Raw genomic sequence first — 111,922 nt, forward strand, 5'->3', positions numbered from 1 at the left:
CAAGGAACGGACGCTTCCTTCGTACTCACCCTCTCGGGCTTTCCTCCGGGCGCTTCCCTTCGGCGTCTCCGACTCTATCAGATCTTTTCCGACCCGATTTCCTCGGTGCTTTCCAGGTTCCCGCTCTCGCGTTTCCCTTTCCGGCGGCTCCGACTCTATCAGATCCTTTCGGTGTCTGATTCCCCGTCAGAGAGGGTTGCCTCAGGCTTTCGGGCTTTCGCCCGTCGGCCTTTCGGCATTCACTACGCTAGCCCATTCCCTGGCCCGATTCACAATCGAACTCCGGGACCGAAATTCAGGGCATGAGGACACGCCTGAATCGTTCCCGTTGCAGGGAGGTGAGATGGTAGTGGGTTGGCCGCTCCGGCTGCTGGCGATCGCCGTACCCGGTTCAGCGGCTCGGGCTACATTACGCACCTTCCCAGCGAGCGTCAACTTCGGCGGCGGCGCCTCGGGACGTTGGCCCGGGACAGGCTCATGTCCTGGCCCAGCTCCGTGCCCACTTGTCTTGTCGGCACGCCGCGAGCAAGGCGCACAGCGGCTCAGGCTCCGGCGGGCGGCTTGGCTCTCGGGCTCCGTCGGTACGCCGAGACCGTCGGATCACCCGCGAGGTAGAACCGGTGTTGCCGGTCATGGGCCTTGCTGACGCCCACCCGGGGACCGACCCGGATCAGCGCGGCGGGTACCGACTCGCCCTCGGACAACACGACCGAGGTACCTGTCAGGAGGTCTGCGCCGTTGTGCTCCGCCGTGATGCCGAGTGCCTGGCAGAAGTTCCCCGGGCCTCGGGCAAGCCGTGCACTCTCGACCGTCTCCCCACGTCGTCTGCGTGCGAGGGCTTCCCCCTCGATGATCCTCCCTGCCCGGATGAGGACGGCCGAGGCGGTGCCGTCCGTCCCGGTGACGACGTTGGCGCACCAGTGGAGACCGTGGGACCGGTAGACGTACAGGTGTCCTGCGGGTCCGAACATGACGGCGTTGCGGGGTGTCTGGCCCCGGTAGGCATGGGAAGCCGGGTCGGCCGTACCGGAGTACGCCTCGGTCTCCGTGATGGCGATGCTCACGGTTCCCTCGGGGGTCTCGCAGGTGAGGACGCTCCCGAGCAGCCTGGGGGCGACCTCTTCGGCAGGATGGGCGAGGAGGGCGACGTTCATGCAGACCGCCTTGGCATGCCGTGGGTGAAGTAGACGTACACGCGTCCGGGCGGGTCGAACATCACGCCGTTGCGGGTGGTGCGTCCACGGTGGGCGTCGGAGTCGGGGTCGTTCGGGCCGTCGTAGGCCCCGACCTCCGTCGGGCGCAGGGTGGTCGGACCTTGCGGGGTGGTGCGTACCTGCAGACGGCCGAGGGGGTCGGGGGCGGTCTGCGGGACGGGCCGGTCGAAGAACTCCCGTTCGAGGGGCGTACGGTCGTGGGTCGCGATCACGCCGTCCGAGGGTAGTGCAGGCGGTGGTTGCGCCACGGGGTGGTCAACAAGTGTGCGCCTTGCCAGGGTGAGGGCGCGGAACCGGTTGCGGTCGGATCGCGTTTGTAGGGATCAAGGACGCACGACGAAGTACAGAGGAGAGTCATGGCGTTCAGGAAGCTGCTCGCAAGTCTGGGTGCCGGCGGGGCTTCGGTGGAGACGGTGCTGACCGAGGTCAACGTCGTGCCCGGCGGTGTCGTCCAGGGCGAGGTGCGGATCCAGGGCGGGTCCGTGAACCAGGACATCGAGGGTCTGTCCGTCGGTCTGCAGGCCCGGGTCGAGGTGGAGGGTGCCGACTCCGAGTACAAGCAGGACATCGAGTTCACCAGGGTGCGGCTCGGCGGTGCCTTCGAACTGCAGGCGAACGCGGTGCACGCGGTGCCGTTCGGGCTGGAGATCCCCTGGGAGACGCCGGTCACGATGATCGACGGGCAGGCGCTGCGCGGGATGCACATCGGTGTGACCACCGAGCTGGCGATCGCGCGTGCCGTGGACTCCGGAGACCTCGACCCGATCAACGTGCACCCGATGCCGGCGCAGAAGGCGATCCTGGACGCGTTCATCCAGCTGGGCTTCCACTTCAAGAGCGCGGACATGGAGCGGGGCCACATCCGCGGGACGCGGCAGCGGCTGCCGTTCTACCAGGAGATCGAGTTCTACGCGCCGTCGCAGTACCGCGGCCTGAACGAGGTCGAGTTGAGCTTCGTGGCCGACGAGCACGCCATGGACGTGGTCCTCGAAATGGACAAGAAGCCGGGTCTGTTCAGCGAGGGCAGCGACACCTACCGGTCGTTCCAGGTGGGGCTGCACGACTGGCAGGGCACCGACTGGGCGGGCTACCTCAACCAGTGGCTGTCAGAGGTCGGCGGCAAGCGCAACTGGTTCTAGGCTCGTCGGTGATTCCGGTGTTCCCGGAATCACCCCCAGGAACCGATCAGGAGGTACCGAGGTGACCGAGCTCAAGAGGCGGCCGCTGCCCCACGACTTCCATCCGCCCGTACCGTCGTTCACGGTCACGAGCGAGGACGTCAGGGACGGCGGGACGCTCAAGGGCGACCAGGTCCGAGCGGAGGGGAACACCTCGCCGCAGCTGCGGTGGGAGGGGTTCCCGCCGGAGACCAAGAGCTTCGCCGTGACCTGCTACGACCCGGACGCCCCGACGGGCAGCGGGTTCTGGCACTGGGTTCTGTTCGACATCCCGGCCTCGGTGACGGAGCTGCCGGCGGGTGCGGGCGGCGGGAAGTTCGAGGGGCTGCCGCAGGCGGCGACACACGCGCGCAACGACTACGGCAGCCGGGACTTCGGCGGAGCCGCGCCGCCTCCCGGGGACGGCTCGCACCGGTACGTGTTCACCGTGTACGCCGTGGACCAGGGGAAGCTCGGTCCTGACTCCGACGCGTCGCCTGCCGTCGTCGGCTTCAACCTGCGGTTCCACACCCTCGCGCGTGCCCAGCTGATCGGCGAGTACGAGAACCCCGAGCAGGGCTGACACAGCCGAGCGTTCACGGAACGTTTGCCCGCCTCCGGTCTTGGAAGTGATCGGAGGCGGGCACTTTTTATTGCGTTGTCCATCTCGGCGTGCCCGTCCAGAGTTGACCCCAGCCCGCCGGGGAGTGGGCAGGTGCGCACGGGAGGTGGGCTGGTATGCGGGACACGCTGGTGCTGAACGCGAGCTTCGAGCCGCTGTCGACGGTGACCATGAACCGAGCCGTCGTTCTGGTGCTGCAGGCCAAGGCCGTCGTCGAACAGGCCCATCCCGAGCTGCGGATGCGGGGCGCCGCGGTGGACATACCGGCGCCCCGGGTGATCCGGTTGTGCCGATACGTGCGGGTGCCCTTCCGAAGACGGGCTCCGTGGTCGAGGCGGGGGGTGCTGGTGCGGGACCGGCACCGGTGCGCGTACTGCGGGCGACGGGCGACGACCGTGGACCACGTGGTGCCGCGTTCGCAGGGCGGTCGGGACACCTGGCTGAACACGGTGGCGTCCTGCGCGGAGGACAATCACCGCAAGGCGGACCGTACTCCGGACCAGGCGGGTATGCCGCTGCTCAGGGAGCCGTTCGAGCCGACGCCTGCGGACGCGATGCTGCTGGCGCTGGGCGAGGATCTCGCGGCGCTGCCCGAGTGGTTGGCCGGGGACGCGGCCTGACGCTGCGCCACCGGGCCTGCGGCCGTGGACGGGCGGCGCCGGTGTCGCGCCCTGTCCGCGTGCCCCGCCCCCTCACGGCGGGTGCGGGGAACGCGTGTCGCCGTGCCGTCAGTCGAGGGACGGCTTCTCACGGCGGTCCGCACCCGAGGCTCCACCGGTGGAGCCGTTGCCCGAACCGCCTCCCATGACCCCGAGGTTGCCGACGGCGCCGGACAGGCCCTTGAGGGCGTCGCCTATCTCGCTGGGGACGATCCAGAGCTTGTTGGCGTCGCCCTCGGCGATCTTCGGGAGCATCTGCAGGTACTGGTAGGACAGCAGCTTCTGGTCCGGGTCGCCGGCGTGGATGGCCTCGAACACCGTGCGGACGGCCTGCGCCTCACCCTCGGCACGCAGGGCGGCGGCCTTGGCCTCACCCTCGGCACGCAGGATCTGGGACTGCTTCTCACCCTCGGCGCGCAGGATCTCCGACTGCCGGACACCTTCGGCCTGGAGGATCGCGGCGCGCTTGTCGCGGTCGGCGCGCATCTGCTTCTCCATCGAGTCCTGGATGGAGGTGGGCGGTTCGATGGCCTTCAGTTCGACGCGGTTGACGCGGATGCCCCACTTGCCGGTGGCCTCGTCGAGGACGCCGCGCAGGGCGGCGTTGATCTCCTCGCGAGAGGTCAGGGTACGTTCCAGGTCCATGCCGCCGATGATGTTGCGCAGCGTGGTGACCGTCAGCTGCTCGATGGCCTGGATGTAGCTGGCGACCTCGTAGGTGGCCGCGCGGGCGTCGGTGACCTGGTAGTAGATGACGGTGTCGATGTTGACGACCAGGTTGTCCTGGGTGATCACCGGCTGCGGCGGGAACGGCACGACCTGTTCACGCAGGTCGATGCGGTTGCGGATGGTGTCGATGAACGGGACGACTATGTTGAGGCCCGCGTTGAGGGTCCGTGTGTAGCGGCCGAAGCGCTCCACGATGGCCGCGCTGGCCTGCGGGATGACCTGGATGGTCTTGATCAGGGCGATGAAGACCAACACCACCAGAATGATCAGTACGATGATGACCGGTTCCATCGCTGCTCCCCGTGCCCTTCTCCGCCTCGGCGCTCTTGGAAGATCTTATGTTCGTCGAAGATCTTGCTGGTCGAGTCTGACAGACCGTCGTACGGCTCGTGGGGTGTTCGGTGCACTTCGGCCCGGGGAGCGTTCCCCGAGCTCACAGGACGATCGCCGTGGCCCCCTCGATGTCCACGACGTCCACTTTCTGCCCCACCTCGTAGGTGCTGCCGGCGTCGAGGGCTCGCGCCGACCAGACCTCGCCGGCGAGCTTGATCCGCCCGCCGGAGCCGTCGACGCGCTCCAGGACGACGGCCTGTTTGCCCTTCAGGGCGTCCACCCCGCTGGCGAGTTCGGGCCGCTGGTGCCGGTGCCGGGCCGCGATGGGCCGCACGACGGCGATGAGTGCCACCGAGACGACGAGGAAGGCGAGCACCTGGGCCACGGCGTCGAAACCGAGGGCGGCGACGACGGCGGCGGCGATGGCCCCCACGGCCAGCATGCCGAACTCCGGCATCGCGGTCACCACGAGCGGGATCCCCAGCGCTGCGGCGCCGACGAGCCACCACACCCATGCGTCGATGTCGTTCACACGGCCATGGTAGGGCCGCGGGAGCCGCCACCGACAGGGCGCCGATGCGATCAGAAGCCGCTCGGCCCCGGGTTCCCGGGTGTTGGGGCGGTGCTCAGGACAGCGGCAGGCCCTGTGCGGTCCAGCGGTCGCCGACCTGCTCGACGACGAGCGGGAGGCCGAAGCAGAGGGAGAGGTTGCGGGAGGTGAGTTCGAGTTCCAGCGGGCCGGCGGCGAGCACCTTGCCCTGGCGGATCATGAGGACGTGGGTGAAGCCCGGCGGGATCTCCTCGACATGGTGCGTGACCATGATCATCGAGGGGGCGATGGGGTCGCGGGCGAGGCGGCCGAGGCGGCGTACGAGGTCCTCCCGGCCGCCGAGGTCGAGGCCGGCGGCGGGCTCGTCGAGGAGCAGCAGTTCCGGGTCGGCCATCAGGGCGCGGGCGATGAGGGTGCGCTTGCGCTCCCCTTCGGACAGGGTGCCGAACCGGCGGTCGACGAAGTCGCTCATGCCGAGGCGGTCGAGGAAGGCTCGGGCGCGCTGTTCGTCGACCTCGTCGTAGTCCTCGTGCCAGGTGGCCGTCATGCCGTACGCGGCGGTGAGCACGGTCTCCAGGACGGTCTGCCGCTTGGGCAGCTTCTCGGCCATGGCGATGCCGGCCACGCCGATGCGCGGGCGGAGGTCGAAGACGTCGACCTTGCCGAGGGTGTCGCCGAGGATGGTGGCGGTGCCCTTGCTGGGGAAGAGGTAGCTGGAGGCGACGTTCAGGAGGGTGGTCTTGCCGGCGCCGTTGGGGCCGAGGATGACCCAGCGCTCGCCCTCCTTGACCGACCAGGAGACCTGGTCCACCAGAGCCCGGCCCTCGCGGACCACGGATACGTCCTGAAGCTCCAGAACATCGCTCATGAGCGCGTTGTCTCCCCTTGCAGTGTGGCCGGTCTCGGCTGTCGCGTACGCCTGTGGCTCGGTCCGCCGCGCCGGTGGGCGCAGCCCTCTAGGAAATCTACGCCACCGGTCGGCCGGGCAGTTCCATCGGTCCGGTCCTTAGGGTGGGGGCATGGACCTCGAACCACGTTCTGGACGCCTTGCCGCATGGGGAAATGCCCTGATTGCCGGACTTGCTTCACCGGACGACGCCGTGCTCGCCGTGGTGGGCGAGGACGCGGTGCACCGGGTGGAGGGTCTGCCGGGCGAGGCGGCTCCGGTCGGGCTCACGCTGGCGCTGGGGCGGCTGCGGGCGCTCGGGGCGACCGGCCTGCGGATCGCGCTGCCGGTACCCGGTCATCCGCTGGGTCTGAGCGGGCCGCCGGAGTTCAACCGACGGGCGCTGGACGCCGAGGAGGCGGTGGTCTGCCACGGATGCGCCCTGGGACTGGTGCCCGAGGTGTACGAGGCCGGTCCGGTCGGCGATGTGCATGCCGAGGTGGTGTGGCACTGCCTTGCGGTGCGGGAGGCGCCGCCGGCCGACGTGCCGTCGCTGGCCGAGGCCGAACGGGAGCTGGCGGAGGCGCTCAGGGAGGCGACGGAGGTGCTGACGCGGCTGGACGTGGCCGGGTCGGGGCCGGCGGCGCAGGCGGCGATCGACGCGTATCGGGCGCGGGCCGAGCGGGGCCGGGAGGTGCTGGCGCCGGGGTATCCGCCGCGGGCCGTGCGGGTGCTGGAGCTGGCGCGCCGGGTGGGGATGCTGCTGGCGCTCGCCTCGTCCGCCGGGAACGGCCACGGGGGCGCGGTGAGCGCCTCGGAGATGGCGGCCCGGCAGGACGCGTTGCGGCCGGTGGAGCGAACGGCACGCCGGGCCCGGGTGGCGGCGTACAACTCGGCCGTGGAGGAGCGGGAGCGCTGAGCGCGGCGAGCCCCGGGTGACCGGTGCTGGAGCGACGGGCGTGCCGGAGCCGGGCCGGTGAGGGTGCGGCGGGCCGGGGGCCGGCGGTGTCCGGCGGGGGTTCCCCGGGGCCGTGACGGGGGGACGGCCCCGGCCGCCGGGGTGTCCCGGCCGCCGGGCACCGGACTCGCGCGGCCTGGGCAGGTGCGCGGGACGGCTGCCTCGGCACGCCAGGGGCCCCTCGCCGCGTCACCGCTTGAGGGGCCCCTGGCGTGCCGAGGCGCGTCAGTCGTTGGCGCCCGCGTTGCCGAAGGCCGGGTTCAGGCCGGCGATGCCGTTGACGGTGTTGCCGACGACGTTCACCGGGATGTGGACCGGGATCTGGCCGAGGTTGCCGGAGCCGACGCCGGGCGACTTCACTGCGGCACCGTCGGCACCGGCGTCGGCTACGGCGGCACCGGCGGACGCGCCGGCGGCGGCACCGGCGACGGCGAGGGCCACGGCGGCCTTCTTGGCGATGTTCATGAGAAGCGTTCCTCCTGCGTTTGCGTGTCCGACCCGGCCGCGGGTCGTGCGCTGATCAACGCCTGAGGGGTGCAGAACGGTTACGCCGGTCGTTCGCGAAGCGCCCGTTCGGATCATTGCGGGGACCAGATGACGGAACGACCGGCCGACAAGCGGACCGGTCTCCCGGGTCCGCCCGGGAGACCGGAGCCCGTCGGGGCGGCGGTCAGTGGTTGACGCCGACGTTGCCGAACGCCGGGTTCAGCAGGCCGACGACGTTGACGCTGTTGCCGACCACGTTCACCGGGACGTGCACCGGGGCCTGGACGACGTTGCCCGAGAGGACGCCGGGCGAGCCCACGGCATGGCCGTGGGCGTGCGAGCCGCCGGTGGCGGAGGCCATGCCGGCGCCGGCCGCCACCAGGCCGCCGGCCACCATCGTCACAGCCGCTGCCTTCTTCAGGTTCTTCACTTTCAAAGCCCTCCTGGCGATGGCCGCGGCGGTCACCGCGACATGCCTGGGAGAACGTCCGGGACCGATCGAGGATGCGCCATACGGGGGACATTCCCACGACGGTATGAATCTCAGCCCGGAAGGGAACGTTCCAGGTCGCCGGTCATCCGGACACACCGTGGCGAACGGCCCACAGCGCGGCCTGCGTGCGATCGGCCAGGTCGAGCTTCATGAGGATGTTGGAGACGTGTGTCTTGACCGTCTTCTCGGACAGCACCAGCGCACGGGCGATCTCGCGGTTCGAACGGCCGTCCGCGATCAGGCCGAGCACCTCGCGCTCCCGCTCGGTCAGCGCGCCCCCTCGGCCCTGTCCCGAGGTGGTCTCGTCCTGGGAGAGCAGGGCGACCAGCACCTCCGGTTGAAGCAGCACGTGACCGGCGTGCACCGAACGGATGGCCCCGGCGAGCGCGTCGGGGTCCACGTCCTTGTAGACGTATCCGGCGGCACCCGCGCGCAGGGCCGGCACGACCGTGCGCTGCTCGGTGAAGCTGGTGACGATCAGCACGCGCGCGGGATGGTCGAGTTCGCGGAGTCTGCGCAGGGCGCCGACGCCGTCCACGCCCGGCATCTTGACGTCCATCAGGACGACGTCGGGCTTCAGCTCCTCGGCGCGGGCGACGCCTTCCGCACCCTCGGCGGCCTCGCCCACGACCTCTATGTCGTCCTGCACCTCCAGGAAGGTGCGCAGGCCCCGGCGGACGACCTGGTGGTCGTCGACGAGCAGCACCTTGATTGCGTCAGCCACCGGGGACCTCCATCTCGATCGCTGTGCCCTTGCCGGGCTCCGACTCCACGCTGAGCCTGCCGCCCACCCCGCTGGCCCGGTCCCGCATCGACACCAGGCCGAGGTGGCGTCCCGCGTGGCGCACCGCCCGGGGGTCGAAGCCGCACCCGTCGTCGGCGACGCGCAGCACGGCGCCGCAGCCGTGGCGGTCCAGCGTGACGTCGACGTGCTCGGCGCCGGAGTGCCGCAGGGCGTTGTGCAGGGCCTCCTGGGCGACGCGCAGCATGGCTTCCTCCTGTGCGGCGGGCAGAGCGCGGACGCCGCGCGCCGTGAAGGCGACGCGGGCGCTGTGGGCGCGGTCCAGGACCTGCACCTGTGTGCGCAGGGTCGCGGCGAGGCCGTCCTCGTCGAGGGCGGCGGGGCGCAACTCGACGACGGCGGCACGCAGTTCGTCGGTGGCCTCGGCCGCGAGCGCGGCCACCTGCTGAAGCTCGCCCTTGGCCCGGGACGGGTCGCGGTCGACCAGACGGGCCGCGGCCTGTGCGGTCAGGCGCAGGGAGAACAGTTTCTGGCTGACCGCGTCGTGCAGTTCGTGGGCGAGCCGGGAGCGTTCCTCGGCGATGGTGAGCTCACGGCTGCGCTCGTACAGGCGGGCGTTGGTGAGGGCGATCGCCGCGTGCTGGCCGAGGATGGCGAGCAGTTCCTCGTCCTCCTGCGTGAAGCCGCAGCTTTCCGGCGCCCGGGAGCAGTTCTTGTCGGCGAGGAACAGTGCGCCGATCACCTCGTCGCCGTCGCGGATCGGCAGGCCCAGGAAGTCGGACATCTCGGGGTGGGCGGAGGGCCAGCCCTCGAAGCGGGGATCCTTGCGCACGTCGGCGAGGCGCTCGGCACCGGGCTGCCGGAGCATGGCCGCGAGGATGCCGTGCTGGCGCGGCAGGGGGCCGATGGCCCTCCACTGCTCGTCGCTGACGCCGTCCACCACGAACTGGGCGAAGCCTCCGTGGTCGTCGGGGACGCCGAGCGCCGCGTACTGCGCGTCGAGGAGTTCGCGGGCCGAGGCGACGATCGTCTTCAGGACGTCGCGCACCTCCAGATGCCTGCTCATGGCCAGCAGCGCGGAACTCACCGCGGCGAGGCCGGACCGGGGACCGTGGCTCATGCCCTCACGGTACCGGCGGCGCGCGGCACCGAGGATCCGCCCCGTGACGGCCGCCACCTCGGGCGCTCGGCCTAGGACGAAGGTCCCTGCCGCCCTGCTCCCCGGGTCCGGGCGGCGCGGGGCGACCACGGGCCGGGGCGCCGCGGGCCGGGGCCACAGCGACGCACCGGGCGGATGCGGATACGCAGCCTTCGCCGCGGCAGCGGGCAGGTCGGTTCGGCCCGCGCCACCCGCGGGGGCGGGTGGCGCGGGTGTGAGCAGGTGTCCGCGCCCCGCACGGGCGCGGACCGGGGGCGGAGGGGCGGCGGACGGGTGGGAGGGCGGTGCGGGCCGCCCTGCGGCAGAAGAGCGGCGCGGGCGCCGCCCGGGGCGCGGGTCCGCACCGGCGAGCGGGGGACCGCCGGGGGACAGACCCTCACGCAGTGCATTGCTCCAGCAACCTGCCGTGAGAATGCTGTGGGCGCGATGTGAGCCCGCGCATAGGGTCCACATCACGTACGAGGGAGGTTAGGAGAGGCGAGGGTGCACATGAACGGGACTGATAGTCCAGTCTGTCCGGATTTGCCGCTCCCCGGTCCACTATCCGGCATCGTACGTCACACCTTTGCCACGGAATTTTGCGGCCGCTAAGAATGGCTTCCGTCGCTCAGCGCCGCGGGTTCACCGCCCGCGGCGTTCGTGTGGGACCAGCCCGATGTCCCCTCCGGACGTGAGCGACCTCCGCGCTATTCGAAGAGGTCCATTCGCCATGCTCAAGAACACGACCACCCGTGGCCGTAGTCGCACGCTGACCAAGCACCACAAGATCGCGATCGGCGGTGTCGCCGCCCTCGGTGCCGCCGCGCTCGCCTTCTCCGCCGTGCCCAGCAGTGCCGAAACCACCACCACGAGCGAGGCCGCGTCCACGCAGAACGTCGTCTCCGGCACCGACAAGGTCAAGGACGTCAAGGTCAGCCTCACCGACCAGCTCGCCGCCTCCAAGCTGAAGGCCGAGGCCATCGAGGCCCGGCAGAAGGCCCAGGCCGAGGCCAAGGCAGAGGCGCAGGCCAAGGTCGAGGCCGCGAAGAAGAAGACCGCCGCCGAGGCGGCCGCGAAGAAGAAGGCCGCCGCCGAGGCCGCCAGGAAGAAGGCGGAGGCGGCCAGGAAGAAGGCCGAGGCGGCCCGCAAGGCCAAGGAGGCCGCCAGCCGCTCCGCCAAGCGCACCGCGGTCAAGAAGACCGCCGTCAAGTCGTACCCCAACAACCTGGACGGCTGGATCCGCGAGTCGCTCGCCATCATGAAGAAGCACGGCATCCCCGGCTCCTACAGCGGGATCCACCGCAACATCATGCGGGAGTCCTCCGGCAACCCGATGGCCATCAACAACTGGGACATCAACGCCATCAACGGCGTCCCGTCCAAGGGCCTGCTCCAGGTGATCCCGCCGACCTTCAAGGCGTACCACGTCCCGGGCACGTCCTGGAACATCTACGACCCGGTCGCCAACATCACCGCCGCGTGCAACTACGCGGCCGACCGGTACGGCTCCATGGACAACGTCAACAGCGCGTACTGAGGCCGGCGCGGACCTCGGTACGGAACGCCGAAGGGCGGCACCCACCTGACGGGGTGCCGCCCTTCGGCGTTCGTCCGGGCGCGGCTACTTGCGCATGACCTCGGGCTCGTGGCGCCGCAGGAAGCGGGACACGAAGAACCCGCAGACGACGCCGAGGGCGAGCAGGGCGGCCATGTCCATGCCCCAGGCGCCGACGGTGTGCTCCCACAACGGGTCGGTGGCGCCGCCAGGCTGGGGCGGGCTGATCTTGTTGAAGTCCAGCGTGGCACCCGCCGCGGCGACCGCCCAGCGCGACGGCATCAGGTACGAGAACTGGTTGACGCCGACCGTGCCGTTCAGGACGAAGAGACAGCCCGTGAAGACGACCTGGATGATCGCGAACATGACCAGCAGCGGCATCGTCTTCTCGGCGGTCTTCACCAGCGAGGAGATGATCAGGCCGAACATCATCGAGGTGAAGCCGAGCGCCATGATCGGCACGGACAGCTCCACGAGCGTGGCGCCGCCGAAGACGAGACCCTGTTCGGGGATCTCACGGCTGGAGAAGCCGATGACGCCGACCAGCAGCCCCTGGAACACGGTGATCATGCCGAGCACGAACACCTTGGACATCAGGTAGGCCGAGCGGGACAGGCCGGTGGCGCGTTCCCGCTCGTAGATGACGCGTTCCTTGATCAGCTCGCGGACGGAGTTCGCGGCACCCGCGAAGCACGCGCCGACGGCGAGGATGAGCAGGACCGTGGTGGCCGTGCCGTTGGGGATGATCCGGCCGGCCCGGTTGGGCGGGTTGGGCAGCAGGCTGTGGTCGGCGTCGATGAGCAGGCTGACCGCGCCGAGGACCGCCGGCAGGATCACCGTCAGGGCGAGGAAGCCCTTGTCGGAGGCGATCACCGAGACGTAGCGGCGCACGAGCGTGACGAACTGGGACATCCAGCCCTGCGGTTTCGGCGGCTTCATCGCCTGCATGGCCGGCATCTGTACGGCCTGCGGCGCGACGGCGTCGATGTCCGCGGCGTACATCTGGTAGTGCTGCGAGCCCTTCCAGCGGCCCGCCCAGTCGTAGTCGCGGTAGTTCTCGAAGGCGGAGAAGACATCGGCCCAGCTGTCGTAGCCGAAGAAGTTCAGCGCCTCCTCCGGCGGCCCGAAGTAGGCGACCGCGCCGCCCGGGGCCATCACCAGGAGCTTGTCGCACAGGGCCAGCTCCGCGACGGAGTGGGTGACGACGAGGACCGTGCGGCCGTCGTCGGCGAGTCCGCGCAGCAACTGCATGACGTCGCGGTCCATCCCCGGGTCCAGGCCGGAGGTCGGCTCGTCAAGGAAGATGAGGGACGGCTTGGTCAGCAGTTCGAGGGCCACCGAGACACGCTTGCGCTGACCGCCGGAGAGGGAGGTGACCTTCTTCTCCTTGTGGACGTCCAGCTTCAGCTCACGCAGCACCTCGTCGATGCGGGCCTCGCGCTCGGCGGCCGTGGTGTCGGCGGGGAAGCGCAGCTTGGCCGCGTACTTGAGCGCCTTCCTCACGGTCAGTTCCTTGTGCAGGATGTCGTCCTGCGGAACCAGGCCGATGCGCTGGCGCAGCTCGGCGAACTGCTTGTACAGGTTGCGGTTGTCGTAGAGGACGTCGCCCTGGTCGGCGGGGCGGTAGCCGGTGAGCGCCTTCAGCAGGGTCGACTTGCCGGAACCGGACGGGCCGATCACCGCGATCAGGGACTTCTCCGGCACCCCGAAGGAGACGTCCTTCAGGATCTGCTTGCCGCCGTCGACGGTGACGGTCAGGTGGCGGGCGGAGAAGGAGACCTCACCGGTGTCGACGAACTCCTCGAGCCGGTCGCCGACGATACGGAAGGTGGAGTGTCCGACGCCCACGATGTCGGTCGCGCCGAGCAGGGCCGAGCCGCCCTTGGGAATCGGCTGGCCGTTGACGTACGTGCCGTTGTGCGAGCCGAGGTCGCGGATCTCCATGCGGCCGTCGGGCGTCGCGTGGAACTCGGCGTGGTGCCGGGAGACCTGGAGGTCGGAGACGACCAGGTCGTTCTCCAGGGCACGGCCGATGCGCATCACGCGGCCGAGGAAGAACTGGTGGAACGTGGTCGGGCTGCGGTCGCCGTGGACCTGCGGTGCCCCCGCCGCGCCACCGGACACGTTCTGCGCGTGCCCTTCCGCCGGATGCTGCTGCTGGGGGATGCCCGGCGTGCCCTGCTGCCCGCCTGCCTGGGGCTGCGGCTGCGGCTGCGGGGCGTGCTGCTGAGGCGTCTGCGGCTGCTGCCAGCCCGCGCCCTGCGCGGAGTACGGCTGCCGAGGCCGGGCCTGAGGAGTGGCGACGGGGGCTTCGGCGCCGGACAGGTTCACCCGCGGGCCGTCGGTCGCGTTGCCCAGGTGCACCGCCGTGCCGGAGGCCAGCTCCAGATGGTGGATCCGCTGGCCCTGTACGAACGTGCCGTTGGTGCTGCCGTGGTCCTCGATGACCCAACTGCGGCCGTTGAAGCTGACCGTGGCGTGGCGCCAGGAGACCCGGGCGTCGTCGAAGACCATGTCGCCCTGCGGATCACGTCCCAGGGTGTAGGACCTGGACGGATCGAGCGTCCAGGTACGTCCGTTTGATTCCAGTACGAGTTCCGGCACTCCAGCCCCACTGAGTTGTCCCCCGAGTTACCCCCGTCGCAGGGAGTCTAGGGATGTCGAACATCGGGGGGAACTATTCCAGGATCGGCACCGTGACCGAAAGTCGGGCCTTGTGGCGACCGCGCACGGGCATGTGGACGGGTGCCGTTGACGGGGGTTGAAAAGTGCCCGGAGAGTGGTAATCCCACGCGAGGGGGACAAGCGCGGCGGACGCCGCGCCCGCGGATCGGGGGTCTGTCATGGGCTTCACCAAGGGCTGGGCGACCACGAAGCACGGCACGCACCCACCGGGGCGCCGCGTGCCGTGGGGAGATGTCGTGCTCTCCGCGGTCACGGCCGTGAGCTGGGCGCTGATCGGAATGGCCGGGACGGCGGCGCTCGGCCTGCATCTCCTCCGGGCGGACGCGGCGGGCGCGTTGGGACCGATGATCGCGGCCGTCGTGGCGCTCGGGGCGGGTGGTTCGGTGACCCCCTCCGGGAACGTGTCCGCCTTCGGTCTCACCGGTGCACAGGCGGACACGGCCATCGAGATCACGCCACTCGGCGTGAGTCTGGTCGGCGCGCTGCTGCTGTCCTGGTTCTTCCTGCGGTCCCTGCGCACGGCGGGAGTTGTCGTCTCGCCCGCCGAACTCCTGGCCCGGGCGGGCGCGGTGCTCGTCGTGAGTGCGGTGATGCTGGGGGGACTGGCCTGGGCGGGGCACGACGTCGTCACCATCGACGGTGGGTCCCTCGGGCTCGACGCCCCGACCGGCATCGGGGGCGGAGGCGGGAACGGGGGCGGCGGGATCGGCATCCCTGGGCTCGGGGACCTCGGCGGGCTGCTGCCGGACCGGGTCGGCGACCTCATCGATGCCAGGGCGTCGGTCGGGTTCACCGTCGACACCGTTCCGACCCTGCTCGGCGGGCTGGCCTGGACGGCCGGTGTGCTCGTCGTCGCGCTGCTGGCCTCGCGGCGTACCCCGCTCCCGGGCGGTCTGGAGTTCGTGCACGCGGTGGTGCGGCCGGCCGTGTCCGCGCTCACCACCGTGCTGATCGTCGCCGTCGCGGCCGGGCTCGCTGCGGCCGGGTACGCGGCGATGGGCGACGACCACCCCGCCCGGATCGCCGGTGCCGCACTCCTCGGCGCGCCCGACGGGGTGTGGCTCGGCATCGCGATCGGCCTCCTCGTGCCCTGGGACGGCCGGGCGACGGGCGAGCTGGCGAAGCTGCTGCCGGACCCGCTGGACGACCTGCTGACCGTGCACGCCGACCGGCCGGTCACACTGGCGCGGCTCGCCGACCTCGACGGGCGGGTGTGGCTGCTCGGCGTCGCGGCCGCGCTGACGATGCTGCTGGCGGGGGTGCTGACAGCGGTGCGGACTCCGGTGCCGCACGCGCCCCGGGAACACCACGGGGGCGGCGCAGGACGGCGGGTGAACGCCCTCGGCTTCGCCGGCCGGTGCGCGCTGCGGCTGGGGGTGGCGACGGCCGTGGCACTGCCACTGCTCGTCCGGCTGACCGAGGTGTCGGTGAACGCCTCGCTCTCGGTGCTGGGCTTCGATGCCTTCGGCGCGGGGATCGAGTTGCACGGGCGGCCGGGCCCGGCCGTACTGCTCGGCGCCGCGTGGGGCGCGGCCGCGGGGGCCCTGGGAGCGCTGCTGGCCCACGTGAGCGGTGCGGCGGGGCGGCGGACGGCGCCGCTGGCACGGGGTGACGGGGCGCCGGTGGCCCGGGGCGGCGCGGAAGCGGGACCGTACGCGGCGGCGGCCGGGGCGCACGGCGCGGCAGGAGGCCGGTACGGTCCGGGAGCCGGAACCCGCGACGCGGGCAGCGGCCCGTACCGGGCGGGGCCCTGGGCCCACGGGACGGGCGGCGCCCGGTCCGCGCACGGCGGTGGGGGCCCGGCTCCCGGGACGCCGCCCGGGCCGTACGCACCCGGGGCGCCGTACCGGCCGCCGAACCCCGGCACCAACCCCTATCTGCGGGTGCCCGACGAACTGCGGACGTCTGAGGACGCCGGCAGCGGCGGGACCCCCGGTGGAGCCGGGAGCGGGAACCCCGCCGGAGGGGACGTGTACGGGGCACCGACCGTGGCCCGCCCGCTCGGGCCTCCTCCCCCGCCGCGGGGGCGCCGGCCGGCCGGGCGCCGCGGCGAGGCCCCTCGTGGAGACGACGGGCCGCCTCCCCCGCCTCCCCCGCCTCCCCCTCCCCAGCCGCCGGCCCGGCGGCCGAAGGGGCCGCGCTGAGCCGGGCACCGGGCCGGTCCACGGGGCCCTTCCACGGGTGGGGCCGCGACGCGCGTGCCGCCCGGTGCTCCGTGTCCGCCAGGCGGACCTCGGGGGCGGAAGGCACTGGGTGCCGGATACGGTGGAGGCACCATGAGCGCTTCGCAGACCTCGTTCCCCGAGACCTCTGACGTCCCCACTCTCCTTGTCAAGATCTTCGGCAAGGACAGGCCGGGCATCACGGCCGGACTCTTCGACACCCTGGCCGCCTACTCCGTCGACGTGGTCGACATCGAGCAGGTGGTCACCCGCGGCCGGATCGTGCTGTGCGCGCTCGTCACCGAGCCGCAGCCCGGCCTGGAGGGCGGCCTCAGGGCCACCGTGCACAGCTGGGCGGAGTCGATGAAGATGCAGGCGGAGATCATCTCCGGCATCGGCGACAACCGGCCGCGCGGCCTGGGCCGGTCCCTGGTGACCGTGCTGGGTCACCCGCTGACCGCGGAGGCCACGGCCGCCATCGCCGGCCGGATCACCCGGGCGGGCGGCAACATCGACCGCATCTTCCGGCTGGCGAAGTACCCGGTGACCGCCGTCGAGTTCGCGGTCTCGGGCGTGGAGACGGGACCGCTGCGCACCGCGCTCGTGACGGACGCCGCCGCTCTCGGCGTGGACATCGCGGTGGTCGCGGCGGGGCTGCACCGGCGGGCCCAGCGTCTCGTCGTCATGGACGTGGACTCCACGCTCATCCAGGACGAGGTCATCGAACTCTTCGCCGCGCACGCGGGCTGCGAGGACAAGGTCGCCGAGGTGACGGCGGCGGCGATGCGCGGCGAGCTGGACTTCGAGCAGTCCCTGCACGCGCGGGTGGCCCTGCTGGCGGGGCTGGACGCGTCGGTGGTGGACAAGGTGCGCAGCGAGGTGCGGCTCACGCCGGGCGCCCGCACGCTGATCCGCACGCTGAAGCGGCTCGGCTACCAGGTCGGGGTGGTCTCCGGCGGGTTCACGCAGGTGACCGACGACCTCAGGGAACGGCTGGGGCTGGACTTCGCCCAGGCCAACACCCTGGAGATCGCCGACGGGAAGCTGACGGGCAGGGTCACGGGCGAGATCGTGGACCGGGCGGGCAAGGCGCGGCTGCTGCGCCGGTTCGCCACCGAGGCGGGCGTGCCGCTGTCACAGACGGTCGCGATCGGTGACGGTGCCAACGACCTGGACATGCTGAACGCGGCCGGTCTCGGCGTCGCCTTCAACGCCAAGCCGGTGGTGCGCGAGGCGGCGCACACCGCCGTGAACGTGCCGTTCCTGGACACCGTGCTGTACCTGCTGGGCGTGACCCGCGAGGAGGTCGAGGCCGCCGACACGGTCGTGGCCGAGGTGCAGTGAGGCGGACCGGACGGGCAGGGGCCCGGCATCGCGGTGATGCCGGGCCCCTGCATGTCACGGGGGCGGATCACTCGCTCGGTGCCCAGTAGTCGTTCAGCCTGGCCGTGCCGGGCTCCAGGGTCTTCCACGGGCCGTCGTGGAGGAGGACGGCAAAGGCCGCGGCGGGGAAGCCACGCCGGTTCATCCGGCTGAGGACGTCGCCCTCGGCCGAGCCGGACAGGATGTCGGCGAGGCCGTGCACGCCGGGGTTGTGGCCGATCAGCAGGACGTTCTGCACGTCGTCCGGGATCTCGCTGAACAACGCGATCAGCTCGCCCGGCGAGGCCTCGTAGATCCGCTCCTCGTAGACGGTTTTCGGCCGGTGTGCGAACTCGTGGACGGCGAGCTTCCAGGTCTCGCGGGTCCGGGCTGCCGTGGAGCACAGGGCCAGATCGAAGGGGATGCCGGTGTCGGCCAGCCGCCGCCCGGCCTCGGCGGCGTCCATACGGCCCCGTTCCGCGAGCGGGCGCTCGTGGTCGGACACCTGTGGCCAGTCAGCTTTCGCATGCCGGAAGAGGACGATCCTGCGGGGTTCTGCGACGCTCATGACACCCAGCTTCGCACGAAACAGGCCATGGGGCGCAGGGAGTTGACTTGCGATTTCACGGCCTGTCGACCAGCTGCCGGACCCGCTCCACGAGGTGGGCCATGGCGGGGTCCCCTCCGGTCGCGTGGGCGTCGGACGGATTCAGCACGAGAAGGAGCAGGGTGATGAAGGCAAGGGTGGGCAGGGCCAGGGCCCACCAGGGCAGCCGGGTGCCCACGCCACCCGGCGTCGCCGGGTGGGGCCGGGTGTGCGTACGGGCCGACATGGGTGCCTCCGCTGGTCTCCGCCGGTTCCGAGTGGTCCGCGACCCGCCTGTCGCGGGCACATCTCGACGTTACGGACTGCGCGGCCGGCGCCCCATCCGGTGATCCACCCACTTGACCCTGAGCCTCACCCCCTAGGGGACCGGGGGGACAACCCCACCGCCGGACCGGGTGCGGCCCGGGCGGCGCGGGGTCGCCGGGGGACCGTGGCCGCGGGAAGGCCCGGGAGACCGGGAGGCCGGGGTCACGGGGAGACGATCGTCGCGACGATGGCGACGACCGCGAAGACGGCGAGGAACGCGCCGAAGACCAGCAGCATCTTCTTCTGGCCGTTCTGGGGGTTCGGGTCGAGCACTGGCATGGGCCAAGTCTCGCACCCGCCGCAGGACACCCCGCGTCCGGGGCGGGGGAGCCGGGGGGCCGGGACCCTGGGGGCGGAATCCGGGCGCCGGCCTGAGCCCGGCGGGCGGAATCCGGGCTCAGGCCGACGCCTCGTCCTCCACCGTGCGGTTGCGGCCCGCCAGGACGCCGACCACCATCTGCGGCACCATGAGCGCGCCCATCAGCGCCAGGGGAACACTCCAGCCGCCGCTGCTCTGGTAGAGCACCCCGACCAGGAGCGGCCCCGGAATGGAGATCAGGTAGCCGGTGCTCTGGGCGAACGCCGACAGCTGGGCCACCCCCGCCCCGGTGCGGGCGCGCATCCCGACCATCGTCAGGGCCAGCGGAAAGGCGCAGTTCGAGACGCCGAGCAGCAGCGCCCACGCCCAGGCGCCGGCGGCCGGGGCAAGGTACAGGCCGGTGTAGCCGGCGAGCCCGCAGGCCCCGAGGGCGAGCACGATCGGGCCCTGGTTCGGCAGCCGGGTGGCCAGCCGGGGTATGACGAAGGCCAGGGGCACGCCCATCACCATCGTGACGGCCAGCAGCAGGCCGGCGGTGCCGGCCGGGACACCGGCGTCGCGGAAGATCTGCGCCATCCAGCCCATCGTGATGTACGCGGCGGTGGCCTGGAGGCCGAAGAAGACGGCCAGCGCCCAGGCGGTGCGGCTGCGGGTGATCCGCAGGGTGGGTGCCTGTGGGCGCCCCGCGCGCGCCTGCGGGACCCGGGGGGAGGCCGGGTCGACCGGGCCCGCCGGGCCGGCGGTACCTCGGTCGCGCACCAGCGGCAGCCACGGCAGGACGGCCACTGCGGCGAGTGCCGCCCAGACCGTCAGCCCCGTCTGCCAACGGCCTCCCAGTGCCTCGGTCATCGGCACGGTGGCCGCGGCGGCCACGGAGGTGCCGAGGGCGAGGGCCATGGAGTACAGGCCGGTCATGGAGCCGACCCGGTCGGGGAACCAGCGCTTGACGATGACGGGCATCAGCACGTTGCTGACGGCGATGCCCATCAGGGCCAGGGCGCTGGCGGCGAGGAAGCCGGCCGTGCCCCCGGCGTGGGGCCGGATCAGCAGACCGGCCGTGATGGCGGCCATGCCCGCGCAGACCACGGCGGCGGGGCCGAAGCGGCGGGCCAGCCGGGGAGCCGTGACGCCGAAGACGGCGAAGCACAGGGGCGGCACGGAGGTGAGCAGCCCGGCTGCGGTGCCGCTCATGCCCAGACCGCCGCGGACCTCCTCCAACAGCGCACCGAGGCTGGTGATGGCGGGGCGCAGGTTCAGCGCGGACAGGACGATGCCGACGACGACCAGACGGACCGCCCAGGTGCGCGCCGCCGTCCCCGTGCCGTCTGCGGAGGTGACCGCGGCCGGGGCGCGGCCGGTCGTGGGCTGCGGGGGCGTCTTGATCGGGGCTTGCTCGCCGTTCATGCCGACCATCATAGAATCATGGGATGATTGGTTGTCCATCCTCGGGTGGGCCGCTTCGGCCCCCGGCGTGCGAAGGTGTGCCATGCCCCTGAGCCATCCCCGTCGTTCGGCACTGTCCGAGCAGGTCATCACCGCCCTGCGCGCCCAGATCACCTCGGGTGAGTGGCCGGTCGGCTCCCGCATCCCGACCGAGCCCGAACTGGTCGGGCAGCTCGGGGTCGCCCGCAACACCGTCCGCGAGGCCGTACGGGCGCTCGCCCACAACGGCCTGCTGGACATCCGGCAGGGCTCGGGCACCTACGTCGTGGCGACCAGTGAGCTGGCCGGCGTGATGCACCGCCGGTTCGCCGGGGCGGACCCGCGGCACATCGCCGAGCTGCGCTCCACCCTGGAGTCCGGGGCGGCCAAGCTGGCCGCCGAGCGCCGCACCGAGAAGGACCTCAAGCAGCTCGACACGCTGCTGCTGCGCCGCGAGCAGGCCTGGGCGTCCGGTGACGCGGAGGCGTTCGTGGCGGCGGACGCGACCTTCCACCTGGCCGTGGTGTCCGCCTCCCACAACGACGTGATGACGGCGATGCACGCGGACCTCGGCGAGGTGCTGCGGGACTGGCTGCGCGAGGACGTCGGCGGCGAGCTGACGGCCCGCACGCACATGGACCACACGCGGCTGGTCGACGCGATCCGCGCGGGCGACGCCGAGGCTGCTGCCGCCGAGGCGGCGAGCTACCCGTTCCTGTGCCGCCCGGAACGGTGGTTCAGCTCCCCTGACGCTGGTGACTGACCCAGGCCGTGCGGACCTCCTTCCAGCAGCGGCCGGAGAGCCGCACCGTCGCCGCCGGGCCGGCGTCGGCCGGGGAGGTGTCGGTGTCGATGTCCCACCAACGGGCGCACTCGATGTGCAGGCGCACCCGGTCGGTGCCGACATAGGGGTTGTGGCAGTGGGCGACGACATGGGAGCCGCTGATGTGCACGCGGCACTCGGAGCCGAACGGCTGCGCGCCGACCTGCTCGGGAACGGCCGGCTGCCCCGCCGCCGGCGGCACGCTCCGCACGCGTGCGTGCGGGACCGGGTCGTAGGGCAGGCAGAGCAGGAGCGTGGCCGCGACGGTCACTGAGGCCAGGTTGCGGGACAGGCGCACAAGGGGACCTCCTCGGCCTTACGGCTGCGGGGCGGTGCGTACTCCAGGGTGCGCGATGCCCACCGGTCCCCGCCCGGCCGGTGAGCCGAACGGGTGACGGCGAAGGGCCCGCACCCGGGTGGGTGCGGGCCCTTCGGGGGACCGGTCGGGGTCAGGCGCCGATGGCGTGCAGCCCGCCGTCCACGTGGACGATCTCGCCGGTGGTCTTCGGGAACCAGTCGCTCAGCAGCGCGACGATGCCGCGGCCGGCCGGCTCCGGGTCCTTCCGGTCCCACTCCAGCGGGGACCGGGTGTCCCACACCGAGGCGAGGTCGCTGAAGCCCGGGATGGACTTGGCGGCCATGGAGCCGAGCGGGCCCGCGGAGATGAGGTTGCAGCGGATGTTCTGCTTGCCCAGGTCGCGGGCGATGTAGCGGCTGGTGGCCTCCAGCGCGGCCTTGGCCGGGCCCATCCAGTCGTACTGCGGCCAGGCGAACTGCGCGTCGAAGGTGAGGCCGACGACCGAGCCGCCGTTCTGCATCAGCGGCAGGCAGGCCATGGTGAGCGACTTCAGGGAGTACGCCGAGACGTGCATGGCCGTGGCGACCGACTCGAACGGCGTGTTGAGGAAGTTGCCGCCCAGGGCGTCCTGCGGGGCGAAGCCGATGGAGTGCACGACGCCGTCGAGACTCCCGAGCTCCTCACCGACGATGTCCGCGAGCCGCGCGAGGTGCTCGTCGTTGGTCACGTCGAGTTCGATGACCTTGGTGGGCTTCGGCAGCTTCCTGGCGATGCGCTCGGTCAGCGTGGGCCGCGGGAACGCGGTCAGGATGATCTCGGCGCCCTGCTCCTGGGCCAGCTTGGCGGCGTGGAAGGCGATGGAGGACTCCATCAGCACACCGGTGATCAGGACGCGCTTGCCCTCGAGAATTCCACTCATGGTGATCAGTGACCCATTCCCAGTCCGCCGTCAACAGGGATGACGGCTCCAGTGATGTACGAGGCGTCGTCCGAGGCGAGGAACCGCACCGCCGCGGCGATCTCCCCGGGCTGCGCGTAGCGGCCGAGCGGCACCTGCGCGACGATGCCCTTGCGCTGCTCCTCGGTGAGCACCTTGGTCATGTCGGTGTCGACGAAACCGGGCGCGACGACGTTGAAGGTGATGTTGCGCGACCCCAGTTCACGGGCGAGGGAGCGCGCGAAGCCGACGAGGCCGGCCTTGGACGCGGCGTAGTTGGCCTGCCCCGCGGAGCCCAGCAGCCCGACCACCGACGAGATCAGCACGACGCGGCCCTTCTTGGCGCGCAGCATGCCGCGGTTGGCCCGCTTGACGACGCGGAAGGTGCCGGTGAGGTTGGTGTCGACGACCGAGGTGAAGTCCTCCTCGGACATGCGCATCAGTAGCTGGTCCTTGGTGACACCGGCGTTGGCGACGAGGACCTCGACGGGGCCGTGCTCGGCCTCGATCTCCTTGTAGGCCTGCTCCACCTGCTCGGGATCGGTGATGTCGCACCTCACCGAGAGGAAGCCGGCCGGCGGCTCCCCGGAGCGGTACGTGATCGCGACCTTGTCGCCGGCGTCGGCGAAAGCGCGGGCGATGGCGAGGCCGATGCCCCGGTTGCCTCCGGTGACGAGAACCGAGCGGCTCAACGGATCACCCTTTCGATAGCGGTCTGGCACACCCGCCCGAGCACTGGATGACAGGCGGTTTCCCCTGAAACCTATCGGTCCGCGGCATCGGGCGCCGAAGCCGGGGGCGACAGGCGAAGGGGGTGCTGTCTGTAGGGTTGCCACAGTCGCCCCGCCGCGTGGACCCCTGTCCGGCGAGCCCTGTCCGTCGTTCCGGGAGCATGGGCGGGCAAGCCTCCTTCCCGTGCCGCGTAGGGCATCCGGCAGTCGTACGCCCCCCCCCCGCAAGCAGCCGCCGCCGATGCGGGCCACGAGGTCGCGGACCTCGCACCGGCGAGGATCTCCGCCACCCGCCGGTCGAGGTCCGCCAGGGCCCGCGGGCGACCGCCACCCGGTGCCGGCTCCCTCACTTCCCGGGCATTTCGCGCCGGCATCCCTTCCCTGGGACGTCCCGCTGTACGGTCGGCGCTGCCCCGGCATTTCACACGAACGTGGGACTCCCGCAGCACTTCTTGTACTTGCGCTCCGAGCCGCACCAGCACGGGCCGTTGCGCGGTGGAGGCCAGTCGGCCACCTCTCCCCCGCGGGCCAGTTCCGCCGCGTACGCGGACCGTGTGGCCGAGGTGCCGGGGGACCCGCCGCCCGCGCGCGCATGCGCTTCCAGACCGCTCAGCGTCGCCCGGCCGACGGCCAGACGGACACCGCCCTGGTCCGACAGTTCCCGCAGCGTCCGCTCGACCTGCCGCAGGTGGCCGGCGTGGTCGTCGCCGTACCCCTCCGCTGCGCCGGGCCAGCTCCGGAGAAGCTTCGTGAACTCCTCCGGCGGCCAGTACAGGACGCAGGTCTTCAGGATGCCGGTGCGTGCGGCCCTGTCGTCCTCCCGGGCGGCGACGAGTTCCTTGATCTCGGCGCTCAGGGGCTCGGAGTCTCCGTTCCGTATCCGCCGCAGGCGGATCGGGTCGTGGGCCTCGTCGAGCGGGCGCACCTCGCCGGACAACCCGGCCTGACGCCGCAGGTGGACGTCGTCGGCAAGGTCGTCCCAGTCGTCGTGCGGTGCGCCGAGCAGTCGGCGCACCCGGTGGCGGCCGATGACCATCATCTCCAGATCGAAGCGGTCCGCAGACACCTCGACCGCATCCGCCGTGACCGGGGTTCCGGCGCCCAGCACGTGTGTGACACCGGCCGTGTACCACTCGGCCGCCGACGCGTCGTCGCCGTGCGACTCGAAGGCCTCACCGACGAGGTTCCACGCGCCCGCGTCACGGGGGTGCCGCCCGCGGAACGCGGCAGCCGCCTCGCGGGCCCGCTCCTCACGCCCGGCGTCCCACAGCGCCCCGATCCGGAGGGCGTCCACCAGGTCCGGCCTCTCGCAGGCGCCGTCCGCCGGGTCGAGCAGGCGGTCGTACAGGGCGAGCGCCCGGTCGTACTCCTTCGCGACACACCACGCGCCGGCGGCCTCGGTGAGGAGTTCCTCCCGGTCCTCCGGGTAGCGGGCGACGAGACGTTCGTACTCCTCGGCCTCCTGCGCGGGGGCGGGCTGACGGGGGACGGGGATGCTCCCGGTCCTGCGGGACTTGTTGCCCGAACCGGTCGTGCGGCGCTTGTTGGACATGGACTCACGGTAGCGGCATGCCAGTTGAGTTCGCCGAGGGATCTCTCGGGGGCATCCGAGCGGATGACGTCTCACCCGGCCGCGGTCGTGCGCGCGCGGCGCAGACGGACGCGTACACGAGGTGCCCTTCGGCGAGACCGAGACGGACGGCGCCGAGGCTGCCGCGGACGGGATCGTGCGTGCTTGTCCGTACGAGGGCGCGCCGCGGGACGTGATTCACTGCCTGCGACGGTCATCACTGGCGAGTGCCGAAGGGATCCCCACCCGTGCCCCATGAAGTTGATCAGTCGTTCCTGGCATTCCCCCTACGCGCCCTCGCCGACGCCGCGCTCGCACGCGCGCGGGCGCTCGGGGCCGAGCACGCCGACTTCCGGCTGGAGCGGGTGCGCAGCGCGTCCTGGCGGCTGCGGGACGCCAAGCCCGCGGGCTCGTCGGACACCACCGACCTCGGCTACGCGGTGCGGGTGGTGCACGGGGGCGCGTGGGGCTTCGCGTCCGGGGTGGATCTGACGATGGACGCGGCCGCCCGGGTCGCCTCGCAGGCGGTGGCCATGGCCAAGCTGTCCGCCCAGGTCATCAGGGCGGCCGGGGCGGACGCGGGGGCACCTGGCACGTCTTCGGAACAGTGGGGGAAGGTCGAGCTGGCCGACGAGCCGGTGCATGCCGACCGGACGTGGGTCTCGTCGTACGAGATCGATCCGTTCAGCGTGCCGGACGAGGAGAAGGCGGCGCTGCTGGAGGATTGGAGCAGGCGGCTGCTGGATGCCGACGGGGTCGACCACGTCGACGCCTCGCTGCTCACCGTCCACGAGAACAAGTTCTACGCCGACACGGCGGGGACCGTGACCACGCAGCAGCGGGTGCGGCTGCATCCGGCGCTGAACGCGGTGTCGGTCGACGCCTCCAGCGGCGAGTTCGACTCCATGCGGACCCTCGCACCGCCCGCCGGGCGCGGCTGGGAGTACCTGACGGGCACCGGCTGGGACTGGGACAAGGAGCTGGCCGAGATCCCCGAGCTGCTCGCGGAGAAGATGCGGGCGCCGAGCGTCGAGCCGGGGCTGTACGACCTGGTCGTCGACCCGTCGAACCTGTGGCTGACCATCCACGAGTCCGTCGGGCACGCCACCGAGCTGGACCGGGCCCTCGGCTACGAGGCCGCCTACGCGGGCACGTCCTTCGCCACGTTCGACCGGCTCGGCACGCTGAGGTACGGCTCGCAGCTGATGAACGTCACCGGCGACCGCACCGCCGAGCACGGCCTGGCGACCGTCGGCTACGACGACGAGGGCGTCGCGGCCCAGTCATGGGACCTGGTCAGGGACGGCGTCCTGGTCGGCTACCAGCTCGACCGCCGCATCGCGAAGCTGACCGGGTTCGAGCGGTCCAACGGCTGCGCCTTCGCCGACTCCCCCGCCCATGTGCCCGTGCAGCGTATGGCGAACGTGTCGTTGCAGCCGGATCCGGCCGGGATGTCGACGGAGGACCTCATCGGGGCCGTCGACCGTGGGATCTACGTCGTGGGCGACCGGTCCTGGTCCATCGACATGCAGCGGTACAACTTCCAATTTACGGGTCAGCGGTTCTTCCGCATCGAGAACGGGCGGATCACCGGGCAGCTGCGGGACGTCGCGTACCAGGCGACGACCACCGACTTCTGGGGATCGATGACCGCGGTCGGCGGCCCGCAGACGTACGTCCTCGGTGGCGCGTTCAACTGTGGCAAGGCCCAGCCGGGCCAGGTCGCCGCCGTCTCCCACGGTTGCCCCTCGGCGCTCTTCAACGGCGTCAACATCCTCAACACCACGCAGGAGGCAGGTCGATGAGCGCCCCCGCCAGCAAGCCGCACGAGATCGTCGAGCGGACCCTGGAGCTGTCCACCGCCGACGGCTGCGTGGTGATCGCCGACGAGCACTCCACCGCCAACCTGCGCTGGGCGGGCAACGCGCTGACCACCAACGGGGTCACCCGCGGGCGCACGCTCACCGTGATCGCGACCGTCGACGGCGGCAGGGGCACCGCCTCCGGGGTGGTCTCCCGGTCCGCCGTGACCGCGGACGAACTGGAGCCCCTGGTACGCGCCGCCGAGGCCGCCGCGCGCGGCGCCGGGCCCGCCGAGGACGCGCAGCCGCTGGTCACCGGCACAGCGGCCGCACCGGACTTCGCGGAGGCCCCCGCGGAGACCTCCTCCGCCGTCTTCGCCGACTTCGCGCCGGCGCTCGGCGAGGCCTTCGCCCGCGCGCGTGCCGGCGGCCGGGAACTGTACGGCTTCGCCAACCACGAGCTGGTGTCGACCTACCTGGGGACGTCGACGGGCCTGCGGCTGCGCCACGACCAGCCCACCGGCACGCTGGAGCTCAACGCCAAGTCCCCCGACCGCTCCCGCTCGGCGTGGGCGGGCCGTTCCACCCGCGACTTCGAGGACGTCGACCCGGCGGCCCTCGACGCCGAACTCGCCGTGCGCCTGGACTGGGCGCAGCGGCGTGTCGACCTGCCCGCAGGGCGGTACGAGACCCTGCTGCCGCCGACCGCGGTCGCGGACCTGCTGATCTATCAGCTGTGGTCGGCGTCGGGCCGGGACGCTGCCGAGGGGCGGACGGTGTTCTCCCGGCCGGGCGGTGGCACCCGCGTCGGCGAGAGGCTCTCCGAGCTGCCGCTGACCCTGCGCAGCGACCCGGACGAGCCGGGACTGGAGTGTTCGCCGTTCGTGGTCGCGCACTCCTCCGGCGGGGACCAGTCGGTGTTCGACAACGGGCTGCCGTCCCCGGCCACCGAGTGGATCAGCGCCGGCGTGCTGAACCGGCTGACGGCCACCCGGCACAGCGCGTCGCTGACGGGGCTGCCGGTGGCCCCGGCGATCGACAACCTGATCCTGGACGGCGGTGACGACCGTTCCCTGGAGGAGATGGTCGCGGGCACCGAGCGGGGGCTGCTGCTCACCTGCCTGTGGTACATCCGCGAGGTCGACCCGGCGACCCTGCTGCTCACCGGGCTGACCCGGGACGGGGTGTACCTGGTGGAGAACGGCGAGGTGACCGGCGCGGTGAACAACTTCCGGTTCAACGAGTCCCCGGTCGGCGTGCTGGGGCGGGCCACCGAGGCGGGGCGCACGGAGAAGACGTTGCCGCGCGAGTGGAGCGACTGGTTCACCCGGGCCGCGATGCCGGCGCTCCGGGTGCCCGACTTCAACATGAGTTCGGTCAGCCAGGGCGTCTGAGCCGCTCCGGGCGCGGCACCGGGTGCTCCACCTAGAGTCCCGCGATGTGCGGCCGGCCGTCCGTGGCGCCGTCGTGGCCGGCCGCGCGGTTCCCCGCGCCCCTTCGACGGCGCCGCCGACCCGCAGCGGGCCCTCGGCCGGCCTGCTTAGACTTGGGAAACCCTTTCGCATCCCTGAAGGAGACATACGACCGTGACGGACATCGTCGACGAGCTGAAGTGGCGGGGCCTGTTCGCCCTGTCCACCGACGAGGACGCCTTGCGCAAGGCACTCGCGGACGGTCCCGTGACGTTCTATTGCGGCTTCGACCCGACCGCGCCGTCCCTGCACGTGGGGCACCTGGTGCAGGTGCTCACCGTCCGGCGGCTCCAGCAGGCCGGCCACCGGCCGCTGGCACTGGTCGGCGGGGCCACGGGCCTGATCGGTGACCCGCGCCCGACCGCGGAGCGGACCCTGAACGACCCGGACACGGTCGCCGGCTGGGTCGACAGGCTGCGCCGTCAGATCGAGCCGTTCCTGTCCTTCGAGGGCGAGAACGCGGCCGTGATGGTGAACAACCTGGACTGGACGCAGGGCCTGTCGGCGATCGAGTTCCTGCGCGACATCGGCAAGCACTTCCGCGTCAACAAGATGCTGACGAAGGATTCGGTGGCGCGGCGGCTGGAGTCCGACCAGGGCATCAGCTACACGGAGTTCAGCTACCAGATCCTCCAGGGTATGGACTTCCTGCAGTTGTACCGGAGGTACGGCTGCACGCTGCAGCAGGGCGGCAGCGACCAGTGGGGCAACCTGACGGCGGGCCTCGACCTGATCCACCGGCTGGAGCCGCACGCCGCCGTCCACGCGCTGGCGACGCCGCTGATGACCAAGGCGGACGGCACCAAGTTCGGCAAGACCGAGGGCGGGGCGGTGTGGCTCGACCCGGAGATGACGACGCCGTACGCGTTCTACCAGTTCTGGCTGAACGTGGACGACCGGGACATCTCGCGGTACATGCGGATCCTGTCCTTCAGGTCCCGCGCGGAGCTGGAGGAACTGGAGCGGCAGACCGAGGAGCGTCCCCAGGCCCGGGCGGCCCAGCGCGCGCTGGCGGAGGAGCTGACGACCCTGGTGCACGGTGCCGACCAGACGGCCGCCGTGATCGCCGCGTCCAGGGCCCTCTTCGGTCAGGGGGAGCTGGCCGAGCTGGACGAGCGGACCCTGTCGGCGGCTCTGTCGGAGGTGCCGCACGTCCAGGTCACCGGGCCCGCGCCGGTGGTGGACCTGCTCGCGGAGGTCGGCCTGGTGCCCAGCAAGTCGGCCGGACGCCGGACGGTGAAGGAGGGCGGCGCCTACGTGAACAACGCGAAGGTGACCGCCGAGGACGCCGTCTGGGCCGAGGAGGACCTGCTGCACGGGCGCTGGCTGGTGCTGCGCCGCGGCAAGAGGAACCTGGCGGCGGTCGAGGTCGTCGACGGCTGACGGGTGGCGGGCGCGGGGCGGCTCGCCCCGGGTTCCACGCCCGAAGGGGCGGTCTCCCGTGGTACGGGGGCCGCCCCTTCGGCGCAGAGCTGCTCAGGCCTGCTGTTTGCGTCGGCCCAGGGTCGCCGTGTACAGCATGTCGCCCAGGTAGACGATGATGATCGCGGCGACCAGTTGGAAGAAGTGCCGGCTCCAGTCGATGCCGCGCGTCGCGGCGACCCCCAGTCCGCGGGCGACCGCGTTGCCGACGACGGCGCCCAGCATGCCGAAGATCGTGGTCAGCCACAGGGGGCTGTGCTGCTTGCCCGGGATGATCAGCTTGGCGATGATCCCCAGCACGAACCCGACGATGATCGCCCACAACCAGCCCATGGCTGCCTCCTTGTACGGCACGACGCGGGACCTGTGACGAGTGTCGGCCCGAAGGCGGTACGGCGCCTGCCGGGTACGGCCGTACGCGGTACGGCGGTGGGCGGTTCCCCCGGGCCGTCGGGGCCCCGGTCTCCTGGGCGGCCGAGCTGCGGCGTACCGTGGAGATGTCCCGGTCGGGTGCCTTTCGGCCGACTGCGGTCCGGGTAAGAGCGGGGCGGAGTCCGATGCGGGCGGATGGTGGAGTGTGATGCGGAAGCTGCGCGGCGGCGGCAACACCGAGGTGTTCCGGATCACGGGTGCCCGGACGGGCCTGCAGGAGGACGTGCGCGGCCGGCAGCGGCGCTACGTCATCTCCATGACGATCCGCACGGTGTCCGTGATCCTCGCGGCGTCCCTGTGGAACGTGGAGCGGCCCGTCGCGATCGTGGCGCTGGTGCTGGGCGCGCTGCTGCCGTACGTCGCGGTGGTGATCGCCAACGCCGGCCGGGAGAACGCGCCGTCGCTTCCCTCGACGTTCGTCGCCGGGCCGACGCGGCCGACGATCGCCTCGGCGCCGGGAGAGGAACGGTCCGCGGGGCCGGGGCCGGAGGACACCGCCGAGGAGCCGCCTGAGCGCCGGCCATGAGCGGGCTGTGCGCGCAGCTCAAGAAAAGCTCAAATCAATCATGCTGTTCGGCTGCCCTGCGGTGGTGTGCCCGTGACATACTTCGTACGCGCTCCGCATCCCCCGTCGGAGCGACGGACCGACGCCGGGCAGCTCCCCCCGTGGCTGCTCGGCGTCGCCTTTTGTGCGCCCCTTCTCTGTGAGACGGACCTGTGACCGACGAGAATCCGATGTGTTCCGCCAAGGGCTGCCGTGCCGACGCGGTGTGGGTGCTGGCGTGGAACAACCCCAAGCTCCACACGCCGGAGCGGCGCAAGACGTGGCTCGCCTGCGGGGAACACCGCGAGCACCTCGCGCAGTTCCTCGGGGTGCGGGGATTCCTGAAGGACGTGGTCACGCTGGCGGACTGGGACCTCCGGCAGGGGGACTGAGCCGACCCGCCGGGTACCCGCCCGCGCCCCGGGCGGGTACCCGGCCAGGGTGTGGGACGGCGGGGCGGGACGTTCACCCGCCGATCGCCGACATCGGCCGCTCGGGCTGTACGAAGGCCGGGTCGTCCAGGCCGGCGCCCGCCTTCTTCCCTCCCATGGCCACCCGCCAGATGCGGGCGATCTCCTCGTCGGGGGCACCGGAACGCAGGGCGGCCCGCAGGTCGGTCTCCTCGGTGGCGAACAGGCAGGTCCTTATCTGTCCGTCGGCCGTCAGCCGGGTGCGGTCGCAGGCCGCGCAGAAGGGGCGGGTGACGGAGGCGATGACGCCGACCACGTGCGGGCCGCCGTCCACCAGCCAGCGCTCGGCCGGGGCCGAGCCGCGCTTCTCCTCGCCCTCGGGGGTCAGCTCGAAGCGGGTGCGCAGACGGGCGAGGATGTCCCCGGCGGTGATCATGCCGTCGCGCTTCCAGCCGTGCTGGGCGTCGAGGGGCATCTGCTCGATGAACCGCAGCTCGTAGTCGTGTTCGACGGCCCAGGCCAGGAGGTCGGGGGCTTCGTCCTCGTTCAGCCCGGGCATCAGGACGGAGTTGACCTTCACCGGGTTCAGACCGGCCTCGCGGGCGGCGTAGAGGCCGTCCAGGACGTCCTGGTGGCGGTCGCGGCGGGTCAGGGTCCGGAAGACGTCCGGGCGCAGTGTGTCGAGGGAGACGTTGACCCGGTCCAGGCCGGCCGCTCTCAGGGCCGCCGCCGTGCGCCGCAGCCCGATCCCGTTGGTGGTCAGCGACGTCTGGGGCCGGGGGTCGAGGGCGGCGACCCGCTCGACGATGCCGACCAGGCCGGGGCGGAGCAGGGGCTCGCCGCCGGTGAAGCGGACCTCCGTGATGCCGAGCGTGCGCACCGCGATGCCGACGAGGCGGACGATCTCGTCGTCCGTGAGCAGGTCGGGCTTGGCCAGCCACTGCAGGCCCTCCTCGGGCATGCAGTAGGTGCAGCGCAGGTTGCACCGGTCGGTCAGTGAGACCCTCAGGTCGGTGGCCACGCGGCCGTAGGTGTCGATGAGCACGTGGGCCCCCTCCCTCGTCGCGGTTCGTGGATCGTGCGTGTTCCGGCACCCCACACTTGCGAGCCTACGCGAGAGGGCTGACATCGGCGCAGACCCGATCCCACGAGGTGGGACGCGGCCGTGTCGTAGGGAGCTACGACACGGCCGCGTCCCGGGCGCGGGACGATCCGCCGGGGCCGGCCTCCGCGGGAGGTGCTGCGAAGGTCCGGCCCGCGTTCGGGGGTCGGCGCCGCTCGCGCACCCCGTCCTAGTGGGCGCCGGTGCCGGTCAGGGAGCGGACCTCCAGCTCGGCGTACTTGGCGGTGTCCGGCTCCTCCCTGGACAGGTGGGTGCCGACGATGCCCATCAGGAAGCCGACCGGGATGGAGATGATGCCGGGGTTGCTCAGCGGGAACCAGTGGAAGTCCACGTCGGGGAACATCGAGGTCGGCTTGCCGGACACCACCGGTGAGAACAGCACCAGGCCGACCGCGGTGACGAGGCCGCTGTAGATCGACCACAGAGCTCCGGAGGTGGTGAACCGCTTCCAGAACAGGCTGTAGACGAGCGTCGGCAGGTTGGCGGAGGCGGCGACCGCGAAGGCCAGGGCGACCAGGCCGGCGACGTTGAGGTCGCGGGCGAGGGCACCGAGGACGATGGAGACCGCGCCGATGCCGACGGTCGCCCAGCGGGCCGCGCGCACCTCCTGCTTCTCGGTGGCCCCGCCCTTCTTGATGACGTTGGCGTAGATGTCGTGGGCGAAGGACGACGAGGAGGCGAGGGTGAGGCCGGCGACGACGGCGAGGATCGTGGCGAAGGCGACGGCGGAGATGGTCGCGAGCAGGACGGCTCCCCAGGTGGAGTCGACGCCGCCGAGGTGGAGGGCGAGCAGAGGGGCCGCGGTGTTGCCGGCCTTGTTGGAGGCGATGATCTCGTCCGGCCTGATCAGTGCGGCGGCGCCGAAGCCGAGGGCGAGGGTCATCAGGTAGAACGCGCCGATCAGGCCGATGGCCCAGATGACGGACTTCCGGGCCGCCTTGGCGGTGGGCACGGTGTAGAAGCGGATGAGGATGTGCGGCAGGCCCGCGGTGCCCAGGACGAGGGCGATGCCCAGGGAGATGAAGTCCAGCTTGGTGGTGCCGGTGGCACCGTACTTCAGGCCGGGCTCCAGGAAGGCGGCGCCCTTGCCGCTGTTGTCGGCGGCCGAGCCGAGCAGTTCGGAGACGTTGAAGTCGAACTTCAGCAGCACCAGGAAGGTCAGCAGCACGGCCCCCGCGATGAGCAGGACGGCCTTGACCATCTGCACCCAGGTGGTGCCCTTCATGCCGCCGATCGTGACGTAGACGATCATCAGAACGCCGACCAGGGCGACGGTGCCGATCTTGCCGGCGTCGCTGGTGACGCCGAGCAGCAGCGAGACGAGCACGCCGGCGCCGGCCATCTGCGCCAGCAGGTAGAAGATCGACACGACGATGGTGGAGGTGCCGGCCGCCGTGCGGACGGGCCGCTGCCGCATGCGGTAGGCCAGCACGTCGCCCATGGTGTAGCGGCCGGAGTTGCGCAGCGGCTCGGCGACCAGCAGCAGGGCGACCAGCCAGGCCACAAGGAAGCCGATGGAGTACAGGAAGCCGTCGTAGCCGAAGAGGGCGATGGCTCCGGCGATTCCCAGGAAGGACGCGGCCGACATGTAGTCGCCGGAGACGGCGAGGCCGTTCTGGAAGCCGGTGAACTGCCGTCCGCCGGCGTAGAAGTCGGCGGCGTCCCTGGTCTGCCGGCCGGCCCACACGGTGATGACGAGGGTCGCGAGGACGAACACCGCGAACAGGCTGATGATCAGCGGGCGGTGCTCACTGGCCTCCCCGGCCGCCAGGGTGATCTCGGGGCTCATGCGCCGCCCTCCATCCGGGACTTGATGGCCGCTGCCCTGGGGTCGAGTTCGGCGGCGGCGTGCCGCGCGTACCACCAGGCGATGAGGAAGGTGGTGAGGAACTGGGCGAGGCCGAGGACGAGGGCCACGTTGACGTTGCCGAACAGCCTGGTGCCCATGAAGCCGCCGGCGTAGTTGGACAGCAGGACGTACAGCAGGTACCAGGCGATGAAGGCGACGGTGAGCGGGAAGGCGAAGGAGCGGTAGGAGCGGCGCAGTTCACCGAACTCCGCGCTCTCCTGGACCTCGGTGAACTGCTCGGCCGAGGGCAGCCGGGCGGGGGTGGGTGAAGGCGGGGGTGTCTCGGTGGCCACGAAGTCTCCTCGCGGTGCGGGGGCGGTTGTGACGGTGGGCGGGAGCGAGTGTCCTCGCCTTCCCTGTCCAAGGTCACGGCGCCACGCGAGGACGGGTTCAACGGAGGGACGCTGTTTCCGAAGTCGGTCCTGGAAGGTCATTGCTGGCCGGGGAGATCGCGGGTTAGCTTCGCCCTGCACCACCCGTCATGTACCTGCCCGAGCACCACCTGTGTCTCGGGCAGGTTTCGTTTCCGGATGATGTGGAGACCCCATGGCTCATCTGCCTTCCCGGCGCCGTCTGGCCCTCGCCGTACCCGTCGTGCTGGCCCTGACCGCCTCGCTCGGCTTCCTGCCGGGGGCGGCGTCGGCCGCGCCGCGTACGGTCGGCGCCGCCGAGGCCGCCGACGCCGGCACCCTGGCGTACGTCGTCAACACCAAGGGCGGCCATCACACGATCGCGTCGGTGAAGAGAGCGGTCGTCGCACACGGCGGCACCATCGTGACGTCGTACGACCGGATCGGCGTCATCGTCGTCCATTCCGACGACCCGGACTTCGGCACGGAGATACGCGCGGTCCGCGGCGTGCAGTCGGCGGGTGCGACCCGTACCGCCCCCCTGAAGGCCGCGGGCACCACGGACGTGGGTGCGGTGGAGTACCTGTCCGGCGCGCAGGCGGCGAAGGCCGCGCAGGAAGCGGCCGACGGTCAGGAGCCCCTGGAGGCCGACCAGTGGGACCTGCGGGCGATCGGGGCGGACAAGGCCGCCGCGATCAACCCCGGCAGCCGGAAGGTGACCGTCGCGGTCATCGACACCGGCGTCGACGACACCCACCCCGACATCGCCCCGAACTTCTCCCCCTCCCAGTCGGCGAACTGCGTGAGCGGCAAGGCCGACACCACCTACGGCTCCTGGCGCCCGGTGGACGCCGAGCACTACCACGGCACGCATGTCGCCGGTGAGATAGCCGCGGCCCGCAACGGCATCGGTGTGGCGGGCGTCGCGCCCGGGGTGAAGGTCGCGAGCATCACGGTGGCGCAGCCGGACGAGACCCAGCTGTTCTACCCCGAGAGCGTCGTGTGCGCCTTCATGTTCGCCGCCGACCACGGCGTCGAGATCACGAACAACAGCTACTACGTGGACCCGTGGCTGTACAACTGCATGGACGACCCCGACCAGCGGGCCATCGTCGACGCGGTCAACAGGGCGCAGCTGTACGCGCAGCGCAAGGGCACGCTCAACGTCGCCTCGGCGGGCAACTCCAACGACGACCTCGACTCGGACGCCCTCCTGGACGACTCCAGCCCCGACGACTCGGCCTCCGTGACCCGCACGGTCGACCCGCACGAGTGCTTCGACGTGCCGACCCAGCTGCCGGGCGTGGTCACGGTGAGCGCGGTGGGTGTCAAGGGCACCAAGTCGTACTACTCCAGCTACGGACTCGGTGTCGTCGACGTCGCGGGCCCGGGCGGCGACAAGTACCAGATCCCGGACACCCCGTCGGCCAACGGCCGCATCCTGTCGACGCTGCCGAACAACGAGTACGGCTTCCTCCAGGGCACCTCGATGGCCTCCCCGCACGTGGCCGGCGTGGCGGCGCTGCTGAAGTCCACCCACCCGCACGCGACCCCCGCGCTGCTGCGGGCGCTGCTCAAGGTTCAGGCCGACAACCCCGGCTGCCCGACCGAGCCGTACGACGGGAACGGCGACGGTGTCGTCGACGCGACCTGCGCGGGTGGCAAGCGCGTCAACGGCTTCTACGGGTTCGGCGTCGTCAACGCGCTGCGCGCGGTCAAGTAGCCCGTGCGCCGCAGGACTTCCCGCCCGACCCGCTCCTATCGCGAACGAACTGGAGGCACCGACACCATGACAGCGCCCCATCCGCGCCACCGCCGTGCACTGGCCCTCCCCGTGGGGATGGCCCTGGCGACCACTCTCGCGTTCCTGCCGAACGCAACGGCCTTTGCGGCGCCCCTGACCGGCCCGTCGGCGCAGACGGCGGCCGGAAGCACCGCCGCGACGCTCAGCTACGTGGTCAACGTCCGTCCCGGTCACGGCCCTTCGGCGCGCGTGAAGAAGGCGATCGCCGCGGCCGGCGGCACGATCCTGACGTCGTACGACCGGATCGGCGTGATCGTCGTCCACTCGGCCGAGGCCGGGTTCGCCCGGACACTGCGCAAGGTGCCCGGCGTCTGGTCGGCGGGGGCCACGCGTCACGCACCGCTGCCCGCGCAGTCCACCACGGACACGGGTGCCCCGCAGGTCCTCAGCGCCGAGGAGGTCGCCGGCGCGCAGGCGGCCGGCGGCCAGGACCCGCTGGAACCGCTGCAGTGGGACCTGCCGGCCATCAAGGCGGACAAGGCCCACGAGAAGAGCCTCGGCAGCCCGGACGTCACGGTTGCCGTGATCGACACCGGCGTGGACGACACCCATCCCGACATCGCGCCGAACTTCGACCGCGGCGCTTCCGTCAACTGCGTGTCGGGCAAGCCGGACACCACCGACGGCGCCTGGCGGCCGAACGCCGGCGAGAGCCCGCACGGCACCCACGTCGCGGGGGAGATCGCCGCCGCCCGGAACGGGATCGGCATGACCGGTGTGGCGCCGGGCGTGAAGGTCGCCGGCATCAAGGTGGCCAACCCGGACGGCTACTTCTACACGGAGGCCGTGGTCTGCGGGTTCGTGTGGGCGGCCGAGCACGACGTCGACGTCACCAACAACAGCTACTACACCGACCCGTGGTACTTCAACTGCGCCGACGACCCGGACCAGAAGGCGCTGCTCCAGGCCGTGACCCGGGCCTCGCTGTACGCGGAGCGCAAGGGCACGGTCAACGTCGCGGCGGCCGGCAACGAGGCCTACGACCTGGCGGCCGACGAGATCACCGACCCGGTCTCGCCCAACGACGCCACGCCGTCGGACCGGGTGATCGATCCGGGGAGGTGCTTCGACATGCCGACCCAGCTGCCGGGTGTCGTGACGGTCGCGGCGACCGGCGCGAAGGGCATCAAGTCGTCGTTCTCCAACTACGGCCTGGGGGTGATCGACATAGCCGCACCGGGCGGCGACGCGACCCGTTACCAGACCCCGGCCCCGCCGGCCACCAGCGGCCTGATCCTGGGCACGCTGCCCGGCGGCACGTGGGGCTACATGGCGGGTACGTCGATGGCGGCACCGCACGTCGCGGGTGTGGCCGCGCTGATCAAGTCGACGCATCCGCACGCCTCCCCCGCGCTGGTGAAGGCCCTGCTGTACCTGGAGGCCGACGCCACGCCGTGCACGGACCCGTACGACATCGACGCCGACGGGAAGGTCGACGCGGTGTGCGAGGGTTCGCGGAACCACAACGGCTTCTACGGCTGGGGAACGGTCGACGCTCTGGATGCCGTGACCAGGTGAGCCACCTCTCATCTTGATTCGGTCAATACTGCATAGTGCTGTCATGACCGACATCGAGTTCGCTTGGTCCGCGCTGGGCGGCGATCCCGCCCTCCTCGCGCGGATGTCCACCGTGGTGCGGGAGGGCGCGCTGGCGGCGCGCCTTCCCGTGCGGGAGCTGGCCCGCGCGTGCGTCGGCGCCTGCGCCCTGGCCGCCGCCGAGCTGGCGGCGCGCCGGGCCGGGCTCACCGAGGTACCCGCGGTACGGGTGGACGACGGTGCGGTGGCCACCGCGTTCACCGGCGAACGGCACCTGCTGGTCGACGGGCGCGCGCCGGTTGCGTTCGCGCCGCTGTCGCGCTTCTGGCGCACGGCCGACGGCTGGGTGCGCACCCATGCCAACTATCCGCACCACCGGGCGCGGCTGCTCAGCGCACTCGGCCTCCCGGACGACGCGGACACCCCGGACGGCACGGACACCGTGTCCGCCGTGGGGGCGGCGCTCGCCGAACGGCCGGCCCTCCAGGCCGAGGAGGCCGTGTACGCGGCCGGGGGCCTGGCCGTCGCCGTGCGCACGCCCGGGGCGTGGGCGGCTCACGACCAGGCGGGCGCACTGGCCGACGTCCCGCTGGTGGAACGGGTACGACCGGACACCGCGCCCGCGCGCGTGCCCGAACCGCTCGGCGGAACGCCCCTGCTGCCCGCCGCCGGGCTGCGCGTCCTGGACCTCACCCGGGTCATCGCCGGCCCGGTCGCCACCCGCACGCTCGCCCTGCTGGGCGCCGACGTGCTGCGCCTGGACGCGCCGCAGCTGCCCGAACTCCCCGGCCAGCAGGCCGACACCGGTTTCGGGAAGCGGTCGGCGCTCCTGGACCTGGCCACCGACCGGGCACGGCTGGAGGATCTGCTCGCCGCCGCCGACGTGGTCGTCACCGGCTACCGGCCGGGCGCGCTGGACCGGTTCGGCCTCGCGCCCGAGGCGCTGACGGAGCGCCGCCCGGGCCTGGTGGTGGCACAGCTGTCGGCATGGGGATCCGCCGGTCCGTGGGCCCACCGCAGGGGCTTCGACAGTCTGGTGCAAGCGGCCACCGGCATCGCGGCGACCGAGGGCGGCACCACCGGCCGGCCCGGCGCGCTGCCCGCGCAGGCCCTGGATCACGGGACGGGGTACCTGCTGGCGGCGGCGGTACTGCGCGCGCTCACAGAGCAGTCCTCCGAGGGCGGCACGCGCCTGGTCCGGCTGTCGCTCGCGCGCACGGCGGCCTGGCTGACCGACGGCTCCGGGCCCGGTCCCCGGGGAGCGGAGGAGTACGACGGGCCGGACCGCTGGCTCACGGAGACCGACAGCCCACTCGGCCGGCTGCGCCACGCGCTCCCGCCGGTCTCCTTCGCGCAGGGTCCCACCGGCTGGACGCGCCCGCCCGGGCCCTGGGGAGCCGACGCGGCACGTTGGTCCTGAGTGACGCGGCGGGCGGGAACGTACCCCCGGGCGACATGCGCTTGGGCCGGTTGCCTCCGTGAACTTGCCCGCCTCCGTGGCGTTTGGTGAGGATCGTGGGGTGACGTTGATACGACCGACTGCCGAAGCGGCCGGCGACGGCGGCTCCGCACGACTCCGCGGCACGGGCCGGGCCGTCGCCGTCCTGGTCGTGGTGACACTGGGCACGCTGGTCCCGCTGCTGGGCCCGTCCGCCGCGCTGCACGACACCGGCGAGGCGCCCGCCCCGGGCACGGCCGGCATCGCCCTGCTGCGGACGGTGCTGTTCGCGGCGCTGTGCGTCCCGGTGGGCGAGCTGTTCGTGGCGCGGCTGGCCCGGCGGGTGCCCGAAGCGCCCGGCGAACGGCCGCGGAGCTGGGCGGCGTACGCGGCGGGCGCCGGATTCGCCGCCGCGCTGGGGCTCGCCTCGGTGGTGGCGACCGGCAATCTGGTGCCGCACGGCCTCGGCCAGATCGACGTGGGCGGCCTGTACTCCACCCGCGACGGCAAGCTGGCGCTCCTGGAGGTCAACGCGTTCCTGCTGGCGGGGCTGTGCGCCGTGTCGGGCCGGCCCGGCCGGCAGGTGTGGCCGCTGACGGCGGTCGTCGTGGCGGAGGCGCTGCGCGCCCACCCGGTGACCGAGCACAGCCCGCCGGTCGGCTCCGCGCTGACACTGGTGCATCTGACGTGCGCCGCCCTGTGGGTGGGCGGGCTGCTGTGCGTGCTGCGCACGATCGGTCGGTGGCGCGGCGGTGCGGCGGGAACGGCGCTGCTCGGCAGGTACGCGCGCGTGGCGGTCGTCCTCCTCGCCGCGATCACCGCGAGCGGGGTGTTCAGTTCGCTGCGCCGCATGCCCGCGGACACGATCCTGGACCAGCTGACCACGACTGCGTACGGGCGCGCCCTGCTGGCGAAGGTGCTGCTCGTGGCCGTCGCCGCCCTGCTGGCCCTGTGGGCGCGGATGCGGCTGGCCCGCGCGGCCGACCCGCTGACCGCCTGCTCCCCCGCCCGCGCCGAAGTCGTCCTGCTGGGCCTGGCGGTGACCGTGTCGGGGCTGCTCACGGCGCTCCCGTTGCCCATCCGGTGGTGACGGCCCGGCACCCGGCGACGTGCCGGACAGCGGAGGCCCGGTGCCTCCGGCACGACCTGGTCGTCGCGTCGTGGCGCGCATGGCGGGGATCCTTCTCGTGCGTTTCGGGGTCGCACCTGTGCCCGGGATCGCCGGGCGCCTTCACGGTACGCGGGGGCAGGCGCGCGCCGCGCGCGGAGGGGCGCACGGAAGGGAAGGGAGCGTGAACCGGCGCGTCACACCCCCGCCGCGCTCAGAAGGCTCCCGACCGCGTACGTCACCCCCATCGCCAGGGCGCCGCCTCCGACGTTGCGCAGCACCGCCCGGCCGGGTCGGGCCGCGCCGAGCCGGGCGCTGCTCCAGCCGGTGAGGACGAGCGTGGCCAGCACGGAGAGGACGGTGACCGGCAGCCGCCAGTCCGCGGGAGGCAGCACGATGGCCAGCAGCGGCAGCAGGGCGCCCACGGTGAAGGCGAGGAAGCTCGCCCAGGCGGCGTGCCAGGGGTTCGTCAGCGCGTCGGGGTCGATGCCGAGCTCCACGCGCGCGTGCGCCCTGAGCGCGTCGCGTTCGGTCAGCTGCCGGGCCGCCTCCACGGCCACCTCCCTGGACAGGCCGCGGTCCTCCAGGAGTTGGGTGAGTTCGACCAGTTCCGCGTCCGGCTGCTCGTGCAACTCCCGCGTCTCCAGGGCCAGGGCGGCCTTCTCCGAGTCGCGCTGCGTCGACACCGAAACGTACTCGCCGGCCGCCATCGACATCGACCCGGCCAGCAGTCCGGCCAGCCCCGCCGTCAGCAGCGCCGAGCGGTCGTCCGTCGCGCCGGCGACACCGACGACCAGGCCCGCGGTGGACACGATGCCGTCATTGGCGCCGAGGACCGCGGCACGCAGCCAGTTCAGCCGGCTGCCCAGCGCAGCGCCGTGCGCCTCGTCATGCGTGGGTTCCGTCACGGAACCGAGCATGGCACCACGCGACGGGCGCGTCCCGCAGCGACGCCCCTCCGCTAGCGGACCAAACAAGCAGACCAATGGGGACACTCCGGGCGAAGTCCCCTGTGCGGCGGCGCCCTTGCGGCAGCCGGACATGCCGGACGCGCGGCCCGGGCTGTCGGCCCCGGCCCGTATCCTCAGGGACCATGCTCGAAGACCGCACGACCGCAGTGTCCTCCCCCACCCAGTGGCCGACCGCGTATCCCCCGGGATACGCGGTCGTTGACGTGGAGACCACCGGCCTGGCGAGGGACGACCGGATCATCTCCGCGGCCGTGTACCGGCTGGACGCGCGCGGCGAGGTCGAGGACCACTGGTACACGACGGTCAACCCGGAGCGGGACCCGGGCCCGGTGTGGATCCACGGCCTGACGAGCGAGGCCCTGGAGGGGTCACCCCTCTTCGGTGACATCGCCGGGGAGTTCGCGCGCCGGCTGGAAGGGCGGGTGCTCGTCGCGCACAACGCCGTCTTCGACTGGCAGATGATCGCCCGGGAGTACGCGCGGGCCAACCGGGAGGCGCCGGTCAGACAGCGGCTGTGCACGATCGCGCTGTCCAAGGCGCTGGCGCTGCCGCTGTCCAACCACAAGCTGGAGACCCTCGCCGCGCACTTCGGCGTGGTGCAGCGGCAAGCGCACCACGCCCTGGACGACGCGCGCGTGCTGGCGGAGGCGTTCCGCCCCAGCCTGCGGGCCGCCGCAGCCGGCGGCGTACGGCTGCCGCTGCACGAGTGCCGGCCGCTGACGGAGTGGCACGACCGGCCCGCGCCGCTCATCGGCCGGCAGGCGGGCGCCCGCGGCGGGAGTGGTTGGCGCCCGGCCCGGAAGCGGCCGGCCTGCCCCCACCCGAACCCGGGACGGTACGCGGAGGGCGGGCGGCTCAAGCAGGGCATGCGCGTGGCGTTCTCCGGGGACACCTCGATCGACCGGGAGCTGCTGGAGGACCGCGCGACCGAGGCGGGACTGCACGTCTCCACCAGCCTGTCCCGGCTGACCAGCCTGCTGGTGACGAACGACCCCGATTCGGGCACGTCGAAGGCGGTCAAGGCGCGGCAGTACGGTACGCCGGTGCTCGACGAGGCGGCGTTCGGACAGTTGCTGAGGGACGTGGAACCCGCGGACGGGTGAGCACCGGCGCCCGGACCCGGACCCGTACGGACGGGTGAACGCGACGCGACTCGCCCGGCGCCGCCTCGCCCCGCTCCCGCCGACGGCCCACCCTGTGGCCCATGGCGAGATGCGAAGTTTGCGGCAATGACTATGGAATGACTTTCGAGGTGCACGCCCAGGGAGCGGTCCACGTCTTCGACTGCTTCTCCTGTGCGATCCACCGCATGGCCCCCATCTGCGAGCACTGCCGGGTCCAGATCATCGGCCAGGGCGTCGATGTCGACGGCCACTGGTACTGCGGTGCCCACTGCGCCCGCGCGGAAGGGGAGGCGGGCATCGTCGACCGGGTCTGATCCGCCCGGCCCCCTTCCTCCACCCCCCTGAGGACACCCCGCGGCCGGGAGGTACGGTCGTGGGGTGTACCGCTTCCTGTTGTCCCGGCAGTGGGTGATCCTCACGCTGGTCGCCCTGCTGCTCATCCCCACGATGATCAGGCTGGGCATCTGGCAGATGCACCGCTACGACGAGCGCAGCGCCCGCAACCAGCTCGTCTCCGACGCGCTGAAGGCCGACCCGGTGCCCGTGGAGTCGCTGACGTCCCCGGGGCATGCCGTGACCCGGCTCCAGCGGTATCGCACCGTGTCCGCCGAGGGGCGCTTCGACACCGCGCACGAGGTGGTGGTGCGGCGGCGCGTCAACGCCGACGACAAGGTAGGGTTCCACGTCCTCACCCCGTTCGTCCTGGCGGACGGCAGGGTGGTGCTGGTCGACCGCGGCTGGATCCCCGCCGACGGCCCGAGCCAGACAGCGTTCCCCGAGGTCCCCGCCCCGCCCCGCGGCGAGGTGACCGTCACCGGGCGGCTGATGCCGGACGAGACGACCGAGGCGAGCGGCATCAAGGACATCAAGGACCTGCCGGACCGGCAGGTCATGCTGATCGACAGCGGGCAGCAGGCGCGGCGCCTCGGCGGCCCGGTGCTCGGCGGGTACGTCGTGCTGACCGCGCCGGAGCCGAAGGGCGGCACGCCGGAGCTGATCGGCAAGCCGGGCATGGAGAACGCCCCGCTGAACTACGCGTACGCCATCCAGTGGTGGCTGTTCGCCGCGGGTGTGCCCGTGGGCTGGATCGTCCTGGCCCGCCGTGAGGCGCGGGAGCGCCGCGAGGCGGCGGCGAAACGACCGGCACAGGAGTCGGCAGCGGCAGCGGTCTGAGCCGCTACGGCACCGACGGCACGGCCGTGGACGGGCTGCCCGGCGGCGAGGGCGTCTTCCTGGTGTGCTCCTTCTGGCCCGCTCGCCGACGCACTCGACGCCACCGGCCGCACCAAGGAGGCCAGGCAGCTGTTCGAGCGGCCGGCGGCCTCGCCGACGACGTGGGCCCGCTGTCCGAGGAGTACGGCCCCGAGGCCGGACGGCACCCGGGGGACTTCCCGCCGGCCTCCAGTCACATCGGCCTGGTCAACACGGCCCTCGCCCTCTTCCGGGAGGAGCAGGCAGGATAGGGCCATGGATCTTGGACTGAAGGACCGGGTGTACGTGGTCACCGGCGCCACGCGAGGACTCGGCAACGCCGTGGCGCGTGAGCTGGTCGCCGACGGGGCGAAGGTGGTCCTCACCGGGCGGGACGGGAAGCGGACCGCCGACGCGGCGGCCGAACTGGGTCCGGACGCGGTCGGGGTCGCCGTCGACAACGCCGACCCCGAGGCGCCGGCGCGGCTCGTCGCCGCGGCGCGGGAGCACTTCGGTGGCTTCGACGGCATCCTCATCAGCGTGGGGGGTCCGCCGCCGGGCTTCGTCGCCGACAACACCGACGAGCAGTGGCAGCACGCGTTCGAGTCGGTGTTCCTCGGTGCGGTGCGGCTCGCCCGCACGGCCGCGGCCGAGCTGGAGGCGGGCGGCGTCATCGGGTTCGTACTGTCGGGCTCGGTGCACGAGCCGATCCCGGGCCTGACCGTCTCCAACGGGCTGCGCCCCGGACTCGCCGGATTCGCCAAGTCGCTCTCCGACGAGCTGGGGCCCCGGGGCATCCGGGTGGTGGGGCTGCTGCCCGCCCGCATCGACACCGACCGGGTCCGCGAGCTGGACGGGCTGTCGGCGGACCCGGAGGCGACGCGGGCGGCCAACGAGGCGCAGATCCCGATGCGGCGCTACGGCACGCCCGCGGAGTTCGGCCGGACGGCGGCCTTCCTGCTGTCGCCGGCCGCCTCCTATCTGACGGGCATCATGGTCCCGGTGGACGGCGGGGCCCGGCACGGTTTCTGAACCGGACCGCCGCCCGGACGCGGACGGGGTCAACTGACCCTTTCGGCGCGGTGCTTGGCGGCGCGCAGGCGCACCTCGGCGGGCAGTGACGCGAGGCCCGCCGAGTCGCGGGCGTGGGCCAGGGCCCGGCTCGTGAGTTCGCTCAACGCAGTCCCGGGGTCCACGTGCGGTTCCAGCAGGAGCCGCACCCGGGTCCCGGGGGCGATGCGGCGGCCGGTGAGGTGGACGTGCGCCCGTTCCACGCCGTCCATGGCGTTCGCCTCAGCGGTGAGGACGGACTCCAGTGCCCGGCCGCGCACCAGGGCACCCGCCCCGTCGCCGGTGTCGACGAGGACCTCGGCGAGTCGGCGACGGCGCAGCACCGCGGTCAGCCACCACAGGGCGAGCACGACGAGCACGGCGAGCACCGCCAGGACCGTGGGCCACCACCAGCCCTCGTCCTGCCAGCGGCTCCGCTCGGCCTGGCTGAGCAGGACGTCGTCGCGTCCGTCGTGGATCCACCACGACGGCGGCGGCGCGCCGAGCCCGACGGCGAGCACCGAGCCGCCCAGCACGAGCAGGACCAGACCCACGAAGCCGGTCAGCACCCGGTTGACGGTCCTCAGCACTGCGCTCACCCCTTCCGCCCGGGCCGCCGGACGCGCACCGACAGCCGCGGTGGGCGAACGAGCCCCAGGCCGCCGACCGCGTCGCCGAGCACCAGGTCCAGGTCGGCGCGTACCTCGTCCAGGTCTCGGAAGTGCGACCTCACCTGTACGTCGGCCCGGGTGCGGCTCATCCGGACCCGTACCGACTGCACGCCGGCCACCTCCATGGCCCGGTCGCGCAGGACCAGCTCGGCGGCGGCGCGGTGCAGTCCGGCGCGTACGTCCGGGTGGGTGCGCCGCATCGGCAGCACGTCGCGCAGGCCGGGTGTGGCGGCCAGCACGATCAGCCACAGACCGAGCGCGGCGACGACACCCGCGCCGAGCAGCACCCAGGTGTCGTCGAGGGGGCGCTGCGCCAGTTGGTCGGCAAGGGTGCGGCGCCACTGCATGGCGGGCCGGCCGGCGCGGACGGAGGCGATGTCGTAGAGGAAGACGCCGGCGACGGCGAGGACGAGCAGGGCGACGATCGCCGCGGGAACGCGGCGGGCGGACCAGAATCGGCCACGCCGGCCGCGCCCTCCGCCCTGGGGCGGGGCCGCCGGGCCCGCCGGCGGGCGGAGGGCGCGGCCGGGGGCGTCGGAGGACGGGTCGGGCCCGCCGCCCTCCTCCAGGACCGGCAGCCGCTGTGTGGTGCCCTCGCGCTCGCCCTCGTCGCGGGGCTCGCTCATCGCGTCCTCCCCTGTGCCTCGCCGTAGGCCGCGGCCAGGTGCAGGCGTTCGACCTGGACGGCGACCTCCGGGACCTCCATGCCCACCAACGCGCCTACCCGCTCCGTCACATGGCGACGCACGGCACGGCAACGGGCGCCGATGTCCGTGGGGTAGCCGAGTTCGAGGTGGACGCGGATGCGGGCCGCGTGGTGGTGCACGACGACGGTGGCGTGCGGGCGGCGGGCCTCGCCCGGCAGGGCGCCGGCCGCCTCCCGGGCCGCCTGCGCGGCGATCTTCGCGACGACCCGGTCGGCGATCCGTGTGGCGCCGCGCTCTGCGGGCGGCGGGGTGGCCGGTGCGCTTCGGAGCTCGGTGGCTCCTGTGGTCACGGCCGTCACCGCCGCCGGTCGTCACGCGTGCGGGTGCGGAAGAACTCTCCGGCCTCCAGATCGCCCTCCAGGAACCGGCCGACGACGAACCCGACGGCGCCCAGGGCCGCCACCAGCAGGAAGGCGCCGAAACCACCGAAGTACCCGGCGAAGCCCAGCGCCATCCCGGCGATCAAGCCGACCGCGGCCATCCTCATGGTGCGCTCCCCTCAGTCCGTCCGTGTGTCCGTACGTCCGTGCGCGGGCCCGCGTGTCACTGGAGCCGGGACTCCGGCTCCTCGTCCTCCTCGTCCGGGAGCTTCACGTCGCTCACGGCGATGTTGACCTCGACGACCTCCAGGCCCGTCATCCGCTCCACAGCCGCGATCACGTTCTCCCGCACGGCCCGCGCCACGTCGGAGATCGACACCCCGTAGTCGACGACGATCTCCAGGTCGAGAGCGGTCTGGACCTCGCCGACCTCGACCTTCACGCCCCGGGTGACGGCCTTGGAACCGCCGGGGACGCGGTCGCGGACGGCGCCGAAGGTGCGGGACAGGCCGCTGCCCATGGCGTGCACACCGACCACGTCCCGTGCGGCCATTCCGGCGATCTTCTCCACCACGCCGTCGGCGATGGTGGTCCGTCCACGGCCGGCGGGATCTCCGCCGCCGCGCCGCGTGGCCTGGGTCCTGCGCGTCCCGGCAGTCTCCGGCCCGTCGCTGTCCTTCTCGGGGTTCCTGGTCCTGCCCCCGGCCGTCGTGTCGGTCATCGCCGTACGTCCCTTTCGGTCGTCGTCCTTCGACCATGTGGTGTTCCTCCGACCACCGTAAGGGCGGTTGCCCGATCGCGCCTCGGACATGCGGCAGGCTGGAGCAATGACGGCACAGCAGTGGACACAGCACATACGGCACCGGCTGGCGCTGGGCAGGCTGGTGCCTCTGGGCGGTCCGCGGGACGGCTCGTGGATCGCGGAGCGGGCGGCCGGGGCGGTGCTGCGGCGCGCCGCCGCCGACGTGCCGGGAGTGCGGCTGGGCGGGCTGCGCATCGCGCTCGCCGACCCGGAGGGGGCGGCGGTGCCCGTCGTGCCACCCCCTCCGAGCGCGCTGCCGCCCGGCGCCCTGCGGGTGTCCGCGGAGCTGTCGGCGACGGCGGCCGAGCCGCTGCCCGTGGCCACGGGCCGCCTGCGCGCGGCGCTGGGGCGAGCGGCGCGGGACCTCGGTCTGGAGGTCACGGAGGTGGATCTGCGGGTGACGGCACTGCTGGAGGAGGAGCCCGCACCGGAGACGGTGCGGGTGCCCCCGCCGGAGCCGGCCGCGGAGAGCACCGGGCCCGACGAGGCGCGCGCCGCCCGGGCGGCCCGGTCCGTCGCGGGCGTGGCGGCGCTGACCGGTGTGCTGGGGCACGCGGTGCACGTGCAGGAGGAGGCCCGGCCGGACACGCTGCCGAGGAGGTACGTCCGGGTGGAGATCGCCGTGGGCGCGGGCCACCGGGCCGTGGAGGTGGCACGGGAGGCCCGCGCGGCGGTGTCCGCGGCCTGGGAGGATCACCCGATCGTGGCCGTGCTGGTGACGGCGGTCGGCTGACCGCGTCCCCGGCCCCGGACGTCCCGCGCCCCGCGCGTCCGCCCGTCCGGTGACGAGCGCGACGGTCCCGCACCCCTGCGGCCCCTACGGGCCTGCACCCGCCCTCCCGGCACCGGTCCTCACACCGCGGCACAGGCCGGCGGCACCCCGTCGGCCACGGCTCCGCCCGGGTGGGATCCGTTGGCCGACGAGGCGCCCGCGCAGCACCGGAGCGGTGGCGGGCCTCAGGGGCGGATCACTCGCCGAGGCCGGCCAGGTCGCGCAGGCGCCGGGCCTGCGCCTGGCGCTCGGCGGCGCGCTGCTCGTCGTAGGTGCGCCCCGCGGCGTCGCGGAGGAGGGCCTTGGTCTCGATCACGGCGTCCCGCGGTGCGGCCAGCAGGGCGGCGGCGAGGTCCGCGACCGCGCCGCCGAGTTCGTCGGTGGGCACGGCGAGGTTGGCCAGGCCGGAGGCGACCGCCTCCTCGGCCGTGACGAACCGCCCGGTGGCGCAGATCTCCAGCGCGCGGGCGTATCCGACGAGGCCGACCAACGGGTGCGTACCGGTGAGGTCCGGAACGAGCCCGAGGCTGGTCTCGCGCATGGCGAACTGCACATCGTCGGCGACGACGCGCAGGTCGCAGGCGAGGGCGAGCTGGAAGCCCGCCCCGATGGCATGTCCCTGTACGGCGGCGATGGAGACGAGGTCGCTCCGCCGCCACCATGTGAAGGCCTCCTGGAAGGAGGCGATCGCCGCGTCCAGGTGGGCGTCGCTGCTGCGTGCGAGGTCGATGAACGACGGCTCGCCCTCGATCCCCTCGGGCGTGAACATCTGCCGGTCCAGGCCCGCGGAGAAGGACATGCCCTCGCCGCGCAGCACGGCGACGCGGACGGAGCCCGGCAGCAGCTGCCCGGCCTCGACGAGCGCCCGCCACATGGCGGGGCTCTGCGCGTTGCGCTTGGCCGGGTTGGTCAGCGTCACCGTGGCGATGGCGTCGTCGACGGTGAGCCGTACGCCGTCCTTGTCGAGCAGGGGAACGAGGTGTTCCGTGTCGGGCTGGGCGGACGAAGCCATGGCATGCCTCCGGTGGGTGCGGTCAGCTAAGTGACTGCACAGTAACCACCCGGCCGAGCTGGGTGAACCCCAGCCCCCCGTCCATGGGGGGAGACCGGCCGGGTGGCCACCATCGAGGCCGATGGGCCGCCCGGGGAATCAGGCCGTCTGGGCCTTCTTGCCCCGCGTCGCCCCGCCACGCCCTCGGAGCGTGACACCCGACTCACTGAGCATGCGGTGCACAAAGCCATACGAGCGGCCGGTCTCCTCGGCCAACGCCCGGATGCTCGCACCGGCGTCGTACTTCTTCTTCAGGTCTGCCGCGAGCTTGTCGCGCGCGGCGCCGGTCACCCGGCTGCCCTTCTTCAGAGTCTCGGCCACCCGTGCCTCCTCATGGGAAGTGCGCTCTGGTCTCCTCATGATCACCCCTCCGGGGCCCGATGGCCACCCATTCGGCAAGGTCCGTGCGAGAGGGATTTGACGACAGGAGCGCATCCCCACAATCGGAACCTGTGATTCCTGACACTGGTGTGCGCACCGCTGAACGGGGGCTTCCGCGAAGTGGCAGGTCAGAGCAGTACGACGGCCGGGCCCCCGGAAGCGGGGAACCCGGCCGCATAGTGCGTGCAGGACACACCTTGGTACGAGGAGATCTCACACAGATGATGGATCACAGATGGGCCGAATGATCCATACACAGTGGATCACTCATTCGATCAAGCCAGGGCGACGAGATCCGCGTAGTCCGCACCCCACAGGTCCTCGACACCGTCCGGCAGCAGGATGATCCGCTCCGGCTGCAGCGCCTCGACGGCGCCCTCGTCGTGGGTCACCAGGACGACGGCACCCTTGTAGGTGCGCAGCGCACCGAGGATCTCCTCGCGGCTGGCCGGGTCGAGGTTGTTGGTCGGCTCGTCCAGCAGCAGTACGTTCGCCGAGGAGACCACCAGCGTGGCCAGCGCGAGGCGGGTCTTCTCGCCGCCGGAGAGGACGCCCGCCGGCTTGTCGACGTCGTCGCCGGAGAACAGGAACGAGCCGAGCACCTTGCGCACCTCGACGAGGTCCATGTCGGGGGCGGCGGAGCGCATGTTCTCCAGGACCGTCCGGTCCGGATCCAGGGTCTCGTGCTCCTGCGCGTAGTAGCCGGCCTTGAAGCCGTGGCCGGGGATCACCGCGCCGGTGTCGGGCTGCTCGACCCCCGCGAGGAGCCGGAGCAGGGTCGTCTTGCCGGCGCCGTTGAGGCCGAGGATGACGACCCGCGAGCCCTTGTCGACGGCCAGGTCGACGTCGGTGAAGATCTCCAGGGAGCCGTACGACTTCGACAGGCCCTCCGCGGTCAGCGGGGTCTTGCCGCAGGGCGCGGGCTCGGGGAAGCGGAGCCGGGCCACCTTGTCCTGCTGACGGACCTCGTCGAGACCGGCGAGGAGCCGCTCCGCGCGGCGGGCCATGTTCTGCGCGGCAACCGTCTTGGTGGCCTTCGCCCGCATCTTGTCGGCCTGGGCGTTGAGCGCGGCGGCCTTCTTCTCGGCGTTGGCACGCTCGCGCCTGCGGCGCTTCTCGTCGGCCTCGCGCTGCTGCTGGTACAGCTTCCAGCCCATGTTGTAGATGTCGATCGCGGCGCGGTTGGCGTCCAGGTAGAAGACCTTGTTGACGACCGTCTCCACCAGGTCGACGTCGTGGGAGATCACGACGAAGCCGCCGCGGTAGGTCTTGAGGTAGTCACGCAGCCAGATGATCGAATCGGCGTCGAGGTGGTTGGTCGGCTCGTCCAGCAGCAGTGTGTCCGCGTCGGAGAAAAGGATGCGGGCGAGTTCGATCCGGCGCCGCTGACCGCCGGAGAGGGTGTGCAGCGGCTGGCCGAGCACCCGGTCGGGCAGGTTGAGCGCGGCGGCGATGGTGGCGGCCTCGGCCTCGGCCGCGTACCCGCCCTTGGTGAGGAACTCCGTCTCCTGGCGCTCGTACTGCCTGAGCGCCTTCTCCCGGGTGCTGCCCTGGCCGGTGGCGATGCGCTGCTCGTTCTCACGCATCTTGCGGATCAGCACGTCGAGGCCGCGGGCGGACAGGATGCGGTCGCGGGCGAGGACGTCGAGGTCGCCGGTGCGCGGGTCCTGCGGGAGGTAGCCGACCTCACCGGACCGGGTGATGGCGCCGGCGGCGGGGATGCCCTCACCCGCGAGGCACTTGGTCAGCGTGGTCTTGCCGGCGCCGTTGCGGCCGACCAGACCGATGCGGTCGCCCTTGGCGACGCGGAAGGAGGCGTTCTCGATGAGGATGCGGGCACCGGCGCGCAGCTCGATACCGGAGGCGGAGATCACGGACAGACTCCAGGGCGATGAGGGGTGGCGGGTGGGCGGCTGAGGACGTTCCCGCCGTCTAGTGCGCGAGGAGAATGGCCATGCGGCCAGTCTAACGGGGCGGTGCAACCGGTTTTCCCGCGTACCTGTGTTCGGTTCGTCTCCTCCGTTCGGGTGGGCGCCGGCGCCCCGCGTGCCCCGGGACGTACGTCCCGGGGACACCCGCCTGACTCACCCTCCCGTGTGCACCTGGAAGGCCGCGCGCCGCACGGCCTTGGCCAGCGCCGGGTCCGGGTGTGCCGCGGCGAGCGCGACCAGCACCTGCACGGTCCGGGGGTGACCGACGGCGCGCACCTCGTTCAGCAGCGCCGGGACGGTGGGCTGGAGCGCGGACTCCAGGTGGCGCACCAGCATCGGCGCCTCGCCGTGGTCGGCGACGGCCGCGGCGGTGTCGACCCACAGCCAGGTGGCCTCCTCCCGGGTGAGGACCTCGTGGGCGTCCTCGGGGTCGACGCCGTCGTGCTCGGCGAGCCACAGCAGGGCGTACGGCCGCAGGGGGGGCTCGCCGACGGCGGCGTGCACGTCGGGCTCGGCGGGGGCGCCGACGACGCGGAGCGCCTCGAAGGCGAGGCCGCGCAGCAGGGCGTCGTCGCCGCGGGCGGCGTCGAGGAGTTCGGTGACCGCGCTGCCGACGGGGCGGGCGGCGAGCCAGGCGCGGTACTCGGCCCGGGCCGCGTTCGGACGCAGCTGGGCGCAGCCGCGCAGCATGTCCTCGGCCGACTGCTCGATGTTGCCTGCGGGGCTCTGCGCGGCGACGCAGATCTGCTCCAGCTTGACCCAGACCGCCCAGCTGCCGAGTGGCGTGAGCGTGGCCTGTCCGTCGCCGTAGGTCAGGGCGCCGACGGCGGCGAGCGCGCCCAGCGCCCAGTCCAGCAGCGGCGCCAGCCCGGCACCGGCCGTGCCCTCCGCCACGTCGGCGACGGCGACGGGCAGGGGGGTGGCCGCCGGGGCCGGCAGCGCGGTCTCGGGCACGGGCTCCCGGTCCGCGGCGCCGGGCACGGTTGCCCCGGGCCCGGCGGCCGCGGCGAGGGCGGCCGGGGCCGCCGGGCCGGGCGGGGAGTCGTAGGGGACCTCGCAGCGCTCGGTGCGCAGTTCGGTCACCCGCTGGTGCAGCAGGTCCAGGAGTTGCTCGACGGGGACGGGTCCGGCGGACAGCTGGAGAAAGGAAAGCACCTGCGGCATGGCCGAGACGACCTCGGCGACGGCGGCGGGCTCGCGGTCGGCGGGTTCCGGGTGGGCGAGCGACCAGGCGTCGAAGAGGGCGACCCAGCCGCGCAGCACGGCGCTGTCGTCGCGGTCCCAGGCGCGCAGCCGCCAACCGGGGCGGGCGCTGTCGCCGTGCACCTCGACGAGGCCGGCCAGGCGGGCGGTGTCCCAGTCGGCGCGGACCTGAGAGGTGGTCAGCCCGATTTGCTCGGCCGCCCGTTCTGCGGTCGCGTCGGAGAGGGTGGCCTTGCCGTCGGCGGTGGCGCCGTTCCGGCCCGGGCCGAGGGCGGTGTCGGCCCAGCGGGCGACGCGGACCGCGCCGGCCAGTCCGGAGCGTGCCATTCCGGCCAGTTCCGCGGGAGCCGGCGTGCCCTCGGGCGGGCGGGGCGCGCGGCGGCGCGGGGGCCGCTGGTTCACTGCTCTCGGGACGGCGGCCAGGGGTCGCGGGCGGACGAGTCGAAGCCTGGAGTCGCGCGGGATACGGGACGTCACAGGTGCAGTCTTCCGGTTGACGGTCCGAAAACCCAAACGGAACGTCACGGGGGGCGACGGGGATGGCCAACGGAGACGGTCCGGAAGGATCCGGGAGGCGGGAACCGGCCAGTGGCCCGAGCATGGCCCGAACCGGTGAGGGAGGCCGGGCGGGGACGTAAGCGGAATGAGGTTGACCGGCTTGGATCCGGGTGTGGCCACGGGTCCCGAGCGGCCGTCGCGGGGTCGTCACATCAGCGGGGTCAGGAAGCGGCGCAGGCCCTCCTCGTAGCCGGCCGGGTCCTCGTTCCACATGGCGGAGTGCGGGGCGTGCGGGACGACGCGCAAGGTGACCAGATCGGGGCGGCGGGCCGCGAGGCGGCGGGAGTAGCCCCAGGGGGCCACGGTGTCGCCGGGCCCGTGGACGATCAGGGTCGGCACAGAGAGCCGGCCGGGGTCGGCGGCCTCGTCGGTACGGTCGGCGTGCAGTCCGGTGCGGCCCTGCGCGGCACGGACCGCGAGCGGGAGGAGCGGTCCGGGGGTGTGCCGGGCCGCGGCCAGGGCGCGCAGCGTCGCCTCCCAGCTGAGCACCGGGGAGTCCAGGACGAGCCCGGAGATCCTGTTCCGCAGGCCGGAGTGCGCGGCGGCGCGCAGCGCCATGGTGGCACCGGTGGACCAGCCGAGCAGGACCACGCGGCGGGCGTCGTGGCGCTCGGCGTACCGGATCGCCGCGTCCAGGTCGCGCCACTCGCTGTCGCCGAGGTGGTTCAGGCCGTCCGGGGAGCGGGGCGCGCCGAGGTCCCCGCGGTAGGCGAGGGCGAGCACCGGCAGGCGCAGCCGGTGCAGGGACGGCATGAGGTTCATGGCCTGTTCCCGCGTGGTGCCCAGGCCGTGCACGGCGATGACCCAGGTGTCCCGGGCGCCCGGCACGAACCAGGCGGGCAACGGGCCGAGTTCGCCGGGGACCTCGACGTCGGCGTGGTCCAGACCGAGGGCGGTCCGCGGGTCGCCGACGTGCAGCGTGGGCGTGAGCCGCACCCGGTCGCCGGGGGCGAGGGTGCCGTGGGTCACGCGGTCGAGGCGGCGCACCACGGTGTCGGCCGGGTGACCGGCGTCCGTGAGCACCCGGCCGACGATCGCGTGGGCGTCGTCCCCTTCGAGGCCGTAGGTGCCGGGCCGCAGGGAGGCCAGGTCCCGGGTGAGGGTGATCCGGTCGGCCCCCGCGGCGTGCACGGTGAGCCGGGGCTCGGTGGGCAGCGGCCGTCCGGGGGACGCCCTGAGCGCGGCGTCGCTGGCGAGCCGGCCGGCGACCACGGCGGCGGCCCCGGCACCCATCACGGCGGTGACGGCAGCGGCGGCCGTCGCTGTGGCAGTGCGCACGGATCCAGTGTCGTGGCCCGTCCGGCCTCCGGCCAGTGGAGAGCCGGCCCGGGGTGACGCCCCCTCACCCGCGCTGCCCGTATCCCCGCAGTTTCTCGGCCGCCGCCGCGAGGTCCTCCGGCGCCAGCAGGTGGGGTGTGCGGCCGGGGACCGAGGAGGCCGTCAGCCACAGCCGGCACATCCACTCCAGCTGGGCCGTGCGGTCGTAGGCCTGGTCCAGTGTGGCGCCGTGGGCGACGGTGCCGTGGTTCTGGAGGAGGCAGGCGGTGCGGCCGGTGAGCGCCTGCAGCATGGCCTCGGCCAGTTCCGGGGTGCCGTAGGTGGCGTACGGCGCGACCCGGACGGGACCGCCGAGGGCGGCCGCCATGTAGTGCACGAGCGGCAGTTCCGGCACGAGCAGGGAGACGGCGGTCGCGTGCACGGCGTGGGTGTGCACGACGGCGCGGGCCTCGGTCCGGCGGTGGAGGGCGAGGTGCAGGGGCAGCTCGCTGGTGGGGGCGAGCGCGCCGCGCACCTGACGGCCGTCGAGGTCGACCCCGGTGAGGTCGTCCGGGGTGAGCCGGTCGTAGGGCACGCCCGACGGCGTGACCAGCACCACGTCACCGACGCGTACGGAGACGTTGCCGGAGGTGCCGACGACCAGCCCGTCGGTGACGGTGCGCCGCGCGGTGGCGACGAGCGCCTCCCAGGCGCGCGCCTCCGCCGCGCGCGCGCCGCTCGCCCACGGCGCGCGTCCGCCCTCCGTACTCCCGCGCGCACGCTGCCCCGTGTGCCGTGCGCCCGCCGCGGCGTCCTGCGCGCCCCGCTGCTGCTCTGCCATGCCGCGATCCTTCCAGCCCGGTCCGCCGTGCGCCGCCGGACCGAGGCACTCCGGTTCCGCCGGCCCCCGTCACGGGCCACCGGGAGGCGCGCGCCGGGGTGCGCCGGCCCCGCCCGGGCCGCCCACCGCGCGTCGCGGAACACCCCGGCGCTGTCCGGCGCACTCCGGTGCACCAGTCAGGCGACGGCCGGAAGGACGGGGCGTTCCCAGCGGTACGACAGGGACGCCGGGTGGAGTGACAAGGATCTCTTCGGGACCCCCGGCGACGCGCCGCGCAGGCCCGCCCCCGGCGCTCGGCCGTGCGGCGCCTGGGTCGCCGCTCCCGAGCGGACCCTCGACCCCCTCTCGGGACACCGCGAGTCCTGCCTCAGTTCACCTTCCGTTCACCCAGGTTACCTACGTTCGTCCGGCCAATGACTTCGAACGATTGCCTGGGTAAATGGAAAGCTTCTCGCTGATCCTCGCGATAGTGGTGATCACCGCTCTCGCGTTCGATTTCACGAACGGTTTCCACGACACCGCCAACGCGATGGCCACGACCATCTCCACCGGTGCTCTCAAGCCCAAGGTCGCGGTGGTCATGTCCGCCGTACTGAACCTTGTCGGCGCATTTCTCTCCGTCGAGGTCGCCAACACGATCTCCAAGGGTCTCGTCGACGAGACCGGCATCCGTCCCGAGGTCATCTTCGCCGCCCTGGTCGGCGCGATCCTCTGGAACCTGCTGACCTGGCTGGTGGGCCTGCCCTCCAGCTCCTCGCACGCCCTGATGGGCGGCCTCATCGGCGCCACCGTCGCCTCGGCCGGCTTCGGCGCCGTCCACAACGGTGTGCTCGTCACCAAGGTGCTCCTGCCGGCGGTCGCCGCGCCGATCGTGGCGGGCCTCGCCGCCCTGTTCGCGACCCGCCTGTCGTACGTCGTGGGCAAGAAGGCCGAGGGCAAGGCGGCCGAGAAGGGCTACCGCGCCGGCCAGATCGCCTCCGCCGGCCTGGTCTCCCTCGCCCACGGCACCAACGACGCCCAGAAGACGATGGGCATCATCACCCTCGCCCTGGTCGCCGGCGGCTCCATCGCCCCCGACTCCGACCCTCCCACCTGGGTGATCCTCTCCGCCGGCCTGGCCATCGCGCTCGGCACCTACATCGGCGGCTGGCGCATCATCCGCACCATGGGCAAGGGCCTCACCGAACTGGCGCCGCAGCAGGGCTTCGCCGCCCAGACCAGCGCCGCCACGGCCATCCTGGCCTCCTCCCACCTCGGTTTCTCGCTGTCCACCACGCACGTCGTCTCCGGCTCGGTGATGGGTGCGGGCCTGGGCCGCAAGGGCGGTGTGGTGCGCTGGTCGACCGCGACCCGCATGGTCGTGGCCTGGGCGCTGACCCTTCCGGCCGCCGCCCTGGTCGGCGCACTCGCCGAGAAGGTCACCGGGCTGGGTGACTGGGGCACGGCCGTGGTCGCCGTCTTCCTCGTCGGCTCCAGCGCCGCGATCTGGAAGCTCTCGCGCCGCGAGGTCGTCAACCACAGCAACGTCAACGACGCCGAGGAGCCGGTCGGCGTGGTGACCACCGCCATCGCCGCCGTGACCCCGCCCCCGGCGTCCGTGCCGGTGATCGAGGACCTGTCGGCCACCGTCCCCGCCCCGCCTGCGACGGCAGAGTCCGCCCCGTCGGCTCCGCCGGCCGCGGTCTGACCGCGCCCACCCAGGCACTCCACCACTCAAGGAAGCAGCAGCATGAAGATCGACTGGGCGGCACTCGGTTCCGTGTTCGGCGTCAGCCTCGTGGTGACCGTGGCCCTCGTGGCCGTGTTCACCCTCGGCGTCGTGGGGCTCTCCCTCCGCGAACGGGCCACGGCCCGGGGCGGCTCGGCGGCCCTGGCGGCCACCGGCGCCTACCTGTGCTTCGCGGCCTGCGCGACGGCCGTGGCGTACGGCATCCATCTGATCGTGGCCTGACCGGCCGGGCCGCTTCGCCCGACCTCCCGTACGGCCCCTCCGTCCGCCCTGTCGGGCCCGCCTCACCGGTGGGCCGGGCAGGGCGGACGTCGTTGTCCGCCCCCTACGGCGCACCCCCACGGGCCTTGGCGCCGTCCGGTGCGAACCGGGCAGGGCACGGGGCCCGTTGACGCGACTGCCACGGTCGGCCGCCGCACCGGAGCAGCCACCCCGTCGCCGGCCCTCGGCGCCCCCGGCCACCGCCGGTGGCCCAGGTCGTCCCGGTTCGTCCTGCCCGGACGGGCGCCCGGCGCGCGGGCGGCGCGCCCCCGCGCGCGGGGCGCTCACCGCACCGGGGTGTGGGCTTCTGCACACTCCCCCCGCGCAGGTCAACGGCAAGTTGACGGCCCTTCGGAGGCCGTGGTGGACTTCCGGGGCCATGTACGGCGGCAGGAGAGGAAGCCGGTGCGAATCCGGCGCGGTCCCGCCACTGTCACCGGGGTGAGAACCCCGGGAGCCAGGAACTCTCACCGCCGGTCTCGTCGAACCAGGGCGCGGACACCCTGAGTGAGGACACATATCGCCATGCTCGGCTGCCGATCGAGGTCCCGTACCAGGCTCACCCCTGCCCCGTGCCCCGCGGCCGGCTGAGCCCATGCGTGCCGAACGCGTCTTCGCGTACGGCGCCGCCGCCGGCCTTCTCGGCGACCTGGTTCTCGGCGACCCGCGCCGCGGGCATCCTGTCGCCGCGTTCGGGCGTGCCGCGGCTGCCGTCGAACGCGTCCTGTACCGCGACCACCTCGGCCGGGGAGCACTGCACACCGCCGTGTGCGCCGGGGGCGCCGTCGCGCTGGGTGCCGTCGCCGCGCGCGCCGTGCGCCGCTCCCCCGCCGTCTCCGTCGCGCTGACCGCGGTCGCCACCTGGTCCGTCGTCGGCGGTACGTCCCTGGCCCGCGAGGCCCGGACCGTCGGGGAGGCGCTGGCCAACGGGGACGTCGAGGCGGCCCGCCGGCGGCTGCCCCACCTGTGCGGGCGGGACCCGCAGGCCCTGGACGCCGACGGGATCGCCCGCGCGGTCGTGGAGTCCGTGGCCGAGAACACCTCCGACGCCGTGGTGGGCGCGCTGGTGTGGGGCGCCGCCGCCGGAGTGCCGGGGCTGCTCGGGTTCCGGGCCGTCAACACCCTCGACGCCATGGTGGGCCACCGCTCCCCCCGCTACCGCCGCTACGGCTGGGCCTCCGCCCGGCTCGACGACGCCGCCGGGTGGCCCGGCGCGCGGCTGACCGCCGTGCTCGCCGCGCTGGCCGGTCCCGATCCCCGGGGCGCCGCCCGCGCCTGGCGGGCCGACGCCTCCCGGCACCCGAGCCCCAACGCCGGTCCCGTGGAGGCGTCCTTCGCCGGGGCGCTCGGCGTACGGCTCGGCGGAACGCTGTCGTACGGGGGGCGCGTGGAGCACCGGCCCGTCCTGAACGGGCAGGGGCGCGCCGTCCACCCGAACGACATCGACCGTGCCGTACGCCTCTCCCGGCGGGTTGGCTGGCTCGCGCTCGGCGCCGGTGCCGCCGCGCGCCTCCTCGTGAAGGGACGCAGCTCATGAACGGCGGTCTCCTCGTCGCCGGCACCACCTCCGACGCCGGCAAGAGCGTCGTCACCGCCGGGATCTGCCGCTGGCTGGTGCGGCAGGGCGTCAAGGTCGCGCCGTTCAAGGCCCAGAACATGTCCCTCAACTCCTTCGTGACACGGGAGGGAGCCGAGATCGGGCGGGCACAGGCCATGCAGGCGCAGGCGTGCCGGATCGAGCCGACCGCGCTGATGAACCCCGTGCTGCTCAAGCCCGGCGGGGAGCAGAGCAGCCAGGTCGTGCTGCTGGGCAGGCCCGTGGGCGAGCTGAGCGCCCGCGGCTACCACGGAGGGCGCCAGCAGGGGCTGCTGGGCACGGTGGTGGAGTGCCTGACCGAGTTGCGGGGCACGTATGACGCGGTGATCTGTGAGGGGGCCGGTTCGCCCGCCGAGATCAATCTGCGACGGACCGACATCGTCAACATGGGCGTGGCGCGCGCGGCGCGGCTGCCCGTCCTCGTCGTCGGGGACATCGACCGCGGCGGCGTCTTCGCGTCCTTCTTCGGCACCGTCGCGCTGCTGTCGCCCGAGGACCAGGAGCTGGTCGCGGGGTTCCTGGTCAACAAGTTCCGCGGCGACGTGTCCCTGCTGGAGCCCGGGCTGGACATGCTCCGCGGCCTCACCGGCCGGGGCACGTACGGCGTGCTGCCGTTCCGGAACGGCCTCGGCATCGACGAGGAGGACGGACTGAGGGTGTCGCTGCGCGGCACGGTCCGCGAGTCGCGGGTGTCCGCGCCCGTCGGCGAGGACGTGCTGCGCGTCGCCGTCTGCGCGATCCCCCTGATGTCGAACTTCACGGACGTCGACGCGCTCGCCGCCGAACCGGGCGTGGTGGTGCGGTTCGTGGACCGTCCCGAGGAACTGGCGGACGCGGACCTGGTGGTGGTGCCCGGGACCCGCGGGACCGTCCGTGCACTGGACTGGCTGCACGAGCGCGGCCTCGCCGCGGCGATCCGGCGCAGGGCGGCCGAGCACCGCCCCGTCCTGGGCATCTGCGGCGGATTCCAGATCCTCGCCGAACACATCGAGGACGACGTGGAGAGCCGGCGCGGCCGGGTCGACGGGCTCGGGATCCTGCCCGTGCGGGTCGAGTTCGCGCCCGGCAAGACCCTCGCCCGGCCCGTCGGCGAAGCCCTCGGCGAGCAGGTCGCCGGGTACGAGATCCACCACGGGGTGGCCGAGGTGCACGGCGGCACGCCCTTCCTGGACGGCTGCCGGACCGGCCAGACCTGGGGCACCCACTGGCACGGCTCGCTGGAGTCGGACGGGTTCCGGCGCGCCTTCCTGCGCGAGGTGGCCGCCGCCGCCGGCCGCCGGTTCGTGCCGGCACCGGACACCTCCTTCGCCGCGCTGCGCGAGGAGCAGCTCGACCGGCTCGGCGACCTGATCGAACAGCACGCGGACACGGACGCGCTGTGGCGGCTCATCGAGTCGGGCGCGCCGCAAGGACTGCCTTTCATTCCACCGGGAGCGCCCGCATGAGCACAGTGTTGTTGTTGTCGACCGCCGACACGGACCTGCTGGCGGCCCGCGCCTCGGGTGCGCCGTACCGGATCGGCAATCCCACGCGCGTGGACGTGGCGGAGGAACTCCCCGCGCTGGTCGACGGCGCCGGCATCGCCGTCGTACGGCTGCTGGGCGGCAAGCGGGCCTGGGAGGACGGGCTGGCCGCGCTGAAGGCCTCCGGCGTCCCGACCGTGCTGCTCGGCGGCGAGGCCGTGCCGGACGCGGAGCTGATGGCCGAGTCGAGCGTGCCCGCCGGTGTGGTCGCGGAGGCGCTGAAGTACCTCGTCGAGGGCGGTCCGGAGAACCTGACCGAGCTGGCCCGCTTCCTGTCCGACACCGTGCTGCTGACCGGCGAGGGCTTCGCCGCGCCCCGGCGGATGCCGGAGTACGGGGTGCACGGCGACCGCACCGTGCGGGAGGGCCGGCCGACCGTCGGCGTGCTCTTCTACCGGGCGCACGAACTGAGCGGCAACACCGCCTTCGTCGACACCCTGTGCGACGCGATCGAGGCGCAGGGCGCCAACGCCCTTCCCGTGTACTGCGGTTCGCTGCGCGGCGCGGACGCCGGACTGTACGAGACCCTCGGCCGGGCGGACGCCCTGGTCGCCACGGTCCTGGCGGCCGGCGGCACACACGCCTCGCAGGCGTCGGCAGGAGGCGACGAGGAGGCCTGGGACGTCGGGGCGCTGGCCGACCTCGACGTCCCGGTGCTGCAGGGCCTGTGCCTCACCTCCTCGCGGGCCGCCTGGGACGCCTCGGACGCCGCCCTGTCCCCGATGGACGCGGCGATGCAGGTCGCGATCCCGGAGTTCGACGGGCGCCTGATCACCGTGCCGTTCTCCTTCAAGGAGCAGGGCCCGGACGACGTACCGGTCTACCGGGCCGACCCCGGGCGCGCCGCACGGGTCGCCGGGATCGCCGTGCGCCACGCCCGGCTGCGGCACAAGCCGAACGCCGGGAAGCGCATCGCGCTCGTCTTCACCGCCTACCCGACCAAGCACTCGCGCGTCGGCAACGCCGTCGGCCTCGACACGCCCGCCTCGGCGGTACGCGTGCTGGACGCGCTGCGGGACGCCGGATACGTCGTCGACGGGCACCCCGACAACGGGGACGAACTGATCCACCGACTCATCGGGGCCGGTGGTCACGACGTGGAGTGGCTGACCGAGGCGCAGCTGGCCGCCGCTCCCGCGCGGGTGCCGCTCGCCGACTACCGGGCCTGGTTCGGCACACTCGACCCCGAGCTGCGCGAGGCGATGGTGGAGGCGTGGGGCGAGCCGCCGGGCAGCCTGTACGTCGACGGCGACGACATCGTGCTCGCCTCGCTGCGCTTCGGGAACGTCGTGGTCATGATCCAGCCGCCGCGCGGCTTCGGGGAGAACCCGATCGCGATCTACCACGACCCGGACATGCCGCCGTCGCACCACTACATGGCCGCCTACCGGTGGCTGGAGAACTCCTTCGGCGCCGACGCGGTCGTCCACATGGGCAAGCACGGCACGATGGAGTGGCTGCCGGGCAAGGGGCTCGGCCTGAGCGGAGGGTGCGCTCCGGACGCGGTCCTCGGGGACCTGCCGCTGATCTATCCGTTCATCGTCAACGACCCCGGCGAGGGCACCCAGGCCAAGCGGCGCGGGCACGCGACCGTGGTGGACCATCTGGTGCCGCCGATGGCGCGCGCCGACACCTACGGGGACCTGGCGAAGCTGGAACAGCTGCTGGACGAGTACGCGCTCGTCAGCGACCTGGATCCGGGGAAGGCGCCGACGGTCCGCAGCCAGATCTGGACCCTGGTGCGGGCCGCGGAACTCCACCACGACCTGCATGTCGACGAGCAGCCGGACGACGACGCGTTCGACGAGTTCGTCATGCACATCGACGGCTACCTGTGCGAGATCAAGGACGTGCAGATCCGCGACGGGCTGCACGTCCTGGGCGGCGGGCCGGTCGGCGGGCCGCGCGTGAACCTCGTGCTGGCCGTGCTGCGTGCCGCGCAGGTGTGGGGCGGACAGGCCGACGCCCTGCCGGGGCTGCGGGCCGCCCTGGCCGCTCGTTTCGGTCTGGTCGAGAAGGAGTTGCTGGCCGAACCGGGGGCTCCGGTGAAGGTGCCCGCGGAGCTGACGGACCTGGTCGCAGGTCCCTCGCGCACCGCCTCCGACGCCGTCGACCTGCTGGAGCAGCTGTGCCGGCGGATCGCGGAGGGGATGGAGGAGCGCGCCTGGGCGGTGGCCGAGGCGGCGCCGCTGGTGCGGGAGGTGCTCGGGGCCGGGCTCCCCGACGCCGTGGCCGTGCTGGAGTTCGCCTGCACCGAGGTCGTGCCGCGGCTGGCCCGGACCACCGACGAGATCGGGCACATCCTGCGGGCGCTGCGCGGGGGTTACGTCCCGGCCGGGCCCTCGGGCTCGCCGACCCGCGGGCTCGTCAACGTCCTGCCGACCGGGCGGAACTTCTACTCCGTCGACCCCAAGGCGATCCCGTCGCGCCTGAGCTGGGAGGTCGGGCAGTCGCTCGCCGACTCGCTGGTGCAGCGCTACCTGAAGGACACCGGCGGGTATCCGCAGTCGGTCGGGCTGACGGTGTGGGGGACATCGGCCATGCGGACGCAGGGCGACGACATCGCCGAGGTCCTGGCGCTGCTGGGGTGCCGGCCGGTGTGGGACGACGCGTCGAGGCGGGTGACCGGGTTCGAGGTGATCCCGCCGGAGGAGCTGGGGCGGCCCCGCATCGACGTGACGGTGCGGATCTCCGGCTTCTTCCGGGACGCCTTCCCGCACGTGGTCGGACTGCTCGACGACGCGGTGCGGGCGGTGGCCGAACTGGACGAGCCGGCCGAAGCGAACTTCGTGAAGGCCCACGCGGACGAGGACACCGCCGGGCACGGCGACCGGCGCCGGGCGACGGCCCGGATCTTCGGCTCCAAGCCGGGTGCCTACGGCGCGGGTCTGCTGCCGCTGATCGACGCCCGCAACTGGCGCTCGGACGCCGACCTCGCCGAGGTGTACGCCGTCTGGGGTGGCTACGCCTACGGCCGCGGTCTGGACGGACGGGCGGCGCGCGGCGACATGGAGACGGCGTTCCGGCGGATCGCGGTGGCGGCGAAGAACGTCGACACCAGGGAGCACGACATCGCCGATGCCGACGACTACTTCCAGTACCACGGCGGCATGGTCGCGATGGTGCGGCATCTGACCGGGGCCAGCCCCGAGGCGTACGTCGGGGATTCGGCGGTGCCCGACCAGGTGCGGACGCGGACGCTGGGCGAGGAGACGCACCGCGTGTTCCGGGCCCGGGTCGTCAATCCGCGCTGGATGGCGGCCATGCGGCGGCACGGCTACAAGGGTGCCTTCGAGATGGCGGCCACCGTGGACTACCTGTTCGGGTACGACGCGACGGCCGGCGTGGTCGACGACTGGATGTACGAGAGGTTGAGCGCGGAGTACGTCTTCTCGCCGGAGAACCAGGAGTTCATGCGGAAGTCCAACCCGTGGGCGCTGCGCGGCATCACGGAGCGCCTGCTGGAAGCGGCGGACCGAGGGCTCTGGGCGGAGCCGGACCAGGAGACCCTGGACCGGCTCCGGGCGACCTACCTCGAACTCGAGGGAGACCTGGAGGGGGACGGATGATCCGCCTCCTGACCTTCGCGGCACCGGGCCCCGGGCTGCCGCCCGGGCATGAACCATCCGAAGGAGTGATCACCGCGTGAGCAGGCCCTATCCGTTCACCGCCGTCGTCGGACAGGACGACCTGCGTCTTGCACTGCTCCTGAACGCGGTGAGTCCCGCCGTGGGCGGGGTACTGGTCCGGGGCGAGAAGGGGACCGCGAAGAGCACCGCGGTCCGGGCGCTGTCCGCGCTGCTGCCCGAGGTGGGCGTGGTGCCGGGCTGCCGTTTCTCCTGCGACCCGGTGGCTCCCGACCCGGCGTGTCCGGACGGGCCGCACGAGCCCGGCGAAGGGACGGCGCGCCCCGCCCGCATGGTCGAGCTCCCCGTCGGCGCCTCCGAGGACCGGCTGGTGGGCGCCCTCGACATCGAGCGGGCGCTCGCCGAGGGCGTGAAGGCCTTCGAACCGGGCCTGCTGGCCGCCGCCCATCGCGGGATCCTCTACGTCGACGAGGTGAACCTGCTCCACGACCACCTCGTCGACCTGCTGCTGGACGCGGCCGCGATGGGCGCCTCGTACGTCGAACGCGAGGGCGTCTCCGTACGGCACGCGGCGCGCTTCCTGCTCGTCGGGACCATGAACCCGGAGGAAGGCGAACTAAGGCCCCAGCTCCTGGACCGCTTCGGGCTGACCGTCGAGGTGGCCGCCTCGCGGGAGCCGGACCAGCGGGTCGAGGTGGTGCGGCGGCGGCTCGCCTACGACGACGACCCCGCCGGGTTCACCGGCCGGTGGGCGCAGGAGGAGCGGGCCGTACGGGCTCGGATCGTGGCGGCGCGTGAGCTGCTGCCGTCCGTGCGGCTGGGCGACGGGGCGTTGCGGCAGATCGCGGCGACATGTGCGGCTTTCGAAGTGGACGGCATGCGGGCCGACATCGTCATGGCGCGGACCGCCACCGCGCTGGCCGCGTGGGCCGGGCGTACGGACGTACTGGCCGAGGACGTGCGGCAGGCGGCGCTGCTGGCGCTGCCGCACCGGCGCAGGCGGAACCCCTTCGACGCGCCCGGGCTGGACGAGGACAAGCTCGACCAGACGCTGGAGGAGTTCTCCGGCGACGACGACCCCGACCCCGACGGCGGGGGCGGTGGCGGTGGGGGCGGTGGGCAGCCGTCGCCCGACGAGGGACCGCAGGGCGGGGACACGGCCGCGCGGCCCGAGGCCGGTGAAGGCGGCGAGCCGCAGGCCTCCGGGAGCGCGGAGCAGTCCGCCGTGCGGGCCGCGGAGCCGTTCCGGACGAAGGCGCTGAGTGTGCCCGGGATCGGTCAGGGCGCCGCCGGGCGGCGCTCACGGGCGCGGACCGAGCACGGGCGCACGACCGGGGCCCGGCGGCCGCGCGGCGCGTTGACGAAGCTGCATCTGGCGGCGACCGTGCGGGCCGCCGCACCGCACCAGCGGGCGCGCGGGCGCACCGGGCCCGGGCTCCTCCTGCGTCGTGACGATCTCAGGCAAACGGTGCGGGAGGGCCACGAGTCCAATCTCGTCCTGTTCGTGGTCGACGCCTCCGGGTCGATGGCGGCGCGGCAGCGGATGGGCGCGGTGAAGGGGGCCGTGCTGTCGTTGCTGCTCGACGCGTACCAGCGGCGGGACAAGGTGGGGCTGGTGACCTTCCGGGGATCCGCCGCCGAGGTGGCGCTGCCGCCGACCTCCTCCGTGGACGCCGCGGCGGCGCGGCTGGAGTCGCTGCCGACGGGCGGGCGTACACCGCTGGCGGCCGGGCTGCTCAAGGCGCACGAGGTGCTGCGGGTGGAGCGGCTGCGGGACGCGGCGCGCCGGGCGCTGGTCGTCGTGGTGACCGACGGGCGGGCCACGGGTGGGCCGGAGCCGCTGCTGCTCGCCGCGAAGGCTGCCGGGTTGTTCGCGGCCGACGAGGTCGCCTCGGTGGTCGTGGACTGCGAGTCCGGGCCGGTGCGGCTGGGGCTCGCCGGGAAGCTCGCGGGTGAGCTGGGCGGGACCGCCGTGACGCTGGACGAGTTGCGGGCCGACAGCATCGCCGGTCTGGTGAAGGACGTGCAGGGCAGCAGGAGGGCCGCGTAATGCCTCAGGGACAGCCGAGCGTCATCCCGGACGACGGGCTGACGACCCGTCAGCGGCGCAACCGGCCGCTCGTCGTCGTGCACACCGGGGTCGGGAAGGGCAAGTCGACCGCCGCCTTCGGGCTGGCGCTGCGCGCCTGGAACCAGGGGTGGCCGATCGGGGTGTTCCAGTTCGTCAAGTCGGCGAAGTGGAAGGTGGGCGAGGAGAACGCGCTGCGCGTGCTCGGCGCCTCCGGCGAGGGCGGCACCGTCGACTGGCACAAGATGGGCGAGGGCTGGTCGTGGGTCCAGCGCGATGCCCAGACGGACAACGAGGAGAAGGCCCGCGAGGGCTGGGAGCAGGTCAAGCGGGACCTCGCGGCCGAGACGTACCGGCTGTACGTCCTCGACGAGTTCGCGTACCCGATGCACTGGGGCTGGGTGGACACCGACGAGGTCGTCGAGGTGCTCCGCGACCGGCCGGGGACCCAGCACGTGGTGATCACCGGGCGGAACGCTCCGGAGAAGCTCGTCGGCCTCGCCGACCTCGTCACCGACATGTCGAAGGTCAAGCACCCGATGGACGCCGGTCAGAAGGGCCAGAGAGGCATCGAGTGGTGACGTCCTCGTCCGTGCCCCGGCTGGTGATCGCCGCGCCGTGTTCGGGCAGCGGCAAGACCACCGTCGCCACGGGGTTGATGGCCGCCCTCGCCGGGCGGGGGCTGAGGGTGTCCCCCCACAAGGTCGGGCCGGACTACATCGACCCCGGGTACCACGCGCTCGCCACCGGGCGGACGGGCCGCAACCTGGACGCCTACCTGTGCGGGCCGGAGCTGGTCGCCCCGCTGTTCCTGCACGGGGCGCGGGGCTGCGACCTGGCCGTGGTCGAGGGCGTGATGGGGCTGTTCGACGGCGCCGCCGGGCAGGGCGAGCTGGCGTCCACCGCCCATGTCGCAGGGCTTCTGCGGGCGCCGGTCGTGCTGGTCGTGGACGCGTCCTCGCAGTCACGGTCGGTGGCGGCGCTGGTGCACGGGTTCGCCTCCTGGGATCCGCGGGTGCGGATCGGGGGCGTGATCCTGAACAAGGTCGCCTCCGACCGGCACGAGGCGCTGCTGCGGGAGGCGCTGGAGTCGTCCGGGGTGCCGGTGCTCGGTGCCCTGCGGCGGACGGCGCAGGTCGGCACGCCCTCCCGCCACCTCGGGCTGGTGCCGGTCGCCGAGCGGCGGTCCGCGGCGGTGGAGGCCGTCGCGGCGATGGCCGCGCAGGTCGCCGACGGTTGCGACCTGGAGGCGCTGACGGCGCTGGCGCGCAGTGCGGGCGCGCTGCCGGACGCGGCCTGGGACGCGGCGGGGGCCGTCGCCGCGGACGGCCCCGGCGATCCGTCGCGGACGGCCGAGCCGCCGGCACGGACCGGATCGCCGCGGCCGGTGGTCGCGGTGGCCGGCGGGGAGGCGTTCACCTTCTCCTACGCCGAACACACCGAACTGCTCGCCGCTGCCGGAGCCGAGGTCGTCGTCTTCGATCCGCTGCGGGACGAACGGCTTCCCGAGGGCACCGCCGGCCTGGTCGTGGGCGGCGGCTTCCCCGAGGTGCACGCCGCCGGGCTGTCGGCCAACGAGCCGCTGCGCGCACGGGTCGCCGAGCTGGCGCTGAGCGGTGCGCCGGTCGCGGCCGAGTGCGCGGGGCTGCTGTACCTGTGCCGGGAGCTGGACGGGCAGCCGCTGTGCGGGGTGCTCGACGCGACCGCCCGCATGAGCGAGCGGCTCACCCTCGGCTACCGGGACGCCGTCGCCGTCGGCGACAGCTCGCTGGCGGCCGCGGGCGCGCGGATGCGCGGGCACGAGTTCCATCGCACGGTCGTGGAGCCGGGTGCCGGGGCGGATCCCGCCTGGGGGCTCAGCGCCCCCGCGCGGCGGGTCGAGGGTTTCGTACAGCGCGGTGTGCACGCGAGCTACCTGCACACGCACTGGGCGTCCGCGCCCGGTGTCGCCCGTCGGTTCGTGGAGAGGTGCCGGACGTCATGAGCAGCAGGCTGATCGGTGTCGGGGTCGGTCCCGGCGACCCGGAGCTGGTGACCGTGAAGGGGGTCGGCGCGCTGCGGGCGGCCGAGGTCGTGGTGGTGCCGGTGATGGACAGCGGCGAGCGGGGGCGGGCCGAGGCCACCGTGCTGCACTACGTGCCCGCCGACAAGGTGGTCCGCGTGGTGTTCGCGCTGAACGAGCGGACCGACCGGGCGCGCCGGGAGGCCGCCTGGGACGCGGCCGGCCGCAGGGTCGCGGAGCTGCTGCGGGAGCACGGCACGGTCGCCTTCGCCACCATCGGCGACCCCAACGTGTACTCGACGTTCACCTATCTCGCGCAGACCGTCTCCGGCCTGGTGCCGGGCACGGTCGTGGAGACGGTGCCCGGTGTCACCGCCATGCAGGACCTGGCGGCCCGCTCGGGTGCGGTACTGACCGAGGGGACGGAACCGCTCACGCTGGTGCCGGTGACCGCCGGGACGGCCGTGCTGGAGGAGGCGCTGCGCGGACCGGGCACGGTCGTGGCGTACAAGTTCGGCCGGCAGGCCGCCGAGGTGGCCCGGGCCCTGCGGGAGACCGGGCGGATCGGCGACGCCGTGTGGGGGTCGGCGCTGGGGCTGCCGGAGGAGTCCGTCCGGCCGGCCGCCGACATCGACGGGGCCGCGCTGCCGTACCTGTCGACGCTCATCGCCCCGCCGCGGCGCGACGGCGGGCGGGGCGGCAAGCTGTGACGCCGCCCGGGTCAGCCGGCGATGCCGACCACCAGCCAGATGAACGCCGCGCCCGCGACCGTGCACAGCAGGGTCGAGCGGGCGGGGTGGTCGTGGTGCGCCTCGGGCAGGATCTCGGCCGCGGCGAGGTAGAGCAGCACGCCGCCGAACAGACCGAGGTAACCGCCGAGGAGGCCCTCGGGGATGGCGACGAACGCCGCCGCGGCGGCTCCGGCGACGGGCGCGACGGCGTCCGCGACGAGCATCGCCACGGCCTTGCGGCGGGCGTTGCCGTACAGGCTGGTGAGGGTGAAGGTGTTGAAGCCGTCCGCGAAGTCGTGGGCGATCACCGCGAGTGCGACCGCGGTCGCCATCCCGCTGCCGACCTGGAAGGACGCGCCGATCGCCACGCCGTCCATGGCGCTGTGCCCCACCATCGCCGCGGCGGCTGTCAGGCCCACCTCGGGCGCCCGGTGGGAGTGCTCACCGGCGCCGTGCGCGGCGCGGCGGGCGGCCAGCAGGCGTTCCACCAGATGGGCCAGCAGGAAACCCGCCACGAACAGCAGGAGCGCGGCCGGGACGCCGTAGACCTCGGTGCCCGCCGCCCTGAGGGCCTCCGGCAGCAGGTCCAGGCCGACCACGCCGAGCATCAGCCCGCCGGCCAGGCCCAGCACCAGATGGCGGCGGTCGGTCACCCGCTGTGCCGTCCAGCCGCCGACCAGCGTCATCAGGAACGCGCCCAGCGCGACGAGGACCGCCATGGGCCTTTGCTACCGGATCGGCGGCCCTTCGCGCACCCCGGCGGCCGTCCCCGCACCCGCGTCCCGCTCACGCACTGAAGCCACGTACCGACTCGCAGGAGGACCGATTTCCATGGCCGATGCCCCCACCGGCAAGGTGACCTTCGTCGGTGCCGGCCCCGGCGCCGCCGATCTGTTGACGTTCCGCGCCGCGCGCGCCATCGCCGAGGCCGACGTCGTGATCTGGGCGGCGAGCCTGGTCCAGGAGGAGGTCCTGCGGCACGCGCGTGAGGGCGCGGAGATCCTCGACTCGGCGGTCATGTCCCTGGAGGACGTCGTCGCCGTGTACCGGCGGGCGCACACCGAGGGTCTGCGGGTGGCCCGGATCCACTCCGGCGACCCCGCCCTGTGGGGCGGCACGCAGGAGCAGGTCGACCGCTGCCACGCGATCGGCATCGCGACGGAGATCGTGCCGGGCGTCTCCTCCTTCTCCGCCGTGGCCGCGCTCGCGCAGCGCGAACTGACGATCCCGGAGGTCGCGCAGTCGGTCGTCCTCACCCGGCTGGGCGGCGGCAAGACCCCGATGCCGCCGGGCGAGGAGGTGCGGGAGTTCGCCCGGCACGGCACGACCATGGCGGTCTTCCTGTCGGCGGCGCGCAGCGGACAGCTGGTACGGGAGCTGCTGGAGGGCGGCTACCCGACGTCGACGCCGGTGGTCGTCGCCCATCAGGCGACGTGGCCGGAGGAGCTGATCGTGACGTGCACGATCGGCACACTGGAGGAGACGGTCAAGGAGCACCGGCTCTGGAAGCACACGCTGTTCCTCGTCGGGCCGGCGCTGGACGCGCACGGCACGCGCTCGCACCTGTACCACCCGGGCCACTTCCACGGGCACCGCAGGGCCGACCCCGAGGCGCGCCGGGCCCTGCGCGAGCGGGGGGCGAGCACGTGATCACCGTCATCGGGACGGGGACGGGGACGCCGGCCGCCGAGGTACCGGCCGGGACCGCACTGGTCGTGGGCGGGCGGCGGCACCTGGACGCCGCCCGAATGCCCGACTCCGTCGAGCGGGTCGTCCTGGGGCCGCTCGCGCCCGCCCTCGACGCCGTCGCACGGCACCTGGAACGCGGGGGCCGGGTCGTCGTGCTGGCCTCCGGCGACCCGGGGTTCTTCGGGATCGTCCGGGTGCTCGCCGAGCGGTTCGGGCCCGGGACGGTCGAGGTGCGTCCCGGGGTGTCCTCCGTCGCCACCGCCTTCGCACGGCTCGGGCTGGCCTGGGACGACGCGGTGGTGGTCAGTGCCCACGGGCGGGAGCCGCGCACCGCGGTCAACGTGTGCCGGGCGTATCCGAAGGTGGCGGTGCTGACCGGTCCCGGTGCCGGTCCCGCCGAACTGGGCGCCGCCCTGCGGGGGTACGACCGGATCCTCGTCGTGGCGTCCGCGCTCGGCTCGCCCGGGGAGCGGGTGGAGCGGGTGACGCCGGCCGAGGCAGCCGCGCGGGACTGGGGGCCCGCGGTGAACGTCGTGCTGTGCCTGGACGAGGCGCGGGCCGTGGGCGCCGTGAGCACCGTCGCGGGCGGGCTCCTGGGGCCGGCCGGGTGGGCACTGCCGGAGGACGCGTTCGCCCACCGCGACTCGATGATCACCAAGTTCGAGGTGCGGGCGCTGGCCCTGGCGCGGCTCGGACCGCGCCCCGGCGATCTGGTGTGGGACGTCGGCACGGGCTCCGGCTCGGTGGCGGTGGAGTGCGCGCGGCTCGGTGCGGCGGTGACCGCCGTGGAGAAGTCCGCGGACGGTGTCGCGCGGGTCCGCGCCAACGCCTCCGCCCACGGCGTCGACGTGCACGTGGTGCACGGGGCGGCTCCGGCGGCGCTGTCCGGACTCGCCGCCCCCGACGCGGTGTTCGTCGGGGGCGGCGGGCGCGACCTGCCCGCCGTGGTCACCGCGTGCGCGCGGCGGGCCCGGCGGACCGTGGTCGTCGCGATGGCCGCGCTGGACCGGGTGCCGGCGGCCCGGACGGCGCTCACGGACGCCGGGTTCGTCTGCGACGGCGTGCTGCTGCAGTCGTCGCGGATGGCTCCGCTGCCGGGGGACGTGTCCCGGCTCGCGGCCACCAATCCCGTATTCCTGCTGTGGGGCGCCCGGCCCCCGGCAGCCGCTGAAGAAGGAGTTGCCCAGTGATCGGCCTGATTTCCGCCACCGCGGCGGGGGCCACGGCACGGGACCGGCTGGCCGCGGCGTGGCCGGACCGTACCCGGGTCTACGAGGGTCCCGTCGCCGACGCCGTCCGGCGGGCGTTCGCCGAGTGCGAGGAACTCGTCTGTTTCCTGGCCACCGGCGCGGTCGTCCGGCTCGTGGCACCGCTGCTGGCCGGCAAGACGAACGACCCGGGTGTGGTGTGCGTCGACGAGGCCGCCCGGTACGCGGTACCGGTGCTGGGCGGGCACGGCGGCGGCGCCAACGACCTGGCCCGCGCGGTGGGCGAGGTGCTGGGTGCCGAGCCGGTGGTGACGACCGCGACGGACGCCGTGGGGATCGCGGGCCTGGACACGCTCGGGTTCCCGGTCGAGGGCGCCGTCGCCGCGGTGACGCGGGCGCTGCTCGACGGGGAGCCGGTGACGCTCACCACCGAGGTGCCGTGGCCGCTGCCGCCGCTGCCCGTGGCCGAACGGGGTGCGTACGGCGTCCGGGTCACCGATCGCGCGGTCGAGCCCGGCGAGCGCGAGGTGCTGCTGCGCCCGCCGTCCCTGGTCGTGGGGGTGGGTGCGTCGCGGGGCGCCCCCGAGGAGGAGGTGCTGGGGCTGGTCGCGGACGCCCTGCGGGAGGCGGGGCTGTCCGCCCGGTCGGTCGCCGAGCTCGCCACCGTCGACACCAAGGCCGGCGAGCCGGGCATCGTGCGGGCCGCCGGGCGGCTCGGGGTTCCCGTCGTGACCTACTCCGCCGAGGAGCTGGCGGCCGTGGTGGTGCCGAACCCGTCAAACGCGCCGCTCGCCGCGGTGGGAACACCGTCCGTCGCCGAAGCCGCGGCCCTCGCACAGGGCGGTGAACTCCTCGTCCCCAAGCGGAAGTCGGAGCGCGCCGACGGGCTGCCCGCGATGGCGACCTGTGCCGTGGTGAGGCGTCCGGGACGCGGCCGGCTCGCGGTCGTCGGGCTCGGTCCGGGCGCCCGGGACCTGCTCACACCGCGCGCCAGGGCCGAACTGCAGCGCGCCTCGGTGCTGGTGGGGCTCGACCAGTACGTCGACCAGATCCGCGACCTGCTGCGGCCGGGCACCCGGATCCTGGAGTCGGGGCTGGGCGCCGAGGAGGAACGGGCGCGCACCGCGGTCGCCGAGGCCCGGCGCGGGCACGCGGTCGCGTTGATCGGCAGCGGGGACGCCGGGGTGTACGCCATGGCCTCGCCCGCACTGGCGGAGGCCTCCGAGGACATCGACGTGGTCGGGGTGCCGGGGGTGACCGCGGCGCTCGCGGCGGCGGCGGTCCTCGGGGCGCCGCTCGGCCACGACCATGTGTCGATCAGCCTCTCCGACCTGCACACCCCGTGGGAGGTCATCGAGCGCCGGGTGCAGGCAGCAGCCGCGGCCGACATCGTCGTGACCTTCTACAACCCGCGGTCGCGCGGCCGTGACTGGCAGCTGCCGAAGGCGCTGGCGATCCTCGCCGGGCACCGTGCCCCGGGCACGCCCGTCGGTGTGGTGCGCAACGCCTCGCGGCCCGGCGAGTCCGCCCGCCTGACGACGCTGGGCGCGCTGGACCCGGCGACGGTCGACATGATGACGGTCGTCACGGTGGGCAACACCGCGACCCGTGAGATCGCGGGGCGCATGGTCACCCCGCGCGGCTACCGCTGGCAGGAGAGCACCCCGGAGGTCGCCCGGTGAACCGTGTCGTCCACCCCATAGAACAGGAGTCCTTCCGCCGGCTGCGGGCCCGGCTGGACACCTCGCACCTGCCCGCGCTGACCCGGGCGGTGGTGGAGCGGGTCATCCACTCCGCGGCCGACCTGGAGTACGCCGGTGACCTCGTCACGGACGAGGCCGACCTGGTGCGGGCGCATGCGGCGCTGCACGCCGGGGCGCCCGTCGTCGTGGACGTCGAGATGGTCGCGGCCGGCATCACCCGGCGGGACACCGTGTGCCGCCTCAGGGACGCGAAGTCCGGTCCGGGACTGACCCGTTCGGCACACGCCGTCCGGCTCGCCTACGAGGACGTCGGGCCCGGCGCCCTGTGGGTGATCGGCTGCGCGCCGACCGCCCTGGAGGAACTGCTCGCCCTCGACGCCGACCCGGCCCTCGTGATCGGTCTGCCCGTCGGTTTCGTCGGCGCGGCCGAGTCCAAGGCCGCGTTGCGCGACAGCGGGCTGCCCGCGGTGAGCAACGTGTCCGAGAAGGGCGGGTCCGCGGTCGCCGCGGCCGCCCTCAACGCCCTGCTGTACCACCCTGTTTCTGCTGAGGAGAACCCGTCGTGACCACCCCGCCGCCCGCCCTGCTCGTCGCCGGACACGGCACCCGGGACGACGCCGGAGCCGAGGCGTTCCGCGGCTTCGTCCGTGAGCTGGGCCGCCGCCACCCCGAACTGCCCGTCGCGGGCGGATTCATCGAGCTGTCGCCGCCGCCGCTGGGCGAGGCGGTCGCCGAGCTGGTGGAGCGTGGAGCCCGGCGGTTCGCCGCCGTACCGCTGATGCTGGTGTCCGCCGGGCACGCCAAGGGCGACATCCCGGCCGCGCTGGCCCGCGAGAAGGAACGGCACCCGGGGATCTCGTACACCTACGGCCGCCCGCTGGGCCCGCACCCCTCGCTGCTGTCGGTGCTGGAGCGTCGTCTGGAGGAGGCGCTGGGTGGGGCCGGGCAGGCGCCGGAGGACCGCTCGGAGGTCACCGTGCTGCTGGTGGGGCGGGGCTCGACCGACCCCGACGCCAACGCCGAGGTGTTCAAGGCGGCGCGGCTGCTGTGGGAGGGCCGGGGCTACGCCGGCGTGGAGACGGCCTTCGTGTCGCTGGCGGCGCCGGACGTGCCGAGCGGTCTGGAGCGCTGCCTGAGGCTCGGGGCGCGACGGATCGTGGTGCTGCCGTACTTCCTGTTCACCGGCATCCTGCCCGACCGGGTGCGGGAGCAGACCGCCCGGTGGGCCGCCGCGCACCCGGAGGTGGACGTGCGGTCGGCGGACGTCATCGGGCCGGAGCCGGAGCTGCTCGACCTGGTGATGGACCGGTACCGGGAGGCCGTCGAGGGCGACCTGCGGATGAACTGCGACACGTGCGTGTACCGGATCGCGCTGCCCGGCTTCGAGGACAAGGTGGGCTCGCCGCAGCAGCCGCACTTCCACCCGGACGACGACGGTCACCACCACGGGCACGGTCACCATCACCACCCCGGTGGGCACGCGCATGCCCACTGAGCACGATCTGCGGCACCACGGCGACGTCGAGGTGCGGGACGACGGGGCGCGGCTGGCCGACCTGGCCGTGAACGTGCGGGCCGACACCCCGCCGGTGTGGCTGCGGGAGCGGATCGCGGGTTCGCTGGGCGGGCTGGCGGCCTACCCGGACGGACGGGAGGCCCGGGCGGCGGTGGCGGCGCGGCACGGGCTGCCGGTGGAGCGGGTGCTGCTGACGTCGGGTGCGGCGGAGGCGTTCGTGCTGCTGGCACGGGCGGCGGAGGTGCGGCGGCCGGTGGTGGTGCATCCGCAGTTCACCGAGCCCGAGGCCGCGCTGCGGGACGCCGGGCACAGCGTCGACCGCGTGCTGCTGCGGGAGGCGGACGGCTTCCGGCTGGATCCGGCCGCCGTGCCCGGGGAGGCCGACCTCGTGGTGATCGGCAACCCGACCAACCCGACGTCGGTGCTGCACCCGGCCGGGGCCGTGGCGCGGCTCGCACGGCCCGGGCGGCTCCTCGTCGTCGACGAGGCGTTCATGGACGCCGTGCCGGGTGAGCGGGAGGCACTGGCGGGGCGGATGGACGTGCCGGGGCTGGTGGTGCTGCGCAGTCTCACCAAGACCTGGGGGCTGGCCGGGCTGCGCATCGGCTACGTGCTGGCCGCGCCGGAGACGATCGCCGAGCTGGAGCGGGCCCAGCCGCTGTGGCCGGTGTCGACACCGGCCCTGGCCGCGGCGCAGGCCTGCGTGGAACCGGCGGCGCTGGCGGAGGCGGGGCACGCGGCGCACCGCATCGCAGCGGACCGGGCGCACCTGGTGGCCGGGCTGTCGGCGCTGACCGGAAGCGGGCTGCGGGTGGTGACGCCTGCCGCGGGGCCGTTCGTGCTGGTGCGGGTGCCGGACGCGGCGGGTGTGCGGCGGCGGCTGCGGGAGCGCGGGTACGCGGTCCGGCGCGGGGACACGTTCCCCGGGCTCGACGAGGAGTGGCTGCGGATCGCCGTGCGGGACCGGGGAACGGCGGACGGTTTCCTCAAGGCACTGCGGTCGGTCCTGGGCTGACCGGCGCCCCGGCCGGGCTGCGGTGCGAGCGGCCGGCCGCCGTCGCGCCCCGGAGGACCTTGCCGCGCCCAGGGGTCTGTCCGCCCGGCCGGGTACGGGACGCGTCGCCCGGGCCGGGACGGCGCGGCGTCCCCCGGGCGCGACCGCACCTCACGGCTCGGGAAGGCGCCCTCTGTTCACGCCCCCGGGCGTCCCGGGCCTCCCGCCCGGCTCCCGTCCCCGGCCCCTGCCTCTCCAGCCCCTCCCGCCCCCCTCTCAGCGGCGGAAACGGGCACCTTGCCGGGGTGCCGCGGTACCGCACTAGGGTGTCGCGCATGAGCGACGATCACGCGGTGCTGCGGGTGAAGGGGCGGGTTCTGGTCGGACCCGAGGACGTGCGGGACGACCTGTGGGTGATCGGTGGGCGGGTGTCCTTCGAGCGGCCCGCCGGGGCCCGCGACGTACGCACGGTCGAGGGGTGGGCGCTGCCCGGACTCGTCGACGCCCACTGCCATGTGGGGCTCGGCCCGGAGGGGCCGGTACCCGTGGACGTGGCCGAGAAGCAGGCGCTCACCGACCGGGAGGCGGGGACCCTGCTGATCCGGGACGCGGGGTCGCCGTCCGACACCCGCTGGGTCGACGACCGAGACGACCTGCCGAGGATCATCCGGGCCGGCCGCCACATCGCCCGGACCCGGCGCTACATGCGCAACTACGCCCACGAGATCGAGCCGGAGCAGCTCGTCGCGTACGTGGCGCAGGAAGCCCGGCGCGGCGACGGCTGGGTCAAGCTGGTCGGCGACTGGATCGACCGCGACCTCGGGGACCTCTCCGCCTGCTGGCCGCGAGAGGCCGTCACGGCGGCGATCGCCGAAGCGCACCGGCTCGGCGCCCGGGTCACCGCCCACTGCTTCGCCGAGGACTCCCTGCGGGACCTGGTCGAGGCGGGCATCGACTGCATCGAGCACGCCACCGGCCTCACCGAGGACACCATCCCGCTCTTCGCGGAGCGGGGCGTCGCGATCGTGCCGACGCTGGTGAACATCGCCACCTTCCCTCAGCTCGCGGCGGGCGGCGGGCGGCGGTACCCGGCGTGGGCGGACCACATGCGGCGGTTGCACGCCCGCCGCTACGACACCGTGCGCGCCGCCTACGACGCGGGCGTCCCGGTGTACGTCGGCACGGACGCGGGCGGCCACCTCGCTCACGGCCTGGTCGCGGGCGAGGTGGCCGAACTCGTCGCGGCCGGGATCCCGCCGGTGGCGGCGCTGTCGGCGACGACCTGGGGTGCCCGCGCCTGGCTGGGACGCCCGGCGCTGGAGGAGGGGGCCCCGGCGGACCTCGTGGTGTACGAGGGCGACCCGCGGGCCGACGTGCGGGTGCTGGCCGCGCCGCGCCGGGTCGTGCTGGACGGGCGTGTCGTCGGTTAGGGGGAGGTGACGTTCGCCCGTCAAGGAGCGGCGTCCGGTGCGTGCTCCGGGGGTCCCTGCTCGAAGAGCTCGGCACCACCGCGCGAGTCTCAGGCGCACGCCTCGCGCGCCCTCCCTGTGGGGGAATCAGCAGCCTCCACGGGAACGGGCGTGCCAGAAGAATCGAAAACAGTCCCGGAAAAGCCCCTTTGGGGTGAAGTCACGCAGGATCGCGGTCCGTTCACTCTTCGTGCGTAATCCTTGCGGGGTCCCAAGCATGTCTCCTCTGGGGGTCCCACACCGTGAACGGAACGACCATCCGTATGCCCGCACGCCGCCGCCTCGCCGCCGCCGCCGCGGCCACCGCCCTGACCGCCGGTCCCGCGGCCGTGGCCGGCGCGGGCCCCGCCCACGCGACCGGCGACCAGGGGTCCGCGAGCGCCGCCGTCCTGCGCACCGGCCTCGACGTGGCCCTGCTCGACAAGACCGTGAACGTCCCCCTCGCGGTCTCCCTCAACGAGGTCCGGGCGCCGCGGAGCGCCGACAGGACGGCGCTGAAGGCGCGGCTCGACGGCGTCGACGGCGGGCAGCCCTTCAGCGTCCTGAGCGCGGAGGTCGCGTCGGCGCGGGCCACGGTCGACGACCACAAGGCCGAGGCGCGGACCGAGCTCGCCCATGCCAGGCTCCATGTCCCCGGCCTGCCGCTGCTGTCCCTCATCGAGGTCGACGGCGTCACCTCCAGCGCCGTCTGCGAGGCGGGGAAGGCACCGGTCGCACGGGCCGACGTGGTGGGGAGTGTCACCGTCCTCGGCAAGCGGGTGACCCTCACCGCCGGCGGTCCGACGCGGGTGAAGGTGCCGGGGGTCGGTGAGGTGCGGCTGGAGCTGTCCCAGCGGAGGACGGCCTCCCGGACGGCCGCCGCGACCGCCCTCGAACTGGACGTGTCCATCAACCCGCTCAAGCTCAACGTGGCCGAGGTCGAGGGCGAGCTGTCGCTCGCGAAGGCCTCCTGCACCAGCCCCGGGGGGACGGCGGCGGCACCGCACGCGTCCCAGGGGCCGTCCGGGTCGGCCCCGGCCGGCGGGTCGGCCGGCGCGTTGGAGGCGCAGCAGGCCGCCGCGCCGGCGGAGGTCGGGCGGGCCGGACTGGCCGAGACGGGTGGCAGCCCGGTGACGCCGTACGTCGCGGGCGGCGCGGTGGCGCTGCTGGTGGCGGGCGGCGGCGCGCTGGTGCTGGCCCGCCGCCGCACCTGACCGGCGGCTAGGCCTCGGGTGTCCCCGCCCCTTCCGGGGTCCCCTCCTCGACCTCGGCCATCGCCGGGTCGAGGAGGCGGGAGAGGAAGTGGCGGGTGCGCTCGTGCCGGGGGGCACCGATGACCTGGGCGGGGGTGCCGTCCTCCACCACGACGCCGCCGTCCATGAAGACGACCCGGTCGGCGACCTCCCGGGCGAAGGTCATCTCATGGGTGACCACCATCATCGTCATGCCTTCCCGGGCCAGCATGCGCATGACCGCGAGCACGTCGCCGACCAGCTCCGGGTCGAGGGCCGAGGTGGGCTCGTCGAAGAGCATCACCTCCGGGCCCATCGCCAGCGCCCGGGCGATGGCCACCCGCTGCTGCTGCCCGCCGGAGAGGGAGGACGGGTAGGCGTCCGCCTTCTCCGCCAGGCCCACGCGGGCCAGGTTCTCCGCGGCGACCCCGGCCGCACGGGCGGCACTCCGCTTCAGCACGCGGCGCTGCGGCAGGGTGAGGTTCTCGGTCACCGTCAGGTGCGGGAACAGGTTGAACTGCTGGAAGACCATGCCGATGCGGCGGCGTACGGCGTCGATGTCGACGTCCGGGTCGGTGACCTCCCGGTCTCCGACGAAGACCCGGCCCGTGGTCGGTTCCTCCAGCAGGTTGACGCAGCGCAGCAGCGTGGACTTGCCGGAGCCGGACGGGCCGATGACACAGACGACCTCGCCCCGGCCGACCTCCAGGTCGATGCCGCGCAGCACCTGGTTGTCGCCGAAGGACTTGTGCAGGTCGGCGATCCGGATCTCGGGGCGGGTCATGGGGCGGCCTCCCGGGCCTTGGCCTCCAGGCGGCGGACGACGAAGCCGAGCGGGACCGTCACCAGCAGGTAGCACAGGCCGGCCACGAGGATCGGGGTGGAGTTGGCGGTCGTGCTGGCCAGATCGCGGCCGAACTTGGACAGGTCGCGCTCCTCCAGGGTGACGCCGAGGAGCAGCACCAGGGAGGAGTCCTTGAAGAGGATGACGAACTCGTTGGTCAGCGGCGGCAGGATGATGCGGAACGCCTGCGGGATGATGATCGAGACCATGGCGCGCGCGGGCGAGAAGCCTAGCGAGCGGGCCGCCTCCATCTGCCCCTGGGGCACCGCCTGGATGCCCGCCCGGAGCGTCTCCGCCACGTATGCGGCACCGACCAGACCGAGCGCGAGCGCCGCCTTGCCGTAGGTGCCGCCGACGATCTCCTTGCCGGGGAAGGCCAGCGGAACGGCCACCCCGATGAAGATGAAGATCAGCAGGGCGGGCAGCCCCCGGAAGATCTCGACGTAGACGCCGGCGACCCAGCGGTAGGGCCCCACGGACGACAGTCTCATCAGCGCGAGCAGCAGGCCGAGCGCGACCGCCACGGCGAAGCCGGCGACGGTGTAGAGCACCGTGTTCCTCAGCGCCAGCGTGACGACGTCCGGGAACATCTGCCGCGCGATGTCGGCTTCCGCGAACTGGTTCTGCAGCCGGCCCCAGTCGGCCGTGGCCGCGAGCGCGATCACGGCGGCGGCGAAGACCGCGTACTGCAGGCCGCGCGACAGCCGCCGCTTGCGGCGCCGGGTGAGGCCCTTGGCCCGCGGCCGGTCCTGCTTCACCTCCGTGGCCGTCATGAGGCGGAGGGCGAGGCCGCGGTCGCGTCGTACGGGCCGATCCACTTCTCGTACAGCTTCTTGTAGGTGCCGTCCGCCTTGGCGTCGGTGATCGCCTTGTCGACGGCCTCGCGCAGCGCGGTGTTGCCCTTCTTCACCGTGAAGCCGTACTGCTCACCGGTCTGGAGGTTGTCGACGACCTGGAAGGCGTCGGCGTTGGCCTTGTCCTTCAGCCAGCCCTGCACGACCGGGTAGTCGATGATCACGGCCTTGACCTGGCCGGTGCGCAGCCCGTTGAGGACGGCGTCGGAGGACTCGAAGGAGACCGGGTCGAGGCCCTTGTCCTTGGCGTAGTCCTCGCCGGTGGTCTGCGCCTGGGCACCGAGCCTGACGCCCTGGGACCTGATGTCGGCCAGTGAGCCGACGCCGCTGCCCTTGCCGGCCAGGACGGCCTGGGTGGCGTCGAAGTACGGCACGGAGAAGTCGACGTGCTTCTTGCGCTCGTCGGTGATGGTCATACCGGCCGCGGCGACGTCGCACTTGCCGGCGTTGAGGAAGGCGCCGGTCTTGAAGTTCTCGAAGGGCGTGTCGAGGATCTTCTGCTGCACGCCGAGGTCCTCGGCGACCAGGTCGACGAGGGCGACGTCGAAGCCCTGCACCTTGCCGTCGATCTCCGACTGGAAGGGCGGGTACGGCAGGTGCGTGCAGGTGGTGAGCCGGCCCGCTTCGACGAGCTGGACGCCGCCGGCGGCGGTGTCGGAGCCACTGGTGCCGCTGTTCGTGGAGGTGCAGGCGGCCACGAGCATCAGGCCGGCCGTCGCGGTGGTGGCGGCCAGCAGGCGGGTCCGGCGCCCGGAGAGCGTCTTCACGGGGGGCCTCTCTGAGTGAGGAAACGTTTGGGTTCTGATTATAAGGAGAAGTTTGAGTACCTCAAACCAAACCCATGGCCACGAGGCCTCACCACCTAAGAAGTCTCCGGTCGGCGAGGCGGACGAGCCGTGAACCCCGGGCCTCGACGCCTCCCCCGCGGCAGAGGAGAGCACCGCCTGCGACACACCCGCCCCCGGAGCCGGCCCCGCTCGGCGCGGCGCACTCGGCGTCGATCGAGGACCGAGCGACCGGCCGCCGCACACCGAGCAGGACGTCGTGACCATGCAGGGCGAGGCGACCGCCGCCGGCGAAAGGGTGCGATCCCGGCGACCGCCGGGCCCGGCACGACCGCGCCGAACGTGATCACAGGCCCCTACGGGCAGGCCATCAGGAGCCGGCCGCGGGACTTCGGCGCCACGGCGGTCGACCTGCCGACGCGTTCCACCCGGCGGTGACGGCGGAGGAGATCCGGGCGACGCCGGCCGGGCGCCCGGAGACCGGCTTCGTACCGCTGGTGCACGCGGAGGTGGCGACCGGCACCCACCGGCCCGGCCACCGAGACCGGCCGGGCGACGCGGGAGCACCGGCGCGCTGCTCCACCGGGACGCGGTGGTCCCGATCAGCACGGAGCCCGTCCCGCGGGAGGCGTGGGTCGCGGGCCCGGCACGGCCCTGACGGCGCCGGGCCGCGGGCCGACCGCTTGACGTCCGGACGCTGAGGGCGCATTACTCGGGGCGCGGCGAATCCGGCACGTTTCGAAATTCTTTTCCCGCTTTTCGAGAACTATTTCGATGGGTAGCTTCCCATGTTCTTCTGCCCGCTTCTCACCATCCTAAACACAACGATTCACGAACCCTTGGCAACGTAATTCAGGCGGATCTCAACAGGGTTACACAGTTGTGACCCGTTCCACAGAGCGGTCGATTTGCGGAGTTCATCCACGGCAAAACGGTACATCTCGCCGGTCGATCGTGCGCCTGCGCGCGCCCGCGCGATAACACAGAAGCCGCACGCTGAGAACCCTGACCGTCCATGCAATTTTGCATTTCTCTCGGTAAATTCAATTCGCATGACTGCCGCACAAGCAGACCTGCTCATCGACCGTCCGTCGGTGGCGGACGGGTCCGCCCTCTGGCGCATCGCCAAGGACTCCGAAGCCCTCGACCTGAACTCCTCCTACAGCTATCTGCTGTGGTGCCGCGACTTCGCCGCCACCTCGGCGGTGGCCCGCGGGGAGAACGGGGAGCCGGCCGGGTTCGTCACCGGGTACGTGCGGCCGGAGCGCCCGAACACCCTGCTCGTCTGGCAGGTGGCCGTCGACGCGGCGTACCGAGGCCGGGGCCTCGCCGCCAGGCTGCTCGACGGGCTGACCGCCCGGCTCGCCGCCGAGCACCCGATCACGGACGTCGAGACCACCATCACCCCCGGCAACACCGCCTCGGAGCGGTTGTTCACGTCGTTCGCCGCACGCCACGGCGCCACCGTCGAGAGGGAGGTCCTGTTCGACACGGGGCTCTTCCCGGACGGCCCGCACGACCCCGAGGTCCTGTACCGCATCGGCCCGTTGACCCGCCCGTCGCACTGACCAGCCGCATTGAGGAGCGATTCACCGTGACCATCACCCAGCCCGACCTCAGCGTCTTCGAGACCGTGGAGTCCGAGGTACGCAGCTACTGCCGCGGCTGGCCCACCGTGTTCGACCGCGCCCGGGGCAGCCGGATGTACGACGAGGACGGCCACGAGTACCTGGACTTCTTCGCCGGCGCCGGCTCACTGAACTACGGGCACAACAACCCGGTCCTGAAACGGGCCCTGGTCGACTACCTGATGCGGGACGGGGTCACCCACGGCCTCGACATGTCGACCACCGCCAAACGTGCCTTCCTGGAGTCCTTCCAGAACCTGGTGCTGCGCCCCCGCGACCTGCCGTACAAGGTCATGTTCCCCGGTCCGACCGGCACCAACGCCGTGGAGTCCGCGCTGAAGCTGGCGCGGAAGGTGAAGGGGCGCGAGTCGATCGTGTCGTTCACCAACGCCTTCCACGGCATGTCCCTGGGTTCCCTGGCCGTCACCGGCAACGCCTTCAAGCGCGCCGGCGCCGGCATCCCGCTGGTGCACGGCACGCCGATGCCGTTCGACAACTACCTCGACGGGCAGGTGCCGGACTTCCTGTGGTTCGAGCGGCTGCTGGAGGACCAGGGGTCCGGCCTCAACCGCCCGGCCGCGGTGATCGTCGAGACGGTGCAGGGCGAGGGCGGGATCAACGTCGCCCGTCCCGAGTGGCTGCGCAGCCTGGCGGAGCTGTGCGCGCGGCAGGACATGCTGCTCATCGTCGACGACATCCAGATGGGCTGCGGGCGCACCGGTGCCTTCTTCTCCTTCGAGGAGGCGGGCATCACCCCGGACATCGTCACCGTGTCCAAGTCCATCAGCGGCTACGGGCTGCCGATGTCGCTGTGCCTGTTCAAGCCGGAGCTGGACCTGTGGGAGCCGGGTGAGCACAACGGCACCTTCCGCGGCAACAACCCGGCGTTCGTCACCGCCACGGCCGCGCTGGAGGCCTACTGGACCGACGGTCCGGCGATGGAGAAGCAGACCCAGGCCCGCGGTGAGCAGGTCGAGCAGTGGCTCATCGCCATCTGCGAGGAGAACCTGCCCGACGTGAAGGAGTACCGCGGGCGCGGCCTGGTGTGGGGCCTGGAGTTCCACGACAAGGACCGGGCCGACCGTGTCGCGCGGCGCGCCTTCGAGCTCGGGCTGCTGATCGAGACCTCGGGCCCCGAGAGCGAGGTCGTCAAGCTGCTGCCGGCACTGACCATCACGGCCGAGGAACTCGACGAGGGCATGAAGACCCTGGCCCGCGCGGTCCGCGAGACCGCCTGACCGTCCCGGCCGTCCCTGTCACACATCCCGATCCAAGGAGGTATCGCACCACCGTGATCGTCCGTTCGTTCAAGGACATCGAAGGAACCGACCGGCATGTGAAGTCCGCGTCCGGCACCTGGGAGAGCAAACGGATCGTGCTCGCCCGGGAACGGGTCGGCTTCTCCCTGCACGAGACGATCCTGTACGCGGGGACCGAGACGTCCATGTGGTACGCCAACCACATCGAGGCCGTCGTGTGCGTGGAGGGCGAGGCCGAACTCACCGACCACGAGACCGGGGCCACCCACGTCATCACCCCCGGGACCATGTACCTCCTGGACGGCCACGAGCGGCACACGCTCAAGGTCAAGGAGGACTTCCGCTGCATCTGCGTGTTCAACCCGCCCGTGACCGGCCGGGAGGACCACGACGAGAACGGCGTCTACCCGCTGCTCACCGAGCCCGAGGAGGTGTGACCACGATGACCGCGACCACTGCGAACGTCACCGATCTCTACCCCACGCGCGGCACCACCGAGGTGACCGTCCCGCGCCAGGACCCGGTCGTCTGGGGCTCCCCCGACGCCCCGGGCCCGATCGCCGCGGCCGACCTCAAGGGATACGAGCGCGACGGCTTCCTCGCCATCGACGGGCTCATCACCCCCGACGAGGTGGCCGTCTACAAGCGCGAGCTGGACCGCCTGGTCACCGACCCGGCGATCCGCGCCGACGAACGGTCGATCGTCGAGCCGAAGTCCAAGGAGATCCGCTCGGTCTTCGAGGTGCACAGGATCAGCGACGTGTTCGCGAAGCTCGTGCACGACGAGCGGGTCGTGGGCCGCGCCCGGCAGATCCTCGGCTCGGACGTGTACGTCCACCAGTCGCGCATCAACGTCAAGCCCGGCTTCGGCGCGAGCGGCTTCTACTGGCACTCCGACTTCGAGACCTGGCACGCCGAGGACGGGCTGCCGAACATGCGGACCGTCTCCGTCTCGATCGCGCTGACGGACAACCTCGCCACCAACGGCGGCCTGATGATCATGCCCGGGTCGCACCGGACGTTCCTCGGGTGCGCGGGCGCCACGCCCGAGGACAACTACAAGAAGTCGCTGCAGATGCAGGACGCGGGCACGCCGTCCGACGAGGCGCTGACCTCGATGGCGAGTGAGCACGGCATCCAGCTGTTCACCGGCAGCGCGGGCTCGGCGACCTGGTTCGACTGCAACTGCATGCACGGCTCCGGCGACAACATCACGCCGTTCCCGCGCAGCAACGTCTTCATCGTGTTCAACAGCGTGGAGAACGCTGCGGTGGAACCGTTCGCGGCGCCGGTACGGCGACCGGAGTTCATCGGGGCGCGGGACTTCACCCCGGTGAAGTAGGCGCCTCGCCCCGGGAGCGGGCCGGGGCCCCACGCGGGGGCCCCGGCCCGCTCCTGTGCCGTCAGCCGGACAGCACGTCCAGCAGGCGGTCGACGTCCTGCTCGGTGTTGTACAGGTGGAAGCTCGCCCGCAGGTTCCCCGCGCGGTCGGACACCTCTATGCCGGCGGCGCTCAGCTCCGCCCGCAGGCGGCCGAGTCCGGGCACGGAGACGATCGGCGAGCCGGGCGCGGGGAGCGCCTCGTGGCCCAGGGAGGCGAGGCCCTTGCGGAAGCGGTCGGCCAGCGCGAGGTCGTGGGCGCGGACGGCCTCCACGCCGAGTTCCTCGATCAGCGCCAGCGACTGGCGCAGCCCCGGGTAGGAGAGCAGGCTCGGGCTGACGTCGAACCGCCGTGCGGAGCGGGCGAGTTCCTCGACCGGGCCGTAGCAGCTGTCCCAGGGGTTCTCCCCCGCGACCCAACCGGCCAGCAGCGGGGTCAGGCCTCCGTGGTCCTCCGGCACCACGAGGAAGACCACCCCGTTCGGGCCGAGCAGCCACTTGAAGCAGGTGGCGACCGCGTAGTCGTACGCTCCGGCGTCCATCGGCAGCCATCCGGCCGCCTGCGAGAAGTCGACGTAGGTACGGGCCCCGTGGGTGCGGGCGGCCTCGCGCAGCACCGGGAGGTCGGCGATCCGCCCGTCGGCGGACTGGGCGGCGCTGACCGCGACGAGTGCGGTGCCGGGCCCCACGGACTCGGCGAGGCGCTCCAGCGGTACGGTCCGCACCGTCAGGTCGCCCCGCATGTGGAAGGGGTTCACGACGGAGGTGAAGTCGCCCTCCGCGGTCAGGACCTCGGCGCCCACCGGCAGCGCGGCGGCGATGAGCCCGGTCTGCGCGGCGACGGAGGTGCCGGCCGCCACCCGGTGGACCGGGACGCCGGCGATGCGCGCGAAGGCGGCGCGGGACGTCTCCACGTCCTCGAACAGCGGGTCGAGCGGCCGGCCGTCGGCCCGGATCTGCACGGCATGGTGCAGCGCGGTCACCGTACGGACCGGCAGCAGCCCGCTGGTCGCGGTGTTGAGATAGGTGTTCTTCGGTGCGAACTCGGCGCGGACGAGGCTCTCGAAGGTCTCCATGGGACCACTGTGGGCCCTGAGCTTCTCCAAGTCCATGGCGTTCTTCTACGCGCTGTGGCCAAGAACTGCTTATGGGTGCCCCCCGACCTGCGGCGTTCCCGGGTGCGGTCAGGCTTGCGGCACCGCACACCCGTCCGGGTCGCAGGCGTCCGCGCCGCCCTGGTCCACCAGGGTCAGCGGAGAGCGCTCGCCCCACGCCTGGGTCAGTGCCTGGGCGAAGACCTCGGCGGGCTGGGCCCCCGAGACGCCGTACCTGCCGTCGAGCACGAAGAAGGGCACACCGGTCGCACCGAGCCGGGCGGCCTCGCGCTCGTCGGCGCGGACGTCGTCGGCGTGGACGGTGGGGTCGGCGAGCACCGCGCGGGCGGCCTCCGCGTCCAGGCCGGCCTCGACGGCGAGATCCACCAGTCGTTCGTCGCCCTCGGTGAACAGGGACCGCTCCTCGGCGAAGTTGGCCCGGTACAGCAGCTGGACCAGTTCGTCCTGCCGGCCCTGCCCCTTGGCATGGTGGAGCAGGCGGTGCATGTCGAAGGTGTTGCCGTGGTCCCGGCCCCGGGTGCGGTAGTCCAGGCCCTCGGCGGCGGCCTGGACGCCCAGGTGTTCCTCGGCGGCCTCGGCCTGTGCCTCGCTGATGCCGTACTTCTGCGCGACCATCGGGATGACCGGGCCGGTGTCGCCCGGTGCGCGGCCCGGGTCGAGCTCGAAGGAGCGGTGCACCACCTCCACGGCGGCGCGGTGCGGGAACGCCTCCAGCGCCTTCTCGAAGCGGGCCTTGCCCACATAGCACCAGGGGCAGGCGATGTCGCTCCAGATCTCGACGCGCATGTGCTCGGTTCTCTCCAGCCTGTCCGTTTCACGGAGGCGCCCTCCGCCCATGCGGAGACTCTCTCCGCACCCGGGCTGAAACGTTCGGGCAGGTCGCTTCATTCCCGAGGGCCCCGCTTCTTTCCACGCCCGGCTCCTCCTCCCCCCCGCCCGGTGACCCGCCCGGTGACCTGCCCGAGAACCCGCTCGAAGACCTGCTGGAACGACCTGCCGGGACGACCTGCCGGGACAGCCGCGCTCGGACGTACCCGCGGGGCCGTGGGCAGGGCCCGGTCACCTCCCGGCGGGAAGGAGAGGAAGGCGGAGGCGGAGGTGGTGACCGTCCGCGGCGGGCGAGTGCCCCTCGTCCGGGACCCAGCCCTGGTGGGCGTAGAAGGCCCGGGCGCGCCGGTTGTCCGCGCGCACGTCGAGGACGGCGGTGTGCCGGCCGTCGGCGCGCCACATCTCCACACAGGCGATGTGCAGGGCCGTGCCGATGCCGGTGCGCCACCGGTGGGGGTCGACGTGGAACTGGTGCAGCGCGACCGTGCGCGGGTCGCCGCCGCGCGGGCTGCGGAAGGAGGCGACGGCGGCGAGGCGGCCCCGCTCCACGGCGCACAGCACCTGCCCGTCGGTCCGCTCCACGGCCTCCCGCCAGGCGGCGGGCCAGTCGGTCCCGTCGTCCGGCGGGCCGTCCGGGCGGTACGTCGCCCGGGCCCGGGCGTGCAGGGCGGCGACGTCCGGTACCTCGGCGGTCAGGACGGTGCGGATCAGCCGGGGACCGGCGGGGGCGACTTCGTTCATGTGAGGCGGGACGCGGGGCGGCCGCACCGGGGTTCCCGCGGCGGTCCGGTGCGGGCCCCTGGTGCGGTGACGTTCCTGCTCAGCTTCCGTCCCTGAGGTCGTCGGGCCAACTCCCCTTGAAGGCGAGGTGGTCGTACGTCACCACGCATCCCTGGCCCAGCGGCGACTGCGTCATGAAGCCGACCAGGGCGGCGGAGGTCTGCCGCTCGTCACCCAGGGTGAACAACCGCACGAACGTCCAGCGGCTGCCGTCCCGGGAGGCGTGGAAGGCGAGCGCGCGGCCCGTCCGGCTGACCCGCAGCCACACCGAACTGCCGTCCACGGTGAAGGCCCCGGCGTCGTCGGAGTGCCCCCGGGTCACCACCGAGCGGACGGTGAGCACGTCCGGGGAGTACTCCAGGCACAGCTTCGCCCAGGCCCGCTCGGCGACCTGGGCGTAGAGGGCTCCCGCGTCGAACGCCGCGTTGAACCCGACGGTGACCCTCGCCACCAGCTGGAAGTCCCCCTCGGGCGCCCCGAGCAGGCGGGGCGCGTCGGAAGCCGGCTCCAGGCCCTCGCCGATGGGCGGCACGAACCGGTCCTGCCGGCCCCCGCCCCATCCGGTGAGCACCCCGCCCTCGTAGGACCAGTGTCCGTCGGGGCCGTAGGTCCGCAGAGGGAAGGGGAGTTCGGGGAGTTCCACGTCCATGAGCGGATTCTCCCAGGAGCGGCGCCGCGCCGGACCGCCCGGGCGGGAGCCCGTCCGTCCCTGGGGACGGGGCCGCGCGCGGGCGGCGCCGTCCGTGCGCGGCCTACCGCTCCAGCCGTCCGTTGAACCGGCGGGGCAGTCCCAGCGGGTTGTCGTCCCGCAGCTCGGCCGGCAGCAGCGCCTGAGGCGCGTTCTGGTAGACGACCGGGCGCAGCCACCGCTCGATCGCCGTACCGCCCACGGACGTCGACGTCGACGTCGTCGCGGGGTAGGGCCCTCCGTGGTGCTGGGCGGGCGCGACGGCGACGCCGGTCGGCCAGCCGTTGACCAGTACCCGCCCGGCAAGCGGTGTCAGCTCGGCGAGCAGCTCCGCGCCGCGGCCCCGGCCGGCCGCCTCCTCCCCGGACAGCTGCGCGGTCGCCGTGAGGTTCCCCGGCAGCCGGGACAGCACGGCGGCGACCTCGTCCTCGTCGTCGTAGCGGGCGACGACGGTGACCGGGCCGAAGCACTCCTCCAGCAGCAGGTCGTACTCCCCCGTCGCGGCCAGGCGGCCGGCCGGCACGGTCAGGAAACCGGCGCTGACGCTGTGCTCGCTGCCGGCGCCGGGCGTCACCGGGGCTTCCACGTCCGGGAGTTGGGCGCGCTCGGCGACTCCGGCGACGAAGTCGTCCCGCATCCGGTGATCGAGCAGGACACCGGCCTCGGTGTCGCTGACGGCGTCCGTGAGCGACTTGACCAGCCCGTCTCCGGCCGCGCCGGACGGCACGAGCACCAGGCCCGGCTTCACGCAGAACTGGCCGACGCCCAGGGTCATCGAGGCGGCGAGGCCGGCGCCGATGGCCGCGGCGCGCTCGGTGGCCGCGGCCTCTGTGACGACGACGGGGTTGAGCGAACCCAGCTCACCGTGGAAGGGGATGGGTACAGGACGGGCTGCGGCAGCGTCGAAGAGCGCTCGTCCGCCGCGGACCGACCCGGTGAAGCCGGCCGCCGCGACCAGTGGATGCCCGATCAGCTCGACGCCCGCCTCGAAGCCGTGGACGAGGCCGAGCACGCCCCCGGGGAGGCCGTGCTGCGCGGCGGCCGTCCGCAGCACCTTGGCGACCAGCTCGGACAGGGCCGGGTGGTCGGGGTGGGCCTTGACGACGACGGGGCATCCCGCGGCGAGCGCGCTGGCGGTGTCGCCACCGGGGACGGAGAAGGCGAAGGGGAAGTTGGACGCGGAGTAGACGGCGACCACACCGAGCGGCACCTTGAGGCGGCGCAGGTCGGGGACGGGCGGGGTGGCGGTGTCGTCGGGGTGGTCGATGACCACGTCGAGGAAGGCACCCTCGTCGACGATGTCCGCGAAGGCGCGCAACTGGTGGCAGGTGCGGGCCAGTTCTCCGGTCAGCCGGAGCGGACCGAGTGCGGTCTCGGCGTCCGCCGCCTCGACGAGCTGGTCCCGGGCCTTCTCCAGGCGGGTGGCGGCACCGCGCAGGAAGGCGGCGCGCACCGCCCGGTCGGCGAGGGCATCGCGTGCGGCGTGCGCGGCCCTGACGGCGGCGTCCACCTCCTGGGCCGTGGCCTCCACCGCCACCTGCTCGCGCTGCTTCCCGGTTCGCGGGTCGACGCTCCAGACTGGTGCTGCTGCCACCGCGGGTCCCTCCACTGTGTTGCCGCATTCGCTGCCGCAGGACTGACATCACCCAGCAGGGCGTTCGATATACTGAACGCCGTCTCTGATGGTGAATGCACTCTCGGAGACTATAACTCCAGCTTCTCGCCGAACGAAGGGGTCCAGGGCGATGCCGGCAGCGGAGACGGGCGGTGGGGCGCAGGTCAAGTCCGCCGTACGGACAGTGGAGTTGCTGGAGTACTTCGCCGGCCGTCCCGGCATGCACTCCCTCGCGGCGGTCCAGGAGGCCGTCGGATACCCCAAGTCCAGCCTGTACATGCTGCTGCGCACCCTGGTGGAGCTGGGCTGGGTGGAGACGGACGCCACGGGCACGCGGTACGGCATCGGCGTACGCGCCCTGCTGGTCGGCACCTCCTACATCGACGGCGACGAGGTGGTCGCGGCGGCCCGGCCGGCGCTGGACCGCCTGTCGGACGACACCACCGAGACCATCCACCTCGCGCGCCTGGACGGCACCAACGTGGTCTACCTGGCCACCCGCCGGTCCCAGCACTGCCTGCGCCCCTTCACCCGGGTCGGCCGCCGGCTGCCCGCGCACTCCACCTCGCTCGGCAAGGCCATCCTCGCCACGTACAGCGACGAGCAGGTCCGCACCATGCTTCCGGAGACGCTGCCCGCGCTCACCGAGAACACGCTCACCGACCGCGAGCAGCTCATCGAGGAGCTGCACCGGGTCCGCGAGCAGGGCTTCGCCGTCGACCGCGAGGAGAACACCCTCGGCCTGCGCTGCTTCGGTGTGGCGATCCCGTACCGCACCCCGGCCCGCGACGCGATCAGCTGCTCGGTGCCGGTGGCGCGACTGACGCCCGCACACGAGCACACGGTCAAGGACGCCCTCTTCGACGCCCGCGACCGGCTGACGCTGGCCACGCGCCGGCTGTGACCGCCACGGTCCGCCCGCCCGGCGATACGCCTCTCCCCGCGCGGCGGCGGCGCATCACCGAGAGCGCGGAGAGCGGGCCGGTCGAGGCGGACGCCCCGGACATCTCGCCCCCCCGGTGACGCAGAGGGTGCGGACGCCCCGGACGACGAACGCCCCGGGCACGCGGACGACACAGGCCGAGACGACGGCGACGCCCCGCCGGCCCAGGTGGCGGCGGGGCGTTCTCACCTCGTGGGACGTACGGGCTAGCCGACGAAGTACGTCGGGTTCGGCACCTTGTACGTCCGGTTGGCGTAGCCGCCGTCGAGGTCGGAGTACTGGTCGCCGAAGTTGGCGATGATCTCGTACCCGAGGTCGTCCTCGATGTGCTTGCGGGTGCCGGACTTGTACTCCACGGTGGTGCACTTCCAGGCATCCACGGTGGCGCAGTCGCTCAGGTAGGCCGGCGGGTTGGCCTTGTCCTTGAGGAACATGTGGCCGGCGTCGAGGTTGACGTCGGCGCCGACCTTCTTCAGGTTCTCGGCGGCGGCGGCACGCTGCGCCTCGCTCAGGCCCGAGTTGTAGAACACCTCCACGCCCTTGGACTCGGCGTAGCGCACGAGTTCGGGGCTGCCGAAGACGGCGGGCCGGTCGGCACGGTCCACGTACTCAGCCCAGGTGGCCGGGTTGTAGGTGTAGTGGTACCGCTTCTCGTAGTCGAGGCTGAGCAGCAGGGTGTCGTCGATGTCGAAGACGACGGCCGGCTTCTCGCCGTGGTGGCGGGCCTTGCGCGCCGCCCGGTCTATGTACCTCTTCGCGTCCCGGTCCAGGCGCGCCAGGTCCTTGGCGTAGGGGCTGTCCTGGGAGGCCTGGTAGACGCCGTCCGCGTCGGCGGTGGTGCCGTAGTAGGTGTCGATGTCCTTGACGAGCACGCCGATGTTGTACGGCTCGTGCGTGGAGTTCGCCGTCTTCTGGCCCGCGGTGGCCGCACCGGCGCCGTAGAGCGCTCCGCCGGCAACGGTGCAAGCGGCCACGACCGCGGCCGCTCTGAGGGATTTCCGCATGGATTCTCCGGTTTTGATCGGTGGTGGTTTCACCAGGTCACGCCTTGTCTACGCGCATCACACCCGGCGCGCGAGCCTCGTTACCCGATCGATACGAGAACCGTGGGCCGAAAAGGTTGCGCGCCTGCCCGGCCGCGTTCGTCACGTGGCGGTGGCCCCATATCGCCCGGGCCGTGGCGCTGTTGGGGCCGATCGCACCGGTGCCGGAGCTCCCGGTGCGGCCGTACGCGCACCGGCCGGGAGCACCGGGCGGCCCGCGCCCGCCCGGCGGCACCCCCGCTCGTGGCCCTCGCCGCCCCCGGGTTGACGCGGAGCCACACGGCCGGTCGTCAGGCACGGTCGTGAGTTGCGGTGCGGACGGCCGGGCGCGGGCCGCGTTCTCCGCTCGTCCGTCACCCCCTGCACGATGCGGGCCGTGCGACTCACCGGCCGCAGGCGAGGGCCACACGCAGGTACGACGTCAAACGGGGATGCGCCCGATGACCGGGGGAACGCGTCGCCTCCCGCCCGAAAGGCGGATGTCCGCTTGCCGCGCGACACTTGACGGAACGCGGAACCGGTCCCTAGCGTCACCGCGCAGGTGAACATCGGCCAGGGACGCGGCCGTCGGCCGATGTCGAACCACGGGGTCGCCGAGTCGTCGCGTCGCCGGGGCGGTCGAGGCAGGCAGATCCGCGGAACGCCGGGCGATCGAGTCGCTGAACGACGAGCGGCAGAGGAGCCGGGTCGCCGAACCGCCGACCCCGAGGAGACCGAGGATGCCCTCCCCCCGCACCGTTCTGCTCACCGGCGCCGCCGGTGGGCTCGGCACCCTGATGCGTGGTCTGCTGCCCGAGTACGGCTACGACCTGCGCCTGTTCGACGTACGCCCGATCGAGGGCGCCCCGGACGCGATCACCGCCGACCTCGCCGACCGGGAGGCGCTGCGCGAGGCCGTCCGGGGTGTCGACGCGATCATCCACCTCGCGGGCATCTCACTGGAATCCTCGTTCGAGAAGATCGTGAAGGCGAACATCGAGGGCACCTACCACCTGTACGAGGCCGCCCGCGAGGAGGAAGTGGGGCGCGTCGTCCTCGCCTCCTCCAACCACGCCGTCGGCTACACCCCGCGCCCGCGGGAGGGCGACCCGCTCATCCCGGTCGACACCCCGCACCGCCCGGACACCTTCTACGGCCTGTCCAAGTGCTTCGGTGAGGACCTCGCCCAGCTCTACTGGGACCGGCACGGCCTGGAGACGGTGTCCGTGCGCATCGGCTCCTGCTTCCCCGAGCCGGCACGGGTGCGGACGCTGTCGGTGTGGCTGAGCCCGGACGACTGCGCCCGCCTCTTCCACGCGGCCCTGACCGCCGAGCACGTCGGCCACACGATCGTCCACGGCTCCTCCGCCAACACCCGGCTGTGGTGGGACCTCGGCACCGCCCGGGCACTCGGCTACGAGCCGCGGGACGACTCCGAGGCGTACGCCGGGAAGCTGATCGCCGAGCAGGGCGAACTGGACCCGGAGAATCCGGCGCACGCCCACCTCGGCGGCCACTTCGTCACCGACCCGCCGATCTGGCCGTACTGATCCGGCCGCCCGGTACGGCGGGCCCGGTGGCCGACCGGGAGGGACCGGTCGGACGGGAGCGGAACCGGAACCGGAAGGGCGTCCGGGGCGGGGCCGCGGCCTGGTGGGCCGGACGGACGTCAGGTAAGGGAACGGTAAAGCGGTCTCGCTCGTTCTAGGGGGCATGACAGCTATGACCCCCGGCTCGAACATCCCGCTCTCCGCCGCCCGTGTCGCGGTGGACGTGGCCGCGCCCGTGCGGCTGGACGTTTCGGGCCTGCTGCTCACCGCCGACGGCAAGGTGCGCTCCGACGACGACTTCATCTTCTACAACCAGCCCAGCGGCCCGGGCGTGACCTACCGCTCGGGGGGCGGCGCCGCACCCGACGCGATCACGGTCGACACGACCGCCCTCCCGCCGGGCATCGAGAAGATCGTCGTGACCGCCAGCCCGGACGCGGCCGGGCAGACCTTCCAGGGCGTCGAACCGACGGCCACGATCCGCAACGCCGACGACGGTTCCGTCCTGGCCACGTTCAGGCCACCGCAGCTGGGCGCGGAGACCGCGCTGGTGGTCGTGGAGATCTATCTGCGCAACGGCCAGTGGAAGGCCCGCGCGGTCGGCCAGGGGTACGCCAACGGCCTCGCCGGCATCGCCACCGACTTCGGTGTCACCGTCGAGGAGCCGGCACCGCAGCCGGCCGTGCCGCCCGCACCCGCCGTGCAGCCCCCGGCGACCGCGCCGGCCCCGCCGCTCACCGTTCCCCCGGTCCCGCCCGTTCCTCCGGCACCACCCGCCGCCGCACCCGGCGCGGGGAAGATCAACCTGGACAAGGGCCGGGTCAGCCTCCAGAAGAACCAGACGGTGTCCCTGGTCAAGGGCGGGCGCCCGCTGCTCTCGCAGGTCCGGATGGGCCTGGGCTGGGAGCCCGCCTACCGCGGCAAGGACATCGACCTGGACGCGTCGGTCATCGCCTACGGCCCGCAGCGCAACCACATCGACAGTTGCTACTTCGGCAAGCTGACGATCCTCTCGGGCGCGATCCGGCACTCCGGCGACAACCTCACCGGCGAGGGCGGCGGCGACGACGAGGTCATCACCGTCGACCTGGGCCGGCTGCCGCAGGAGGTCACCGGCCTCGTCTTCACCGTGAACTCCTTCTCCGGCCAGAAGTTCACCGAGGTCGCCAAGGCCTACTGCCGCATGCTGGACGCCGCGACCGGCGAGGAGCTGGTCCGCTTCGACCTCACCCACGCCGAGCCGCAGACCGGGGTGATGATGGCCAAGCTCATCCGCCAGTTCTCCGGCGAGTGGGAGATGACGGCGATGGGCGACTTCGTCAAGGCCCGCACGGTCCGCAACATGGTGAAGCCGGCCGCGCAGTCCCTGTGACGGAGCCCGCCTCGCGCAGCGCCCCCCGCGGAGCGGGCGCTCCGCGGGGGGCCGGGGACGCCCGCTGCCGGCCGCCTTCTCATGTCGCCGGCAGCAGTCCCTCCGTCACCAGGGACAGGTACCGGGGGATGCACGCCCCCTCGTCTCCGGCCAGTTCCGAGGCCGTCGCCACCCCGTGGGCCAGGCGCAGGATGTCGATCGGTTCGACGTCCTTGCGGAGGGCACCCTCCGCCTGGGCGGCCCGGACCAGGCGCTCTCCGGCACCCTTGAGGGTGGTGCCGCACACCGTGGCCGCCGCGGATCCGGCGTCGGTGACGGCCGAGCCCAGCAGTGCCTTCAGACCGCGGACCTGGATCATGCCCTCGGTGAGTTCCGTCAGCCACGCCCACAGCGCCTCCCCCGGTGGGCACTCGTCCGCGATCACGTCGGCGCGCCGGGCCAGGGCCTCGACACGGCCCACGTACGCGGCCTCCAGCAGCGACTGACGGGTCGGGAAGTGCCGGTACAGCGTGCCGGAACCGACCCCGGCGCGCTTGGCGATGTCGTCGAGGGACGCGCCCTCCCCATGCTCGGCGAAGGCCTCCGCCGCCACCTTCAGCAATCGCTCGTAGTTGCGCCGAGCGTCCGCGCGCATGGGCTTGACCTGGGTCATCAAGAACTCCTTGCAGGAACGGAGAAGGTCTCCGCGTTCTGTCGGGAGCGTACGGGGATCGGCCCCCGAAGACGGCCGTACCGCCGGGGGACGCCGCGCGACCGACCGTGCTGCCCGCATGTTCCACCACTTCGCCCGGCGACACCAGACGGGCAGCATCCGGCTCCGGACCGTCCGCCCGTCCGGCCCGGGCGGGCTCCTCGCACCGGCGCAGGTGCTCTGTCCTCCGAGCTGCACCGGCGTGTGATGCCGGTGGCGGGATGCGAACCCGCGGCCTCCCCGTGAAGTGTGGAATCAGGTCCTGCCCGTCGCACCTGGACGGGCATCGCTGTGGGGGGAGACCGCGGGACGGGCTGGCGGATTCGGGCGGCGTGACGCGGGGCGGCCGCGCCGGTGGGTGGCGGGCGGCGCCCGTGGGCGGCCCGGGCGTTCAGCAGCGCTTCTGCCGCTTCCAGGGCCCGGTGACGGCGAGCATGACGCCCGGCTCCTGGATGTTCGCGAAGAGCGTCCTGCCGTCGGGCGAGAAGGTGACGCCGGTGAACTCGCTGTACTCGGGCTCCTCGGCGGTGCCGAGGTTCAGCTCGTTGCGGGCGATGGGGTACGTGCGGCCGCTGTCGGTGGCGCCGAACAGGTGCTGGAGGCCGTCCCCGTCCTCGCAGATGACCAGGCCGCCGTACGGGGAGACGGTGATGTTGTCCGGGCCGTCGAAGTGGCCTTCCCGGGACGGGTCCGGGTTGACGCCGAGCAGCACCTTGAGGGTGAGGGTGCGGCGCCGGGGGTCGTAGAACCAGACCTGGCCGTCGTGCTGCTCGGGGCTCTCCTCACGGGCGAAGGAGGAGACGATGTAGGCGCCGCCGTCGCCCCACCACATCCCCTCCAGCTTGCGCGCGCGGGTGATCTCGCCGTCGGTGAACTGCCGGCGGACCGGGACGGTCTGCGCGTCGCGGTCGGGCACGTCGACCCAGTCGACGCCGTAGACCGTGCCGGTCCTCGTTGCGCGCGAGAGGTCGTCCACGAACCGGCCCGCGGAGTCGTAGCACTTGGGGGCCTGCAGGACGCCCGCGTCGTCGGCGAGGGTGCGCAGTTGGCCGCGGCCGTGGCGGAAGCCGTGCGGCGGCACCCAGCGGAAGAGCAGGCCGTTGGGGTCGTGGTCGTCCTCGGTGAGGTAGGCGTGGCCGGTCTTCGGGTCGATGACGACGGCCTCGTGGTCGAAGCGGCCGAAGGCCTTGACGGGCCGGGGGTCCCGGTTGGCGCGGCGGTCGTAGGGGTCGACCTCGAAGACGTAGCCGTGGTCCTTGGTCATGCCGTTCTCGCCGGCCCGGTCGGAGTTCTCCTCGCAGGTCAGCCAGGTTCCCCAGGGGCTGCGCCCGCCGGCGCAGTTGGTGGAGGTACCGGCGATGCCGACCCACTCGGCGACCGCGTGGCCGTGGCGCACCTCGACGACCGTGCAGCCGCCGGAGGCGGCGGGGTCGTAGACGAGGCCCTCGTGCAGCGGGACGGGGTACTCCCACTTGGAGCGCGGGCCCTTGAGCTCGTGGTTGTTGACCAGGAGGGTGGTGCCGCGCGGACCGTCGAAGGCGGCGGTGCCGTCGGGCTTCTGCGGAGTGAACTCGCCGGACTCCAGCCTGGTCTTCCCGCTGTAGGTGACGATCTTGTACGAGAACCCGGCGGGCAGGGCGAGGATGCCCTTCGGGTCGGCGAGCAGCGGCCCGTAGCCGACTCCGCCGTGCGCGTCCGCCCAGGCACCGTCCGCGGTCTCGGTCTCGGTGGACGCCAGGGCGTTCGGGGCGGTGGCCAGAGCTCCGACGCTGCCGGCCAGGGCGACTCCGGCACCGGTGATCGCGGACTTCCGGGCGAAGTCCCTGCGGGTGAGCGACATGGTGTCTCCTGTGACGGTGGGTGTGCCGTGGGAGGTGGCGGCCGTGGGTTCGGCGACACCGTCCCGCCCGCCGCTGAACGTGGGTTGAACGGCGGGCGTCGCAGACGGTCCCGGTTCCGTGAATCCGGACCGACACCGTCCACGGCAGGGCGACAGGAGAGCTGTGGTGGCGTCAGTTCCCGTGCTGGGAACGGGCTTTGAAGGCTGCCTTCCTGGCCTCCTTGGCCACCTTCTTGTCCGGGTGGAGCCGGCCCATCGCCTCCAGCACGTCGGCGGTGGCGGGGTGCTCGACACGCCAGGCCGCGGCGAAGAAGCCGTCGTGCTGGGCGGCGAGGCCCTCGACGAGGGCCTGCAGTTCCTCGGAGTTGCCCTCGGCTGCCAGCTGTGCGGCGACGGTGTCGACGGTGAGCCAGAAGACCATCGCCTCGGTGGGGGCGGGCACGTCGGCCATGCCGTGCTCGGTCAGCCAGACCCGGGCCAGTCCGCCGAGTTCGGCGTCGTCGAGCACCTCGCGCAGCGCGGGCTCGGCGACCGCGCCCACCAGGGACAGCGCCTCCTGGCAGCGGAGCCGGCGCAGCGGTGCCCCCGGGTCGCCACCGCGGGCGGCGGCCAGCAGTTCCCGTGCGGCGGCCAGGGGCTCGCGCCGGGCCAGCCACTGCTCGGTCTCGGCGCGCACCGCCCGGGGTCCGTGGGCAGCGGTGCGGTCGAGCAGGGCGTCCGCGCCCTTGTCGGCGAGGTCGCCGACGGCGGGCGCCTCGACGCCGGCCTCCAGCAGCCGGGCACGCAGCCCGTACAGGCCGAGCGGGGTGAGACGGACCATGCCGTAGCGGGAGACGTCGGTGTCGTCGACGGGCGCGGCGGGCTCCTCCGCCGGATCGTCGATGTCGGCCATGAGCGCCTCGTCGACCGGCTGGTACTCCACGAGACCGATCGGGTCGAGGAGCCGGAACTGGTCGTCCAGCCGCATCATGGCGTCGGAGACCTGTTCCAGCACGTCGTTGGTGGGCTCGTCCATGTCGCCGGGGACGATCATGGAGGCGGCGAGCGCCGGAAGGGGCACCGGCCCGTCGCCGGGGCCGTCCTCGCTGACGTTGAGCAGGTAGAGGTTGCCGAGCACGCCGTCGAGGAACTCGGCCTCGGCCTCGGGGTCCCAGTCCAGCTCGGAGAGGTCGATCTCGCCGTTGCCGTTGTCGAAGTCCATGGCGTCGACGAGATCGTCGAGGTCGGGCACGGCGGCGTCGGCGAGCACCGCGTCCAGGGCGACCAGCCAGACACCGAGCACGTCGACCGGGGAGCCGCCGGTGAGCAGGGCGAGGTCCTCGCCGGCGGCGACGGTGCCGGTCTCCTCGTCGGTGATCTCGACGAGCCCGGTGTCGACGGCGACGCGCCAGGCCTCGCTGGCGTAGGCGGCGGCGTCGTCCCCGGTGAGCCCGAGGAGTTCGGCCGCGGCGGGCAGCTGCTCCTCGACGAGCCCGCCGCCCGCGTCGACACGGGTGTCGGGGCCCGCCCAACGGGCGAGCCGGGCGGCCCGGGAGAGCAGCGGCGTGCTCAGGGCGGCCCGCGCCAGCTCCGCTTCGTCGGTCAGCCGCGCGGGCGGCAGGGGGGAGCTGTCTGACATGGGCTCGTTCTCCTCGGACGGTGGTACCACTCAGCCGCTCAGCCTAGACGGATTTCCACCCATCCCGCCCGGTTCATCTCCCCGTCGGCCTCCGTACATGGCCGAAACCTTGACAACTGGCCGGAGAAAGCAGGAGATTGACGCGCGTAGAAATCGGCGGACAACTGTTCACTGTCTTCTACGCGCGTCGTCCGTGCGGTCAACCACGCGTTTCCGGCGCGCTCTTCGCGCACCACCGCTCCACCCTCGTCCCGGCACTTGTCATGTCCCCGGAGGGATCCCTTGCCGAGAAAGTCGTCCGCGCGTCTCGCCGCGCTCACCGTCGCCGCCGTCTGCTCCGCGGCGTCCACCGTCGCCCTGACCTCCCCCGCCCACGCGGACTCCGTACGCATCCACGACATCCAGGGCACCACCCGGATATCGCCGTACGCCGGCCAGAAGGTCGCGGAGGTGACCGGAATCGTCACCGGTGTCCGCACCTACGGCTCGTCCCGGGGGTTCTGGATGCAGGATCCGAACCCGGACGCCGATCCGGCGACCAGTGAGGGCATCTTCGTCTACACCGGCTCGACCCCGAAGGTCGCGGTCGGCGACCTGCTCTCGGTCAGCGGCACGGTCTCGGAGTACGTCCCCGGCGGGACGTCCTCCGGCAACCAGTCCGTGACGGAGCTGACCCGCACCACGATCACCGTCGTCTCCAGCGGCAACACCGTTCCCGCCGCCACCGTCATCGACGCCCGGTCGGTGCCGGGCGCGTACACCCCGGCCGGCGACTCCGCCGCGGGAGGCTCGGTCAACGGGCTGACCCTGCGGCCCTCGATGTACGCCCTGGACTACTACGAGTCCCTGGAGGGCATGAACGTCCAGGTCTCCGACGCCCGCGTGGTGGGCGCCAGCAACAAGTACTACGAGCTGTGGGTCACGGTGAAGCCGCACGAGCACGCCAACCGGCGTGGCGGCACCGTCTACGGGTCCTACGACGCCCAGAACACCGGCCGGCTCCAGATCCAGTCGCTCGGCCCGACCTCCGCGTACCCGACCGTGGACGTCGGGGACACGCTCACCGGCACCACCACCGGCCCGCTGGACTACAACCAGTACGGCGGCTACACCCTCGTCGCCAACGAGATCGGCACGGTCGACGCCGCCGGCCTCTCCCGGGAGACGACCCGCAGGCAGAGCAGCCGCGAGCTGGCGATCGCGACGTACAACGTCGAGAACCTCGACCCGTCCGACGGCACCTTCGCCGCGCACGCCTCCGCGATCGTGCACAACCTCCGGTCGCCCGACATCGTGTCCCTGGAGGAGATCCAGGACAACAACGGCGCCACGGACGACGGCACGACCGCCGCCGACGTCACGGTCGGCAAGCTGATCGACGCGATCGTCGCGGCCGGCGGCCCGCACTACGACTGGCGCTCCGTCGACCCGGTCAACGACTCCGACGGCGGCCAGCCCGGCGGCAACATCCGCAACGTGTTCCTGTTCAACCCGCAGCGGGTCTCCTTCACCGACCGCGCGGGCGGCGACGCCACCAGCGCCGTCGGCGTCACCAAGGTGCACGGCAAGGCCGCGCTCACGCTCTCCCCGGGCCGGATCGACCCGCAGAACGCCGCGTGGGAGGACAGCCGCAAGCCGCTGGTGGGCGAGTTCGTCTTCCGCGGCAAGAAGGTGTTCGTGATCGCGAACCACTTCGCCTCCAAGGGGGGCGACCAGGGACTGGCCGGGCAGTACCAGCCGCCGGTGCGCAGCTCGGAGATCCAGCGCCACGCGCAGGCGACCGTGGTCAACGCCTTCGTCAAGGACCTCCTCTCGGTCCAGAGGAACGCGAACGTCGTCGCACTCGGCGACATCAACGACTTCGAGTTCTCCGGCACCGCGCGGATCCTGGAGGGCGACGGCGCGCTGTGGTCGGCGGTGAAGTCGCTGCCGAGGAGCGAGCGGTACAGCTACGTCTACCAGGGCAACGCCCAGGTCCTGGACCAGATCCTGGTCAGCCCGGCGATCCGGCGCGGCGGACGGTGCCACTTCGACTACGACAGCGTGCACATCAACGCGGAGTTCCACGACCAGATCAGCGACCACGACCCCCAGGTGCTGCGGTTCCGCCCGTGAGCACCGCGCTCCCAGCGGCGGGCCCGCACCGGCCCACACCGGGAGCGTCGCCACGGGTGAGCAGCAGCCGGCGATGACCGGTACCCCGGCAGGTGAGGTGCGCGCCGTCACGCGCACCTCACCTGCCCGCCGGATCGCCCGCGGGCAGCGTGACCACAGCTCCGGAGTGACACAACAGCCCGCCCGCACCACCGGGTTGGCCGATATGGTCATGCACACTGCGGCGGCGCCGCGTCCGCCCGGTCCGCCCTCCGGTGCCGGGGTGATCTCCGACGGCATCCCCTAGCGGGCGCGGTGCCGCCACCGCCTCACCTCGACCGCGACCACCGCACCCGCCGCCGCGCCCGCGGCCAGCACCAGACCCGGGTGGCGCATCCCGCTCCGCACGACCGGCCGCACCGGCCGCGGGGCGCTCTGCTCGGCGGCATGACCGGCCTGCGCGGCCCGGTCCTGCACCGCCTGCCCGGCCCTGGCGGCCCGGTCCTGAACCGCATGGCCCGCCTGGGCGGCGGAGCTGCGCAGTTGCACGCTCATCGCGCCGGCCTTGTCACGCAGGTCGGCGGCACGCGCACGGGCCCGCTCCTGCGCACCCGTCCCGCCGGACGGCTCCACTCCGGTGGAGCCGGACTCGCCGCGCGCCTCGGCCATCTGCCGGCGCAACTCGTCGGGGCCCTTGGCCCCCGCGGGTCCGGACCTGTCGGGCCGGTTGTCCTTGGCAGTCATCGGTGCACCCTCTCCCTGATCTCCTCCCCCATCAACCCTGATCGCCGCCGAGCGTCCTCGCGGGGGCGACGGGGTGACCCGGCCGAACACGTTCGCCGACGGAGCGGAACTCCGCGGGCGGCCCGCCGGACGTCCACGGTCTCGGTGACGGTGTTGCGCCCTCCTCTCGGACCCGGGCCGTCCGGGTACCCTGGCCTGCCCTCATCACCCCTGCGCCGGTCCCCCGGGGCCGGTCTCGCCGAGCCGGGCCAACTGGGTCTGGAACCAGTCGAGCCGCGCCTGCAGCAGCGCCGCCTCGGCGACGAGCTCGGGCACGCCGAGTTCCTCGTCCGCGCCGCCGGCACCCGGGGCGCGCACCATGCCGTCGGCACCCGGCACGCCCGCCGCCACGACCCGCAGCCCGTCCCCGGCCAGTCGGCCGAAGGCGGCCGGCGAGACGGACGGACGGGCCCGCACGCAGCCCGCGCAGCACGGGCCCAGAGCCCGCCAGCCGGGCAGGCCCCAGCCTGCGTCCGCCAGCGCCACGGCGGTCCGGCCGCAGGCACAGGTCCCGACGGTCACCGCACGCACGCGCTGGCGGGCATAGCGGAAACCGCGCTCGAAGCGGATGTACGCACCCAGCACCGTCACCTGGAGGAGCACGGCCGCCCGGTGCTCGGCCGTGCACAGCAGCGCCTCGGCGTCCGTCCGCTCGTGCACGCAGTGGAAACCGCAGTCGCAGCGGCGGTGCGGCGGCCGGTGCCGCAGGCCGTAGGCGCACGACGCGTCGGCCACGACGCCGTACGGCAGCGCGCCGCCGAGCGACACACCGGTGAAGGCGGCCCGGTTCCCGTCCTGCGACAGCACGGGATGGGCGATCTTGTAGCCGGTCGGCGGCTCCGTCGGGTGTTCCTCCGGAAGCCGCAGCCTCATCGGGCGGCCGGCACCTCTTCGGGTGCGGGGGCCGTCGGCTCGGCTGCGGGAGCCGCGGGCTGCCTGCTCTGTGCGGTGGGTTCGTGTTCTTCACCGGCGGTGTGCGGACGCTCCTCCGCGACGCCGGTGGCGAGTGCCTTGCCGAGCTTCATGACGCCTCCCATGACCGGTGGACCATGCCTCGTCCTGTCCATGGTGACGCATGAGAGGCGTTCCGGACACGGGACCCGAGCGGCGGCGCTGCCCGGGGCTCGGACCGCCGGGCGCGGCACACGGCACGGCGGGACGGACGGAAGGCCGGACCTGGAAGGGGGACGGGTGGCCGGGGTCCGCCCGACCACCCCCGGTGTCGCAGTGTTCCTTACCGGTATCTCGTAGAAATTTTAAGTGGAGCTTCACGATTGTGGTGCGGAGACTACTGCCATGACCTACGCAGGCTCCCGCACCCCTCCCTTCGGCCGCGCACTGTGCGCCATGATCACGCCCTTCACCGAGGAGGGCGCCCTCGACCTCGACGGCGCCCAGCGCCTCGCCGACCGTCTGGTGGGGCAGGGCTGCGACGGCCTGGTCCTCTCCGGCACCACGGGCGAGTCCCCGACCACCACGGATGCCGAGAAGGCCGCCCTGATCCGGGCGGTCCGCGAGGCGGTCGGCGACCGGGCGTCCCTGGTCGCCGGGGTGGGCACGGCGGACACCCGGCACACCGTTCGGCTCACGCTGGAGGCGGAGAAGGCGGGCGCCGACGGCGCCCTCGTCGTCACGCCGTACTACAGCAGGCCGCCGCAGGATGCCGTCGAGGCCCACTTCCGCGAGGTGGCGGATGCCTCCGGGCTGCCGCTGATGCTCTACGACATCCCTGACCGCACCGGCACCCGCATCGAGCCGGACACGATGATCGGCCTCGCCTCCCACCCGCGGATCGTCGCGGTCAAGGACTGCTCCTACGACCTCCTCGGCACGCAGAAGGTCATCGCCCGTACCGACCTGGCCTACTACGCGGGCTGCGACGAGCACGTCCTGGCCCTGTACGCGGTGGGCGCGGCCGGGTACGTGAGCACGGTGGCGAACGCGGCCCCCGCCCAGGTCCGGGCCGTCATCGACGCGTTCGACGCGGGCGACACCCGGGAGGCGGCGCGCCTCCAGCAACGGGCCACGCCGCTCATCGACTCGATGACGTCGGCCGGCCTGCCGGGCACGGTGACCGCCAAGGCGATCCTGACCGCCCTCTCCCTGCCCGCCGGCCCGGTGCGCCCCCCGCTGCGCCCGGCGGGCGAGGAGGCGGTGGCGGCGCTGCACGCGGCGTACGAGCGTCTGACCGCGGCCTGAGCAGCGTCCCCGGTCCCGTCCGCCACCGGCCCGGCAGAGACGAGTGGGTGCGGGTGCGCGCGTGGATCCGCTCCGGCAGGAACCGTCCCCTGCGCGACGCCCCGCTCCGTGTTCCCCGGGAACGGTGACATGGTCCGGTGGGCACCCACGGCGGAGAGCGGTCCCTGGCGCCTGACGTCCCGTGCCGGGGCACGGGACGCATCGGGGTCTGCTTCCCCCCGCGGGTCCACCGCCCCTGGCCGAGATGCGTGCCGCTGCCGTGCCGGATGCGGAGGACGGACGGTCGACAAGGGTGCTCCGCGATCGTGTCCCCCGCCGCCCCACCGGCCACCGAACCCGCGGGCCGGGGGCATCGAAGCTCTCAGACCGGCTGGAGACGGCGGCCGCGGCCGCCTGTGAGGACGGCCTGTTCGGCCGGCGTGGCCGAGCGTCGCCATTCCGGGGCCAACGCGGCGTACGTGGTGACATCGTGCCAGCAGCCCTGGGTGTGGAACAGCTCGCGCAGTGTCGCCTCGGGGCGCAGGCCTGCGGCGAGCATGACGTCCCGCATGCGTGTGTGGTCGGCACGGTGCCCGGCCCAGATCCGGTGCAGGCCGAGCGGACCGAAGCCGTAGGCCATCAGCAGGCGTCCGGCCTCGTGACCGTGGCCGCGCACGGGTGCGTCGGGCAGCAGGACGAGTCCGGTGAGCATCGCGTTGCTGCCGTAGTCCTCGACCAGCAGCCCCATGGTGCCGACCATGGTGTCGTCGTCCGGTGCGCAGATGGCGAGGGTGTGTCTGCGACGCGGGTGGCTGTAGGGCTGGGCGAGGCAGTGTGCGAAGGCGTCCTGTGCCTGGCGGACGTCCATGCGGTCGATGCCGAGGTAGCGGGTCAGAACGCGGTGGGTGTGGATCCGTTGGAAGGGTGCGAGGTCGGTGGCCCGCAGCTCGCGCAACCACAGGTGATCGCCGTGCAGTTCGGGGAGGTGTGTCATGGCGCGGTTCCGAGGAGAGTGGCCTGGTCGGCGGCGATGAGGGCTTCGAGATCCACGTAGTAGCGCCCTGAGGGCACCGGAGCTCCCTGCAGGATGCGCCGGGCGGTGTCGGCGACCAGGGCCGCGCCGAGCATGATGCCGCTCGCCAGCTGCGGCCAGCTGGAGAGGGTGCGGCCGATCCGGCTGATGGCGTCGGTCATGGCCGGGCTGAGCCGGTCCACGTCCACGATCCGCAGCAGGAGGTCGAGCGACGCGGCGGCGTCGAGCGCGCGGACGTCCTCTGCGGTGGTTTCGCCGGCCCGGCTGTGGAAGAGGGGCCGGGTCGGCTCCTCGTCGAAACGTTCCACGTCCAGCAGGCCCCGGTCGTTGGCGTCCATGAGGACCGGGATACGCCGGGCACGGGCGTGCTCACGGGCGGCGACCTTGGCCCACAGGGTGTCGCATTCCTCGATCAGCAGGTCGAGGCCGGAGCCGGGGCCGGTGCCGAAGAAGCCGTCGATGGTCTCCTCCGTCACGCCCTCACGGTGGATCTCGATGTCGAGATACGGGTCGATCTCGTACATCTGGCGTGCGCACAGGACCGTCTTCTCCACGCCCAGGTCGTGGACACCGGCGCGCAACCGATTCAGGTTGGACAGGCCCACGCGGTCGAAGTCCGCCAGGCGGAACGATCCGCCTACGCCTTCCATGGCGCAGGTGAGTGCCGCGCCGTTGCCCACGGACAGACCGACCACGCCGATCCGGCGGCCGAGCAGGGCCTGCTGTTCCCCACGGGTGATCTTGCCTCGGTTGCGATCGGTGCGGACCAGACGGAACTGCTCGTCCGGCAGGAGGTGCACCAGCCGTCCCGACCACGGGTACCAGACCCAGGTGCCGTAACGCCGGCGTGGCACCCCTGCGCACATCTCGGTGGCCGCGGCCGCCCGGGCCCGGTCGTCCAGCGACTCCCCCGGCCGCAGGCAACGCACCAACTCCTCCAACTGGTCGTCGATGCGGTCATGGACCTCCCGTACGGCACCCGACTCCAGCAGCGCTGCCAGGGTCGCTTCTCCATCGGCCTCCCCGAGGTTCAGAAGGAGGGGCCGGTAGGCCGCTTCCCGCGTGCGCGTCGGCCCTGGGTACGAGCATGGATCGTCGTCGACGGACGTGTCTGAATGGATCACGAAACGGGAAGCTAGCAGTCGAACGATCTTGGAAAGCCCTTGTCACACGGGAGCGCACACTCGAATTGATGCGCGACCCCTTCACCACCGCTCACCACCCTCACCACCACGCTGACCGAGCCCAGGCGAAAGGACCTACACCATCCGGTCCACCGCGTCCTTGGCTTCCTTCAGGCCGGCGCCGGTCATCTCGCGGTACGCCCTGATCGCAGCGACCTGCTTGCCCTCGCGCACCAGCGCCTCGACCCGCTCCCGTTGCGCTCGCTGCCCGTCCGGCTCCTCCAGGCCCAACCGGTCGGCGATCAGGGCGAGCTGACGCTCCATGCGCACCAGTCGCCTGTCCATGCCGGAGAGACGGCTCTGGACGCTCCAGATTCCGGCGAAAAGGCCCAGAACGAGAAGAAGTTCCACGATACCCATGCCGAACGATCCTAGGCGGGCCCGGGAAGCGGTCGGTTCCCGGGGCGGCAGACGACGTTCGGGGCCGGGCCCTTGGCCCCCGATCGCGCCATGACGAGCGGACACGAGGCAGTCCGGCCGCCGGTCCCAGCCTGCTCCCGCGCGGCCACGGACGGCATCCGGCTGTGCCGGCGGGCCGTTCGGCTCTACCGGCCGCCGCCGGCTGCGACTAACGTCGTGTGCGTGACCCGTCCAGTCGGGCATGTGGGAGGTCGCCATGGCAGCCGGGCAACGGAGGAAGACACCGTGGCTCCCGCCGCGCTGGTTCATCCGTCTGGCCTGGTCGGTCCACCGGGGCGTGTACCGGGTCTCCGGAGGCCGGATCGGGCTGTGGCGGCCGCGTGCCAAAGGCTGGGGCACGCTGCGGCTGACCACCACCGGGCGCCGTACGGGCCGGCCGCGCAGCGTCATCATCGGGTATGTCGAGGACGGTCCGAACCTGGTCTCGCTCGCGATGAACGGGTGGGGTGAGGGCGAGCCCTCCTGGTGGCTCAACCTGCAGACGCGCCCGGACGCGACCGTCGAACTGGCCGACGGGCAGCGGCTCGTGCACGCCCACGCCGCAACGGGTGACGAGCGGTCGCGGCTGTGGAGCCGGTGGCGTGAGATCGACAGGAACCTGGACGCCTACGCGGCGCGCCGGCCGTCCGACACGGCGGTGGTGGTCCTGGAGCCCAGAGCCGACGCGCCCGGCCCGCCGCAGGGCAGCTGACCGGCCGGCGCCCCGTCCTCTCCCCGTCCGGTGTCTCCAGGGCGACGGCGCCCACCGCGCCGTGCCCGGTATCGTCTGCCGGGGAGTACGCATTCGACCTCCCGTTCGCCTTGGTAGGGAGTGCCCCCCTCGTCTGGTCGCCCTCGTCCGGATTGGAGCCCGCTTCGGCCGCGGTCACCTCGTCGAGCGGGCCGAAACATCGGCGGCTGGGATCAGTTGCCGGGAAGAGCCGATGAGCTTCGACGTAATCTGCCTGATCGCCGAGTGGGCGCCTGCCGTTGCGGCTTGCCGGGAGTCCCGTGGCACCGACTTCTACTGGGATGCGCCCGAACATCCCAGCGGCCCGGGCCTTCCGTTTGTGGTCGAACGCGACTACCGCGGCTTCGATTTCATCGAAGCCGGCTTCTACTACGAGGTCTTGCGCCGCCAGTTGCCGAGCGGGCTGCGGGACACAGCTGATGCCTTTCTCGGATCCGTCTATCACGACCTCGGACAAGGGTGTCCGGAGCCACCTGATGACCTGGCCGACGACGCTGGCATCGACCTTGCGGAGCACGAAACGTACTACTCGATGCGTCCGGCGACGGTCCGCGCAGTACGTGAGCACGCACGGTCGGTACCGTGGGCGGAGATCGAACGCGCTGCGATGAATGCCACGGTTCCACCACGTGTCACCAGGGACGATGTCCGCGACATCGAGCACTTTCGCAGCATCGTGTGGTTCCACCAGGACTGGTTGGACGAAGCAGCCCGAACCGAACGCGGGCTGATCGTCCTCCTCAGTCAGTGACGGGCACAGACAGCCCACGGCCCACCGGGGCGGCACTTCGTCCACAGATGTCGGCGATTGCTCCAGGTCTTCCCCGTCCACCCGGCCCCGAGGGTTCGGGGGCCTGACCTGGAGGGCACGAACACCCCGGGATGTTCCGGTAGCAGACTTGTGTGCGACGGGGGTTGAGGCATGGTCAGTGCGGAGATCGTGCAGTGGGCGGAGCAGGCCGGGCCTGCCGTGACGGCCGCGGTGAGTGCGTACGGGGCGGCGGTGCTGACCCGTGCGCAGGACGCGGCCGCCGATGCCACGGTCGGGCTCGGACAGCGGGTCCTGCAGATGGTGTGGCGGCGCCGGGACGCGGCGGGCCGGGCCGAGCTGGAACGTGTGGTGGACGAGGCCGCCGACGAGCGGAGCGAGGCGTACACGACGGCCGTGTTGGGCAGGCTGCTCAGGCGCGCCCTGCAGGACGACCCCGGGCTCAGGGAGGAGTTGGCCGCCCTGCTGCCCGCTCCGGCCGCGGGCCCGGTCACCATCACGGCGTCCGGTGAGCGGTCGATCGCCGCGCAGTACATCGGCACCGCGATCACCGGTGACGGTCACACGGCACCCCGGGCGTGAGGGGTGGGTACGGACGAAGCCCTGTCGCGGCCCCGTATCGAGGCGGTCGGGGAGCGGTCGATCGCGGCCGAACGGATCGGTGTCGCCTTCACCGGCGACGTGCTGCCCGCCGAGGCACTGTCCGCACCCGAGAAGGTCACGGCGGCCCCGGGCTTCTCGAACCTGCCTCCTGCCGCCCTCTGTCTGGGCCGTGAGGAGGAACTGGTCCGGCTTCGCCGCATGCTGATCGGCGGGCAGGAATGGGCGACCACCCGGAGCGCGGCCGTGCACGGGCTGGGCGGCATCGGCAAGAGCACCCTCGCGCTGCACTACGCCCACCGGCACCGCGGTGACCACACCCTGATCTGGTGGATCAACGCCGCCTCCCCCGACGGGATCGAGACCTCCCTCGCCGCTCTCACCCGCACGCTCGTGCCCGGCTGGGCCGCCACGGCGGCACGCGCCGAGCAGGCGGCCTGGGCGATGCAGTGGCTGGCCTGGCACCCGGGCTGGCTGCTGGTCTACGACAACGTCGAGGACCCCGACGACCTCTCCCCCTACACCGGCGCCCTGCACCAGGGGCATCACCTGGCGACCAGCCGCCGCGCCACCGGCTGGCCCGACAGCGCCCCCACACTGGCCCTGGGCGCCCTCGACCCCGGCGACGCCACCGCCCTGCTGTGCCGCCTCGCGTTCAAGAGCGCCGCCCCGGCACCACGGCAGCGGGCCGACGCCCGCGCCCTGGCCGACGACCTGGGACACTTCCCCCTGGCGATCAAGCAGGCCGGCGCCTACCTCGCCCAGAACCGCGGCATCAGGCTCGACGCCTACCGCCGACGCCTGGGTGCCAAACTCGCCAAGACCGCCCACGGCATCGACGCCGAACGCACCATCGCCCGCGTCTGGAACGTCACCCTCGCCACCTTGCAGGAGAACGATCCGCTGGCCGTGGAAGTGCTGCACACCGCCGCCTGGCTCGCCCCCGACGGGATCCCCCACGCCCTGCTCACCCCGCCCGGCACGGACCCGGACGACGCCGACGACGTCGTGGAGGCCGTCGGCACCCTGGCGGCCTACAGCATGGTCACCGACACCGGCACCGCCATCGGAATCCACCGGCTGGTCCAAACCGTCCTGCGCACCCCGCACGCCGGCCCCGCCGGCACCACGCCGTCCCCGCACCCGCCAGGACGGGAACGTGCGGAACAGGCCGTCCTGCACCACCTGACCCCGCCCCCGGGCCGGAACAGCCCCACCGACAGCCAGTGGGACACCGTCACCCCCCACCTGGTCGCCCTGGCCGCCACCACCTCGCCGGCTCACGTCAACGCCCTGCTCACCGCCGCCTACAGCACCGCGGCCCACCGTCTCCACCAGCAAGGCCACGCCGCCCGCACCATCCCCCTGTACGAGGCCACCCTCCCCCTGTACGAACAGGTCCTCGGAGACACCCACCCGCAGACCCTGACCAGCCGCAACAACCTGGCCGCCGCCTACCAGTCGGCGGGAGACCTGGAACGGGCCGTCCCCCTGTACGAGAGGGCCCTCACCCTGTACGAACAGGTCCTCGGCGACACCCACCCCGACACCCTCGTCAGCCGCAACAACCTGGCCGCCGCCTACGAGTCGGCGGGAGACCTGGAACGGGCCGTCCCCCTCCTGGAGACCACCCTCACCCAGTTCGAGGAGATCCTCGGCGACACCCACCCGCAGACCCTGACCAGCCGCAACAACCTGGCCGCCGTCTACCAGTCGGCGGGAGACCTGGAACGGGCCGTCCCCCTGTACGAGAGGGCCCTCACCCAGTCCGAACAGGTCCTCGGCGACACCCACCCCGACACCCTCGTCAGCCGCAACAACCTCGCTGCCGCCTACAAGACGGCGGGAGACCTGAAGCGAGCGATCCCTTTGTACGAGAGGGCCCTCACCCAGCGCGAGCAGGTCCTCGGCGACACCCACCCCGACACCCTCGTCAGCCGCAACAACCTCGCCCACGCCTACAAGACGGCGGGAGACCTGGAACGGGCCGTCCCCCTGTACGAGAGGGCCCTCACCCAGTCCGAGCAGGTCCTCGGCGACACCCACCCCGACACCCTCGTCAGCCGCAACAACCTCGCTGCCGCCTACGAGTCGGCGGGAGACCTGGAACGGGCCGTCCCCCTCCTGGAGACCACCCTCACCCAGCGCGAGCAGGTCCTCGGCGACACCCACCCGCACACCGTGATCAGCCGTGACAACCTCGCCCACGCCCGTCGGGCAGCCGACGCGACACGGCAGAGGGGCACCGCAACCTGAATGCCCACAGCCGGCCCCCGGCCGCCGAGGGCCTTTGCCGGCCGGGTCGAACGCCCCGGGGTTGCTCACACGTTCGAACGCCCTCCCGGGCCGCTCTCGGGCCGTGGAAGGGCGCTCGGTGGTGACCGGCGTCGACGGCTGCCGCCAGCCCGGCAGCGGGTCGGAACGTCGGTCGGGGGTGGCCGCGGGTCACGGCCGCCCGTGGTCAGTTGTGGCTGTGCAGGATGTCGTTGAGGCCGCCCCACTCGGCGTTGTTCGGGACCGCCTGGACCTGGCCGGTGACCGAGTTGCGGCGGAAGAGCACGTTGTCGGCCCCGGACAGCTCGCGGGCCTTGACGATCTGGCCGTCGGGCAGGGTGACCTTGGTTCCGGCGGTGAGGTAGAGGCCCGCCTCGACCACGCAGTCGTTGCCCAGCGCGATGCCGACACCCGCCTCCGCACCGACCAGGGAGCGCTCGCCGATGCGGACGCGCTCCTTGCCGCCGCCGGAGAGGGTGCCCATGGTGGACGCGCCGCCGCCGATGTCGGAGCCGTCGCCGACGACGACGCCCTGGGAGATGCGGCCCTCGACCATGGAGGTGCCGAGCGTGCCGGCGTTGAAGTTGACGAAGCCCTCGTGCATCACGGTCGTCCCGGCGGCCAGGTGGGCACCGAGGCGGACCCGGTCGGCGTCGGCGATGCGCACGCCCGCCGGGACGACGTAGTCGGTCATCCGGGGGAACTTGTCCACGCCGAAGACGGACAGGTGCAGGCCGCGGGCGCGGGCCCGCAGGCGCACCGTCTCCAGCGTGTCCGCGGCGACCGGGCCGAGGGAGGTCCACACGACGTTGGCGAGGAAGCCGAAGATGCCGTCCAGGTTCTGCTCGTTGGGCCGCACCAGGCGGTGCGAGAGCAGGTGCAGGCGCAGCCAC

Annotated in this window: 105 protein-coding genes, 2 pseudogenes and 1 riboswitch (1 of these 108 cut by a window edge); of the genes and pseudogenes, 53 read left to right on the forward strand and 54 right to left on the reverse strand. The window is 72.9% G+C overall.

Annotated elements, in window-relative coordinates:
• Positions 1-542: 542 nt before the first annotated feature.
• Together I3F54_RS04990 and I3F54_RS04995 are read right to left on the reverse strand one after the other, a co-directional pair.
• The gene (locus I3F54_RS04990; protein WP_240117365.1) at positions 543-1,154 is read right to left on the reverse strand and encodes a DNA-3-methyladenine glycosylase; all 612 of its coding nucleotides are present in this window, start codon (positions 1,152-1,154) and stop codon (positions 543-545) included.
• Positions 1,155-1,168: 14 nt separating this feature from the next.
• Positions 1,169-1,426: pseudogene (locus I3F54_RS04995) on the reverse strand (DNA-3-methyladenine glycosylase); the annotation flags it as partial.
• A gap of 144 nt (positions 1,427-1,570) precedes the next feature.
• Here I3F54_RS04995 and I3F54_RS05000 point away from each other — a divergent pair.
• The 3 genes from I3F54_RS05000 to I3F54_RS05010 all read left to right on the forward strand — a co-directional run bounded on the left by I3F54_RS05000 (position 1,571) and on the right by I3F54_RS05010 (position 3,613).
• Positions 1,571-2,353: a sporulation protein gene (locus I3F54_RS05000; RefSeq protein WP_240117366.1), complete on the forward strand. Its 783-nt coding sequence runs from the start codon at positions 1,571-1,573 to the stop codon at positions 2,351-2,353.
• A 61-nt stretch (positions 2,354-2,414) separates the two neighbouring features.
• Complete coding sequence (locus I3F54_RS05005) at positions 2,415-2,954, forward strand: YbhB/YbcL family Raf kinase inhibitor-like protein (RefSeq protein ID WP_240117367.1); 540 nt, start codon at positions 2,415-2,417, stop codon at positions 2,952-2,954.
• Positions 2,955-3,109: 155 nt separating this feature from the next.
• Entirely contained in the window at positions 3,110-3,613 is a 504-nt protein-coding gene (locus tag I3F54_RS05010; protein ID WP_240117368.1) for an HNH endonuclease, read from the forward strand.
• Positions 3,614-3,721: 108 nt separating this feature from the next.
• On the opposite strand, the gene I3F54_RS05015 is transcribed toward I3F54_RS05010, so the two are convergent.
• From I3F54_RS05015 to I3F54_RS05025, 3 genes are all read right to left on the reverse strand, one after another.
• Positions 3,722-4,672 carry an SPFH domain-containing protein gene (locus I3F54_RS05015; protein WP_240117369.1) on the reverse strand — a complete coding sequence of 317 codons (951 nt, stop codon included), beginning with the start codon at positions 4,670-4,672 and terminating at the stop codon, positions 3,722-3,724.
• Between the two features lie 142 nt (positions 4,673-4,814).
• Positions 4,815-5,246: an NfeD family protein gene (locus I3F54_RS05020; RefSeq protein ID WP_240117370.1), complete on the reverse strand. Its 432-nt coding sequence runs from the start codon at positions 5,244-5,246 to the stop codon at positions 4,815-4,817.
• A gap of 94 nt (positions 5,247-5,340) precedes the next feature.
• Positions 5,341-6,132, reverse strand: a complete 792-nt coding sequence (locus tag I3F54_RS05025; RefSeq protein ID WP_240117371.1) for an ABC transporter ATP-binding protein — start codon at positions 6,130-6,132, stop codon at positions 5,341-5,343.
• 151 nt (positions 6,133-6,283) lie between these two features.
• On the opposite strand from I3F54_RS05025, the gene I3F54_RS05030 reads away from it, so the two are divergent.
• Positions 6,284-7,069, forward strand: coding sequence for a hypothetical protein (locus I3F54_RS05030; protein ID WP_240117372.1), 786 nt, complete (start codon positions 6,284-6,286; stop codon positions 7,067-7,069).
• A 264-nt stretch (positions 7,070-7,333) separates the two neighbouring features.
• Here I3F54_RS05030 and I3F54_RS05035 read toward each other — a convergent pair whose 3' ends face one another.
• The 4 genes from I3F54_RS05035 to I3F54_RS05050 all read right to left on the reverse strand — a co-directional run bounded on the left by I3F54_RS05035 (position 7,334) and on the right by I3F54_RS05050 (position 9,949).
• Positions 7,334-7,573, reverse strand: a complete 240-nt coding sequence (locus tag I3F54_RS05035) for a chaplin (protein WP_240117373.1) — start codon at positions 7,571-7,573, stop codon at positions 7,334-7,336.
• A 205-nt stretch (positions 7,574-7,778) separates the two neighbouring features.
• Positions 7,779-8,024, reverse strand: a complete 246-nt coding sequence (gene chpE / locus I3F54_RS05040) for a chaplin ChpE (RefSeq protein ID WP_240117374.1) — start codon at positions 8,022-8,024, stop codon at positions 7,779-7,781.
• A gap of 145 nt (positions 8,025-8,169) precedes the next feature.
• Positions 8,170-8,811, reverse strand: a complete 642-nt coding sequence (locus I3F54_RS05045) for a response regulator transcription factor (RefSeq protein WP_240117375.1) — start codon at positions 8,809-8,811, stop codon at positions 8,170-8,172.
• Positions 8,804-9,949 carry a GAF domain-containing sensor histidine kinase gene (locus I3F54_RS05050; RefSeq protein WP_240117376.1) on the reverse strand — a complete coding sequence of 382 codons (1,146 nt, stop codon included), beginning with the start codon at positions 9,947-9,949 and terminating at the stop codon, positions 8,804-8,806. The genes I3F54_RS05045 and I3F54_RS05050 overlap by 8 nt, the downstream gene beginning before the upstream one ends.
• 748 nt (positions 9,950-10,697) lie before the next feature.
• Between I3F54_RS05050 and I3F54_RS05055 the strand changes: the two genes are divergently transcribed.
• On the forward strand, positions 10,698-11,504 hold the full coding sequence (locus tag I3F54_RS05055; RefSeq protein WP_240117377.1) for a transglycosylase SLT domain-containing protein: 807 nt from the start codon (positions 10,698-10,700) through the stop codon (positions 11,502-11,504).
• An 84-nt stretch (positions 11,505-11,588) separates the two neighbouring features.
• Here I3F54_RS05055 and I3F54_RS05060 read toward each other — a convergent pair whose 3' ends face one another.
• Positions 11,589-14,126: an FHA domain-containing protein gene (locus I3F54_RS05060; RefSeq protein WP_240117378.1), complete on the reverse strand. Its 2,538-nt coding sequence runs from the start codon at positions 14,124-14,126 to the stop codon at positions 11,589-11,591.
• Positions 14,127-14,365: 239 nt separating this feature from the next.
• Between I3F54_RS05060 and I3F54_RS05065 the strand changes: the two genes are divergently transcribed.
• Positions 14,366-16,351: a streptophobe family protein gene (locus tag I3F54_RS05065; RefSeq protein ID WP_240117379.1), complete on the forward strand. Its 1,986-nt coding sequence runs from the start codon at positions 14,366-14,368 to the stop codon at positions 16,349-16,351.
• Between the two features lie 132 nt (positions 16,352-16,483).
• Positions 16,484-17,713: a phosphoserine phosphatase SerB gene (gene serB, locus I3F54_RS05070; protein WP_240117380.1), complete on the forward strand. Its 1,230-nt coding sequence runs from the start codon at positions 16,484-16,486 to the stop codon at positions 17,711-17,713.
• Positions 17,714-17,780: 67 nt separating this feature from the next.
• Here serB and I3F54_RS05075 read toward each other — a convergent pair whose 3' ends face one another.
• The 4 genes from I3F54_RS05075 to I3F54_RS05085 form a co-directional block, all read right to left on the reverse strand.
• Entirely contained in the window at positions 17,781-18,299 is a 519-nt protein-coding gene (locus I3F54_RS05075; protein WP_240117381.1) for a histidine phosphatase family protein, read from the reverse strand.
• Between the two features lie 55 nt (positions 18,300-18,354).
• Positions 18,355-18,564 (reverse strand): hypothetical protein, encoded by a 210-nt coding sequence (locus I3F54_RS05080; RefSeq protein ID WP_240117382.1) that lies wholly within the window; start codon positions 18,562-18,564, stop codon positions 18,355-18,357.
• A gap of 242 nt (positions 18,565-18,806) precedes the next feature.
• Positions 18,807-18,923 (reverse strand): SGM_5486 family transporter-associated protein, encoded by a 117-nt coding sequence (locus I3F54_RS32010; protein WP_275675734.1) that lies wholly within the window; start codon positions 18,921-18,923, stop codon positions 18,807-18,809.
• A gap of 118 nt (positions 18,924-19,041) precedes the next feature.
• Positions 19,042-20,367 carry a CynX/NimT family MFS transporter gene (locus I3F54_RS05085; RefSeq protein WP_240117383.1) on the reverse strand — a complete coding sequence of 442 codons (1,326 nt, stop codon included), beginning with the start codon at positions 20,365-20,367 and terminating at the stop codon, positions 19,042-19,044.
• Between the two features lie 82 nt (positions 20,368-20,449).
• Here I3F54_RS05085 and I3F54_RS05090 point away from each other — a divergent pair, with 82 nt between their 5' ends.
• The gene (locus I3F54_RS05090) at positions 20,450-21,148 is read left to right on the forward strand and encodes a FadR/GntR family transcriptional regulator (RefSeq protein WP_240117384.1); all 699 of its coding nucleotides are present in this window, start codon (positions 20,450-20,452) and stop codon (positions 21,146-21,148) included.
• On the opposite strand, the gene I3F54_RS05095 is transcribed toward I3F54_RS05090, so the two are convergent.
• The 4 genes from I3F54_RS05095 to I3F54_RS05110 form a co-directional block, all read right to left on the reverse strand.
• Complete coding sequence (locus I3F54_RS05095; protein WP_240117385.1) at positions 21,123-21,506, reverse strand: hypothetical protein; 384 nt, start codon at positions 21,504-21,506, stop codon at positions 21,123-21,125. The genes I3F54_RS05090 and I3F54_RS05095 overlap by 26 nt on opposite strands.
• A gap of 151 nt (positions 21,507-21,657) precedes the next feature.
• Positions 21,658-22,425, reverse strand: a complete 768-nt coding sequence (gene fabI / locus I3F54_RS05100; RefSeq protein WP_240117386.1) for an enoyl-ACP reductase FabI — start codon at positions 22,423-22,425, stop codon at positions 21,658-21,660.
• A gap of 5 nt (positions 22,426-22,430) precedes the next feature.
• On the reverse strand, positions 22,431-23,135 hold the full coding sequence (gene fabG / locus I3F54_RS05105; protein ID WP_240117387.1) for a 3-oxoacyl-[acyl-carrier-protein] reductase: 705 nt from the start codon (positions 23,133-23,135) through the stop codon (positions 22,431-22,433).
• 460 nt (positions 23,136-23,595) lie between these two features.
• Complete coding sequence (locus tag I3F54_RS05110; protein WP_240117388.1) at positions 23,596-24,726, reverse strand: SEC-C domain-containing protein; 1,131 nt, start codon at positions 24,724-24,726, stop codon at positions 23,596-23,598.
• A gap of 266 nt (positions 24,727-24,992) precedes the next feature.
• Between I3F54_RS05110 and I3F54_RS05115 the strand changes: the two genes are divergently transcribed.
• The 3 genes from I3F54_RS05115 to tyrS all read left to right on the forward strand — a co-directional run bounded on the left by I3F54_RS05115 (position 24,993) and on the right by tyrS (position 29,401).
• Entirely contained in the window at positions 24,993-26,549 is a 1,557-nt protein-coding gene (locus I3F54_RS05115) for a TldD/PmbA family protein (protein ID WP_240117389.1), read from the forward strand.
• Positions 26,546-27,940, forward strand: a complete 1,395-nt coding sequence (locus I3F54_RS05120) for a metallopeptidase TldD-related protein (protein WP_240117390.1) — start codon at positions 26,546-26,548, stop codon at positions 27,938-27,940. Before I3F54_RS05115 ends, I3F54_RS05120 begins: the two co-directional genes overlap by 4 nt.
• 192 nt (positions 27,941-28,132) lie before the next feature.
• Positions 28,133-29,401, forward strand: a complete 1,269-nt coding sequence (gene tyrS, locus I3F54_RS05125; RefSeq protein ID WP_240117391.1) for a tyrosine--tRNA ligase — start codon at positions 28,133-28,135, stop codon at positions 29,399-29,401.
• A gap of 93 nt (positions 29,402-29,494) precedes the next feature.
• Here the strand turns inward: tyrS and I3F54_RS05130 are convergent, their stop codons facing one another.
• Positions 29,495-29,773 carry a GlsB/YeaQ/YmgE family stress response membrane protein gene (locus I3F54_RS05130; RefSeq protein WP_240117392.1) on the reverse strand — a complete coding sequence of 93 codons (279 nt, stop codon included), beginning with the start codon at positions 29,771-29,773 and terminating at the stop codon, positions 29,495-29,497.
• 247 nt (positions 29,774-30,020) lie between these two features.
• Here I3F54_RS05130 and I3F54_RS05135 point away from each other — a divergent pair, with 247 nt between their 5' ends.
• Together I3F54_RS05135 and I3F54_RS05140 are read left to right on the forward strand one after the other, a co-directional pair.
• Complete coding sequence (locus I3F54_RS05135) at positions 30,021-30,398, forward strand: DUF3099 domain-containing protein (RefSeq protein ID WP_240117393.1); 378 nt, start codon at positions 30,021-30,023, stop codon at positions 30,396-30,398.
• A 191-nt stretch (positions 30,399-30,589) separates the two neighbouring features.
• Positions 30,590-30,808, forward strand: a complete 219-nt coding sequence (locus tag I3F54_RS05140) for a hypothetical protein (protein ID WP_240117394.1) — start codon at positions 30,590-30,592, stop codon at positions 30,806-30,808.
• Positions 30,809-30,881: 73 nt separating this feature from the next.
• Here I3F54_RS05140 and moaA read toward each other — a convergent pair whose 3' ends face one another.
• The 3 genes from moaA to I3F54_RS05155 all read right to left on the reverse strand — a co-directional run bounded on the left by moaA (position 30,882) and on the right by I3F54_RS05155 (position 34,091).
• A complete protein-coding gene (gene moaA, locus I3F54_RS05145) occupies positions 30,882-31,871 on the reverse strand; it encodes a GTP 3',8-cyclase MoaA (RefSeq protein ID WP_240117395.1) in 990 nt (329 codons plus the stop codon).
• Between the two features lie 247 nt (positions 31,872-32,118).
• Positions 32,119-33,738: a cation acetate symporter gene (locus tag I3F54_RS05150; protein ID WP_240117396.1), complete on the reverse strand. Its 1,620-nt coding sequence runs from the start codon at positions 33,736-33,738 to the stop codon at positions 32,119-32,121.
• Positions 33,735-34,091 carry a DUF485 domain-containing protein gene (locus I3F54_RS05155; protein ID WP_240117397.1) on the reverse strand — a complete coding sequence of 119 codons (357 nt, stop codon included), beginning with the start codon at positions 34,089-34,091 and terminating at the stop codon, positions 33,735-33,737. The genes I3F54_RS05150 and I3F54_RS05155 overlap by 4 nt, the downstream gene beginning before the upstream one ends.
• A 253-nt stretch (positions 34,092-34,344) precedes the next feature.
• Here I3F54_RS05155 and I3F54_RS05160 point away from each other — a divergent pair, with 253 nt between their 5' ends.
• The 4 genes from I3F54_RS05160 (at position 34,345) to I3F54_RS05175 (ending at position 40,016) form a co-directional block, all read left to right on the forward strand.
• A complete protein-coding gene (locus I3F54_RS05160; RefSeq protein ID WP_240117398.1) occupies positions 34,345-35,871 on the forward strand; it encodes a S8 family serine peptidase in 1,527 nt (508 codons plus the stop codon).
• 66 nt (positions 35,872-35,937) lie between these two features.
• Positions 35,938-37,470, forward strand: coding sequence for a S8 family serine peptidase (locus I3F54_RS05165; protein WP_240117399.1), 1,533 nt, complete (start codon positions 35,938-35,940; stop codon positions 37,468-37,470).
• A 43-nt stretch (positions 37,471-37,513) separates the two neighbouring features.
• On the forward strand, positions 37,514-38,908 hold the full coding sequence (locus tag I3F54_RS05170; RefSeq protein WP_240117400.1) for a CoA transferase: 1,395 nt from the start codon (positions 37,514-37,516) through the stop codon (positions 38,906-38,908).
• A gap of 100 nt (positions 38,909-39,008) precedes the next feature.
• The gene (locus tag I3F54_RS05175; protein ID WP_240117401.1) at positions 39,009-40,016 is read left to right on the forward strand and encodes a CopD family protein; all 1,008 of its coding nucleotides are present in this window, start codon (positions 39,009-39,011) and stop codon (positions 40,014-40,016) included.
• 215 nt (positions 40,017-40,231) lie between these two features.
• Here the strand turns inward: I3F54_RS05175 and I3F54_RS05180 are convergent, their stop codons facing one another.
• Entirely contained in the window at positions 40,232-40,942 is a 711-nt protein-coding gene (locus tag I3F54_RS05180; RefSeq protein WP_240117402.1) for a VIT family protein, read from the reverse strand.
• 185 nt (positions 40,943-41,127) lie between these two features.
• On the opposite strand from I3F54_RS05180, the gene I3F54_RS05185 reads away from it, so the two are divergent.
• The 5 genes and pseudogenes from I3F54_RS05185 to I3F54_RS05205 all read left to right on the forward strand — a co-directional run bounded on the left by I3F54_RS05185 (position 41,128) and on the right by I3F54_RS05205 (position 44,352).
• Positions 41,128-42,108, forward strand: coding sequence for a DEDDh family exonuclease (locus tag I3F54_RS05185; protein WP_240117403.1), 981 nt, complete (start codon positions 41,128-41,130; stop codon positions 42,106-42,108).
• A 101-nt stretch (positions 42,109-42,209) separates the two neighbouring features.
• Positions 42,210-42,443, forward strand: coding sequence for a hypothetical protein (locus tag I3F54_RS05190; RefSeq protein WP_240117404.1), 234 nt, complete (start codon positions 42,210-42,212; stop codon positions 42,441-42,443).
• A gap of 64 nt (positions 42,444-42,507) precedes the next feature.
• A complete protein-coding gene (locus I3F54_RS05195) occupies positions 42,508-43,302 on the forward strand; it encodes an SURF1 family protein (protein WP_240117405.1) in 795 nt (264 codons plus the stop codon).
• A gap of 2 nt (positions 43,303-43,304) precedes the next feature.
• Positions 43,305-43,592: pseudogene (locus tag I3F54_RS05200) on the forward strand (glycoside hydrolase family 15 protein); the annotation flags it as partial.
• 4 nt (positions 43,593-43,596) lie between these two features.
• Entirely contained in the window at positions 43,597-44,352 is a 756-nt protein-coding gene (locus I3F54_RS05205; RefSeq protein ID WP_240117406.1) for an SDR family oxidoreductase, read from the forward strand.
• A 29-nt stretch (positions 44,353-44,381) separates the two neighbouring features.
• Here I3F54_RS05205 and amaP read toward each other — a convergent pair whose 3' ends face one another.
• From amaP to I3F54_RS05230, 5 genes are read right to left on the reverse strand one after another with little or no spacing between them, the layout of a single operon-like run.
• Positions 44,382-44,969: an alkaline shock response membrane anchor protein AmaP gene (gene amaP, locus I3F54_RS05210; protein WP_240117407.1), complete on the reverse strand. Its 588-nt coding sequence runs from the start codon at positions 44,967-44,969 to the stop codon at positions 44,382-44,384.
• The gene (locus I3F54_RS05215; protein WP_240117408.1) at positions 44,966-45,667 is read right to left on the reverse strand and encodes a DUF6286 domain-containing protein; all 702 of its coding nucleotides are present in this window, start codon (positions 45,665-45,667) and stop codon (positions 44,966-44,968) included. Before I3F54_RS05215 ends, amaP begins: the two co-directional genes overlap by 4 nt.
• Positions 45,664-46,047, reverse strand: a complete 384-nt coding sequence (locus I3F54_RS05220; RefSeq protein ID WP_240117409.1) for an Asp23/Gls24 family envelope stress response protein — start codon at positions 46,045-46,047, stop codon at positions 45,664-45,666. Before I3F54_RS05220 ends, I3F54_RS05215 begins: the two co-directional genes overlap by 4 nt.
• The gene (locus tag I3F54_RS05225; protein ID WP_240117410.1) at positions 46,044-46,235 is read right to left on the reverse strand and encodes a hypothetical protein; all 192 of its coding nucleotides are present in this window, start codon (positions 46,233-46,235) and stop codon (positions 46,044-46,046) included. The genes I3F54_RS05220 and I3F54_RS05225 overlap by 4 nt, the downstream gene beginning before the upstream one ends.
• 56 nt (positions 46,236-46,291) lie before the next feature.
• A complete protein-coding gene (locus I3F54_RS05230; protein ID WP_240117411.1) occupies positions 46,292-46,789 on the reverse strand; it encodes an Asp23/Gls24 family envelope stress response protein in 498 nt (165 codons plus the stop codon).
• Positions 46,790-46,895: 106 nt separating this feature from the next.
• Between I3F54_RS05230 and I3F54_RS05235 the strand changes: the two genes are divergently transcribed.
• Positions 46,896-47,603, forward strand: a complete 708-nt coding sequence (locus I3F54_RS05235; protein ID WP_240117412.1) for a nucleopolyhedrovirus P10 family protein — start codon at positions 46,896-46,898, stop codon at positions 47,601-47,603.
• A gap of 235 nt (positions 47,604-47,838) precedes the next feature.
• Here the strand turns inward: I3F54_RS05235 and I3F54_RS05240 are convergent, their stop codons facing one another.
• The 6 genes from I3F54_RS05240 to I3F54_RS05265 form a co-directional block, all read right to left on the reverse strand.
• Positions 47,839-48,654, reverse strand: coding sequence for an enoyl-CoA hydratase/isomerase family protein (locus I3F54_RS05240; protein WP_240117413.1), 816 nt, complete (start codon positions 48,652-48,654; stop codon positions 47,839-47,841).
• A gap of 138 nt (positions 48,655-48,792) precedes the next feature.
• Positions 48,793-49,014: a helix-turn-helix domain-containing protein gene (locus I3F54_RS05245; protein ID WP_190220789.1), complete on the reverse strand. Its 222-nt coding sequence runs from the start codon at positions 49,012-49,014 to the stop codon at positions 48,793-48,795.
• Positions 49,015-49,349: 335 nt separating this feature from the next.
• On the reverse strand, positions 49,350-50,948 hold the full coding sequence (locus I3F54_RS05250) for an ABC-F family ATP-binding cassette domain-containing protein (protein ID WP_240117414.1): 1,599 nt from the start codon (positions 50,946-50,948) through the stop codon (positions 49,350-49,352).
• A 210-nt stretch (positions 50,949-51,158) separates the two neighbouring features.
• A complete protein-coding gene (locus I3F54_RS05255; protein ID WP_374205860.1) occupies positions 51,159-52,685 on the reverse strand; it encodes a hypothetical protein in 1,527 nt (508 codons plus the stop codon).
• 228 nt (positions 52,686-52,913) lie between these two features.
• Positions 52,914-54,044: an alpha/beta hydrolase gene (locus tag I3F54_RS05260; protein WP_240117416.1), complete on the reverse strand. Its 1,131-nt coding sequence runs from the start codon at positions 54,042-54,044 to the stop codon at positions 52,914-52,916.
• A gap of 64 nt (positions 54,045-54,108) precedes the next feature.
• Entirely contained in the window at positions 54,109-54,864 is a 756-nt protein-coding gene (locus I3F54_RS05265) for a class II aldolase/adducin family protein (protein WP_240117417.1), read from the reverse strand.
• A gap of 439 nt (positions 54,865-55,303) precedes the next feature.
• Between I3F54_RS05265 and I3F54_RS05270 the strand changes: the two genes are divergently transcribed.
• From I3F54_RS05270 to cobI, 9 genes are all read left to right on the forward strand, one after another.
• A complete protein-coding gene (locus I3F54_RS05270) occupies positions 55,304-56,551 on the forward strand; it encodes an inorganic phosphate transporter (protein WP_240117418.1) in 1,248 nt (415 codons plus the stop codon).
• Positions 56,552-56,593: 42 nt separating this feature from the next.
• On the forward strand, positions 56,594-56,815 hold the full coding sequence (locus I3F54_RS05275; protein ID WP_240117419.1) for a hypothetical protein: 222 nt from the start codon (positions 56,594-56,596) through the stop codon (positions 56,813-56,815).
• 376 nt (positions 56,816-57,191) lie between these two features.
• Positions 57,192-57,342, forward strand: a riboswitch (cobalamin riboswitch).
• Between the two features lie 107 nt (positions 57,343-57,449).
• Positions 57,450-58,391 carry a cobalamin biosynthesis protein gene (locus I3F54_RS05280; protein ID WP_240117420.1) on the forward strand — a complete coding sequence of 314 codons (942 nt, stop codon included), beginning with the start codon at positions 57,450-57,452 and terminating at the stop codon, positions 58,389-58,391.
• On the forward strand, positions 58,388-59,896 hold the full coding sequence (locus I3F54_RS05285; protein WP_240117421.1) for a cobyric acid synthase: 1,509 nt from the start codon (positions 58,388-58,390) through the stop codon (positions 59,894-59,896). Before I3F54_RS05280 ends, I3F54_RS05285 begins: the two co-directional genes overlap by 4 nt.
• The gene (gene cobN / locus I3F54_RS05290) at positions 59,893-63,543 is read left to right on the forward strand and encodes a cobaltochelatase subunit CobN (RefSeq protein ID WP_240117422.1); all 3,651 of its coding nucleotides are present in this window, start codon (positions 59,893-59,895) and stop codon (positions 63,541-63,543) included. The genes I3F54_RS05285 and cobN overlap by 4 nt, the downstream gene beginning before the upstream one ends.
• Before the next feature lie 76 nt (positions 63,544-63,619).
• Positions 63,620-65,611 (forward strand): putative cobaltochelatase, encoded by a 1,992-nt coding sequence (locus tag I3F54_RS05295; protein ID WP_240117423.1) that lies wholly within the window; start codon positions 63,620-63,622, stop codon positions 65,609-65,611.
• Positions 65,611-66,210: a cob(I)yrinic acid a,c-diamide adenosyltransferase gene (gene cobO / locus I3F54_RS05300; protein ID WP_240117424.1), complete on the forward strand. Its 600-nt coding sequence runs from the start codon at positions 65,611-65,613 to the stop codon at positions 66,208-66,210. The genes I3F54_RS05295 and cobO overlap by 1 nt, the downstream gene beginning before the upstream one ends.
• Entirely contained in the window at positions 66,204-67,613 is a 1,410-nt protein-coding gene (locus I3F54_RS05305; protein ID WP_240117425.1) for a cobyrinate a,c-diamide synthase, read from the forward strand. Before cobO ends, I3F54_RS05305 begins: the two co-directional genes overlap by 7 nt.
• The gene (gene cobI, locus I3F54_RS05310; RefSeq protein WP_240117426.1) at positions 67,610-68,341 is read left to right on the forward strand and encodes a precorrin-2 C(20)-methyltransferase; all 732 of its coding nucleotides are present in this window, start codon (positions 67,610-67,612) and stop codon (positions 68,339-68,341) included. Before I3F54_RS05305 ends, cobI begins: the two co-directional genes overlap by 4 nt.
• Positions 68,342-68,352: 11 nt before the next feature.
• Here the strand turns inward: cobI and I3F54_RS05315 are convergent, their stop codons facing one another.
• A complete protein-coding gene (locus I3F54_RS05315; protein ID WP_240117427.1) occupies positions 68,353-69,081 on the reverse strand; it encodes a ZIP family metal transporter in 729 nt (242 codons plus the stop codon).
• A gap of 112 nt (positions 69,082-69,193) precedes the next feature.
• Here I3F54_RS05315 and cobM point away from each other — a divergent pair, with 112 nt between their 5' ends.
• The 8 genes from cobM (at position 69,194) to I3F54_RS05355 (ending at position 78,134) form a co-directional block, all read left to right on the forward strand.
• The gene (gene cobM, locus I3F54_RS05320; RefSeq protein WP_240117428.1) at positions 69,194-70,012 is read left to right on the forward strand and encodes a precorrin-4 C(11)-methyltransferase; all 819 of its coding nucleotides are present in this window, start codon (positions 69,194-69,196) and stop codon (positions 70,010-70,012) included.
• Positions 70,009-71,241 carry a precorrin-6y C5,15-methyltransferase (decarboxylating) subunit CbiE gene (gene cbiE, locus I3F54_RS05325; RefSeq protein WP_240117429.1) on the forward strand — a complete coding sequence of 411 codons (1,233 nt, stop codon included), beginning with the start codon at positions 70,009-70,011 and terminating at the stop codon, positions 71,239-71,241. The genes cobM and cbiE overlap by 4 nt, the downstream gene beginning before the upstream one ends.
• Positions 71,238-72,941, forward strand: a complete 1,704-nt coding sequence (gene cobJ, locus I3F54_RS05330; RefSeq protein ID WP_240117430.1) for a precorrin-3B C(17)-methyltransferase — start codon at positions 71,238-71,240, stop codon at positions 72,939-72,941. The genes cbiE and cobJ overlap by 4 nt, the downstream gene beginning before the upstream one ends.
• A complete protein-coding gene (locus I3F54_RS05335; protein ID WP_240117431.1) occupies positions 72,938-73,528 on the forward strand; it encodes a precorrin-8X methylmutase in 591 nt (196 codons plus the stop codon). The genes cobJ and I3F54_RS05335 overlap by 4 nt, the downstream gene beginning before the upstream one ends.
• Entirely contained in the window at positions 73,525-74,457 is a 933-nt protein-coding gene (locus I3F54_RS05340) for a sirohydrochlorin chelatase (protein ID WP_240117432.1), read from the forward strand. Before I3F54_RS05335 ends, I3F54_RS05340 begins: the two co-directional genes overlap by 4 nt.
• Positions 74,447-75,493 (forward strand): Rv2231c family pyridoxal phosphate-dependent protein CobC, encoded by a 1,047-nt coding sequence (gene cobC / locus I3F54_RS05345; protein ID WP_240117433.1) that lies wholly within the window; start codon positions 74,447-74,449, stop codon positions 75,491-75,493. Before I3F54_RS05340 ends, cobC begins: the two co-directional genes overlap by 11 nt.
• Before the next feature lie 314 nt (positions 75,494-75,807).
• Positions 75,808-76,902 carry an amidohydrolase family protein gene (locus I3F54_RS05350; RefSeq protein WP_240117434.1) on the forward strand — a complete coding sequence of 365 codons (1,095 nt, stop codon included), beginning with the start codon at positions 75,808-75,810 and terminating at the stop codon, positions 76,900-76,902.
• A gap of 281 nt (positions 76,903-77,183) precedes the next feature.
• Entirely contained in the window at positions 77,184-78,134 is a 951-nt protein-coding gene (locus I3F54_RS05355) for an SCO1860 family LAETG-anchored protein (RefSeq protein WP_240117435.1), read from the forward strand.
• Between the two features lie 7 nt (positions 78,135-78,141).
• On the opposite strand, the gene I3F54_RS05360 is transcribed toward I3F54_RS05355, so the two are convergent.
• The 3 genes from I3F54_RS05360 to I3F54_RS05370 are packed head-to-tail and all read right to left on the reverse strand — an operon-like array spanning position 78,142 to position 80,617.
• On the reverse strand, positions 78,142-78,936 hold the full coding sequence (locus I3F54_RS05360) for an amino acid ABC transporter ATP-binding protein (protein WP_240117436.1): 795 nt from the start codon (positions 78,934-78,936) through the stop codon (positions 78,142-78,144).
• Complete coding sequence (locus I3F54_RS05365; protein ID WP_240117437.1) at positions 78,933-79,769, reverse strand: amino acid ABC transporter permease; 837 nt, start codon at positions 79,767-79,769, stop codon at positions 78,933-78,935. Before I3F54_RS05365 ends, I3F54_RS05360 begins: the two co-directional genes overlap by 4 nt.
• A complete protein-coding gene (locus tag I3F54_RS05370; RefSeq protein ID WP_240117438.1) occupies positions 79,766-80,617 on the reverse strand; it encodes an ABC transporter substrate-binding protein in 852 nt (283 codons plus the stop codon). The genes I3F54_RS05365 and I3F54_RS05370 overlap by 4 nt, the downstream gene beginning before the upstream one ends.
• A 1,070-nt stretch (positions 80,618-81,687) precedes the next feature.
• Here I3F54_RS05370 and ectA point away from each other — a divergent pair.
• From ectA to thpD, 4 genes are read left to right on the forward strand one after another with little or no spacing between them, the layout of a single operon-like run.
• Positions 81,688-82,203 (forward strand): diaminobutyrate acetyltransferase, encoded by a 516-nt coding sequence (gene ectA, locus I3F54_RS05375; RefSeq protein ID WP_240117439.1) that lies wholly within the window; start codon positions 81,688-81,690, stop codon positions 82,201-82,203.
• Between the two features lie 26 nt (positions 82,204-82,229).
• Positions 82,230-83,501: a diaminobutyrate--2-oxoglutarate transaminase gene (ectB, locus tag I3F54_RS05380; protein WP_240117440.1), complete on the forward strand. Its 1,272-nt coding sequence runs from the start codon at positions 82,230-82,232 to the stop codon at positions 83,499-83,501.
• A 53-nt stretch (positions 83,502-83,554) separates the two neighbouring features.
• On the forward strand, positions 83,555-83,959 hold the full coding sequence (locus I3F54_RS05385; RefSeq protein WP_240117441.1) for an ectoine synthase: 405 nt from the start codon (positions 83,555-83,557) through the stop codon (positions 83,957-83,959).
• 5 nt (positions 83,960-83,964) lie between these two features.
• Positions 83,965-84,864 carry an ectoine hydroxylase gene (thpD, locus tag I3F54_RS05390; RefSeq protein ID WP_240117442.1) on the forward strand — a complete coding sequence of 300 codons (900 nt, stop codon included), beginning with the start codon at positions 83,965-83,967 and terminating at the stop codon, positions 84,862-84,864.
• Positions 84,865-84,925: 61 nt separating this feature from the next.
• Here the strand turns inward: thpD and I3F54_RS05395 are convergent, their stop codons facing one another.
• The 5 genes from I3F54_RS05395 to I3F54_RS05415 all read right to left on the reverse strand — a co-directional run bounded on the left by I3F54_RS05395 (position 84,926) and on the right by I3F54_RS05415 (position 89,907).
• Positions 84,926-85,978 (reverse strand): aminotransferase class V-fold PLP-dependent enzyme, encoded by a 1,053-nt coding sequence (locus I3F54_RS05395; protein WP_240117619.1) that lies wholly within the window; start codon positions 85,976-85,978, stop codon positions 84,926-84,928.
• A gap of 108 nt (positions 85,979-86,086) precedes the next feature.
• Entirely contained in the window at positions 86,087-86,803 is a 717-nt protein-coding gene (locus I3F54_RS05400) for a DsbA family oxidoreductase (RefSeq protein ID WP_240117443.1), read from the reverse strand.
• A 273-nt stretch (positions 86,804-87,076) separates the two neighbouring features.
• A complete protein-coding gene (locus I3F54_RS05405; protein ID WP_240117444.1) occupies positions 87,077-87,586 on the reverse strand; it encodes a GNAT family N-acetyltransferase in 510 nt (169 codons plus the stop codon).
• 79 nt (positions 87,587-87,665) lie between these two features.
• The gene (locus tag I3F54_RS05410) at positions 87,666-88,274 is read right to left on the reverse strand and encodes a DUF1349 domain-containing protein (protein WP_240117445.1); all 609 of its coding nucleotides are present in this window, start codon (positions 88,272-88,274) and stop codon (positions 87,666-87,668) included.
• A 103-nt stretch (positions 88,275-88,377) separates the two neighbouring features.
• Positions 88,378-89,907, reverse strand: a complete 1,530-nt coding sequence (locus I3F54_RS05415) for an aldehyde dehydrogenase (NADP(+)) (protein ID WP_240117446.1) — start codon at positions 89,905-89,907, stop codon at positions 88,378-88,380.
• Positions 89,908-90,058: 151 nt separating this feature from the next.
• Here I3F54_RS05415 and I3F54_RS05420 point away from each other — a divergent pair, with 151 nt between their 5' ends.
• Positions 90,059-90,832, forward strand: a complete 774-nt coding sequence (locus I3F54_RS05420; RefSeq protein WP_240117447.1) for an IclR family transcriptional regulator — start codon at positions 90,059-90,061, stop codon at positions 90,830-90,832.
• A gap of 245 nt (positions 90,833-91,077) precedes the next feature.
• Here I3F54_RS05420 and I3F54_RS05425 read toward each other — a convergent pair whose 3' ends face one another.
• Complete coding sequence (locus I3F54_RS05425) at positions 91,078-91,875, reverse strand: HAD family acid phosphatase (RefSeq protein WP_240117448.1); 798 nt, start codon at positions 91,873-91,875, stop codon at positions 91,078-91,080.
• A 758-nt stretch (positions 91,876-92,633) separates the two neighbouring features.
• Between I3F54_RS05425 and I3F54_RS05430 the strand changes: the two genes are divergently transcribed.
• The gene (locus I3F54_RS05430) at positions 92,634-93,443 is read left to right on the forward strand and encodes an NAD(P)-dependent oxidoreductase (RefSeq protein WP_240117449.1); all 810 of its coding nucleotides are present in this window, start codon (positions 92,634-92,636) and stop codon (positions 93,441-93,443) included.
• Between the two features lie 172 nt (positions 93,444-93,615).
• Positions 93,616-94,815, forward strand: coding sequence for a TerD family protein (locus tag I3F54_RS05435; protein ID WP_240117620.1), 1,200 nt, complete (start codon positions 93,616-93,618; stop codon positions 94,813-94,815).
• 79 nt (positions 94,816-94,894) lie between these two features.
• Here the strand turns inward: I3F54_RS05435 and I3F54_RS05440 are convergent, their stop codons facing one another.
• From I3F54_RS05440 to I3F54_RS05450, 3 genes are all read right to left on the reverse strand, one after another.
• On the reverse strand, positions 94,895-95,467 hold the full coding sequence (locus tag I3F54_RS05440) for a TetR/AcrR family transcriptional regulator (RefSeq protein ID WP_240117450.1): 573 nt from the start codon (positions 95,465-95,467) through the stop codon (positions 94,895-94,897).
• A 430-nt stretch (positions 95,468-95,897) separates the two neighbouring features.
• Positions 95,898-97,346: an alkaline phosphatase PhoX gene (locus I3F54_RS05445; protein ID WP_240117451.1), complete on the reverse strand. Its 1,449-nt coding sequence runs from the start codon at positions 97,344-97,346 to the stop codon at positions 95,898-95,900.
• A 172-nt stretch (positions 97,347-97,518) separates the two neighbouring features.
• On the reverse strand, positions 97,519-98,964 hold the full coding sequence (locus I3F54_RS05450) for a hypothetical protein (RefSeq protein ID WP_240117452.1): 1,446 nt from the start codon (positions 98,962-98,964) through the stop codon (positions 97,519-97,521).
• Between the two features lie 282 nt (positions 98,965-99,246).
• On the opposite strand from I3F54_RS05450, the gene I3F54_RS05455 reads away from it, so the two are divergent.
• Entirely contained in the window at positions 99,247-101,079 is a 1,833-nt protein-coding gene (locus tag I3F54_RS05455; protein ID WP_240117453.1) for an endonuclease/exonuclease/phosphatase family protein, read from the forward strand.
• A 282-nt stretch (positions 101,080-101,361) separates the two neighbouring features.
• Here I3F54_RS05455 and I3F54_RS05460 read toward each other — a convergent pair whose 3' ends face one another.
• The 3 genes from I3F54_RS05460 to I3F54_RS05470 all read right to left on the reverse strand — a co-directional run bounded on the left by I3F54_RS05460 (position 101,362) and on the right by I3F54_RS05470 (position 102,866).
• Complete coding sequence (locus I3F54_RS05460; protein WP_240117454.1) at positions 101,362-101,802, reverse strand: hypothetical protein; 441 nt, start codon at positions 101,800-101,802, stop codon at positions 101,362-101,364.
• Positions 101,803-102,006: 204 nt separating this feature from the next.
• Positions 102,007-102,714: a hypothetical protein gene (locus I3F54_RS05465; RefSeq protein WP_240117455.1), complete on the reverse strand. Its 708-nt coding sequence runs from the start codon at positions 102,712-102,714 to the stop codon at positions 102,007-102,009.
• Entirely contained in the window at positions 102,711-102,866 is a 156-nt protein-coding gene (locus I3F54_RS05470) for a hypothetical protein (RefSeq protein WP_240117456.1), read from the reverse strand. Before I3F54_RS05470 ends, I3F54_RS05465 begins: the two co-directional genes overlap by 4 nt.
• A gap of 271 nt (positions 102,867-103,137) precedes the next feature.
• Here I3F54_RS05470 and dapA point away from each other — a divergent pair, with 271 nt between their 5' ends.
• Positions 103,138-104,040 carry a 4-hydroxy-tetrahydrodipicolinate synthase gene (gene dapA, locus I3F54_RS05475; protein ID WP_240117457.1) on the forward strand — a complete coding sequence of 301 codons (903 nt, stop codon included), beginning with the start codon at positions 103,138-103,140 and terminating at the stop codon, positions 104,038-104,040.
• A 361-nt stretch (positions 104,041-104,401) separates the two neighbouring features.
• Here dapA and I3F54_RS05480 read toward each other — a convergent pair whose 3' ends face one another.
• The 3 genes from I3F54_RS05480 to I3F54_RS05490 all read right to left on the reverse strand — a co-directional run bounded on the left by I3F54_RS05480 (position 104,402) and on the right by I3F54_RS05490 (position 106,596).
• Entirely contained in the window at positions 104,402-105,013 is a 612-nt protein-coding gene (locus I3F54_RS05480; RefSeq protein WP_240117458.1) for a GNAT family N-acetyltransferase, read from the reverse strand.
• Positions 105,010-106,176 (reverse strand): ThiF family adenylyltransferase, encoded by a 1,167-nt coding sequence (locus I3F54_RS05485; protein WP_240117459.1) that lies wholly within the window; start codon positions 106,174-106,176, stop codon positions 105,010-105,012. Before I3F54_RS05485 ends, I3F54_RS05480 begins: the two co-directional genes overlap by 4 nt.
• A 135-nt stretch (positions 106,177-106,311) precedes the next feature.
• Complete coding sequence (locus I3F54_RS05490; RefSeq protein ID WP_240117460.1) at positions 106,312-106,596, reverse strand: ribosomal protein L7/L12; 285 nt, start codon at positions 106,594-106,596, stop codon at positions 106,312-106,314.
• A 256-nt stretch (positions 106,597-106,852) separates the two neighbouring features.
• Between I3F54_RS05490 and I3F54_RS05495 the strand changes: the two genes are divergently transcribed.
• The 4 genes from I3F54_RS05495 (at position 106,853) to I3F54_RS32335 (ending at position 111,011) form a co-directional block, all read left to right on the forward strand.
• Complete coding sequence (locus I3F54_RS05495) at positions 106,853-107,347, forward strand: nitroreductase/quinone reductase family protein (protein ID WP_240117461.1); 495 nt, start codon at positions 106,853-106,855, stop codon at positions 107,345-107,347.
• 232 nt (positions 107,348-107,579) lie between these two features.
• On the forward strand, positions 107,580-108,137 hold the full coding sequence (locus I3F54_RS05500) for a hypothetical protein (RefSeq protein ID WP_240117462.1): 558 nt from the start codon (positions 107,580-107,582) through the stop codon (positions 108,135-108,137).
• Between the two features lie 171 nt (positions 108,138-108,308).
• On the forward strand, positions 108,309-108,737 hold the full coding sequence (locus I3F54_RS05505) for a hypothetical protein (protein WP_240117463.1): 429 nt from the start codon (positions 108,309-108,311) through the stop codon (positions 108,735-108,737).
• A gap of 3 nt (positions 108,738-108,740) precedes the next feature.
• Positions 108,741-111,011 carry a tetratricopeptide repeat protein gene (locus I3F54_RS32335; RefSeq protein ID WP_240117464.1) on the forward strand — a complete coding sequence of 757 codons (2,271 nt, stop codon included), beginning with the start codon at positions 108,741-108,743 and terminating at the stop codon, positions 111,009-111,011.
• A 205-nt stretch (positions 111,012-111,216) separates the two neighbouring features.
• On the opposite strand, the gene dapD is transcribed toward I3F54_RS32335, so the two are convergent.
• Positions 111,217-111,922, reverse strand: partial view of a 2,3,4,5-tetrahydropyridine-2,6-dicarboxylate N-succinyltransferase gene (gene dapD / locus I3F54_RS05515; protein ID WP_240117465.1) — the 3' portion only. Its footprint extends 284 nt past the window's final position; 706 of the gene's 990 nt are visible here — the last part of the coding sequence; its start codon lies beyond the right edge, outside the window — the gene reads right to left on this strand; the stop codon is at positions 111,217-111,219.

The sequence above is a fragment of the Streptomyces sp. MUM 2J genome (assembly GCF_022414535.1).
Lineage (GTDB): Bacteria > Actinomycetota > Actinomycetes > Streptomycetales > Streptomycetaceae > Streptomyces.

Bases quoted from the DNA above. Each gene is read 5' to 3' on its own strand.
- I3F54_RS04990 (WP_240117365.1), bottom strand. From the start codon at position 1,154: ATGAACGTCGCCCTCCTCGCCCATCCTGCCGAAGAGGTCGCCCCCAGG.
- I3F54_RS05000 (WP_240117366.1), top strand. From the start codon at position 1,571: ATGGCGTTCAGGAAGCTGCTCGCAAGTCTGGGTGCCGGCGGGGCTTCG.
- I3F54_RS05010 (WP_240117368.1), top strand. From the start codon at position 3,110: ATGCGGGACACGCTGGTGCTGAACGCGAGCTTCGAGCCGCTGTCGACG.
- I3F54_RS05015 (WP_240117369.1), bottom strand. From the start codon at position 4,672: ATGGAACCGGTCATCATCGTACTGATCATTCTGGTGGTGTTGGTCTTC.
- I3F54_RS05025 (WP_240117371.1), bottom strand. From the start codon at position 6,132: ATGAGCGATGTTCTGGAGCTTCAGGACGTATCCGTGGTCCGCGAGGGC.
- I3F54_RS05030 (WP_240117372.1), top strand. From the start codon at position 6,284: ATGGACCTCGAACCACGTTCTGGACGCCTTGCCGCATGGGGAAATGCC.
- I3F54_RS05035 (WP_240117373.1), bottom strand. From the start codon at position 7,573: ATGAACATCGCCAAGAAGGCCGCCGTGGCCCTCGCCGTCGCCGGTGCC.
- I3F54_RS05050 (WP_240117376.1), bottom strand. From the start codon at position 9,949: ATGAGCCACGGTCCCCGGTCCGGCCTCGCCGCGGTGAGTTCCGCGCTG.
- I3F54_RS05055 (WP_240117377.1), top strand. From the start codon at position 10,698: ATGCTCAAGAACACGACCACCCGTGGCCGTAGTCGCACGCTGACCAAG.
- I3F54_RS05065 (WP_240117379.1), top strand. From the start codon at position 14,366: ATGGGCTTCACCAAGGGCTGGGCGACCACGAAGCACGGCACGCACCCA.
- serB (WP_240117380.1), top strand. From the start codon at position 16,484: ATGAGCGCTTCGCAGACCTCGTTCCCCGAGACCTCTGACGTCCCCACT.
- I3F54_RS05075 (WP_240117381.1), bottom strand. From the start codon at position 18,299: ATGAGCGTCGCAGAACCCCGCAGGATCGTCCTCTTCCGGCATGCGAAA.
- I3F54_RS05080 (WP_240117382.1), bottom strand. From the start codon at position 18,564: ATGTCGGCCCGTACGCACACCCGGCCCCACCCGGCGACGCCGGGTGGC.
- I3F54_RS32010 (WP_275675734.1), bottom strand. From the start codon at position 18,923: ATGCCAGTGCTCGACCCGAACCCCCAGAACGGCCAGAAGAAGATGCTG.
- I3F54_RS05085 (WP_240117383.1), bottom strand. From the start codon at position 20,367: ATGAACGGCGAGCAAGCCCCGATCAAGACGCCCCCGCAGCCCACGACC.
- I3F54_RS05090 (WP_240117384.1), top strand. From the start codon at position 20,450: ATGCCCCTGAGCCATCCCCGTCGTTCGGCACTGTCCGAGCAGGTCATC.
- fabI (WP_240117386.1), bottom strand. From the start codon at position 22,425: ATGAGTGGAATTCTCGAGGGCAAGCGCGTCCTGATCACCGGTGTGCTG.
- I3F54_RS05110 (WP_240117388.1), bottom strand. From the start codon at position 24,726: ATGTCCAACAAGCGCCGCACGACCGGTTCGGGCAACAAGTCCCGCAGG.
- I3F54_RS05120 (WP_240117390.1), top strand. From the start codon at position 26,546: ATGAGCGCCCCCGCCAGCAAGCCGCACGAGATCGTCGAGCGGACCCTG.
- I3F54_RS05130 (WP_240117392.1), bottom strand. From the start codon at position 29,773: ATGGGCTGGTTGTGGGCGATCATCGTCGGGTTCGTGCTGGGGATCATC.
- I3F54_RS05135 (WP_240117393.1), top strand. From the start codon at position 30,021: ATGCGGAAGCTGCGCGGCGGCGGCAACACCGAGGTGTTCCGGATCACG.
- I3F54_RS05150 (WP_240117396.1), bottom strand. From the start codon at position 33,738: ATGAGCCCCGAGATCACCCTGGCGGCCGGGGAGGCCAGTGAGCACCGC.
- I3F54_RS05160 (WP_240117398.1), top strand. From the start codon at position 34,345: ATGGCTCATCTGCCTTCCCGGCGCCGTCTGGCCCTCGCCGTACCCGTC.
- I3F54_RS05165 (WP_240117399.1), top strand. From the start codon at position 35,938: ATGACAGCGCCCCATCCGCGCCACCGCCGTGCACTGGCCCTCCCCGTG.
- I3F54_RS05170 (WP_240117400.1), top strand. From the start codon at position 37,514: ATGACCGACATCGAGTTCGCTTGGTCCGCGCTGGGCGGCGATCCCGCC.
- I3F54_RS05185 (WP_240117403.1), top strand. From the start codon at position 41,128: ATGCTCGAAGACCGCACGACCGCAGTGTCCTCCCCCACCCAGTGGCCG.
- I3F54_RS05190 (WP_240117404.1), top strand. From the start codon at position 42,210: ATGGCGAGATGCGAAGTTTGCGGCAATGACTATGGAATGACTTTCGAG.
- I3F54_RS05205 (WP_240117406.1), top strand. From the start codon at position 43,597: ATGGATCTTGGACTGAAGGACCGGGTGTACGTGGTCACCGGCGCCACG.
- I3F54_RS05215 (WP_240117408.1), bottom strand. From the start codon at position 45,667: ATGAGCGAGCCCCGCGACGAGGGCGAGCGCGAGGGCACCACACAGCGG.
- I3F54_RS05225 (WP_240117410.1), bottom strand. From the start codon at position 46,235: ATGAGGATGGCCGCGGTCGGCTTGATCGCCGGGATGGCGCTGGGCTTC.
- I3F54_RS05230 (WP_240117411.1), bottom strand. From the start codon at position 46,789: ATGACCGACACGACGGCCGGGGGCAGGACCAGGAACCCCGAGAAGGAC.
- I3F54_RS05235 (WP_240117412.1), top strand. From the start codon at position 46,896: ATGACGGCACAGCAGTGGACACAGCACATACGGCACCGGCTGGCGCTG.
- I3F54_RS05240 (WP_240117413.1), bottom strand. From the start codon at position 48,654: ATGGCTTCGTCCGCCCAGCCCGACACGGAACACCTCGTTCCCCTGCTC.
- I3F54_RS05265 (WP_240117417.1), bottom strand. From the start codon at position 54,864: ATGGCAGAGCAGCAGCGGGGCGCGCAGGACGCCGCGGCGGGCGCACGG.
- I3F54_RS05270 (WP_240117418.1), top strand. From the start codon at position 55,304: ATGGAAAGCTTCTCGCTGATCCTCGCGATAGTGGTGATCACCGCTCTC.
- I3F54_RS05275 (WP_240117419.1), top strand. From the start codon at position 56,594: ATGAAGATCGACTGGGCGGCACTCGGTTCCGTGTTCGGCGTCAGCCTC.
- I3F54_RS05280 (WP_240117420.1), top strand. From the start codon at position 57,450: ATGCGTGCCGAACGCGTCTTCGCGTACGGCGCCGCCGCCGGCCTTCTC.
- I3F54_RS05285 (WP_240117421.1), top strand. From the start codon at position 58,388: ATGAACGGCGGTCTCCTCGTCGCCGGCACCACCTCCGACGCCGGCAAG.
- cobN (WP_240117422.1), top strand. From the start codon at position 59,893: ATGAGCACAGTGTTGTTGTTGTCGACCGCCGACACGGACCTGCTGGCG.
- cobO (WP_240117424.1), top strand. From the start codon at position 65,611: ATGCCTCAGGGACAGCCGAGCGTCATCCCGGACGACGGGCTGACGACC.
- cobI (WP_240117426.1), top strand. From the start codon at position 67,610: ATGAGCAGCAGGCTGATCGGTGTCGGGGTCGGTCCCGGCGACCCGGAG.
- I3F54_RS05315 (WP_240117427.1), bottom strand. From the start codon at position 69,081: ATGGCGGTCCTCGTCGCGCTGGGCGCGTTCCTGATGACGCTGGTCGGC.
- cobM (WP_240117428.1), top strand. From the start codon at position 69,194: ATGGCCGATGCCCCCACCGGCAAGGTGACCTTCGTCGGTGCCGGCCCC.
- cobC (WP_240117433.1), top strand. From the start codon at position 74,447: ATGCCCACTGAGCACGATCTGCGGCACCACGGCGACGTCGAGGTGCGG.
- I3F54_RS05350 (WP_240117434.1), top strand. From the start codon at position 75,808: ATGAGCGACGATCACGCGGTGCTGCGGGTGAAGGGGCGGGTTCTGGTC.
- I3F54_RS05360 (WP_240117436.1), bottom strand. From the start codon at position 78,936: ATGACCCGCCCCGAGATCCGGATCGCCGACCTGCACAAGTCCTTCGGC.
- I3F54_RS05365 (WP_240117437.1), bottom strand. From the start codon at position 79,769: ATGACGGCCACGGAGGTGAAGCAGGACCGGCCGCGGGCCAAGGGCCTC.
- ectA (WP_240117439.1), top strand. From the start codon at position 81,688: ATGACTGCCGCACAAGCAGACCTGCTCATCGACCGTCCGTCGGTGGCG.
- thpD (WP_240117442.1), top strand. From the start codon at position 83,965: ATGACCGCGACCACTGCGAACGTCACCGATCTCTACCCCACGCGCGGC.
- I3F54_RS05395 (WP_240117619.1), bottom strand. From the start codon at position 85,978: ATGGAGACCTTCGAGAGCCTCGTCCGCGCCGAGTTCGCACCGAAGAAC.
- I3F54_RS05400 (WP_240117443.1), bottom strand. From the start codon at position 86,803: ATGCGCGTCGAGATCTGGAGCGACATCGCCTGCCCCTGGTGCTATGTG.
- I3F54_RS05405 (WP_240117444.1), bottom strand. From the start codon at position 87,586: ATGAACGAAGTCGCCCCCGCCGGTCCCCGGCTGATCCGCACCGTCCTG.
- I3F54_RS05410 (WP_240117445.1), bottom strand. From the start codon at position 88,274: ATGGACGTGGAACTCCCCGAACTCCCCTTCCCTCTGCGGACCTACGGC.
- I3F54_RS05420 (WP_240117447.1), top strand. From the start codon at position 90,059: ATGCCGGCAGCGGAGACGGGCGGTGGGGCGCAGGTCAAGTCCGCCGTA.
- I3F54_RS05425 (WP_240117448.1), bottom strand. From the start codon at position 91,875: ATGCGGAAATCCCTCAGAGCGGCCGCGGTCGTGGCCGCTTGCACCGTT.
- I3F54_RS05430 (WP_240117449.1), top strand. From the start codon at position 92,634: ATGCCCTCCCCCCGCACCGTTCTGCTCACCGGCGCCGCCGGTGGGCTC.
- I3F54_RS05435 (WP_240117620.1), top strand. From the start codon at position 93,616: ATGACCCCCGGCTCGAACATCCCGCTCTCCGCCGCCCGTGTCGCGGTG.
- I3F54_RS05440 (WP_240117450.1), bottom strand. From the start codon at position 95,467: ATGACCCAGGTCAAGCCCATGCGCGCGGACGCTCGGCGCAACTACGAG.
- I3F54_RS05445 (WP_240117451.1), bottom strand. From the start codon at position 97,346: ATGTCGCTCACCCGCAGGGACTTCGCCCGGAAGTCCGCGATCACCGGT.
- I3F54_RS05450 (WP_240117452.1), bottom strand. From the start codon at position 98,964: ATGTCAGACAGCTCCCCCCTGCCGCCCGCGCGGCTGACCGACGAAGCG.
- I3F54_RS05460 (WP_240117454.1), bottom strand. From the start codon at position 101,802: ATGACTGCCAAGGACAACCGGCCCGACAGGTCCGGACCCGCGGGGGCC.
- I3F54_RS05465 (WP_240117455.1), bottom strand. From the start codon at position 102,714: ATGAGGCTGCGGCTTCCGGAGGAACACCCGACGGAGCCGCCGACCGGC.
- I3F54_RS05470 (WP_240117456.1), bottom strand. From the start codon at position 102,866: ATGAAGCTCGGCAAGGCACTCGCCACCGGCGTCGCGGAGGAGCGTCCG.
- dapA (WP_240117457.1), top strand. From the start codon at position 103,138: ATGACCTACGCAGGCTCCCGCACCCCTCCCTTCGGCCGCGCACTGTGC.
- I3F54_RS05480 (WP_240117458.1), bottom strand. From the start codon at position 105,013: ATGACACACCTCCCCGAACTGCACGGCGATCACCTGTGGTTGCGCGAG.
- I3F54_RS05490 (WP_240117460.1), bottom strand. From the start codon at position 106,596: ATGGGTATCGTGGAACTTCTTCTCGTTCTGGGCCTTTTCGCCGGAATC.
- I3F54_RS05495 (WP_240117461.1), top strand. From the start codon at position 106,853: ATGGCAGCCGGGCAACGGAGGAAGACACCGTGGCTCCCGCCGCGCTGG.
- I3F54_RS05500 (WP_240117462.1), top strand. From the start codon at position 107,580: ATGAGCTTCGACGTAATCTGCCTGATCGCCGAGTGGGCGCCTGCCGTT.
- I3F54_RS05505 (WP_240117463.1), top strand. From the start codon at position 108,309: ATGGTCAGTGCGGAGATCGTGCAGTGGGCGGAGCAGGCCGGGCCTGCC.